The 115343-nt window shown below is 45.0% G+C and carries 114 protein-coding genes, 2 pseudogenes and 2 riboswitches (2 of these 118 running past the window's edge); of the genes and pseudogenes, 56 read left to right on the top strand and 60 right to left on the bottom strand.

The features are described 5' to 3' along the window. Positions 1-728: the 3' portion of a discoidin domain-containing protein gene (locus NLX74_RS05050; protein WP_254328105.1), read on the top strand. It extends 814 nt beyond the left edge of the window; only the last 728 of its 1542 coding nucleotides appear in the window; its start codon lies beyond the left edge, outside the window; it ends in the stop codon at positions 726-728. A 94-nt stretch (positions 729-822) separates the two neighbouring features. On the opposite strand, the gene NLX74_RS05045 is transcribed toward NLX74_RS05050, so the two are convergent. The 5 genes from NLX74_RS05045 to NLX74_RS05025 all read right to left on the bottom strand — a co-directional run bounded on the left by NLX74_RS05045 (position 823) and on the right by NLX74_RS05025 (position 5274). Beyond that, a complete protein-coding gene (locus NLX74_RS05045) occupies positions 823-1533 on the bottom strand; it encodes a GntR family transcriptional regulator (RefSeq protein WP_039271892.1) in 711 nt (236 codons plus the stop codon). 203 nt (positions 1534-1736) lie between these two features. Continuing rightward, positions 1737-3146 carry a glycoside hydrolase family 1 protein gene (locus tag NLX74_RS05040; RefSeq protein WP_254328332.1) on the bottom strand — a complete coding sequence of 470 codons (1410 nt, stop codon included), beginning with the start codon at positions 3144-3146 and terminating at the stop codon, positions 1737-1739. A gap of 72 nt (positions 3147-3218) precedes the next feature. Beyond that, complete coding sequence (gene celB / locus NLX74_RS05035; protein ID WP_039271894.1) at positions 3219-4547, bottom strand: PTS cellobiose transporter subunit IIC; 1329 nt, start codon at positions 4545-4547, stop codon at positions 3219-3221. 84 nt (positions 4548-4631) lie between these two features. Continuing rightward, the gene (locus NLX74_RS05030; RefSeq protein WP_013312602.1) at positions 4632-4964 is read right to left on the bottom strand and encodes a PTS sugar transporter subunit IIA; all 333 of its coding nucleotides are present in this window, start codon (positions 4962-4964) and stop codon (positions 4632-4634) included. Then, positions 4957-5274 (bottom strand): PTS sugar transporter subunit IIB, encoded by a 318-nt coding sequence (locus NLX74_RS05025; RefSeq protein ID WP_013312603.1) that lies wholly within the window; start codon positions 5272-5274, stop codon positions 4957-4959. Before NLX74_RS05025 ends, NLX74_RS05030 begins: the two co-directional genes overlap by 8 nt. Positions 5275-5592: 318 nt before the next feature. Between NLX74_RS05025 and NLX74_RS05020 the strand changes: the two genes are divergently transcribed. Further along, positions 5593-6033 carry a hypothetical protein gene (locus NLX74_RS05020; RefSeq protein ID WP_254328104.1) on the top strand — a complete coding sequence of 147 codons (441 nt, stop codon included), beginning with the start codon at positions 5593-5595 and terminating at the stop codon, positions 6031-6033. A gap of 194 nt (positions 6034-6227) precedes the next feature. Beyond that, a complete protein-coding gene (locus tag NLX74_RS05015; RefSeq protein ID WP_254328103.1) occupies positions 6228-7343 on the top strand; it encodes a WG repeat-containing protein in 1116 nt (371 codons plus the stop codon). Between the two features lie 73 nt (positions 7344-7416). Here the strand turns inward: NLX74_RS05015 and NLX74_RS05010 are convergent, their stop codons facing one another. The 4 genes from NLX74_RS05010 to NLX74_RS04995 all read right to left on the bottom strand — a co-directional run bounded on the left by NLX74_RS05010 (position 7417) and on the right by NLX74_RS04995 (position 10341). After that, a complete protein-coding gene (locus tag NLX74_RS05010; protein ID WP_069012257.1) occupies positions 7417-7854 on the bottom strand; it encodes a hypothetical protein in 438 nt (145 codons plus the stop codon). Between the two features lie 161 nt (positions 7855-8015). Beyond that, positions 8016-8162: a hypothetical protein gene (locus tag NLX74_RS05005; RefSeq protein WP_254328102.1), complete on the bottom strand. Its 147-nt coding sequence runs from the start codon at positions 8160-8162 to the stop codon at positions 8016-8018. A gap of 12 nt (positions 8163-8174) precedes the next feature. Beyond that, the gene (locus NLX74_RS05000; protein WP_254328101.1) at positions 8175-8741 is read right to left on the bottom strand and encodes a hypothetical protein; all 567 of its coding nucleotides are present in this window, start codon (positions 8739-8741) and stop codon (positions 8175-8177) included. A 13-nt stretch (positions 8742-8754) separates the two neighbouring features. Continuing rightward, positions 8755-10341, bottom strand: a complete 1587-nt coding sequence (locus NLX74_RS04995) for a DUF4153 domain-containing protein (RefSeq protein WP_254328100.1) — start codon at positions 10339-10341, stop codon at positions 8755-8757. 147 nt (positions 10342-10488) lie between these two features. Between NLX74_RS04995 and NLX74_RS04990 the strand changes: the two genes are divergently transcribed. Continuing rightward, the gene (locus NLX74_RS04990) at positions 10489-12225 is read left to right on the top strand and encodes an ABC transporter substrate-binding protein (RefSeq protein ID WP_254328099.1); all 1737 of its coding nucleotides are present in this window, start codon (positions 10489-10491) and stop codon (positions 12223-12225) included. Positions 12226-12436: 211 nt separating this feature from the next. Here NLX74_RS04990 and NLX74_RS04985 read toward each other — a convergent pair whose 3' ends face one another. Then, on the bottom strand, positions 12437-13837 hold the full coding sequence (locus tag NLX74_RS04985; protein ID WP_302058499.1) for a transcriptional regulator: 1401 nt from the start codon (positions 13835-13837) through the stop codon (positions 12437-12439). 213 nt (positions 13838-14050) lie between these two features. On the opposite strand from NLX74_RS04985, the gene NLX74_RS04980 reads away from it, so the two are divergent. Beyond that, positions 14051-14296, top strand: a complete 246-nt coding sequence (locus NLX74_RS04980; protein ID WP_013312611.1) for a DUF6953 family protein — start codon at positions 14051-14053, stop codon at positions 14294-14296. Between the two features lie 37 nt (positions 14297-14333). On the opposite strand, the gene NLX74_RS25985 is transcribed toward NLX74_RS04980, so the two are convergent. Continuing rightward, positions 14334-14441 (bottom strand): WYL domain-containing protein, encoded by a 108-nt coding sequence (locus NLX74_RS25985; RefSeq protein WP_254328097.1) that lies wholly within the window; start codon positions 14439-14441, stop codon positions 14334-14336. On the opposite strand from NLX74_RS25985, the gene NLX74_RS04970 reads away from it, so the two are divergent. After that, positions 14441-15406, top strand: coding sequence for a Gfo/Idh/MocA family protein (locus tag NLX74_RS04970; protein WP_302058519.1), 966 nt, complete (start codon positions 14441-14443; stop codon positions 15404-15406). The genes NLX74_RS25985 and NLX74_RS04970 overlap by 1 nt on opposite strands. 48 nt (positions 15407-15454) lie before the next feature. Here NLX74_RS04970 and NLX74_RS04965 read toward each other — a convergent pair whose 3' ends face one another. From NLX74_RS04965 to NLX74_RS04900, 14 genes are all read right to left on the bottom strand, one after another. After that, complete coding sequence (locus NLX74_RS04965; protein WP_254328095.1) at positions 15455-16471, bottom strand: asparaginase; 1017 nt, start codon at positions 16469-16471, stop codon at positions 15455-15457. Between the two features lie 234 nt (positions 16472-16705). Beyond that, positions 16706-17473 (bottom strand): amino acid ABC transporter ATP-binding protein, encoded by a 768-nt coding sequence (locus tag NLX74_RS04960; protein ID WP_029518797.1) that lies wholly within the window; start codon positions 17471-17473, stop codon positions 16706-16708. Between the two features lie 4 nt (positions 17474-17477). Next, positions 17478-18194 (bottom strand): amino acid ABC transporter permease, encoded by a 717-nt coding sequence (locus tag NLX74_RS04955; RefSeq protein ID WP_013312615.1) that lies wholly within the window; start codon positions 18192-18194, stop codon positions 17478-17480. 30 nt (positions 18195-18224) lie between these two features. Then, positions 18225-19034 (bottom strand): transporter substrate-binding domain-containing protein, encoded by an 810-nt coding sequence (locus NLX74_RS04950; protein ID WP_254328094.1) that lies wholly within the window; start codon positions 19032-19034, stop codon positions 18225-18227. 143 nt (positions 19035-19177) lie between these two features. After that, the gene (gene nikE, locus NLX74_RS04945) at positions 19178-19987 is read right to left on the bottom strand and encodes a nickel import ATP-binding protein NikE (protein ID WP_254328093.1); all 810 of its coding nucleotides are present in this window, start codon (positions 19985-19987) and stop codon (positions 19178-19180) included. Between the two features lie 38 nt (positions 19988-20025). Next, positions 20026-20850 carry an ABC transporter ATP-binding protein gene (locus NLX74_RS04940; protein ID WP_235306721.1) on the bottom strand — a complete coding sequence of 275 codons (825 nt, stop codon included), beginning with the start codon at positions 20848-20850 and terminating at the stop codon, positions 20026-20028. A 20-nt stretch (positions 20851-20870) separates the two neighbouring features. Then, positions 20871-21701, bottom strand: a complete 831-nt coding sequence (gene nikC / locus NLX74_RS04935; protein WP_254328331.1) for a nickel ABC transporter permease subunit NikC — start codon at positions 21699-21701, stop codon at positions 20871-20873. Next, positions 21701-22645, bottom strand: a complete 945-nt coding sequence (gene nikB / locus NLX74_RS04930) for a nickel ABC transporter permease subunit NikB (protein ID WP_165178117.1) — start codon at positions 22643-22645, stop codon at positions 21701-21703. Before nikB (NLX74_RS04930) ends, nikC begins: the two co-directional genes overlap by 1 nt. A 46-nt stretch (positions 22646-22691) precedes the next feature. Then, positions 22692-24317, bottom strand: coding sequence for a nickel ABC transporter substrate-binding protein (nikA, locus tag NLX74_RS04925; RefSeq protein WP_254328092.1), 1626 nt, complete (start codon positions 24315-24317; stop codon positions 22692-22694). Positions 24318-24459: 142 nt separating this feature from the next. After that, entirely contained in the window at positions 24460-25236 is a 777-nt protein-coding gene (locus tag NLX74_RS04920; RefSeq protein WP_254328091.1) for an ABC transporter ATP-binding protein, read from the bottom strand. Further along, positions 25233-26150 carry an ATP-binding cassette domain-containing protein gene (locus NLX74_RS04915; protein WP_254328090.1) on the bottom strand — a complete coding sequence of 306 codons (918 nt, stop codon included), beginning with the start codon at positions 26148-26150 and terminating at the stop codon, positions 25233-25235. Before NLX74_RS04915 ends, NLX74_RS04920 begins: the two co-directional genes overlap by 4 nt. Continuing rightward, on the bottom strand, positions 26150-26965 hold the full coding sequence (locus tag NLX74_RS04910; RefSeq protein WP_254328089.1) for an ABC transporter permease: 816 nt from the start codon (positions 26963-26965) through the stop codon (positions 26150-26152). Before NLX74_RS04910 ends, NLX74_RS04915 begins: the two co-directional genes overlap by 1 nt. Before the next feature lie 14 nt (positions 26966-26979). Continuing rightward, positions 26980-27909, bottom strand: coding sequence for a nickel ABC transporter permease (nikB, locus tag NLX74_RS04905; RefSeq protein WP_039271928.1), 930 nt, complete (start codon positions 27907-27909; stop codon positions 26980-26982). A gap of 15 nt (positions 27910-27924) precedes the next feature. Further along, positions 27925-29505: an ABC transporter substrate-binding protein gene (locus NLX74_RS04900; RefSeq protein WP_254328088.1), complete on the bottom strand. Its 1581-nt coding sequence runs from the start codon at positions 29503-29505 to the stop codon at positions 27925-27927. Between the two features lie 217 nt (positions 29506-29722). Beyond that, positions 29723-29926, bottom strand: a riboswitch (cobalamin riboswitch). 365 nt (positions 29927-30291) lie between these two features. Here NLX74_RS04900 and NLX74_RS04895 point away from each other — a divergent pair. Both NLX74_RS04895 and NLX74_RS04890 read left to right on the top strand, forming a co-directional pair. After that, positions 30292-30606: a hypothetical protein gene (locus NLX74_RS04895; RefSeq protein WP_250266975.1), complete on the top strand. Its 315-nt coding sequence runs from the start codon at positions 30292-30294 to the stop codon at positions 30604-30606. A gap of 544 nt (positions 30607-31150) precedes the next feature. Further along, on the top strand, positions 31151-31834 hold the full coding sequence (locus NLX74_RS04890; protein ID WP_028540882.1) for a hypothetical protein: 684 nt from the start codon (positions 31151-31153) through the stop codon (positions 31832-31834). A 508-nt stretch (positions 31835-32342) separates the two neighbouring features. On the opposite strand, the gene NLX74_RS04885 is transcribed toward NLX74_RS04890, so the two are convergent. From NLX74_RS04885 to NLX74_RS04875, 3 genes are all read right to left on the bottom strand, one after another. Next, positions 32343-32513 (bottom strand): hypothetical protein, encoded by a 171-nt coding sequence (locus NLX74_RS04885; RefSeq protein ID WP_254328087.1) that lies wholly within the window; start codon positions 32511-32513, stop codon positions 32343-32345. 181 nt (positions 32514-32694) lie between these two features. Then, positions 32695-34002: a nucleobase:cation symporter-2 family protein gene (locus NLX74_RS04880; protein WP_254328086.1), complete on the bottom strand. Its 1308-nt coding sequence runs from the start codon at positions 34000-34002 to the stop codon at positions 32695-32697. After that, positions 33996-34613 (bottom strand): xanthine phosphoribosyltransferase, encoded by a 618-nt coding sequence (locus NLX74_RS04875; protein WP_254328085.1) that lies wholly within the window; start codon positions 34611-34613, stop codon positions 33996-33998. The genes NLX74_RS04880 and NLX74_RS04875 overlap by 7 nt, the downstream gene beginning before the upstream one ends. Before the next feature lie 157 nt (positions 34614-34770). Beyond that, positions 34771-34874, bottom strand: a riboswitch (purine riboswitch). A gap of 353 nt (positions 34875-35227) precedes the next feature. Between NLX74_RS04875 and rhaB the strand changes: the two genes are divergently transcribed. The 5 genes from rhaB to NLX74_RS04850 all read left to right on the top strand — a co-directional run bounded on the left by rhaB (position 35228) and on the right by NLX74_RS04850 (position 42378). Further along, complete coding sequence (gene rhaB, locus NLX74_RS04870; protein ID WP_254328084.1) at positions 35228-36709, top strand: rhamnulokinase; 1482 nt, start codon at positions 35228-35230, stop codon at positions 36707-36709. Between the two features lie 12 nt (positions 36710-36721). Next, complete coding sequence (rhaA, locus tag NLX74_RS04865; RefSeq protein ID WP_254328083.1) at positions 36722-37978, top strand: L-rhamnose isomerase; 1257 nt, start codon at positions 36722-36724, stop codon at positions 37976-37978. 53 nt (positions 37979-38031) lie between these two features. After that, positions 38032-38877 carry a rhamnulose-1-phosphate aldolase gene (gene rhaD / locus NLX74_RS04860; RefSeq protein ID WP_254328082.1) on the top strand — a complete coding sequence of 282 codons (846 nt, stop codon included), beginning with the start codon at positions 38032-38034 and terminating at the stop codon, positions 38875-38877. Between the two features lie 198 nt (positions 38878-39075). Further along, complete coding sequence (locus NLX74_RS04855; RefSeq protein WP_254328081.1) at positions 39076-39969, top strand: AraC family transcriptional regulator; 894 nt, start codon at positions 39076-39078, stop codon at positions 39967-39969. A gap of 138 nt (positions 39970-40107) precedes the next feature. Beyond that, the gene (locus NLX74_RS04850; RefSeq protein ID WP_254328330.1) at positions 40108-42378 is read left to right on the top strand and encodes a GDYXXLXY domain-containing protein; all 2271 of its coding nucleotides are present in this window, start codon (positions 40108-40110) and stop codon (positions 42376-42378) included. Positions 42379-42487: 109 nt separating this feature from the next. On the opposite strand, the gene mmuM is transcribed toward NLX74_RS04850, so the two are convergent. Beyond that, positions 42488-43435: a homocysteine S-methyltransferase gene (mmuM, locus tag NLX74_RS04845; RefSeq protein WP_254328080.1), complete on the bottom strand. Its 948-nt coding sequence runs from the start codon at positions 43433-43435 to the stop codon at positions 42488-42490. Between the two features lie 334 nt (positions 43436-43769). Here mmuM and NLX74_RS04840 point away from each other — a divergent pair, with 334 nt between their 5' ends. Next, positions 43770-44825: an AEC family transporter gene (locus NLX74_RS04840; protein ID WP_254328079.1), complete on the top strand. Its 1056-nt coding sequence runs from the start codon at positions 43770-43772 to the stop codon at positions 44823-44825. 17 nt (positions 44826-44842) lie between these two features. Beyond that, positions 44843-45862, top strand: a complete 1020-nt coding sequence (locus tag NLX74_RS04835; protein ID WP_254328078.1) for a 2-hydroxyacid dehydrogenase — start codon at positions 44843-44845, stop codon at positions 45860-45862. A gap of 50 nt (positions 45863-45912) precedes the next feature. Here NLX74_RS04835 and NLX74_RS04830 read toward each other — a convergent pair whose 3' ends face one another. The 5 genes from NLX74_RS04830 to rlmN form a co-directional block, all read right to left on the bottom strand. Then, on the bottom strand, positions 45913-46650 hold the full coding sequence (locus NLX74_RS04830) for a response regulator (protein ID WP_254328077.1): 738 nt from the start codon (positions 46648-46650) through the stop codon (positions 45913-45915). Beyond that, positions 46647-48296: an ATP-binding protein gene (locus NLX74_RS04825; RefSeq protein WP_254328076.1), complete on the bottom strand. Its 1650-nt coding sequence runs from the start codon at positions 48294-48296 to the stop codon at positions 46647-46649. Before NLX74_RS04825 ends, NLX74_RS04830 begins: the two co-directional genes overlap by 4 nt. A 269-nt stretch (positions 48297-48565) precedes the next feature. Next, complete coding sequence (locus NLX74_RS04820) at positions 48566-49498, bottom strand: dihydroorotate dehydrogenase (protein ID WP_254328075.1); 933 nt, start codon at positions 49496-49498, stop codon at positions 48566-48568. Further along, entirely contained in the window at positions 49479-50180 is a 702-nt protein-coding gene (locus NLX74_RS04815) for a dihydroorotate dehydrogenase electron transfer subunit (protein WP_061829811.1), read from the bottom strand. Before NLX74_RS04815 ends, NLX74_RS04820 begins: the two co-directional genes overlap by 20 nt. A gap of 139 nt (positions 50181-50319) precedes the next feature. After that, positions 50320-51417, bottom strand: a complete 1098-nt coding sequence (gene rlmN / locus NLX74_RS04810) for a dual-specificity RNA methyltransferase RlmN (RefSeq protein ID WP_023991003.1) — start codon at positions 51415-51417, stop codon at positions 50320-50322. Between the two features lie 316 nt (positions 51418-51733). Here rlmN and NLX74_RS04805 point away from each other — a divergent pair, with 316 nt between their 5' ends. Further along, the gene (locus NLX74_RS04805; protein WP_254328074.1) at positions 51734-52603 is read left to right on the top strand and encodes an AraC family transcriptional regulator; all 870 of its coding nucleotides are present in this window, start codon (positions 51734-51736) and stop codon (positions 52601-52603) included. A gap of 63 nt (positions 52604-52666) precedes the next feature. On the opposite strand, the gene NLX74_RS04800 is transcribed toward NLX74_RS04805, so the two are convergent. After that, a complete protein-coding gene (locus NLX74_RS04800) occupies positions 52667-53572 on the bottom strand; it encodes a LysR family transcriptional regulator (RefSeq protein ID WP_254328073.1) in 906 nt (301 codons plus the stop codon). Between the two features lie 157 nt (positions 53573-53729). On the opposite strand from NLX74_RS04800, the gene NLX74_RS04795 reads away from it, so the two are divergent. Continuing rightward, a complete protein-coding gene (locus NLX74_RS04795; protein WP_061829809.1) occupies positions 53730-54470 on the top strand; it encodes an SDR family NAD(P)-dependent oxidoreductase in 741 nt (246 codons plus the stop codon). Between the two features lie 87 nt (positions 54471-54557). Here NLX74_RS04795 and NLX74_RS04790 read toward each other — a convergent pair whose 3' ends face one another. Further along, positions 54558-55046 carry a DUF2798 domain-containing protein gene (locus NLX74_RS04790; protein ID WP_235306740.1) on the bottom strand — a complete coding sequence of 163 codons (489 nt, stop codon included), beginning with the start codon at positions 55044-55046 and terminating at the stop codon, positions 54558-54560. Between the two features lie 161 nt (positions 55047-55207). After that, positions 55208-55558 (bottom strand): winged helix-turn-helix transcriptional regulator, encoded by a 351-nt coding sequence (locus tag NLX74_RS04785; protein ID WP_069290696.1) that lies wholly within the window; start codon positions 55556-55558, stop codon positions 55208-55210. 96 nt (positions 55559-55654) lie between these two features. Here NLX74_RS04785 and NLX74_RS04780 point away from each other — a divergent pair. Next, a pseudogene (locus NLX74_RS04780) lies at positions 55655-56107 on the top strand (SDR family oxidoreductase); the annotation flags it as partial. A gap of 115 nt (positions 56108-56222) precedes the next feature. Here NLX74_RS04780 and NLX74_RS04775 read toward each other — a convergent pair. Then, positions 56223-56951: a YheC/YheD family protein gene (locus NLX74_RS04775; protein ID WP_254328072.1), complete on the bottom strand. Its 729-nt coding sequence runs from the start codon at positions 56949-56951 to the stop codon at positions 56223-56225. A 279-nt stretch (positions 56952-57230) separates the two neighbouring features. Here NLX74_RS04775 and NLX74_RS04770 point away from each other — a divergent pair, with 279 nt between their 5' ends. The 4 genes from NLX74_RS04770 to NLX74_RS04755 all read left to right on the top strand — a co-directional run bounded on the left by NLX74_RS04770 (position 57231) and on the right by NLX74_RS04755 (position 59830). Next, on the top strand, positions 57231-57776 hold the full coding sequence (locus tag NLX74_RS04770) for a glutathione peroxidase (protein WP_254328071.1): 546 nt from the start codon (positions 57231-57233) through the stop codon (positions 57774-57776). Positions 57777-57907: 131 nt separating this feature from the next. Next, a complete protein-coding gene (locus NLX74_RS04765) occupies positions 57908-58486 on the top strand; it encodes a TetR/AcrR family transcriptional regulator (RefSeq protein WP_061829804.1) in 579 nt (192 codons plus the stop codon). A 30-nt stretch (positions 58487-58516) separates the two neighbouring features. Continuing rightward, positions 58517-59257 carry an SDR family oxidoreductase gene (locus NLX74_RS04760; protein WP_235306742.1) on the top strand — a complete coding sequence of 247 codons (741 nt, stop codon included), beginning with the start codon at positions 58517-58519 and terminating at the stop codon, positions 59255-59257. 36 nt (positions 59258-59293) lie between these two features. Then, positions 59294-59830 (top strand): Crp/Fnr family transcriptional regulator, encoded by a 537-nt coding sequence (locus tag NLX74_RS04755; RefSeq protein ID WP_069290701.1) that lies wholly within the window; start codon positions 59294-59296, stop codon positions 59828-59830. Here NLX74_RS04755 and NLX74_RS04750 read toward each other — a convergent pair. From NLX74_RS04750 to NLX74_RS04740, 3 genes are all read right to left on the bottom strand, one after another. Continuing rightward, positions 59763-60284 (bottom strand): DinB family protein, encoded by a 522-nt coding sequence (locus NLX74_RS04750; RefSeq protein WP_254328070.1) that lies wholly within the window; start codon positions 60282-60284, stop codon positions 59763-59765. The genes NLX74_RS04755 and NLX74_RS04750 overlap by 68 nt on opposite strands. A 67-nt stretch (positions 60285-60351) precedes the next feature. Further along, positions 60352-61296 (bottom strand): helix-turn-helix transcriptional regulator, encoded by a 945-nt coding sequence (locus NLX74_RS04745; RefSeq protein WP_254328069.1) that lies wholly within the window; start codon positions 61294-61296, stop codon positions 60352-60354. Positions 61297-61404: 108 nt separating this feature from the next. Continuing rightward, positions 61405-61761, bottom strand: coding sequence for a nucleotide excision repair endonuclease (locus NLX74_RS04740; protein ID WP_023991017.1), 357 nt, complete (start codon positions 61759-61761; stop codon positions 61405-61407). Between the two features lie 216 nt (positions 61762-61977). Between NLX74_RS04740 and NLX74_RS04735 the strand changes: the two genes are divergently transcribed. From NLX74_RS04735 to NLX74_RS04705, 7 genes are all read left to right on the top strand, one after another. After that, positions 61978-62601 (top strand): acetate uptake transporter, encoded by a 624-nt coding sequence (locus NLX74_RS04735; protein WP_254328068.1) that lies wholly within the window; start codon positions 61978-61980, stop codon positions 62599-62601. A gap of 177 nt (positions 62602-62778) precedes the next feature. Beyond that, on the top strand, positions 62779-64317 hold the full coding sequence (locus tag NLX74_RS04730; protein ID WP_254328067.1) for an FAD-dependent oxidoreductase: 1539 nt from the start codon (positions 62779-62781) through the stop codon (positions 64315-64317). Positions 64318-64482: 165 nt separating this feature from the next. After that, positions 64483-64734, top strand: coding sequence for a hypothetical protein (locus NLX74_RS04725; protein WP_061829797.1), 252 nt, complete (start codon positions 64483-64485; stop codon positions 64732-64734). A gap of 41 nt (positions 64735-64775) precedes the next feature. Beyond that, positions 64776-65156, top strand: a complete 381-nt coding sequence (locus NLX74_RS04720; RefSeq protein WP_235306746.1) for a spore coat protein — start codon at positions 64776-64778, stop codon at positions 65154-65156. Next, positions 65153-66289 carry a zinc-dependent alcohol dehydrogenase gene (locus NLX74_RS04715; RefSeq protein ID WP_254328066.1) on the top strand — a complete coding sequence of 379 codons (1137 nt, stop codon included), beginning with the start codon at positions 65153-65155 and terminating at the stop codon, positions 66287-66289. The genes NLX74_RS04720 and NLX74_RS04715 overlap by 4 nt, the downstream gene beginning before the upstream one ends. A 30-nt stretch (positions 66290-66319) precedes the next feature. Further along, positions 66320-66529, top strand: a complete 210-nt coding sequence (locus NLX74_RS04710; RefSeq protein ID WP_235306748.1) for a hypothetical protein — start codon at positions 66320-66322, stop codon at positions 66527-66529. Beyond that, on the top strand, positions 66526-66825 hold the full coding sequence (locus NLX74_RS04705) for a spore coat protein (RefSeq protein ID WP_025719163.1): 300 nt from the start codon (positions 66526-66528) through the stop codon (positions 66823-66825). The genes NLX74_RS04710 and NLX74_RS04705 overlap by 4 nt, the downstream gene beginning before the upstream one ends. Positions 66826-66916: 91 nt before the next feature. Here the strand turns inward: NLX74_RS04705 and NLX74_RS04700 are convergent, their stop codons facing one another. Both NLX74_RS04700 and NLX74_RS04695 read right to left on the bottom strand, forming a co-directional pair. Then, complete coding sequence (locus tag NLX74_RS04700; RefSeq protein WP_254328065.1) at positions 66917-67903, bottom strand: aldo/keto reductase; 987 nt, start codon at positions 67901-67903, stop codon at positions 66917-66919. A 174-nt stretch (positions 67904-68077) separates the two neighbouring features. Next, positions 68078-68707 (bottom strand): YfbR-like 5'-deoxynucleotidase, encoded by a 630-nt coding sequence (locus NLX74_RS04695; protein ID WP_069290707.1) that lies wholly within the window; start codon positions 68705-68707, stop codon positions 68078-68080. A gap of 218 nt (positions 68708-68925) precedes the next feature. On the opposite strand from NLX74_RS04695, the gene NLX74_RS04690 reads away from it, so the two are divergent. The 5 genes from NLX74_RS04690 (at position 68926) to NLX74_RS04670 (ending at position 73995) form a co-directional block, all read left to right on the top strand. Then, complete coding sequence (locus NLX74_RS04690) at positions 68926-69621, top strand: response regulator transcription factor (protein ID WP_235306750.1); 696 nt, start codon at positions 68926-68928, stop codon at positions 69619-69621. Further along, positions 69614-70618: a sensor histidine kinase gene (locus NLX74_RS04685; RefSeq protein WP_254328064.1), complete on the top strand. Its 1005-nt coding sequence runs from the start codon at positions 69614-69616 to the stop codon at positions 70616-70618. Before NLX74_RS04690 ends, NLX74_RS04685 begins: the two co-directional genes overlap by 8 nt. A gap of 102 nt (positions 70619-70720) precedes the next feature. Continuing rightward, entirely contained in the window at positions 70721-71482 is a 762-nt protein-coding gene (locus tag NLX74_RS04680; RefSeq protein ID WP_254328063.1) for an ABC transporter ATP-binding protein, read from the top strand. After that, positions 71472-73412: an ABC transporter permease gene (locus NLX74_RS04675; protein ID WP_254328062.1), complete on the top strand. Its 1941-nt coding sequence runs from the start codon at positions 71472-71474 to the stop codon at positions 73410-73412. Before NLX74_RS04680 ends, NLX74_RS04675 begins: the two co-directional genes overlap by 11 nt. A 187-nt stretch (positions 73413-73599) precedes the next feature. Then, positions 73600-73995, top strand: a complete 396-nt coding sequence (locus NLX74_RS04670; protein ID WP_235306754.1) for a hypothetical protein — start codon at positions 73600-73602, stop codon at positions 73993-73995. Positions 73996-74001: 6 nt separating this feature from the next. Here NLX74_RS04670 and NLX74_RS04665 read toward each other — a convergent pair whose 3' ends face one another. The 3 genes from NLX74_RS04665 to NLX74_RS04655 form a co-directional block, all read right to left on the bottom strand. Beyond that, positions 74002-74976: an aldo/keto reductase family protein gene (locus tag NLX74_RS04665; protein ID WP_235306755.1), complete on the bottom strand. Its 975-nt coding sequence runs from the start codon at positions 74974-74976 to the stop codon at positions 74002-74004. A 186-nt stretch (positions 74977-75162) separates the two neighbouring features. Then, positions 75163-76125, bottom strand: a complete 963-nt coding sequence (locus tag NLX74_RS04660) for a radical SAM protein (protein ID WP_254328061.1) — start codon at positions 76123-76125, stop codon at positions 75163-75165. 97 nt (positions 76126-76222) lie between these two features. Continuing rightward, complete coding sequence (locus NLX74_RS04655) at positions 76223-76603, bottom strand: hypothetical protein (protein WP_254328060.1); 381 nt, start codon at positions 76601-76603, stop codon at positions 76223-76225. A gap of 244 nt (positions 76604-76847) precedes the next feature. On the opposite strand from NLX74_RS04655, the gene NLX74_RS04650 reads away from it, so the two are divergent. The 3 genes from NLX74_RS04650 to NLX74_RS04640 all read left to right on the top strand — a co-directional run bounded on the left by NLX74_RS04650 (position 76848) and on the right by NLX74_RS04640 (position 79559). Beyond that, complete coding sequence (locus tag NLX74_RS04650) at positions 76848-77324, top strand: DsrE/DsrF/DrsH-like family protein (protein ID WP_023991039.1); 477 nt, start codon at positions 76848-76850, stop codon at positions 77322-77324. A gap of 135 nt (positions 77325-77459) precedes the next feature. Continuing rightward, positions 77460-78968, top strand: a complete 1509-nt coding sequence (locus tag NLX74_RS04645; protein WP_254328059.1) for an aminotransferase class V-fold PLP-dependent enzyme — start codon at positions 77460-77462, stop codon at positions 78966-78968. A 60-nt stretch (positions 78969-79028) separates the two neighbouring features. Beyond that, entirely contained in the window at positions 79029-79559 is a 531-nt protein-coding gene (locus tag NLX74_RS04640) for a DUF1036 domain-containing protein (RefSeq protein ID WP_254328058.1), read from the top strand. 102 nt (positions 79560-79661) lie between these two features. Here NLX74_RS04640 and NLX74_RS04635 read toward each other — a convergent pair whose 3' ends face one another. Then, the gene (locus NLX74_RS04635; RefSeq protein ID WP_254328057.1) at positions 79662-80714 is read right to left on the bottom strand and encodes an LLM class flavin-dependent oxidoreductase; all 1053 of its coding nucleotides are present in this window, start codon (positions 80712-80714) and stop codon (positions 79662-79664) included. 250 nt (positions 80715-80964) lie between these two features. Between NLX74_RS04635 and NLX74_RS04630 the strand changes: the two genes are divergently transcribed. Next, entirely contained in the window at positions 80965-81720 is a 756-nt protein-coding gene (locus NLX74_RS04630) for an AIM24 family protein (protein WP_068939217.1), read from the top strand. Between the two features lie 41 nt (positions 81721-81761). Here NLX74_RS04630 and NLX74_RS04625 read toward each other — a convergent pair whose 3' ends face one another. Further along, the gene (locus tag NLX74_RS04625) at positions 81762-82100 is read right to left on the bottom strand and encodes a zinc ribbon domain-containing protein YjdM (protein ID WP_061829778.1); all 339 of its coding nucleotides are present in this window, start codon (positions 82098-82100) and stop codon (positions 81762-81764) included. A 292-nt stretch (positions 82101-82392) separates the two neighbouring features. Further along, the gene (locus tag NLX74_RS04620) at positions 82393-83259 is read right to left on the bottom strand and encodes an SDR family oxidoreductase (protein WP_061829777.1); all 867 of its coding nucleotides are present in this window, start codon (positions 83257-83259) and stop codon (positions 82393-82395) included. A gap of 138 nt (positions 83260-83397) precedes the next feature. Between NLX74_RS04620 and NLX74_RS04615 the strand changes: the two genes are divergently transcribed. Then, positions 83398-84288: a diacylglycerol/lipid kinase family protein gene (locus tag NLX74_RS04615; RefSeq protein ID WP_254328056.1), complete on the top strand. Its 891-nt coding sequence runs from the start codon at positions 83398-83400 to the stop codon at positions 84286-84288. Positions 84289-84306: 18 nt separating this feature from the next. On the opposite strand, the gene NLX74_RS04610 is transcribed toward NLX74_RS04615, so the two are convergent. Continuing rightward, a complete protein-coding gene (locus NLX74_RS04610) occupies positions 84307-84849 on the bottom strand; it encodes a hypothetical protein (protein WP_254328055.1) in 543 nt (180 codons plus the stop codon). 95 nt (positions 84850-84944) lie between these two features. Between NLX74_RS04610 and NLX74_RS04605 the strand changes: the two genes are divergently transcribed. Further along, positions 84945-85859 (top strand): phosphatidate cytidylyltransferase, encoded by a 915-nt coding sequence (locus NLX74_RS04605; protein ID WP_023991047.1) that lies wholly within the window; start codon positions 84945-84947, stop codon positions 85857-85859. A gap of 161 nt (positions 85860-86020) precedes the next feature. Further along, positions 86021-86362 (top strand): DUF3243 domain-containing protein, encoded by a 342-nt coding sequence (locus tag NLX74_RS04600; protein ID WP_254328054.1) that lies wholly within the window; start codon positions 86021-86023, stop codon positions 86360-86362. A gap of 83 nt (positions 86363-86445) precedes the next feature. Here the strand turns inward: NLX74_RS04600 and NLX74_RS04595 are convergent, their stop codons facing one another. Next, positions 86446-88425 carry a PTS fructose transporter subunit IIABC gene (locus NLX74_RS04595; protein ID WP_254328053.1) on the bottom strand — a complete coding sequence of 660 codons (1980 nt, stop codon included), beginning with the start codon at positions 88423-88425 and terminating at the stop codon, positions 86446-86448. Positions 88426-88594: 169 nt separating this feature from the next. Next, entirely contained in the window at positions 88595-90547 is a 1953-nt protein-coding gene (locus tag NLX74_RS04590) for a BglG family transcription antiterminator (protein ID WP_254328052.1), read from the bottom strand. A 150-nt stretch (positions 90548-90697) separates the two neighbouring features. Between NLX74_RS04590 and NLX74_RS04585 the strand changes: the two genes are divergently transcribed. The 5 genes from NLX74_RS04585 (at position 90698) to NLX74_RS04565 (ending at position 95656) form a co-directional block, all read left to right on the top strand. Next, complete coding sequence (locus NLX74_RS04585) at positions 90698-91426, top strand: SDR family oxidoreductase (protein WP_235306765.1); 729 nt, start codon at positions 90698-90700, stop codon at positions 91424-91426. A 23-nt stretch (positions 91427-91449) separates the two neighbouring features. Further along, complete coding sequence (locus NLX74_RS04580; RefSeq protein WP_254328051.1) at positions 91450-91887, top strand: MerR family transcriptional regulator; 438 nt, start codon at positions 91450-91452, stop codon at positions 91885-91887. A gap of 90 nt (positions 91888-91977) precedes the next feature. Further along, positions 91978-92853 carry a GNAT family N-acetyltransferase gene (locus tag NLX74_RS04575; protein WP_254328050.1) on the top strand — a complete coding sequence of 292 codons (876 nt, stop codon included), beginning with the start codon at positions 91978-91980 and terminating at the stop codon, positions 92851-92853. A gap of 347 nt (positions 92854-93200) precedes the next feature. Next, the gene (locus NLX74_RS04570; protein WP_254328049.1) at positions 93201-94322 is read left to right on the top strand and encodes an RDD family protein; all 1122 of its coding nucleotides are present in this window, start codon (positions 93201-93203) and stop codon (positions 94320-94322) included. A 293-nt stretch (positions 94323-94615) separates the two neighbouring features. Continuing rightward, a complete protein-coding gene (locus NLX74_RS04565) occupies positions 94616-95656 on the top strand; it encodes a CdaR family transcriptional regulator (protein WP_254328048.1) in 1041 nt (346 codons plus the stop codon). A gap of 172 nt (positions 95657-95828) precedes the next feature. Here NLX74_RS04565 and NLX74_RS04560 read toward each other — a convergent pair whose 3' ends face one another. Together NLX74_RS04560 and NLX74_RS04555 are read right to left on the bottom strand one after the other, a co-directional pair. Next, the gene (locus tag NLX74_RS04560; RefSeq protein WP_061829766.1) at positions 95829-96974 is read right to left on the bottom strand and encodes a glycerate kinase family protein; all 1146 of its coding nucleotides are present in this window, start codon (positions 96972-96974) and stop codon (positions 95829-95831) included. Positions 96975-96995: 21 nt separating this feature from the next. Continuing rightward, complete coding sequence (locus tag NLX74_RS04555; protein WP_254328047.1) at positions 96996-98291, bottom strand: GntP family permease; 1296 nt, start codon at positions 98289-98291, stop codon at positions 96996-96998. Positions 98292-98543: 252 nt separating this feature from the next. Between NLX74_RS04555 and NLX74_RS04550 the strand changes: the two genes are divergently transcribed. From NLX74_RS04550 to gnd, 4 genes are all read left to right on the top strand, one after another. After that, positions 98544-99275 carry a GntR family transcriptional regulator gene (locus tag NLX74_RS04550; protein ID WP_053326458.1) on the top strand — a complete coding sequence of 244 codons (732 nt, stop codon included), beginning with the start codon at positions 98544-98546 and terminating at the stop codon, positions 99273-99275. Then, complete coding sequence (gene gntK / locus NLX74_RS04545) at positions 99268-100806, top strand: gluconokinase (protein WP_254328046.1); 1539 nt, start codon at positions 99268-99270, stop codon at positions 100804-100806. The genes NLX74_RS04550 and gntK overlap by 8 nt, the downstream gene beginning before the upstream one ends. Positions 100807-100833: 27 nt before the next feature. Further along, the gene (locus NLX74_RS04540) at positions 100834-102180 is read left to right on the top strand and encodes a GntP family permease (RefSeq protein WP_235306771.1); all 1347 of its coding nucleotides are present in this window, start codon (positions 100834-100836) and stop codon (positions 102178-102180) included. A gap of 107 nt (positions 102181-102287) precedes the next feature. Beyond that, positions 102288-103691 carry a decarboxylating NADP(+)-dependent phosphogluconate dehydrogenase gene (gnd, locus tag NLX74_RS04535; RefSeq protein WP_254328045.1) on the top strand — a complete coding sequence of 468 codons (1404 nt, stop codon included), beginning with the start codon at positions 102288-102290 and terminating at the stop codon, positions 103689-103691. 42 nt (positions 103692-103733) lie between these two features. On the opposite strand, the gene NLX74_RS04530 is transcribed toward gnd, so the two are convergent. The 4 genes from NLX74_RS04530 to NLX74_RS04515 form a co-directional block, all read right to left on the bottom strand. After that, complete coding sequence (locus NLX74_RS04530; protein WP_254328044.1) at positions 103734-104105, bottom strand: DMT family transporter; 372 nt, start codon at positions 104103-104105, stop codon at positions 103734-103736. Between the two features lie 6 nt (positions 104106-104111). Then, entirely contained in the window at positions 104112-104663 is a 552-nt protein-coding gene (locus tag NLX74_RS04525; RefSeq protein WP_254328043.1) for a TetR/AcrR family transcriptional regulator, read from the bottom strand. 240 nt (positions 104664-104903) lie between these two features. Further along, complete coding sequence (locus NLX74_RS04520) at positions 104904-105860, bottom strand: endo-1,4-beta-xylanase (protein WP_254328042.1); 957 nt, start codon at positions 105858-105860, stop codon at positions 104904-104906. A 400-nt stretch (positions 105861-106260) separates the two neighbouring features. Then, positions 106261-106671 carry a YjdF family protein gene (locus NLX74_RS04515; RefSeq protein WP_235306775.1) on the bottom strand — a complete coding sequence of 137 codons (411 nt, stop codon included), beginning with the start codon at positions 106669-106671 and terminating at the stop codon, positions 106261-106263. A 315-nt stretch (positions 106672-106986) separates the two neighbouring features. On the opposite strand from NLX74_RS04515, the gene NLX74_RS04510 reads away from it, so the two are divergent. The 5 genes and pseudogenes from NLX74_RS04510 (at position 106987) to NLX74_RS04490 (ending at position 113201) form a co-directional block, all read left to right on the top strand. Beyond that, a complete protein-coding gene (locus NLX74_RS04510; RefSeq protein ID WP_254328041.1) occupies positions 106987-108432 on the top strand; it encodes a DEAD/DEAH box helicase in 1446 nt (481 codons plus the stop codon). 967 nt (positions 108433-109399) lie between these two features. After that, positions 109400-110335 (top strand): annotated as a pseudogene (locus NLX74_RS04505) (glycosyl hydrolase); the annotation flags it as partial. A gap of 943 nt (positions 110336-111278) precedes the next feature. Continuing rightward, the gene (locus tag NLX74_RS04500; protein ID WP_235306778.1) at positions 111279-111869 is read left to right on the top strand and encodes an RNA polymerase sigma factor; all 591 of its coding nucleotides are present in this window, start codon (positions 111279-111281) and stop codon (positions 111867-111869) included. After that, positions 111830-112897, top strand: coding sequence for a DUF4367 domain-containing protein (locus tag NLX74_RS04495; RefSeq protein ID WP_254328040.1), 1068 nt, complete (start codon positions 111830-111832; stop codon positions 112895-112897). Before NLX74_RS04500 ends, NLX74_RS04495 begins: the two co-directional genes overlap by 40 nt. Positions 112898-112964: 67 nt before the next feature. Next, positions 112965-113201 carry a hypothetical protein gene (locus tag NLX74_RS04490; RefSeq protein WP_254328039.1) on the top strand — a complete coding sequence of 79 codons (237 nt, stop codon included), beginning with the start codon at positions 112965-112967 and terminating at the stop codon, positions 113199-113201. 70 nt (positions 113202-113271) lie between these two features. On the opposite strand, the gene NLX74_RS04485 is transcribed toward NLX74_RS04490, so the two are convergent. After that, complete coding sequence (locus NLX74_RS04485; RefSeq protein WP_254328038.1) at positions 113272-114195, bottom strand: AraC family transcriptional regulator; 924 nt, start codon at positions 114193-114195, stop codon at positions 113272-113274. 185 nt (positions 114196-114380) lie between these two features. Here NLX74_RS04485 and NLX74_RS04480 point away from each other — a divergent pair, with 185 nt between their 5' ends. Continuing rightward, positions 114381-115127: an SDR family oxidoreductase gene (locus tag NLX74_RS04480; protein WP_235306783.1), complete on the top strand. Its 747-nt coding sequence runs from the start codon at positions 114381-114383 to the stop codon at positions 115125-115127. Between the two features lie 143 nt (positions 115128-115270). Here the strand turns inward: NLX74_RS04480 and NLX74_RS04475 are convergent, their stop codons facing one another. After that, positions 115271-115343: the 3' end of a PTS transporter subunit EIIC gene (locus NLX74_RS04475; protein WP_039272017.1), read on the bottom strand. It continues 1313 nt past the right edge of the window; only the last 73 of its 1386 coding nucleotides appear in the window; the start codon falls outside the window, past its right edge; its stop codon occupies positions 115271-115273.

Genomic DNA, 115343 nt, shown 5'->3' with positions numbered 1-115343 from the left:
AGGCATCCGGCTGGTATCCGAATCAGGGCGCTTACGCAACCGCCAGTTCCATGACTGGAAGCTGGTCTGCTCTGTCGCCCTTCGGTGACCCGGCAGCTTACGGCTCGCAAATCCATTCCATCGCCACGATTACGGGTAGCGCAGGAACCAGCTACATCTATATGGGCGACCGATGGAATCCGCTCAATCTGAGCGACCACAAATTCATCTGGTTGCCACTAACCCTGAATGACTCCAATAAAACAGCAACCCTGAACTGGTACAGTAGCTGGGATCTGGATGATGCGACAGGCACAGTAATCCTACCGTCCCTTGTGAATCACGCACAGGGCAAAACAGCGACTGCGAGCTCAGCCGCATCCAGTTCTCCAGCTTCACTGGCGAACGATGGCAACGCCCAAACCTCGTGGAAAGCTGCTTCCGCATCCTGGCCCGCTTGGTGGCAGGTCGATTTGGGCAGTACCAAGACCATCAGCGAAGTGGATATTTCATGGTTTATGTACAAAGGATCTGAAGCGTATTACAAATATAAAATTGAATACAGCACGGATGGAGTTAACTACTCCACGATTGACCGCACAGGTAATACCACGTATGGTTTTACCAGTGACAAAGTTAATTTTCAGGCCCGTTACGTACGAATCAATCTTGTAAATGCGGTGTTATTTAATAATCCAAACAACTGGTATACCCCTACGGTGCATGAAGTAAGATTGCTTGGCAATTAACTTGCTTCATTAAAAAGAACATGGCAGGAGAATCCCATATTAGATAGGCTTCTTCTGCCATGTTTGCTTTACCACCTGTTTCGTACTCATTCGCTCAACGTACCCGATTTACTGTGGTAAACACAAATTTATCATACCGATGCCGTGAGAATGAGTATTCAAACGGTATACCCGTATCCAGATAACCTACCTGCTCAATTTCTAAAACCGGATCATCCGCACCACAATCCAAATACTCCCAGTCTAGCTCGGTCGACTTGGACGCGCGGATGGTACGATGTGAACTGACAATATTAAGGCCCAGCTCCTCCTTAATATGTTTGTACACTGAGCCGTGCAACACCTGCTCGGTAATACCGCTGATCAGCTTCGTAGGCATGTATGTGCGCTCTATCACATACGGCTCGCCCTCTACAATACGCAGACGGACTACACGATACACAGGAGAATTGGCATCAATAAATAGATGCGCCGCTACCTCTTCAGATGGAAATTGAACGTCAAAGGCTATAATTTTACTTTTGATTTCTTTCCCGCGCAGTACGTTTGTCAGCCCCAGCATTTCATTCACAACGACATTAACCGGGCCATTGTAGATCGATTTGACGATAAAGGTTCCGTGTCCTCTTTTACGATTCAACAGCCCTTCCGACACCAACGTATCCAATGCCCTCTTAATCGTCATCCGACTTACCCGGAACTCACTGGCCAGTGAAATTTCATCGGGAATCGGATCATCACTGCTATAGGTCTTGTCTATAATACGCTTCTTGACCTCTTGTGCAATCCGTTCGTATTTGTTCATTGGTCTACCACCTGTACTAAAATTTGTTTTATGTCAGCATTTTACCAAAACATCGGTAGCGCTGGTTCTTTTGGCTCTGCAGGCGGGGACATTGAGGTATTACGGTATAAGTAAGTATACCGAACATTATACTTTCTCACCAGCGGCGTACAGCACAGTTCTTTGATGATGATGAAGAAAAAAAGGCGGTCCAGAGGACCACCTTAGAATCCGTTATTCTCGATCACCTGTTTGAACCAGTGCCCACTCTGTTTAACGGATCTCTTGCCACCGTTCTGAAGATCGACAGACACAAAACCATAGCGATTTTTATAAGCATTCGTCCAGGACCAATTGTCCATAAAGGTCCATAAGTGATAGCCCTTCACATTGGAGCCCTCTGAGATGGCCCGTTGAACCCACTTGAGATGCTCAAGGATAAAATCAATGCGATAGTCATCGCGGATCATACCCTGTTCATCTCTGAACTTTTCTTCACCTTGAACGCCCATTCCGTTTTCTGAAATGAAGCATTCAATGTTGCCATAATTTTCTCTGACATTGGTCAGGATGTCGTAAACGCCTTTCTCATAAATCTCCCAGCCCCGCATCTCATTCATCTTGCGACCAGGCATGATGTAATAATCGAAGAAACGTTCCGGCACAAAAGGTGCATCTGGGTTCGGCAGACTTTCACGAGCCTTGACTCTGCGCGGCTGATAATAGTTAATACCCAGCAAGTCTACAGTGCCCTGGCGTATAATCTCCCGATCTCCGTCTTCCATGCTTGGTACATATCCCTCTTGGCGTAACAGCTCCACGAGCAAAGGATTGAATTCTCCCGTCACAGATGGGTCTAAGAAGGAACGGTTAAAGAACGCATCGCATATTTCAGCAGCCTGCACGTCTGCCGGATGCTGACTACGCGGATAAGTCGGCGTCAGGTTCAAAATAATTCCGATTTTGCCCTTATAACCGCCTTCTCTGTAAGCCTTAATGACACTCGCGCTCGATAACAAGGTATGATATCCCACCTGTACGGCTTTACCGAAATCCACTTCATTCGGATAGTGGAAATCGTACAGATAGCCGCCTTCCACCGGGACAATCGGCTCGTTATGCGTAAACCATTTGGCTACACGATCCCCGAATAGCTCAAAGCAAGTGTTAGCGTAATCCACGTAAGCTTCGACCGTCTCCCGGTTCACCCAGCCTCCTTTTTCCTGTAAAGCCATCGGCAAATCAAAATGGTACAAGTTCACAAACGGCTCAATACCCGCCTGATGCAACTCTTCAATTACGGCATTATAGAATTGAACTGCCTGCTGGTTCAATTTACCTCTCCCTGCCGGAAACAGACGCGACCAGGAAATAGAGAACCGGAAGGAGTTGTGACCAAGCTCTTTCATGAGTGCAATATCTTCTTTATAACGGGTATAGAAACGGGACGTTTCGCCAGGTCCAACGCCGTCATAAAAACGGTTCGGCTCCTGCTCAAACCAATAATCCCAAATGTTCGGTCCTTTGCCGTCTCCCTCCACGGTTCCTTCTGTCTGGGTAGCCGAGGCCGATGAGCCCCACCAGAAGTCGGATGGAAAACGGTATTGAATGGTTTGCTGCTCTATATCTTTCATTTCGGTATGATTCACAGCTCTACTCCTCTCTCTTTTGCATGAATAAGTTGCTAATCTAGCAGCTTATTCACATTACATTCCAACAGTTTGATCCTTACCTGCAATGGCTGTTTGGTTAAGCTCCTCTTCCTGCTCTTTACGAACGTTCATCCGATCAATAATTTTTAGGAACGGGAACCAGATGACAAAGACGACAGCCATATTAAACAACTGCAGTACGCCTCCCATCAGAGATCCCGTAGCCATCATTCCACTAAAGAACAACGGCATCGTCCAAGGAACCTGTATTCCGTTTGGCGGCGGTACAATCCCAGTAGACATGGCGAAGTAAGTAATCAGCGTAACGATCATTGGAGCAATGACCCATGGGACAAAAATAAGCGGATTCATCACAACCGGCAAACCGAATATGACGGGCTCGTTGACATTAAACAGACCCGGTCCAAGGGCCAGCTTACTGACCTGCTTCAATTGCTTACTCTTCAGGAAGATCAGAATCGTGAGCACTACGGCCAGTGTCATACCTGTACCACCGATACCTACGGTATAAATATCCACAAACTGCTTGGTGATAATATGCGGCAGTTCCGCTCCTTTGGAGTACGCTTCGTAGTTTTCAAGTGCCAGCGTATTCCAGATCGGTTCCATGACTGAGTTGATAATAATCTGACCATGAAGCCCAAAGAACCATAAAAGCTGAACAAAGAAAATAGCAATTAATGTAGGTATAATACCACTGCCCAAGTGCACCAGAGGTGCCTGTACAGCATGATAAATCAGATCATGCAGGTTATTATGAAGAGTCAGTGTAACTACAACATTAATGATCAAAAATATGCCCAATGTGATACACGCCGGAAGCAAAGCGGCAAACGATTTGGCAACGGCTGGCGGAACGCCTGGAGGCATTTTGATAACAATGTTCCGCTGTGTCACTCTTCGGTAAATTTCAGCAGCTATAAAAGCAACGATCATGCCAAGGAACATGCCTTTGGCCCCAATCCGATCCAACGGAATGACACCAGCAATCGTGGCACCGCTTTCTTGTGTCAGCACAAACGGGGTGAGCATCAAGAAGCTGACCAACGCGATCATGCCACCGAATATGGGCTCGACCTTATAACTTCGGGATAAATAATAGCCTATCCCGACAACCACGAATAAGGTCATGATGTTCAGGGTGGCACTCGGCGCAATGTTCAGCAGACTGTTAAAAGTCGCATAATTACCGTCGCCCATCCAATCTTTTAGAAACGGCAGATTGATAATAACGACAATGATGGAGCCAAAAACTGTTAATGGAAATGACAACATAAATGCATCACGCAGTACAGTAAGATAGCGGTTGTTGTTCAGTTTACCGGCAATAGGTATCAGTATCCGGCTTAATTTCTCAAACAAAGCCTATTCCTCCCCGCGAAGTGACTTGCATCAATAGGATTGCAAGCTTTTCATGTCCCAAATTTCACAAACTTACATGTTCCGTTATAAATTTCTGGATTTGAACAGCTCCAGCAATTCTAGAACCAGATCCTTCATGGTAACCGTGGACATCAGATGATCCTCGGCATGCATTAGAAGGAGCGAGAAAGGAGTTTGGGTACCTCCCGCTTCCTTCTTAACCATTTGAAAATGGATATCATGCGCAGCACGTAAATCCTGCTTGGCTTGTTTGAGCAGTTCGTCCGCACCCTCTACATTCTCATTTCGATATTCGGTCAGCGCCTGAATCACTTTACTGCGAGCGCTTCCACTATGAAGAATAAGTTGGAAACTAATTTGCTCTTCCGTCAGTTCGGCTATATTGACTTTATCCATTTTTGCGTTCCACCAGCTTCACTGCTTGCTCATAGGCTTTCTTACCGTCAACCATCCCGTATGCCATCATGTCAATCACTTCTACATGAATACCATATTGGGCTGCTTCCTTTTCCAGCTGTCCTTTAAGAAAACTCATTTGCGGGCCAATCAATACTGCGTCAGCCTTAGCCATGTCTTCTGCCGCCTGATCTTGACCTACTGCCCAAATTTCAGCCTCGTCTCCAATGGACTTAGCATAATCCTGCATCTTAGTAACCAGCAAACTTGTAGACATACCTGAGCTGCACGCCAGCAAAATTTTCTTCATGATTGTTCCTTCCCTTCAAGGTCTGATTGGATGTTAACTACTAGAAAACGTTTACAGCGTAATTATAAATCCAGTTTTTTGATTTGTCTATACATTTAATATATATGTATAGACTTTTTTTAAAATGACACTGTTTCTTCACTTTTTTTCTTGAAAATGAACGTGATCTCTTATCTTTAATCTCTCAATAGAATCGATTTTCACAATAAGAGGTTCTGCCAAATGATATGTTATTTGATTCTGTAAAATGTTAACATGAGCTTACGGAGTAAACTTGGTTGCTCCTCCGTAGCCAAAGAATAGCTGAGGTGAGAAGAGATGAGTAGAGATGAGAAGAGTCAAAGTAAAACCAAGCAAGAGTTAGACCGGGTCGTGTTCATCGGCCGCACGTTTGAGGAGTACGTCCAAATGTTCAATTTGCACATTTCTGAACTTGTAGGCAAAAAGATTTTGGACTGTCCTGCGGGAGCATGTTCCTTCACCGCTCTGGGCACCAAAGCCTCGCTGGATATCACCGCAAGTGATATCGCCTACGATCACAAGATTGATGATCTGAAACGCAAAGGCCTATTGGATATTGGGCATGCAATGGAAACACTAGAACGTGCAAAAGATAATTATGTTTGGAGCTGTTATGGAGATCTGCTAGATCGTTTGATTCTTGAGCTGGAGGCAGAAGGCTTACGGGTGACAGAGGCCAAGGTTCCGTATGAGTTTATGCGTAACGGCAACTCTCTGTTAAGCATACGAAAGATATAGGGCAGGTTTAGGTGTAGAGGGAGCAAGCGATTAGCTTGCTCCCTTTCTGGTTATTGAGATGAAAATTAGAAAAATTTAGAATATCAAGAAACATTCCTACATTTTTATCGTCTATATTATGGAATACCTTACGTATGAAGGTAAGATTTTTCGAAGCCCAAAGTTAAAAAATCAACTCACAAAGGAGCTTATGCATGTTAAAAAAGTTAGGATTAGCTGCATTGATTCTGGTTACTAGCCTCTCCGTTATGGGAACAGGCTGGGCCGCATCCGGCACAACAACCATTGAAGTTTCTAAAACTGCTCTGGATTACAACGTTGCTCGCCCGCTGAGCGATGGTGCTTTTCATGATGGCTTATTGGCTGCTGAAACATCTGCTGGAAACCTCGTGTATTACAATACCAAAGGAGAGAAAGCTTTCTCACTTCCCGCCGAGCTTAAACCCATTGGTGATTTTCATGAGCAGCGAGCCGTAGTCAAAAATACAAAAACCAATCTCTATGGATACATTAACACCAAAGGGACACTGGTCATCCCTTGCCAATATACCGAAGCCAATTTCTTTTCCGAAGGAAAAGCCAAGGTTACCATAGCAGACACCAAAGAAAATGCAATTATAGATCGAACGGGAAAAATCATTTCTCATTTTAAAGAAAATGGGGATTCAGAATATATATTTACGGACGGTCTGGCTCTTGCCTACGCCCCCAACACTGGCAAGATCGGTTTTGTGAATGCCTCTGGTCAACTAGCAATTCCTTATAAATATAAATACAGTCGTGGTTTCTCGGATGGCTTGGCTATTGTTCAGAATAGCAAAGGGCTATACGGATATATCAATACAGCAGGGAAAGAAGTTATTCCTCCTCAATATCAATCCGGTGGAGACTTCTCGGAAGGATTGGCCCCTGTGCAAAATACTAAGGGAAAATGGGGATTCATCAACAAACAGGGAAAAATCGCGATTCCCTTTAAATTTACAGATGCCCAGGATTTTAGTGAAGGCCTGGCGAGTGTGAAAAATGCAAAAAACGAAGTCGGATTTATTGATAAAAACGGAGCATTGTTCATTAAATATCAACAAAAATTTGACGTTACCTCTCCATTCAAGGAAGGCATTGCTTTAGTCGGTAAACAAGCAAACTCATCTGTCTCGGACGGAAAATTCGGTTACATCAATCGCCAAGGCCATTTGCTCACTAAACTTGAGTACAGAGTGGAATCCTCCTCCTTCTCCAATGGCTATGCTGTTGCTTTTATCAAGCCAGGCAAAGCGTTTATTGTATCTAAACATTCCGTTTCAAAATAAACAAGACGACCCCGGAGGCAGATTGAGTAGATCTGCTTCCGGGGTCATTAGATTTCCAATATCTTGTATACAATTAGTCGTGTGTGTAGAATTTTACCCCAGGCAGATCTGCTGCCACCCACGAATAATTAATGGTATTACTGTTGTAATTTTTGGTCCCCGCCTGTGCAACCTGTACCTCCTTCAAAATCGTGATCGATGAACCCTTCGGTCTGACAACGACCACATGACCATGCCCATCTGCTTTTTTGATTCCGATGGTAGGATACCCGAGATTTGCTCTTTTTTGAGCATCCTGAAAGGTTACAGTGTACCATCCCGGCGCATTGTTGCCCAGTAAAGCATCAGCCATTTGATTGGCTAAGCCACTTGGCAGGGAAGCCGACATCGCAGACATCACATCTTGTGCAAAAATATTACACTTCGTTCCACCTACTGGCGAATACTTTTTGTTCGTTTCTACCTTAAAACCGTCAATTACAGATGCGTAAGTACTTGCACTTCTAGCCATTGAAATTCCCCCTGAATATAAGTTGTAGAGGAAACGACGGAGTCGCTTGAACATCTGAATGGCTCCACATTCATTGATGTTGGCCTCAATTCCCTCTCAACTATTAGGGTGATTTCCGGCTTACTTTAACAACGTAATACTACAAAAAATTAACTTCATTCTCATAACTGAAGGCTTTCTTCACTGATTACGGTTGGAACGATAAGCTCAGGAGTAGTCGTAGGCTTAGCTTGTGTTAAATAGTCTGCTGCCCCCATCATCAGAGCGATGCCGATAAATAACACGATCCAATTACGATTCTTTTTCATCATCTGTACCTCTCATTCTTCACTCCGCCCGTTCAGCCACTTGAACCAATGGAGCAAATGACTGAATCGGTATTCATGCTGCGAAGCATACGTCCATACTTCTGGCTCTTCACCGGGGTCCTTCCAGACGAGCATGGAAAAGTGACCCTCTTCCTCGCTCGCAACCGATAGCAGCGAAAGACGATCATCCCCGAATCGGTATGGAGCCGATTCCACCCAGTAATTCCGCATATCGCTGATCCAGTTGCGGAACTGCTCTGTACCTGCGATCCGCAGGACTTCGTCAGGTAGGAGCAGATGCTCGTCAATATCCTTCCAATCCCCCGCATATCGGTACCGCGCTGCCAGCATTGGACTGAGTGGTCGGATTTTACCGGGAGCCAACGTAGGCATATAGGCGACGGGAACGACCGGACCGATACTCTGGATAGCATAAGACCGAGCTTCCTCCTCACTCATTCCGTAAGACATAGCCTCCACGAGAAAATCGTTCCGTCTTACACCAAACTGATGCTGATACTGTGACATTTCATCCTGTAGCTCCAGTACCATACCCTGTGCCGTTTCTGTTCCGATCATTCCCAAACACCTCTCATTCCAAAATATAGTCGTGCAATTCCCGTTGCGCTCGATACTTTGCCCAATTGAATTCAGGCCAAGCCGATTCTTCTCTCGTCATGCTCGTCAAACGGGCTTGTAAAAACTCATCTAGTGATCCATGTTCCTTACGACTAAAGTCAATCAGTAGCGGAATCGCGTCTGCCGATAGCTCACTCAAATATTCCTTATCTATCACCGATGTCGTGCGATACCGTTCGAGATTATTTTCAGCAATCCGTATATCAATGCCCACATAGTTCACGACGACATAGGCGACCAGAGCGAGTACAATATAATATTTCGCCAACGGCAGTTGACGAAAATGAATGCGCATTGCTGCAATAAGCAGTAGCAAGCCCAGAAAAATCATAAACGCGTGTACCAAATAGCGGGTGTACGTATAGCCGTATGCTTCTTCGTACATAACCAGCCGGGTATATCCCGAATACAGCATCACACCCGAACAACCCACGAGTATGTACAGCAGGCCACTGTTCATTTTTTGCACTATACCTGAGCCAAATTCAGTCCACTTCAATACACTGATCATCAGCACAAAGTTGATACCTGTTACCATAACCAGCTCCCCGAATCCTCTTCTCGCATATTCGGCATACGAGGTTCCTTCGGGCAGAGCACCTTCCCATGCACCAAACAAATATCCGAACTGCAACACGACGAATACAACATACACCAGATTCATGACAATCAGCACCGTAGCGGTAATGACAGGGTCAAATTTAATCGCGACCGGCTCGTGGTAAGGCACCGTTGGTCGGTCAATCATCACTGAAGAGTGACCATCATACTCGGTGGTTTGGCCATTCGTGCGCTCATCTAACCCGTGCCATGATTGGGTCTCTCTCAGCGTATTACGCGGAGCAGGCTGTACAAATCCCCACAAATAACAGAAGAAACAGAAGGTGAAAAAGCAGGTCCAGATCAGCCGCAACATGCCATTCCCAAAGGACAGCGTTCCGATCCATTCGGGTACTCCAGCTAACAACTTTTCGAACATCCCATCCGCCGAAGCCAGCAGAGATATGATAATGAACAGTAGCGGCAAGGCAATAAGTAAACCAATCATCACTTTGCCCAATACACGCTTACGCTCATCCTTTACATTCCGAAGGGCTACTGTCTTGACCATCCGAAAGGGGGTCACGATATGACGAAAGTTTTGATAAAACCAATGGCTTAACGCCTGACCAATAATACCGGGTTCTGACCAGCCATGCCTTTTCTCCCCAAACAGCAGCACCATATGTACGCTAATCAGAGCAGGTATCGCCAGCGCATTTAACACATACAGGACCGGATTATTGAACAGCGCGTATGTCAATGCCAGCATGAAAATGATCACAAACAGCAAACGCCCTATCCATGATCTGGACTGGAAACGATCTCGATTAAAGGCATACATATAGGCGTAAAACCCAATAACAAAAATTGGCATAGACACGCCCAGCCCATGTCCGTAAAACAGATATTGATGAACCAGCGCCAACACAATTGCGCCAGCAAAGGCGGACAGAAACGACGTTTTCGGCAAAGACGTTCCATTCATCTTGTCATGCATGGTAAATACCTCCACAAATATGCTTTATAACCCTTATTGTAGATGATAAAATAAGAAGATAAAGAGAAATTAATTCAAACAAAATTTCCTATTTTATAAAAGTGACTACGCTTTTAATCAAATATAGGGGAAACGGAGCAACCTTGAATGAAACTCCATGCCCAATTTTTACGGCTTCACTCCCACGCAGCTGACAACAAGGACGAAAACCATACCATAGAGACGACGCTGGATGAGCTTGCGGCTATTTTTGACTGTACTCACCGCAACGCCTTGATGATCATTCAGAAAATGGAGCAGCATGACTGGATACAATGGACTCCCCGCCGAGGCAGAGGTCGTCGCTCCAGTCTGCGCTTCCTCATTCAACCGGAAGACATTGCCGTGCAATCCATGATGCAAGCCATAGACCGCCATGATATCAAACGCGCGCTGGATGAAATTCGAGTTCATTCACGCTCCTCCACCATGCAGGAGCATTTGCAAGGCTGGTTGCTGAATTATTTTGGGCATCACGCAGAGGTGCGCAGTGATCAGCAGCAGATCGACACGCTGCGTCTGCCTATTCGCCAGCAGCTCTATACGCTGGACCCGTTGTATTTGAACTGGCTCGCCGAGTCCTTCGTATCCAGCCACGTCTTTGATGGTCTGGCCCGCCGGGCGAACGAAAGCGGCGAGATTTTGCCGGGATTGGCGCACGCTTGGGAGGTGGATACCACTCGTACACAGTGGACCTTTTTCCTGCGTAAAGAAGTGTTGTTTCATAACGGAAAAATACTGAGCGCTGAAGACGTCGTCTATACCTTTGAGCGACTGAGTCGGGCGCCGGGAAGGAGACTTTACCATTTTATCGTCCGGCAAATTCAGCACGTCCAGGCGCTAAGTCCAACGATAGTACGCTTCGTACTAAAGGAGCCGAACGAGCTGTTTCTATCCTTCCTGTGTACCAGCCGGGCTGCGATTGTGCCGCGTGAGCTTAATCAGGTGGGTGAAGCCGCCTTTGGCATCCGCCCTGTCGGTACAGGGGCATTCAAAGTCACGGAAATGAACGAAAGCCTGTGTACACTGGAGGCTTTCGCACCTTATTTTCAAGGCCGGGCTCATCTGGACCGAGTGGAAATTGTCCAACTCCCATGGGCGACTAAGCTAGAATCGTCGGATACGGAAGACACCGCTTCTTCTTTTCACATTATCCATAATCCCGTATCGGCGGGAGATACGGATACCGCATGGAGCCAGATTCACTCGGCGGCTTCGGTACGCAAATTTATCACATGTAATACACACAAGGATGGACCACTACGCAATTCAGAAATACGTGCCCGCATTGTAGCATGTCTGGATCATCGCTCCCTTCCTCCAGCAGTGGATTCATCTAACGATTCTTATGAACCACTGGCGGCGCTGCAAATTGCTACCATTCCCGAGTATAAAGCAGACGCAGACCGGGTTGCGGCTCAGCTCGAATCCTGTGGGTATACCTGTAACATCGTGGCCGCATCTATGAACGAATTCAAAAGCTCATCTATCCGTATGGAGTCAGACTTAATCATCTTTTCTCTCTTTCGTGACCGTGATGAGCAATTACGCCTGTTTGACTTGTATCTCAATGTATCTGGGCATGTGGAGCCTCATAGCCGTGTGGATATCGAAAGACTGCTGCGTGAAATTGCACGGGAGGCCGATCATACTGTTAGGGCGCAGCAATTTGAACATATCGAAACTCGGCTCATGGATGAGCACCAGCTGCATATTTTATATGAAAAGCCCGTTCAGACGGCCTATCTCCCTTCTGTGCGTGGCGTATCTTTTAACAGTCAGGGCTGGGTGGATCTGCGTCATGTCTGGTTTCCGCCTGCTCAACTTCCAGCTCCCCACTCTTGACGGCAAAAGTGCTCCTTCAAATGCACTTCCACATCAAAAAAAGGTATCCTCTTCTTCATAAGAGAATACCTTTTTGAATGCCGCTTTCTAGATCCTCTAAGCGGATGGTTCAAGGGATGAAAAAGCCCATCCCCCCAACCCATGACTGTGGACGTCGCTAGGATCTTCCATAGGGGGGGGAACGGGTGAAAAATTCAATAGGACAAAAACATTAAATGCGAGCAGAGAAAAAACGATCTTTTTTATCATGGATGTACTCTACCTCTCCAAGTAAGTTTTTATATTCCTCTTTGTCCTCAGAAGTGGCAGTATGCCGATACTTTTCAAATAGTCCTACACATTTAATGGTGACAGGATTACCATTCAGCACGACGGAATAAGAAAGACTCTCAAGCAAGAATTTCATGCCTTTGGTATAACGGTGTTTGTTGAGATCATAACAAGCCATCTCTGCCAAAAATCGTGCATAAAGATCTGCTGACATTTGCTCCGTATAGGTGCCTACCTTGACATGCTGATCTGCAAATGCCCCAATTTGTTTTTCAAAGTGCAACAGTACATGATCTACATTAAAATCATAACGGTTGGCCGCTACCATAATTTTATGCAACCCCACCAGAATTTCGCCTTCGTTTTTTTCCAAATAATCCACATATTGTGGAATCACATCCAGGCTGCCTGACATCAACTGATACAAATACCCGTTGGCCTCAGCCCAGTTGCTACAAAGGGCCTTCAAACGCCGAGCTTCTTCCGTATCCTCTTGCACCCAGCTCAAATCAGAGTATAGCGATACATACTCCAGCGCCTTCTGATAATCCCCGCGCTCATCCCACACCCCGGCACGCAACACGTAAGAGTATACAATATACATAAACAAAGGACCCTTGGGTTCCTTGCCACGCTCTGATCTTCTGGTATTCCCGTATTTTTGTTCGTATTGTACCTTGGCTTTTTGAGCCATTTTTTCAGCAAACCATTCTACTTTATCCCAACGCCGCAAGGAAGCATAGGCATTAGCCAGGTCTCTTAAGGCATCCAGTTGATCTGCTTCACCCAATCGCTCCACAAAGCTTTCAAAGTGTGTGGCTGCCCATAAATTTTCGTCTTGGTCATCGCCAACGGCAATCGTAAATAAACGGTATTGGCAGAGCGCCAGACGCTCTGAATGTTGGTACTTCTCACTTTCCGAAACATTTTTATAAATAATTGCCGCAGCCTCGAACTTACCTTCACTGAATAATTCTTCTGCTGTCTCAAACAAAGCTGGGGCGTATATGAGATAGTCCATCATAAACTCCACGACTTGCTTAATACAATCCAGTTTGTTCAGCTCTGCACAGCGATGCAAAAAGGGACGAACCCGTCGCCAATTCGGTGCCGTATTCCGTATAAATTCATCAATGTATAACTCATAGAGGCTCCCTTCTTCAAGCCCCATGCCTGCACCAATCCGATCCAACAGCAGCATCGCAATCGGACGATTACCGTTAATAATGGCACTGATTGTTCCTGCATTAATACCTGTGTTCTCCCCAAACTTACTAATCGTAATTCCTTCTCGTCTGATGTACTGCTCCAGCTCTGCGCGAATTGTGGTTGTTTCCTTCAAATCAGGCACCCCCAGGGATTACTTGCATGATTACAATACAAAAAAAGAAAATTCCCGTGAATATTCCCTTAATTATACAAAAGAAAGCCCACTTAGCCAACCGCTCAAGTAAATTTATATCAAAAAATTCAATAATTCTCCGAATTGCCGTATACTACGGGGAGGTGAGCCGAACAGCTACACCCAATCGGTACGCAGGAAAGGATACGACAAATGGACAACACCCCTACAACAGAACAAGAGATTGCACAATGGATGGTCGCGCAGATCCGTGAAGTGGGCACCCTGAAACAAGAAGATGCAATTGCATATGTACGCTCTGAGTATGGAGAGCAGTATGTGTTTATAAGCGAGCATGGTCATGTATCTCTGGAAAAAGAAATCAAAAAAGCATTCCGCAAGCTTCATGGTGGTAGAATTGCCTGGGATCGTGACGGATTTCTCTGGGCCTGGACTTAACAAGCAAAGCATCTGCCCTAGGCAGGTGTTTTTTTAATCATTTATCTCCTTTTTTCACCACAAGTCCATAGGGATGCACATGACGGGAAGAACAGATTCCGTCAGCTTTCTCATATTGAATAGTTATTTTATGTGACCCCCACACTGCAGTTCTCACGGCCTCAAGACAAGGAATGGCTATACGTTCCGTCCACCACGGCGTATCATGCCTCACTGTTAAACAACCATCCCAAAGTAAACAGAATCATGGTATTTGGAAGGAACGAAACCAAGCTGCAAAAGCTGAAAGAGGAGCTAAACGTAGAAGTCACACAAAATATAGAGGATATTCTGCTGGACCCAGACGTGGATATCGTCGATCTATGCCTGCCCTCCCAGCTGCATAGGTCCTATGCCGTGGATGCGCTGAAGCACGGTAAGCATGTATTTTGTGAAACACCGGTTTGCTTTGATCTCGAAGACGCTCTTCTTATGCAACAAGCTGAGAAGCAATATGGCAAAAAGATTCTGGTCAACCAGTTCATTAAGTTTGATCCCGCCTATACCTATCTGTATGAGGCATACCGCCAACAGAAATACGGGAAGCTCATCTCCTTATCTTTGAAAAGAGAAACGCCTCCTCTGTGGGGGGATCTTGGACTAAGCTCCATTCCTACTCAGTTCATGATTCACGAACTGGATTTATTGACCTGGCTATTAGGCCCCTGTGATCCATGTACAGTCTGGGGTACAGAAGTTACCCATCCTGAACAAGCACAGGTTCGGGCTCACTTTCAGCATCGGGATACATTCACAGAAGTCATCGCCTCATCCCACATGCCGGGAAGCTACCCCTTCACAGTGGCCTATGAGGCTTATTTTGAAAAGGCCAAGCTGGTATTTCATGAAAGCGACGAAAACGATCTTATACCTACCGCATTATATGAGTACACCGGATCAGGACAGCAAAAAATCAACCTCGAATCTGCCAATCCATATGAAAAAAGTTTGGATCATGCACTTGAATGCTTTGGCGGACATTCGGAAAGCCTGATTCCACTGGAATCGGCTGTACAAGCGCTGAAAGTGGCTGTTGAGATTAAAAGCAGACTGGGGCAAGCCCAGCGTTAACCCCGTATTTTTTCTTATGCCTGTTCTTATCTACCAGGATACAGCTTCCTATAAGGAAGCTGTATCCGCAGGCAAGGAAACTTCGTCAGCGTAGTTCGTTGCCATAATCTTGGCTACCCCTGCCGGGTCGGTCGTCTGCCCCAACGCCCACATCATTTTCGTCACCAGCGCTTCCGTTGTCATGTCATACCCCGGAATAACGCCCTTCTCCAGTACCTTTTGCCCCACTTCGTAAATCGTCAAATCCCCGCCCTCATAAGGACATTGAGTAGTCACGACAATACTCATACCATCCTTCATCAGCTCCTCAATTTTGCTGATCAGGCTTCTTTCTTTAAAAGGAACGCCACCCATACCAAAGCCCTCAATGACGATACCTTTATAGCCCAAGCCCTGAATGGCATCGAAAATCGCCGGATTCGTACCCGGAATCAGCCTGAGCAGGAATACCTCCGAAGCATACCCGTCGTTGTATGGGTGACGAGCGGTACCGCGATTTGCAAATACGCCCTCCGTATAGACCACCTTACCGTTCTCCACGAGTCCGATATACGGATAGTTAATACTCTCAAAAGCATTATAGCTGCGTGTTCTGATCTTCGAGCTGCGGTTGCCGTTAATAATTTTGCCGTTAAACACGACAAAAACCCCGGCCACCTCGCCACATGCGGTCAGGAATGAGTCGATTACATTTTTTTTGGAATCGCTGTGCTCCGCCAAAATGGAAACCTGCGAACCTGTAACGACGACGGGTTTGTCTACGGTTCCCAGCATGAAGCTCAAGGCTGAAGCCGTATAAGCCATCGTATCCGTGCCGTGTGCAATGACAATACCGTCGTATTGATCGAGCGAACGATGTACCATCCGGGCGATAGAAGCCCAATCCTCAGGTTGTGTATTTGTGCTATCAATGCTCATCAGATTATGGGCATCAATCTCGCAAATCTCCTTCAGCTCCGGAATTTCCGCCAAAATATTTTCAGCCGATTGGGTCGGTGTCAGGCCGTTTTCCTGATAGGAGGAAGAAATGGTCCCTCCGGTATTAATGAACAAAACCTTTTTCATATGCCAATGTTCCTTCCCGATTACATCTTCACTGTATTGTTCTTAGAATTTATCATGAATAAGTGTGATAAGCTACTTTGTAATGGAAAAGAATTGGTGATATGAGGGGCCAAAAAAAGCACGACAAACAAGCGCGGGCTTTCCTTCCTCCTGCGACTTGTCTAACGTGCTTTTTACTATAGGTGCAATACTCTCTACAGCGCTGCACATACCTATAACCCATCCACGTACTTCTTATGGGGATACAGGCTGCTCCTGCGGCGCTCTCTGTACCAACGCTTTGCCCAGAAACTGCCGTGTCCGTTCTTCCTTCGGATTGGTGAAAAACTGCTCCACGGGCCCCTGCTCCACGATCACGCCATGCTCCATTAGTACAACCCGATCCGCTACATCTCTCGCAAAACCAAGCTCATGTGTGACAATAATCATCGTATTGCCTTCACTCGCCACCTTTTGAATCACGGACAGTACTTCATCCACCAGTTCAGGATCAAGTGAGGATGTCGGTTCATCGAACAACAACACCTGTGGATTTAGTGCTAAAGCACGGGCAATCGCAACTCGCTGCTGCTGTCCGCCCGAAAGCTGGGCAGGATAATAGGTCATACGATCCTTTAACCCGACCTTTTCCAGAATGCCTTCACTGATCTCCCTCGCCTGCTTACGATCCAGCTTTTTCACACTGGTCAGACCAATCATCACATTGTGGAGTGCATTCAAATTTTTAAACAACTGATATTGCTGAAATACCATTGCCGTTGCCATCCGTAGTCCGAGAATGTCCTTTTTTCCCGCCTTGGCGGCATCGACCTTTACACCGTCAATTTCAATAACACCACTGGTCGGCTGTTCCAAAAAATTAATGCTGCGCAGCAGCGTGGACTTCCCCGATCCGCTTGGGCCCAAGATCACTACGACTTCTCCTTTGCCTACCGTCAGGTCTATGCCCTTCAACACGTGATGCTGTCCAAAATGCTTATGAATTTGATGAAGTTGAATCATACCCTTACTCACTTCTTTCGTAAATTCGAATACGCTTCTCCAGCACGACAAGCCCGCGCTCAATAATAATGCACACCAACCAGTAAATCAGAGACACCGCAACATATACCTCAAAAAAAGCCAACGCTCGCGCGCCCATAATTTTAGCCTGTCCCATCATATCGACGACACCAATCATAAAAATAAAAGACGTATCCTTCACCGTACTGATCAGCGTGTTTCCCAAATTGGGCAAAGCGACCGTCAACGCCTGCGGCAATACAATTTTGAGCATAATTTGTGTTTGGCTCATACCGATGGAATTGGCAGCCTCAAATTGTCCCCGGTCGACTGAATGAATCGCCGCCCGGAACGTCTCCGACAAATATCCCCCGAGGTTCAATGAAAATGAGAGCAACGCAAACAGCTCGGGCGGAATGACATAGACATTGAATTGCTGTAAGAATCCATACTCGCTCTGGAAATAATACAGAAACTTGGGTATTCCGTAATATACGAGAAACAACTGCACAATGAGCGGTGTTCCCCGAATGTACGAGACATACAACGTAGACAATGGCGCCAAGACAGGCACCTTGTATATCCGGATTAAGGCCGTAGCTAACCCGATGATCCCACCCAGCAGCATGGACACAAACGCAATCCATAAGGTCACGGGGAGATACTCGACGATCTGGGGAAGGCTTTTCAGCATATAATCAAGATCAAACAGCTTTTCCATAGGAACCCCACTTTACCCTTTACATTGTTATTACTGAGGAATAAATTCTCCACCTGTCCACTGTTCAGACAATTTTTTCAGTGTTTCGTCCGCTTTCAGCTCTTTAATAATCGGGTCGATTTTAGCTTTCAGCTCTTCGCCCTGCTTATCCTTTTTGAACACCAGGTTGATGTTATCGCTTTGCACCGGCTCACCCACAGCTTCCACCTGCAAGCCTTCCTTCTTGATCGTTGCCGCCGCCATAACCGGATCATTCACATAAGCGTCCACTCGGCCATTTTGCACGTCTTGAAGGTTATCAGACGAAGTACCTGTATCATTGTATTTCAAAATAATTTTATTTCCGTTCTCCGCATTATACTGTTCCAGCAACTGTGTGTAGGAGTCGCCTACCGAGGCCGCTACCTTCTTGCCCTCCAAATCCTTGAGGGAATGAATATCCGTTCTACCCTTTTTCACAATAATAACCGACTGAGCCGAGAAATAGGACTCATCCGAGAACAAATACTTCTTCTCACGTTCGGGATTTTTGGCAACTTCATCGGCGATCATCTGAACTTTATTTGAATCTAGTGCAAGGAATATCGCATCCCAGCCCGAAGGTACAAATTCAATCTTATAGCCGTCCAGCTTCTTGTCGATCTCCTTGACTACTTCCACATCGTATCCAGTCAGCTCGTTTTTATCATTCGTAAAAGCAAACGGTGGGTAGTCATTTTGTGTGCCGACATAGATGACCTTATCCCCCGATGCCGCATCCTTCGAGGAACATCCACTCAAGGCACCCGTTAATAACACAAGAGATAGGCCAATCGCTGCTACCAAAGCAGATTTCTTCATATTATGACATCCCCTTTTTAATATCCAAGTAATTTACTATGATTTTATATTATAACGGGTTATTCAAATAATACAACAAGTAAATTTCATATTGATTATTTAGCTATATGTTGCACAAAAAAAGGACCCTTGCGGGTCCAATGTCATCCATGAAGCGGAAAACGCTCTGCTGGATGTTCCGGCAAAATGGACGAGATCAACCGTCGTACAGCCGGATGAGCAGATTCAAAAATCTGATCCTTCTCATCACAGCGCTCGATCAGTCTCCCCTGCTCCATCACAGCAATGCCATCGCAGACAGCATAAGCTGCCCGAATATCATGCGTGATGAACAGATATGACAATCCAAACGAAGATTTCAGTTCTCCCAGCAGGGATAAAATATGCATCTGGTGAACCATATCGAGGCTGCTGACGGACTCATCCAGCACGATCAGCTTTGGTTTGAGCGCAATCGCCCGTGCAATATTGATCCGCTGCAATTGTCCGCCACTGAACTGATGCGGATATTTAATCCGATCCTCTGGCTTGAGGCCGACCCGTTCCAGTAGGCTTTCGACCGTTCTTTTTTGTTCCTGCACCGATAACCGTTCGTAATTGTCCAATGGCTCCCCAATAATATGCCCGGCGGTCATTCGGGGGTTTACAGCAGAGTAGCAGTCCTGAAATACGACCTGCATATCCCGTCGCATTCCCCTGCGGACTTGAGGGCTCGCATTATAAATGTCCTGTCCCTGGAACAGCACCTGACCCTCCTGCGGCTTCTCCAGCCCCAGAATAACCTTGCCCAGCGTGCTTTTACCGGCTCCACTGGTTCCAAGTAAGCCTAGGCAAAACCCACTCTCTATAGTAAGTGAAACGTTAGCCAACACAGGGGGGCGTGGTTCAGAACGGCCCAGCCATTTGCGCCTTCCATAGCTATGAGTTACTTTCTTCACTTGTAGCATACGCATTCGCTCCCCTTTTGAAAGTGTAACTGTCGAACAGGCGACTAACCACCTTCCTGATTCATGCCCCGAATGGACAACTTGGGTCTGACTTGTAGCAGCATTTTGGTATATTCATCTTGCGGGTGATCGAACAACTGATGGACCTCAGCCTGCTCAACAATACGACCCTGCTGCATGACAGCCACTTCATCCGCCAATTGGGAAATGACGCCCAGATCATGCGAGATCAGCAAAATGGACGTATTGTATTCCGTACGCAAGCGATCCAGCTCTCTTAGCACCTGTAGCTGATTGACCACATCAAGCGCCGTCGTTGGTTCATCCGCAATAACCACTGCTGGCCGCAGGCACATGGAAATGGCAATCATGACCCGTTGCAGCATCCCGCCGCTCAACTGAAACGAATAACGCTTCATCAGCTTAGCTGGATCGGGCAAATTCATATTTTCCAGAGCCGTTATGGCAAGATCACGGGCCTGTCGTTTGGTTAATCCGGTGTGCGTACGGACCGTTTCCATAAACTGAGCTCCGATCGTATACACTGGCGTAAAGGCGCTCATCGGATTTTGCATAATAAATGCGATTTCCTTGCCCCGAATACGCCGCATTTCCTCGGCCGCCATTCCGTTCAGTTCACGCCCGTTCAGACGGACACTACCTTCCACGTCCATCGTCTGGCGATCCAGCAATTGGAGCAACGCTTTACAAGTCACCGTTTTGCCGCTTCCACTCTCGCCGACAAGACCCAAAACTTGTCCCCTTTTCAGCTCAAAATGAATTGGCTTCAGCAGAGATACCGCCCCGGCATCGGTTTTGAGCTTCACCTGTAAGCCGCTGACCTCCAGCACCTTCGCCCTGTCGTCCATCGTTGTAACTCACTCCTGTTTTACTGACGTTTGGCAATTCCGTATCGGTCGGACAGCGCCTCCCCCAATATATTGAAGGCCATTACCACCACCAGAATCATAACCCCCGGATAGATCATTAATTCCGGATGACTGCGAATGTATCCCGTTCCCTCATGAATCATGGCTCCCCATTCAGGGGTCGGCGGCTGAATGCCTAGACCAAGGAACGACAACGCGGAAATATCCATGATCGCCCAGCCCATTTCCAGCGTACCAATGACCACAATCGGCCGTAGCACATTCGGAATAATATGCCGCCGGATAATGGCCCCTGAGGAGGACCCACTAATCCTTGCAGCAGCTATAAAATTCCGTTCTTTCAGACTGACGACCATATTGCGGCACATTCTGGCATAATACACCCACTGCACCATCATTAAAGCAAGCAGCACCTGCATGAGGCCCGGCCCAAAAATACCGACAATGCCCAGCACAAGCACCAAATTCGGAAACGCCATAATACCTTCGCAAAACCGCATCAACACACTATCGACCCAGCCACCCACATAACCTGCAAGCGACCCGATCACAACGCCGATACTAAGCGAGGACAGGAAAATTAATGTCGCAAAGCCGAGGGAAATCCGCGCTCCATACAGCAACCGGGATAAATTGCACCGACCCAAATGATCGGTCCCCAGCCAGTATTCTTTCGAAGGTCCCTCCAGCTTGTGCAGTAAATTGACTTTAACCGGATCATGGGGAGCCAGCCAAGGAGCTAGCGCCATAATGATAAAAAGAGCAGCCAGTACGACAGAGCAGACCACGATTACCTTTTGACCTTTGAACATTGTACGCAACCTTATCATCACTGCTCTGCTCGTCCCTTCGATGAAATTCGGGGGTCCATATACAAATGCACCAGATCAACGAGCAAATTGCATACGATGAACAGGCATGCCGCCAAAAACACATAGCATTGTATGACGGGAATATCCCGGTTAAAAATCGCTTCCACAAAATAACGGCCAAACCCGGGCCATGAAAACACCTGCTCCACAATAATTGTTCCGGTCAGAAGCTTGCCCAGATTCATACCCATACTTGTAATCAGTGGAGCAATGGCAATTTTCAGTACATGCTTGAGCATGATCACCCGCTCACGAATTCCTCTAGTTCTGGCATACTGCACATACGTTTCCTGAAGCTGCTCCAACACACTGGAACGCAGCAGGCGCGTATATAAAGCAATCAGAACCAGCGACAGGGTCAACGTGGGCAACACCAGATGCTGCCACGTTCCTCGCCCCTCTACAGGGAGCCAATCCAATCGGACAGAGAAAAAGAAGATTAACAAATATCCCAGCCAGAACTGGGGTATAGACGCGCCAAAATATGAAATTCCTCGACTAAGCAGGTCGATCCAGCCATTTTTACGCATCGCCGCCAGCACGCCCAGCGGAATACTTACCACAATAGATAGCAACATACTGCTCACAGCCAATTCAAAAGTGGCGGGCAGCCGAACCTTGACCTCATCCCACACCGGCTTGTTGGTTAGATACGAAGTACCAAAGTCCAATTGACTGATCCTTTGAAGTGTATGCATATACTGCGTCAGCAAAGGCTGATCCAGCCCGAACTCATGTCTTTTCTGCTCCAGAATCTCTGGAGTAGGGTAAATATGAGCAGCCGTCAAATAGGCCTCGGCCGGATCAACTGGTGAAATATGAATGAGTGCAAAGGTAACGAGGGTGGCAAAGAGAACAATAGGAATGACCGCTACCATTCGCTTCCCGATATAGCTGATCATGAGTTGTCCTCCTATCCTGTAAACTACCGTTACCCGTCGGCTTCAGCTACTTTCCGATTTCAATTCCCTCAAACGGATTTTCATCCCGATTAGCCGGGAATACAAAGTTTGTAATCTTTTTCTGGTACACTGCCGTTTTCTTAATATACGAAATAGGTACAATGGCAGATTGCTCCTGGAGCGTCTTCAGAATCGAAGCATACAGCTCTTGGCGCTTGGTTTCATCTGTCGATGAGAGCGCTTCGTGTACTTGCTGATCCAGGTCTTTCTTCATCGGAAGGGCGCTCAGCACCTCGGAAATTCCAAAGCTCTTCTTAGCAATAACATTAATAAAGGAATGCGGATCATAAGGCGCACCATAGTTGTACCAGAAGTACAGATCAAACTGGTTGGATCTAAGGCGCTTAATTTGAACCGTCAGCTCCAGTCCGGTCAGGTTCACTTTGACACCCAGTTCTCCCCATTCAGCCTGAATGGTTTCAGCCATCGCCTTTTGGATCGGATCGGTTTTATCGAAAATCAGCTCAAAATCTAGCTGTTGTCCGTCTTTTTCCCGTACTGTACCGCCTGCGGGCAGCTTCCAGCCAGCCTCATCCAGCAACGATTTGGATTTTTCCACATCATAACCAACAGGCTGTAAGTTTACATTCGTATACGGATAGTTTTTGGATAAAACCGTATCCGCTGTTTCCTCCAGCCCCGAGGTTACACCTTCCACCATTGCCTGCTTGTTAAAGCCATGCTGGAGTGCCAGACGTACCCGAAGGTCTGCCAGCTTGGGATTGGATGAGTTGAGCAACAGGCTTCTTGTACCGACAGGCTCGGACAGCGTGGTAACATACTGATTCGTGTCGCGAAGCTGTTTGAAAGCATCCAGACTAATGACACCCTCTCCATAAATCAGATCCAGATCGCCTTTTTCAAAGGCCATTACACGGGTTTCGCCATCGGGAATGATTTTTACCGTAATTTTATCCACCTTTGGTGCAGTGCCCCAATAATTTGGATTACGCTTAAAGGTTGCATATTCATCTTGCTTGTATTCATCCAGCATCCAAGGTCCTGTACCTACAGGTTTCTTGATTCCCTTGGACGTATCTCCATCATCCGGGAACCCCGCTTCACCTAGAAAACGGAACGGGCGAACGACAGACAAATCCTGAAGCACCGGGTAGTATGGCTCTTTGAGCGTCATTCGGAAGGTGCTGTCATCTACAGCTTCAGTTTTGTCGAGAACGCCTACTATACCAAGCCAGCTGTGCGTCTTCTCATTTTTCATAATAGCGTCAAAGTTCTTTTTGACAATGGCTGCATTAAATAGCGTTCCATCCGAAAATTTCACACCTTTGCGCAGCTTAAACGTATATATCTTGCCGTCCTTGGAAATAGTCCAGGATTCAGCCAAAGCAGGCTCCAGCTTGCCTCCTTGCTTGTAGCTGACTAACGGCTCATAGACCATGGATTGTGCAAAAAGTTGGGAAGGATTGTATACGTGAGGATTCATCGTACCAATGTCACGCGGCCACGATAGCGTGATAGACTTTTCATTGGCAGCTCCGTCAGTAGAGGTGGATGCAGGTGCGTTCTCCTGCTTCGCGCAGCCCAAAACAACGGATAATAAGAGGAGCGCTACCAACATAAGGGTGGCAGTCTTGCGGTGTCGAACGGACATCAATGTATTTCCCCTTTTCTATATATGTGATAATGATTATCATAATCATATTTAGAATAGGTACCACGTTCTATTTTGTCAACAACATTCGACAAGCCATCCTCTTATTTATTTTAAATTTGTAGAATATTAAATTTATGGCTTAATTCGCCAACGTTTGAAACAGAGCACGCGTGTACTCATGCTGTAACAAGTCTTCATCCCATTCCTTAAATATTTCCACGATCTCCCCCTGAACCATAACAGCAACGCGGTCACAAAACTGACGAGTAGATTGGAGATCGTGAGTGATGAATAAGTAGGACAACTCACGCTCCTGCTGCATTCTCTTAAGCATGCCCAGCACGGAAAACTGCGTTGTCGTATCCAGATTGGCGATCGATTCATCGAACAAGATAATATCGGGCTCCACCGCCAACGCTCGGGCAATACATACCCGCTGTTTTTGCCCGCCACTTAGTTGTGTTGGGTATTTTTCCAGACATTCCGTGTCCAGCCCCACAGATTCCAGTAAAGACTGGCAAATATCCAGTACTTGAGCTTTTCGTCCGGGAAAATAATTGTGGATTGGCTCCTCCAAAATATCTCGTATGGTCATGCGAGGATGGAGCGAGGAAGACGAATCCTGTGCAACCAACTGGATTCGCTTGTACAGGTAGATATCCTTCATCCTTCCGGTGTGAATGGGCTGGTCATCCAGCCAAATCTCTCCTGAGGTCAACGACTCCAGCCCTAGAATACATTGTGCCAGCGTGCTTTTGCCACTTCCACTTTCTCCAACCAGTCCAAGACATTCCCCCTGTCGTAGCTCCAGATTCACCTTCTTCACAGCCTGTTCGCTATCTTGCGTGCTGAACCAGCCTTTTCTCCGTTTACGGACAGGGTATGCTTTGGTCACATTCTTCAATTCCAGCATCACTGGTGCATCCTTCCTTCCGGGCTCATCTCCAACACTCGATCTGCTATGCGGCTCATCCCCTGGCGATCATGTGAAATCAGCAATATGGTGAGATCAAAGTCTTCTCTCAACTGTTGCAGCAATGCCAAGACCTTGTCCCGGTTGATAACATCCAACGCCGTAGTAGGCTCGTCGGCAATAAAGAGGCTCGGACCGGAGCTTAACATTGCAGCCAGCAGCACCCTTTGACACATGCCTCCGCTTAGTTCAAAAGGATATGACGACAAAATATGCTCAGGATTTGCAAATCCAACCTTGCGGAGCAGAGAGCGCAAATAGGCCTCCCGCACTGGAGTAGCGCCTCCTCTGGCTATCTCCGTGGCACGGCTCAGCAGCTGCCGCATCCGTGGCAGCACGCCCAGCGGGTGGACTTGCTGCGGTGCAGTGTAGGATGCGACAGAATCAGCGTGCTCCGGCTCCATTTGGTCATGCGGCATCCGACGCCGCCCGTGCAGTCTAAGCGTGTCCATCAGCTGGGCGCGGACAGTCCGGATCGGGTTCAACCCGCTCAGCGATTGTTGAATGAGCAGGGCAATATCCTCTCGGCGCAGCCTTTGCCAGCGCCGTTCCTGGAACGGGAGGATGTCTTCCCCGTTATAGTAGATACGCCCTTGCGTAACATTAATACCTGGTTCCAGCATGCCTGCGATTGCGTGTGCGGTCAGGCTCTTGCCGCATCCACTCGGTCCGGTCAGGGCCACAATCTCCCCTGAATATATGGAAAAGCTCACATCACGCAGCAGTAGTTTGCCCCCGCTTCCGCTTGCTCCTACGCCTGTGCGGCAGATTTCCAAATGTTCCACGTGTAACAACGGTCTTCGCCCTGCCACTTGTTCTATCGTATCCTTGCACCCAAGGGCTGTTTGATCCTCCACTATTTGTCCGCCCCCTTTTCCGAAAAGCGGTCGCCCAAAAGCTGGCAGGCAAGTACGAACAGCATAATCGCCAAGCCCGGGAAAATCATGACATGCGGGGCCACCTGAAAATACGAGGTTGCATCATGCAGCATCACGCCCCACTCTGGCTTAGGCGGCTGTACACCCAATCCAAGAAAGGACAGCCCAGCGATCATCAGCACCACGCGTCCGATATCCCATACCGCATAAACCAACAACTGCGGCAACGCTTGTGGCAATACATAACGGCTCAGTATACGTACGTGTGAATTGCCGGATAAACGGGCATATCGAACGTAGTCCTCCTGACAGGCTTTTTGAACCAGACTACGGATATACCGGACATAGCCCGCCCACCGTACCGCAATAATCGCAAGGGTCATGTTAACAAAACCTGGACCCAAAATGCCCACAATTGCCACCGTTAAAATAATATCAGGAAAAGCCAGTACGCCGTCGATTCCCCGCATGATCAGCTGATCCACGCGTCCGCGCACATAACCAATGAGCAACCCTATAGGCAGACTGAAGCATAACGTAGCTACAGTAATTGCACATGCGATTAGCACGCTCATCCGAATCCCGTAAATTAGCCTTGACATTACATCCCGACCCAGATGATCCGTACCGAAAGGATATTTCCGACTGGGTGGTGCCAGACGGTTCAAAAGATCCACTTGAAGAGGATCATGAGGAGCGACCCATGGAGCTAATAACCCAAGCAGCACGATCAGACCAAACAGTACGCCTCCTGCCAGCAAGCTCCCTTGAAAGGAAAGCCGTATCTTTTTCATTTTCAGCTTCCCCCTTAACGCAAACGCAGCCTCGGATCTATCGCCGTCTGGACCACATCCACCAAACACTGAACTCCTACAATTAAAAATACGGCGAAAATAACATACCCCTGAATCACCGGATAATCTCGCTGTGTAATTGCATCTATAAAATACTTGCCCAACCCCGGCCATGAAAAAATGGTCTCTACGATGACATTGCCTGCCAGCATAAATGATAGATTGGTACCTAGCAGTGTAATTATAGGCAGAACCGCATGCTTAAATATCTCAAAAAACAGGATATGCATACGGGAAAAGCCTCGAGCCTTCGCTGCTTTCACAAAATTCCGGTCACCCAGCTCCAGCATTTGAGCGCGCAGTACACGGGCTTGCACAGCTCCCAAACCTGCACCAAGAGTCAGCGCTGGGAGCACTAGATGTGTCCAGTCCTCTCTTCCCATGGATGGGAGCCAGCCCAAGCGAACGGAGAATAGATAGATCAACAGAAAACCAAGCCAAAAAGAGGGGATCGACGATCCCAGCAGGGCGAACAGCCTGCCCAGACGATCCAATGGGCCGCTAATTTTTAGCGAGGCAGCCAGCCCCAACCCCAGCGTAAGCACCGTCATGACGGCAAAGCCCGCAGCAGCTAGCTCCACAGTAGCAGGCAGTCTGTTCCACAGTTCGGCTAGCACGGATTCCTTGGATACATACGAGGTGCCCCAATGCCCTGTGAACACATCCCGCAGCCAGTTCACATATTGAATATGAAACGGTTCGTTTAAGCCTAGTTCCTGTCGTAGCGTCGTCAACGCCTCCTCAGAGGCAGGGACATTATGCGCGGTGAGCAAAATGGTAGCAGGGTCTCCAGGAGCCAGCCGCATCAGTACAAAAGTCAGCGTGGATACAACGAATACAATGATGAGCAGCTGCGCCACACGTTCCAGTATAAAACGAATCATAGGATACACCGCTCGTTATTCCGCAATATCGGATTGCGCTGTAATGTAGTAATACTCGATCGGATGGGGTGTAAAACCCTCCACCCCTTTTTTCACACCAAACACATTGTCAGGATGCACAATGAACGACTGTGGCAAATCCGTATTGATGATATCCAGCGCTTGTAGTGTCACAGCATTACGCTGCGCTGTATCCTTCGCCAGCTTCAAGCTGTTAAGAATACTCTCCAGCGGTTTGGAACTATAACGGCTTACATTGGCTTCGCTTTTCGAAGAATAAAACATGTCCATAAAATATTGTGGCTCTCCTGTATGAGCAGTAAGCATACTGTACATAGCAAAATCCCAATCGTTTTTGGTCAACGCCTCGTCGATATTTTCCACCTTGCGAATCTTGACCTGGATTCCCTCTTTCAGCAATTGGCTTTGGATGACCTCAGCCATAACAGAGAGCTCCGGACGCTGAGGAAAAGTCAGCAGCGTAACCTCGAACGGCTTGCCTTGCTTAGTCCATGTCCCTTGGGCATCCTTCTGCCAGCCATCCTTCGTTAACAGCTGATTCACCGTTCCGTCCAGCGCTTTACGCTCAACTTTACCGAAGGGAAGAATGCTCGGGAACGGACTGCTTGCCTCCGTACCGAAGCCCCTCATGACGGCGCTCACAATCGATGTGCGTGGAATCAGGCTGTCCACCACCTTACGGTTCGCCGCATCCTTGAATACTGGCGATTCCATATTGTACACGATCATATGGGTGCGCAAGGAGGGAGCCGACAGAACTTGTAGCCTGTCGTTCTTTTTCAGTACCTCTGCGTTATCAACCGGAATATCCGTCGCTACATCCACCTCGCCGGATTGCAGCGCCATCAGGCGCGAATTCCCGTCCGTAATGAACTTCATTGTCGCCTCAGCCAATCGGGCCTTCTCGCCCCAGTATCCGTCATAACGCTCTACGACCAAGGATTGGTCCTTGCTGAACGCTTTGATTTTAAAGGCGCCTGTCATCGCTGGGTAACTCTGCTCATCTTTCATCGATGCCACATCCAGTACAGTCGTCGATGGATCAGCTAGATTGGACACCAGCGCCGCATTCGGCTGGTTTGTCGTGATCTTTAAGGCCAGCGGGCCGCTTACATCAATGGACTTCACATTCAGTAAATCCTTCGCCAGATGGCTTTTCTCGATAGAGCGTAGCAAAGATGCTTTTACACTTGCTGCATCCATACTCTTTCCATTATGAAAAGTGACTTTATCCTGCAAGCTGAACGTCCAAACTGTAGGACTATCCTGCTTCCACTCCTTTGCCAGCCAAGCCACAGGCTCCAGCTTTTCATTCAAACGTACCAGTGTCTCACCTGCACCGGATCGCATCACATCCCAGCTATTATCTCCGTGCGGGTCAACACCTGACGGTTCCCATGTATACGCCATTACCAGCTTTTTACCTGTCACTGTTTGTTGTGCTGACCCGTTCTCATCTTTGCCGGAGCTATTCGACGTCTTATTGCTAGTACATCCCGAAAGAGCCATAACTGCCAGTAACAGCATCACCCCTGTACATATCAACCATGAGCGCCTGCTATGATTGCTAATCATTCGATGAATCCCCCTCTAGCTTGTAAAATCATATAAACCTAACGCAAAACGCGAAAAAAGCATTCCGGACCACTTGATCAGCAGTCAGAAATGCTTTCATTATAAAATGTCAAAACACACCTCGAAACCAACTCCAAAAACATAGAAGGGATCAGATCGGTTTCAGACATTCCGTATGCAGCACGCCTAACCACCTCCCCAGCATCCCGTGGGTCTGACAGTGATGTCAAAACAGGCAGGTCTCCTGACTCCAAGCGTATCTTTCAGGCCTTCCCGGTTCTTCACAGTTCCAGTGGCTGTTCTGAAAGCTCCAGCAGTATCCTGCTGATGCCTGTATACAGTGGCGGGCCCGTGTCGGAATCAACCGAACTTCCCTTTTAAGTGAACACGCTTAACAACTATCCACATGGTCTCAACAAACCCCCGTACATAGAGTCGTCCGGCTCACACCTGTTTTCTTCTTTTATTTCTTTTCATTACGATCTTATTTTGTTGTCACAGGCTTGTCAATAAATGCTGTATAATAATTCAAATTTGAATGATATGGCGAGAATGAAGGTAATGGCTATTCATTGCGTGCACGAAATGACGGGCATTCCGTCTCCCTCATGATGTCCCGAAAACTGTACCAGACTACTTAATGAATCTAAAAGAGAAGCATAAACGAAAATTTAGCAGCGAGATTGCAGATCAATTTGTACAAGCTATAAAAAAAGATACATTATATCAAATGCCTGAAAAAGCAGTTGGTTATTCCTTCTCCAAAAAATTGAGGAAGAAAAAAATTTGAAAAGCGACAAAACCAAAGAGTTGATCGGAAATTTAGTGAGCAAACCTTGTGGAATTTCTATTATAAGGATAACAGCATTGGGGGCAGCTACCAAACAAAAGAACTATATTGTTGATTCTTCTCAGACAGCCTTTGAGACAAATTTAACTATTAGAGAATTTACCCGTAAAACATTCCTTAGTGATTTAGAGAATGAGTTTGAAAAGCCTCCGGTGATTAGCCGGGGGCCTAATTTGTTAACTGACCATTTCCTGACAAGCCATGTCAGCGTGCCGTTTAGGTGCCTAGCAGTCAAGTTATTTTTTAGCTAGTAAGTGAGCGAAGCGAGGGATCTTGCAGGTCGTTCACAGCGTCGTACTGTAAACCAGGACGAAGCGACGGCTTGCTTTTACGCTCGAAAAGTTGTGGAGCTAAAGAGTTTTGTACGAACAACCAAACGGGGAGGCACTTGCTATTAAACCGTCAGTTAATAAAAGGACCGTTGCGATCAATACGGCTCTCTTCTATCTTATTTTAAATTTTATCCATTAAATAAAATTATTTACAAACATAAAATTTACAGGTAATATTTACTTATTCCTTCTTATGGATAAAAAAACAATTGTATACACGACTCCAGAGAGGAGACTTAGTAGAAATGAGGTTGATAATGTTCTGAAAATAAAGGTAGATGCGGACACTGTGTAAAGTTGCAATGAGCCGTTAAGCGAAGAAGTTGTCGTCGTTGGTCCTTGAATAAAGGAATAATATATTCCTACCAAAAAACCGTAAGACAAATACTTAAACAGATTTTTTTCAAATTTACTCATTTCTTAGCCCCCAATAATATTTTTCGAAGAGGAGAATTTTAATACTATGAAACCATTCAAAGTCATGACTAAAACAGCAATAATTGCAGCATTGACAGCAATATTATTACCATATGGAGCCATTGCTTCTGCAAATGATGCGCCGAATCCATTGTCATCGACAATACAATCAGAAGCCGGAAAATGGGAACCGACAGATGAAATAAAGGCCAAGGAAGGACAAGTCTACAAATATATCGATCCTAGTAGTGTTAACGATGATGTTTATTACTATTATGTCAATTACGACAATTTAAATCAAGAAAAAGGTAATAATGATAGAATTAGTACCCAATCCATTGGGGTGACTCCTATTGTTAAAACCCATGAAAATCTAGGTTATTGGGTTGATACAAACAATGCAATTCGTGTAAGTACATATACTGGGCCTGCTGCTGCAAAAATTACAGTGAAAACTAATATTAAAGTGAAAGCGGAAGGAGCAATAACAGGTGGTGTTAAAGCTATAGAAGGCACATTGGGTTTTGGTATAGAAGCTGATATTGGCCTAGATGATGAATATTCAATCAATGTTCCTAAAGGAGAAAGATGGGTCATTAGTGCTTTTCCACGATATGAAAAACATAGATTAGGAATGTATTGGCCAGCTCCATTCATAGGTGATCCTTTCATAGGTTATGTGAGAGTAGACAAGCCTGTGGGAATTGCTTTCAGAGTAGAAAAGCACTAATCATATCAAATAAATTGAAATAAAAAGAGAGGCCGTTGCAACCAACACGGCTTCTTTTTTATAGCGGAAAGTAGCGGGACTCTCGCGAGTCTACTCAGTTACTTTGGACTGGATCTGTGGCGTCCGAACGATCTATTGCGTTCAAAGGACTTTATATCATACCTAGACAGGGTTACACGAAAGAATGTCGAATAGAGCGGGTAAGTAAAAGAATGATGAAACAGGATTGTAATTCGTCGTGACGGACAATTAAATACTTGGTACTACGGGCTTTTTATTGACAAGCACGGAGGGTGATGAAATTAACAAGACAGCGAAATTTGAGGATTGGAAGACCGGACATATGCACTCACAAAACTCTGGGTTTTGGAATTTAATTTCGTATGGAATCTTACTGTATCAGCATAGGGAGGCATTCACTTTATCTATCTGCTAACGCATACGGTTCGAATAATCTTCCGTGATTTTTGCTAGGATAAAAAAACAACACGTTCCCAAAGAATATTTTCTATCGTCCACGACTTTCACGTCCAATAGTCATAATTCTGGCCCCCTGCTTTAGCTTGTCCAAATCCAGGAAATAAAGCAGTCCCCTTGTTGACGATCCGCGACTGTTGCGCATCTGCTTACGCTGGCTGCGAACCAATGTAAGCAGCTTCGTTAGGTTATAGCTGTCCAACTCCAAACTCAATCAATTTGGGTGTGCTGCGTCTGGCTCCGGCCAGCCTGACGCCTGCCGTAATAGATACCAGTTTGCACAGCCTATCTTCTCTGCTCATCTTCCCCGGATAACTCCATGCCAAAAAGCCGGAAAAGAGGCATACGTCCTCTCTCCGGCTATCTTTATTTATTCCTAATCATCAAACCTTCTGTGGAACCTCCGAAACCGTCACGCTTTTGACCGATTCCCTTTGTTTTCTCGTCAAAACAATGTTCAAGACAATCGCAGTAATCGAACCCGAAACGATCCCATTTTGCAGCAGCATTTTGGCAAAGCTCGGCAGCTGGTCGAACATTTGTGGCAGAACGGCAGAGCCTAGGCCCACGGCAATACTGCATGCTGCGATCAGCAGATTGCTTTCCTTCCGCAGATCCACTTCTGACAAAATAGACATGCCTGATGCAGCGACCGAGCCGAACATGACGATCATCGCCCCGCCCAGCACAGCGTTAGGAATCACTGTCGTTAAGGCAGCCAGCTTAGGCAGCAAACCAAGAACAACCATGATCCCGCCCGCAGCAAAAATAACGTTCCGCGATTTGACGCGTGTGAGTGAGATCAGACCAACATTTTGCGAGAATGCTGTATAAGGAAACGCATTAAAAATACCCCCAAGCATAATCGCAAGTCCTTCGGAACGCAGACCATTGACGATCTGCTTCTGTTCCACCTTCTGATCAATCGCTTTGCCTACTGCCAGATAAACGCCTGTAGACTCAACCATACTGACAATATTGACGATAATCATCGTACAAACTGCCATCATGCTAAACTCTGGCTTACCAAAATAAAACGGCTGCGCGACACTCACCCATGAGGCCTCCGCCACGGGAGCAAAATGCACCATTCCCATTCCATAAGCAACCACCGTACCCGCGAACAGACCAATAAGCACGGAAATCGAGCGCAAAAAGCCTTTTGCCAACCGATTCACAAGCAGGATAACCAGTAGTGTAACTAACGCCAACAGCAAATTACGTGGCTGTCCAAAATCCGTGCTGCCCTGGCCCCCTGCTACATTGTTCATCGCCACTGGAATAAGAGATAGACCGATAATCGTAACGACCGAACCCGTAACGACCGTCGGGAAAAAGCGTAGCAGCTTGCCATACAACGGTGCCGCTAATACCACAAATATACCGGACAAAATAATGGCACCGTACGCTGTCGCTAAATTTGAGGTCGAAGCAATCGCGATAATGGGTCCTACTGCCGTAAACGTACAGCCTAAAATGACAGGCAGTCTACTACCGAAAAAGCGTGTGCCCATAATCTGTAATAACGTAGCAATCCCGCAAGTGAACAGATCGGCAGCCACCAAATAAGCCATCTGGGCTGGCGTCAGGTGCAATGCTCCCCCTACAATTAGAGGTACAGCAATTGCTCCAGCGTACATCGCCATGACATGCTGGAAGCCCAGCGCGAATAACTTTTGTTTACTTAACATCCCACATTCTCCTTAACGGGAGGAATCACCCCTCCAGCTTCCTCTATAAAATGAACCTCGCCCGGTGCCATGGAAGCGATACGCGCAAGAGAGCGCACAGCAATGCCTCTCTGCTCCAACAGTCCACGACCTTCCTGGAAGCTCTTCTCAATTACACAGCCAACCCCGGCCAGCTCCGCTCCTGCTTCCTTCACAATATCCGTAAGTCCAACCAAGGCTGCGCCAGTAGCCAAAAAATCATCTACGATCAGCACATGGTCGCTGGCATCGAGATATTTTTGAGAAATGCTCACCTGATAGGTTTCCTGCCGAGTGAACGAATGAACCTCTGCGAAGTATACCTGCTCATTCAGCGTGATTGCCTTCTTTTTCTTCGCATAAATGAACGGGACCCCCAAGGCAATAGAAGTAGCCATAGCAAATTGAATACCACTAGCTTCAATTGTAAGCACCTTGGTGATCGGAGCACTGCCGAAAAGGCGTGCAAACTCCTTACCAATCTCCAATGCTAATGCTGTATCTACCTGATGATTCAAAAATGAATCTACCTTTAATACGGTGTCAGATAAAATTTGTCCCTCTTGACGAATACGTTCCTCCAAAGCTTTCATTATGCGAGTATCGCTCCTTCTGTACTTTAAAATAGTATAAAACCTGCCAAAACCAAAAAAGGACAGGCTCCCTTGAGTTGTTTCTCAAGTGAAGCCTGTCCTTGGGGTTGTCATCCCTGACGGATTGGCGCACAAATAAATGCCCGCATTCATCCAAAGCCGATGCGCTATCACTCATAGTCGGACGATTACAGTGGTCATCCGGTAGAAACTTTTGGGCCATATCCCCAATATTATACGAGTCATATGAAATTGATATCTTGTATACTACACCCTCTGGCGGGCGGTTTCAAGACTATTTTTCATACAGACAGCGGCATTTGGAGAACCTTCCACAATTGGAATATCGTAAAATCAAATCGAACTTTGTTCAAGGTATATATATTGTGAGGACTTTGCATTATCCTGATTGTAGAAAACAGATAAAAAAACAAAAATGCATACAAAACAACACTTAATTTTAATTATAAATTCAGATAACAAAAATAAAACCACAAATACTACTTCCGTTTCTGTTGACTACAAAGAAAAACGGAAGTAGTATGGAGTTAGTTAAGAAAACAAAAGGCAGACTTTCAAGCTGCCCGTATTTTATCCATGCAAGGAGATTGGATATGAATAATTATCTTGCTGTTGATATTGGAGCTTCAAGCGGAAGGCTCGTAAGTGCAACTCTGCAAGGTGACCAGCTACACTTGCAAGAGCTACACCGTTTCAACAACTCCTTTACCGAAAAAAACGGACACGATTACTGGAATATCGACGAACTATTAAATGAGATTATTCAGGGCTTGCAAAAAGCTAAACAAAAAGGGATTCATTCCTGTACGCTCGGCATTGATACATGGGCTGTAGATTACGTGCTGCTTGATCAGAAAGGTAACCGCATTCATGAGGTATACGCTTACCGGGATGCACGTACCCTCCATGCACCCGACAGGCTGCACCAGCTCATCAGTCGAGAGGCTGTGTATGAGAAAACAGGCATTCAGGAATTAAACTTTAATACCCTGTATCAACTGTTCGTCCATGATCGGGAACAGCTTGCCCAGGCGGATAAAATATTGATGGTCCCCGATTATCTGTACTATCGCCTGACAGGCATCATGATCAATGAAATGACGAATGCGTCCACGATGCAGCTTCTCAACGTGAACACCCGAGAGTTTGATGAAGACCTGCTCTCCCTGCTCCACCTGCAACGCAATCAGTTTTCAGAGCTTGCCGAGCCTGGACGGGTTCTGGGTTCTCTTTTGCCGGAGCTTGTTCAAAAATACGATCTTCCGGACTGTCAGATCATTCTTGCGCCTACTCACGATACTGCATCGGCTGTTGCAGGTGTACCGTCACAGCGGGAAGAATCTTGGGCTTATATTAGCAGCGGAACATGGTCACTACTGGGAATGGAACGATCCGAAGCCTTGAATACCAAGGCAGCCATGCAGGCGAACTACACGAATGAGTGGGGCGCTTACGGTACGTACCGTTTTCTGAAAAATATTATGGGATTATGGATGATTCAGGAGGTTAGGAGAGAGGGCGGTTCCGCACATAGCTTTGCCGAATTGGCCGAACTGGCTTCAGCAGAGGCACCGTTTGTCAGTCTCGTCCTCTGTAACCAGTCATCCTTTTTAAACCCGGATAGTATGACTGTTGAAATCCAGCGATTCTGTGAAGAAACAGGCCAGCCCATCCCCAGGACGCCGGGTTCACTCGCCCGCTGTATTTTTGACAGTCTGGCCTTAAGCTACCGCGATGCCTTACACGAACTGCAATGTTTAACGGACGAAACGATTACCAGATTGCACATTGTCGGCGGAGGCGCTAACAACGAATTACTATGTCAGCTAACCGCCGATCTCTTGGGAATTGAGGTTCAGGCAGGTCCTTCCGAATCTACGGCCATCGGCAATATTATCGTGCAATTAATTAGCTCCGGTGCTCTTAAAGACCTCAAAGCAGCTGGGAAAGTTATTGCCCATTCCTTCCCGACGCAGCTCTATAAGCCACAATTGCTGGAAGGATCGAAAGAGCTGCTGGAGCGTTGGGAGCACCTTAAGAGACAAGTGATGTCCACTATTCAAATATCTCAATAAAGGAGTAAAGCCATGAACGAAGCTATTGAAGCCAGTTATAACGAAGCGAAAAAGCTGTATGCCCGCCACGGTATTCAAGTTGACGATATTTTACGGAAGCTTTCACAAATTAAAATATCACTGCACTGCTGGCAGGGAGATGATGTTCAGGGATTTCTGTTCAATGACAAACAGCTTAGCGGGGGGATTGCCGTAACGGGCAGCTACCCGGGCAGAGCAGGCACGCCGCATGAGTTGCGTCAGGATTTAGAGAAAGCTCTATCACTCATTCCGGGTAAACACAAGGTCAATTTGCACGCAATCTATGCGGACACCACTGAACAAGTGGATCTGGATCAACTAGAGCCACGCCATTTTCAGAACTGGGTAGACTGGGCTAAGCAGCAAGGGCTTGGGCTTGATTTTAATCCAACTTTGTTCTCCCATCCCAAAGCGGAAGACGGCTTCACACTGAGCCATAAGGATTCGGAAATCCGTGATTTCTGGATCACACACTGCAAAAAATCACGCAGGATTGCAGAGCATTTTGGAAAAGAACTCGGTCAGCCCTGTGTCACAAACCACTGGATGCCGGATGGCTATAAAGATACTCCGGTTGATCGGTTGGCTCCAAGAGAACGTCTGCGTGATGCTTTGGACGAAATTTTCAGCGAGAAAATCAGTGAAGAATACAACATCGATGCGGTTGAAAGCAAGCTGTTTGGCATTGGCTCGGAAAGCTATGTCGTGGGCTCCCATGAATTCTATATGGGTTACGCCCTGACACGCGGTAAATCTATCTGTCTCGACGCTGGTCACTTCCATCCAACCGAAGTCATTTCGAACAAACTGTCCTCTGTGCTGATGTTCACCGATCAATTATTGCTCCATGTCAGCAGACCGGTTCGCTGGGACAGTGATCATGTCGTGACGATGGACGACGAATTGCTAGACATTGCCCGTGAGCTGGTTCGCGGTGAATTGCTTTCCCGAACCCATATCGGTCTTGATTTCTTTGATGGAAGTATCAATCATGTAGCAGCATGGGTCATCGGAACACGCAACACGATCAAAGCGCTGCTTCGCGCTATGCTCGAACCGATTGAAGCATTAAAGCAGGCGGAAGAGGAGCGGGACTTTACCACTCGTCTTGCTCTGGTCGAAGAGTTTAAATCGTATCCGTTTGGTGCCATATGGGATTACTATTGCGCTCAAAACGGCGTTCCTGTTCGTGAGGAATGGCTGGCCGAAGTTAAAAATTATGAACAACAGGTACTGCTGAAACGTTAACCACTGTACTGATAATGCTTATATTCATATCATCCAAAAGGGAGAGATTATCCATGACTACTGTACTGGAGAATCAAAAAGAACGAAAATCGGGACTGGATATCCCACTTGTTCGCGAGATGGCGGAAATTACACAAAACATGTGGAAATTCGGCTGGGATGAACGCAATGGAGGTAATGTAAGCTATATTCTGGATGAAGCTGAGGTTGCAAAATATATAGATATTCATCAGGTCATTCGGACGATTAAACCTGCTTTCCCAGTGAATGAACTGGCTGGTAAATATTTTATCGTCACCGGATCAGGGAAATATTTTAAAAACGTAATTGCAGATCCAGAAGCTAACTTAGGAGTTCTTCGTGTCTCCCAGGATGGCGAGCAGTTGGAAGTCTTATGGGGCCTCAAACATGGCGCAGTGCCTACCAGTGAGTTGCCTTCCCATTTTATGAGCCATATTGAGCGCTTGAAGGTCGATCCTAGCCATCGTGTTGTGATTCATAATCATGCCACCCATGTTATTGCCATGACCTTCATTCATAGTCTGGACGAAAACCAATTCACCAAAACGCTGTGGGAAATGTGTACTGAATGTATTGTCGTCTTCCCAGACGGTATCGGTGTAATCCCTTGGATGGTACCGGGTTCCAGCGAAATCGGCCGCGAAACGGCAAAAAAAATGAAGGATCATCGCGCTGTATTATGGCCTCATCATGGCATTTTCGGAACGGGCAGCTCCATTGATGAAGCATTTGGCCTGATTGAAACGATTGAAAAAGCGGCGCAAATTTATATGCTCATTGCTCACCATGATATTCAGCAACGGATTACAGATCAGGAATTGGCCGATCTGGCCAAAGCCTTCAACGTTACTCCAAAAGAAGGAATCCTGAACGTATAAATATAGGCTAATCTTTATCTCATAATACAGAACTTAAAAGGCTCCATGGATCGTCTCAAACCGGCCATGGAGCCTTTGGCATACCTAGTTTCAATTATATAACCCTTAATTCCAATGAATTAACTTGTAATTATGCTTTCCTTTATATACAATAAAATCAAAATTCCCTTATCTCCACCAAAGGAGAGGTGACAAGTTATGAAAAGAGCAAAAAATGAAGATCACTTCGACATCGTGGAAGACCATTATTTCACAGCCACCGAATTGGAAAAATCCAGTGCCGTTTGGCCTGTCAGACTAGGTATGGATATTTCGAAAACAAGCTACCATGTCGGTCCCAAGGCTGTTCCTTATTTTTATTTGATTTTTGTACTTGAAGGTCAGGCTGAGTTTATTTATAAGCAACAAAAGTACCGCGTCCAAAAGTCTGATTTATTCTGTTTTTTTCCGCATCTTGCCCATGAATATTACACCGATCAGGAGCACCCGTTGCAAAAGGTATGGATTGCCTTTGAGGGACCCAAGTCCCTCGCATTGCTGGAGCGGATCGGAATTAATCCCTCTACGCCATTGATGGCTAACGCAACGAGCGAGGAAATCCTCAGACTTATCTCCAACCTGTTTTCCATCGTACACGACAACAGCAGACAGGGCAGCGATCTGGCCCGCTTGATTACACTGCACCAGATCTTCGAGGAGTTATCCCGCAACACATCTGATGTGCTGCGCAACTTTGTATGCTCTGATTATTGGCTCCAGCAGGGGAAAGATTACATTGAAATGCATTATTGTGACCGTGTTACGATTGAACAAATTGCCGAGCATGTAGGTGTGGATCGTGCGCATTTTTCACGTAAATTCCATTCCACCTTCCTCATCTCTCCCGCCAAGTATTTGCAAAACCTCAAGATTAACGAAGCCAAAAGATTACTGGAGCAGACGACTTACAATTTGTCGATCATAGCCCAGTCCATCGGCTATACCGATATGTCCACCTTTTCCAAGGCATTTAAGAAAACAGCAGGGATTCCACCGCGTGAGTATCGCTTCCGACATCAGTCCCGGCAAGAGATTCGTACCGTCAACGCTTAGTCGGAATCCAGTAACGTTAAAGAGAGCCGCCGTATACGGTGTCTCTCTTTTTATGACCTGATCCTAATTCCCACTTGGTTCTGAGCCCTTTCAACGCTATAATAGGCATCAAACCAACAGGAAAGGTACGTGAAATCCATGCTGCGATTCAATGCGATACGTACGGGCTATCTGCTGGGCATCTCACTGATACTGGCCGCAATTATTTATTTTTTCGCCTCCAATTGGGGCGGACTGGATCGGACATTCAAGATTGTACTTGCTGCTGCGCTTATTGTTCTGTTCTATGGCTTGTCTTTTGTATTTGCACGGATACGTGCTGTTCCCGGTCAACAAGCTTTTCTGTCTAATATGTTTTTGGTGGCTGGCTGTATAGCCTTTGGCGTTTCCGTGGCATTGCTCGGTCAAATTTACAATTCCCATGCGGACAGCTACGGATTGTTTTTCATTTGGTCGGTGCCGGCTCTACTGCTTAGCTGGATTACTCGCTACAATCCTTTTTATATGCTGTCTTATGTACTAATTCATCTTGGTTTGTGGCTTTATTTTTACCCTACGATGCAAAGTGTGCCTTATAGCGAGCTGGAATCGTTGTCCATTGCCGGAATGTTCGCAATAGTCAACCTGCTGCTATTTTTATTGACGTTCCTTCATCGTATACACTCTGCTCCACTACAATATATGAGCTTTACGGTTTTCCATATAGCTATGTTAGCGATGACCAATTCCTTTGCATTTGATGAGTATGGCATGGTCATGAATGTACCGCATATTGCTGCGATTGCTTTAGGATTTTATATATTTATCAAGGTGCGGCTGAATAAAACGCTACTGACCTTGAATGCATTGGCACTTTCGGCGTTTGCTGTCTTTAAATTTATAGAGCTGGCTGAGGCGTACTCCTCATCTCTGTTTTTTGTTTTTGGTTTGATTTTTGTGGCGTTGCTGCTGACGGGTAACGTGTGGTTTTTCCGCTATTTGAATCGTTTGGGGAAAACACTGCCGGATTCAGGGCCAACGGACACTAGTACATCAAAGACTGAGACGACCATCCAAGAGGAACATGACAGTGAATGGATTAGCAAAACCGTATCCCGTGTGATCAAAGTGGTTGGAGTGCTGATCGGTAGTATATCTCTCATCGGATTGATTATGATTAGCACGAATGTAAACCACACCGAATATGTACTGTTGGTTGTGTCGTTGCTGCTTATGATTTTGATGATTGTCATACCGGAATCCAAGCTGGATTCGGTAATACGTTATACACTGCTGACCATCAGCTATATTACAGGCTTGGCGGCCATTCTATGGTCAGATCAGTCGCTGCTTTCGGTATTATTTCTGATCGTTTCCATCGCTGGATGGTTCCGCTCCAAGGGGAAAAGGCAGTTGTTTTTTGCCTACACCTTTGTAAACCTGAATCTGGCGACCATTTTATTTCAGCAGTATCAGGAGTGGGATGGTTGGAACTGGACCTATAAGTTCATCATCTTCTCTCTTTTCATCGTCAATGCCGTGTTATATGGGGTAAGTTACTTTATATCCAAGACGGAGTTAAAAGAACATCTACGGAATAGCTCATTATTTTTCAGCTTGCTGTTCCTGTTTTGGGCGACGTTTTTCGAGGATGTCGTTCCACACTCTTATATGTTCATTAACATTTTTTATTTTGTTATCGTTACCGGGATGGTCTTTGCCTTTGCCCGTCTGAAACAAAAATCGGAGGCCATCACGAGCGTTGTCTTCTGGTTTATTTTTATCGGTTTCAAATACTATGATTTATTGTGGACGCTACTGTATAAATCTTTTACGCTGGCGCTACTGGGCATCATTGCGCTCGGAATTACCTGGTGGGCGGATCGGCGAATGGCCCATAGCGGCAAAGCAGCATTCGATGCCGATCACCGCAGCTTTAGCTTTATGCGCTTAAGCCCGTTACTCATTGCCATTGTCATCGTGCTACAGCTGGGGATCATCGGCTATCAGACGGCGAGAAGTGAAACCCTGCTCGCCACAGGGGCTTCCATTAAGCTCAAACTAGCTCCTGTAGACCCGCGCTCCCTGCTACAAGGCGATTATGTGGCACTGAATTACGACATATCTACCCCGCCTTCCAAGACCCCTCTTCAGGAGGAGGAAGGGAGCCGAGGCAAGGTCAAAGTCGTTCTCACACCAGATAGCCAAGGAGTATACGTCGCGGATCGCCTATATCAAGATGGTGAAAAACTTGCCAGCCATGAGGTCATTCTAAATGGACAATGGTATGGTTCCCGTATTCTGTACGGTATTGAGAATTATTTCATTCCTGAGGGAACCGGACGTACTGTAGAACAGAACGCACATTTTGCCCATATTCGGGTGAGCCGCAATGGAGACGCGCTGCTGGAACGTTTGGCAGAAAGCTGACCGGATCGGCGAAGGTAGTAAACAAAGCAGGCTGAACCAAGCCCCTCCATTACTGGAGCACAACTTGGTTCAGCCTGCTTGTTTTTTTCGGACCATCGTTTATCTCCGTTTATTCATCTCTCGACCATGATGCTATTTCTTTAATATCCTGCGGCTGAGTCCGGCAACAACCGCCAATCAGACGAGCTCCCGTTTCATACCATTGGCGGGCACTTTGTCCGAATGTCTCTGTACAAGTGCTGCCATGCCATGTCTTGGTGACCGGGTCATATTCCTCCCCCAGATTGGGATATACCACCACAGGCTTATCCGTGTGGCTGCGTATTTCGTGAATAAGCGATGGAACGAATTTCGGCAAGGTGCAATTGATTCCTACAGCAGCCACTTGCTCATGCCCATTCAGCCACTCAGCACATGCAGCGGCAGACTCACCATTGCTGATATGCTGCCCATCCTTTGCGCTAAAGCTGATCCAGGCATACGTGCCAGGGAATTCCTGCAGCAATCGGGCGATGGCCTTGGCTTCAACCAGACAGGGTATCGTTTCACAAGCTAAAATATCTGCACCCGCCTCAATCAGAGCTTTTATACGCGGCCTGTGGAACTCCACTAGCTGTTCCTCGCTCAGTTTGTAATCGCCGCGATACTCTGATCCATCTGCCAAAAACGCCCCGTAAGGGCCTACAGAGGCCGCGACTAGCGGCTTGGGACGATGTCGCTGACTTGCAGTAGCCGTCACGTCAGCCCAAAACTCATCGCGTGCCTGCACAGCAATCCGCACCGATGATTGAATCAGCTCCAGCGCCTCATTTTCGCTTAGGCCTCGTTTAACATAGCCCTCAACGGTGGCCTGATAGCTCGCAGTAATCGCACAGTCTGCCCCAGCCTCAAAATAATCTCTATGCACACGCTTGATCGACTCCGGATGCTCATGGAGGATTTTAGCTGACCATAAGCTATCGTTCAGATCATGTCCATGACGCTCCAGCTCGGTCGCCATTGCGCCGTCCAGCACGATCAGCTGAAATTCGTCCAGTATATGTTGTATCGGATTCATGCGGCCCCTCCTGCTCGTCTTTTCTATTTAACCCACTAATCAAGTGGGTTTTAATGATTTACATTATAGCACGAATGTTGATGAGCACTAACAAAGCCAAGAAATAATCATTCCGTGAAGACGTCCCCTCTCGTTTCATTTGCCATCTGATGTAACGTATAAATTTTTTAAATTAGTTTCATAAGTTAAATTAATTAGGTATTGTTCTTTTTTTCACAAAGTCATTTTACTATAAAAGTGCAAACCAACACTTTGGCCAAAAGATCAGGGAATTGCATCGTCACATTTTGCATCGTCATTTATGTGAAAAAAGGTACAAGAGAGGGTTTTATTTATGTCTTTACTAGAAATGATTACAGCGACCTTAACAGATAACAAAATTGTCAGTTCTATCGCTTCCACCGTTTTTATTATCCTTCTTGGTTTCTTTTGCCGCAAGAAGGGGATTTTTAACGCAGCAGTAGGAAAGTTGTTATCCAAGGTTGTTCTAACCGTGGCTCTACCGGCACTAGCCTTTAATTCTTTCATGCAGGACATTAATCCTTCAATATTAAAACAAGGAATGAATGTTTTAATATGGGGAGTTCTAATTTATATTATTCTCATCTTTATTTCTAAACCGTTCTTTCTGAGCTACAACAAGGATAAACAGGATGTTTTACGGGTGTTAACCATCTTCGGTTCTACGACTTTCTTCGGAATTCCAATTGTCGGAGCCATTTACGGTCCTACCGGAGTGATGTACAGTTCCATTTTTAACATAGGGTACCGCATTTTCTTATACTCCTATGGCTATATCAAAATGAGCGGCTTGAAAATGGAGCTTAAAAATCTCAAAACCATGTTTTTGAATCCAATCGTTATCGCCACGTTTCTAGGCTTGTTTGTTTGGTTGTTTCAAGGTTATTTGCCACAGATGAGTGTAGCTACAGAGGATGGGGCCATTCAGCAGTTCGCCTTTCTGAGAATTGATCAAACCGCTGTCTGGCTGTTCAAGCCCATGACCTACCTTGCTGGACTAGCTTCTCCGTTAGCCTGGTTATCGATTGGCTCGACATTAGGGGAGATCAGCTTCAAGTCGGCAGCTACTGATAAGACCTCTTGGTATTACAGCATAGTTAAGGTTTGGCTTGTACCCATTGTTAACATCGTCTTGCTGGCTTTGTTGACTGTATCTCATATTCTGTCAGTCGATTCTGTCGCTTTAGCTACTATTGTCATCATGATGGCTACTCCAACAGCTACCGTAGCCGCAGCCTATGCGATCAGTTTTGATAAGGAAGCCATATTGACCTCCAATGCATCGCTTCTATCAACTATTACTTCTGTCGTCATGATTCCAGTGTGGATCGTTACGCTCAATGTCATTGATAAAATTGGAATTTTCTAAATCAGGGGGAAAACAACATGTTAAAAATCATTTGCTATGGTGTCCGTTCTTATGAGAAACCCTATTTCCAGGATCTCAATAAATATAACTTTCAACTAACGCTGGTAGAAGAGTTGTTAACCACTAGCAATGCAGAATTGGCACAGCATCACGATGCCGTTTTACTAAGAGGAAACTGTGCTGCCAATCGGGAAAATATCACAAAATTCAATAAATACGGCATTCGATATGTTTTTACCAGAACAGTCGGAATCAACCACATTGATTTGGATGCCTGCAGCGAATTCGGAATGAAGGTGGCACGCGTGCCATCCTACTCTCCGAATGCCATCGCCGAGCTCTCCTTAACCTTAGCAATGATGCTGTTCCGACACACCGCTTATATGACTACCAAAAGCTCGTTCAAAAATTTCATTGTGGACGAGCATACATTCAGCAAAGAGATTCACAATTGTAAAGTTGGGATTATTGGGGTCGGCCGCATCGGTCTGACGGAAGCCAAATTATTTAAAGGATTAGGTGCTTCTGTTATCGGCTATGATGTGTACCAATCGGACGCGGCCAAGGAAGTCATTCCATTCACAACCTTGGATGAATTACTGGCAGAGTGTGATGTCGTTAGTGTGCATGTTCCTTATCTGCCGGGACAGAACGACAAAATGATTAACGCTAGCTTTTTAGCAAAAATGAAAAAGGGATCTATTCTCATCAATACATCACGTGGAGAATTACAAGATAACCAAGCCATTTTGGACGCTTTGCTCAGTAACCATCTGGAAGGCTTCGCTACGGATGTCTTCCCTAAAGAAGATGAATTATTCTTTAAAGCATTTGAACCATGGCAAATGCTCCCGGACCCAACGATCCAGAAGCTTGTGGAGCTGTATCCAAGAGTTTTGGTAACGCCTCATGCTGGCTCGAATACCGTTACGGCGTTATCCAACATGATTGAAACTAGCTACGACAACTTCCATGATATCGTTACAACTCATTCTTCGGATAACCTGGTCCCACTTCCTGTTCTCTCTATGAAATGATGTAAGAAGCTTGGACACTCGTTGGATAAAAAAGAACCGCTATTTCCAGATTACAATGGAAATAGCGGTTCTTTTACATCAGGATTCAACTGATAGAGCATTAGCGGCCTGCCAACCTTGTGGTATTCTATCGATTCAACCAGGAAGCCATCGTCCACCAGGAACTGAATATATTTTTTCACCGTAATACGGGACAAGTCCACTTCTCTGGCTAACGTTTCAACCGAGAATGGTCCGTTCAGCTCTTGAATACTCTTCAGTATCGTGGTCATGGTCAGTTTGGACAAATTTTTAGACAGGTTTTTCGGTAGACTATGCGATGGATGTTCAACAGGTTTTTTCTTTTCCACACCCGCATGCTCTTCTTTATTAAAATAATGGTCAATAACAGCTTGATTAATTCCGTTCCCTTCCTCCATCACCGTGGCCAGACGCTGAATTTTCTCAACAGCCAGTCTAAAGCGTTCGAATGTAAAGGGTTTAATTAAATAGTCTGCAACACCATAAAAAACAGCTTCCTTCACCGTCTGAATATCTTTTGCAGCCGTAATTAAAATAACTGAAGCATGATATTGATGCTCCTGCATATGTGATAATAAAGTTAATCCGCTTTTTCCAGGTAAATAAACGTCCAGTAATACCAGATCCGGTTTCCATTTTTGAAGACAGTCCTGTGCTTTCTTGACGGTATCTGCCTTACATACAACGTCCAAATTGTCCATGCGCTCGATAAACTGTTGATTGAGCTCAGCAACCATCGGATCATCCTCAACAATTAGAACCTTCATTCATTTGTCACCTCCAATGTACAGGGCAACTCTACATAAATACTTGTTCCCAGACCCGGTTGGCTATCAAGCTCAATGATTCCTTGATGATTTTCCACCATGGTTTTAACCAGATTCAAGCCGTAGCCTCTGTCTTCTCCTTTGGTTGAAAAGCCATGCTCGAATATTCTTTTTTGCATCTCAAAATCAATCCCCAACCCATTATCTTTCACTTTCAAAATGAATACATTTCCCTCACACTCATAGTTCAATTTCAGCTCAATTTTGCCGGGTTCTTTTTTTTGTAAGATAGAATCTATGGCGTTGTCAAAAAAATTACCCAGGATGTGTATGACATCATGAACGATATCCTGCATCTCCACATTAGAGACATTCGAGCTTTCTGCAAGAAGAACCGAAATATTCTGTTCGCGTGCTTCGTTGATTTTACCCATAATAAAACCTGCTAATGCCGGAACTTTAATTCTCTCAGTCAGAAAGCCTACCTCATCTTGATACCGGTGATTTAGCTGCTGAATATATTGACTGACCTCCGCATATTTCCTCATTTCAATCAGCCCAGATATTACGTGCATTTTGTTCATAAATTCATGGGTCTGTCCGCGAAGGGAGTTAATATAATATTTTGTACCACTTAACTGGTTGCTAAGATGAATCATCTCGGATTGGTCGCGTAACGTTGCAACCGCTCCAAAAAACTCATTTTCTATATATATAGGGGTTACTGTCGCAATGACTTCTATACCATTCACATAAAATGAGCGATCCTTGATCTTCTTCTTATCATCAAATACTCTCTTGAAGAGTACGTTATAAAAGTTGGTATCTAGCTGCTCGCCAATCGGGGCTTTTATCTCTTGGTTCGCCAGTTGGTACTTGGCCTGAGCTTCTTTGTTCATGAGCATAATTTTCTTGTCCGCCGAAATGGCTATAATTCCTTCAGCGACCTCATTTTCAATAATTTCTTTTTCGCGCAATCGTGTTGCTATCTCTTGCGGCTCAAGCCCAAATAAAATCGTTTTGATTTTCTGAGCCAGAATAATCGCGCCCAAAACTCCACTAAAGAGTCCCAGCATCAGCCCCCCAAAAATGGTATACTGCGCCTGCATCAAATCATGATTTAGGGTCCTCATGGTCAGCCCTACACATACAATGCCAATGACCTCATGTTGTTGATTAAATATCGGCGTAAAATATCGGTAACCTTTGCCCAAAATACCTATATTCTCAGAAAAATGTCCCTGACCGGATAACGCTCTTCTGGCATCATTCAAATCAGAGAACGGTTTGCCAACCATCGTTGCATTCGGATGAGATAGCCGAATTAAATCGTGGTTCAGAATGACTACAAAATCCACATTAACGTTGTGCATGACTCCAAGCGAGTAGTCTTGGATCTGCTTCACAGGGACTCCCTGCTCAACATTACGAATAACATCGTTGTCACTAGCGACCACCTTGGCAATACCCGAAAGTTTTTCCTTCGTATTATCAAAATGTTGGTTAATTACGAAATTACGAATGAGAAGCAAGGATATAATTAAGGAAATAATAATAGCTAAAACAACCAAAATAATAATCATGAATTGTAGCGAAACTTTGAATTGTCGTCTCGGCTTCGACTTACCTATTAACCGCAACCCCATCACCCAGCTTCTTTGTCAAGCTCTCCATTAGGAAAAAGAGCCTATCTCTTTCCCTATAATCCCTTGTTATTCGACACCGTTTGACAATTTCCTTCTTATTTCGTAAGCCATTCATCGGCTGGAAAATCAAAAATTTCGTTCATCTTGAACAAGTGCGATATTAACCACTAGTTGAAGCTTGGCTATTTCAGTAAAATAAATAAAACCGACTTGTCTTTAAAAGACAAGCCGGTTTTACATGAATTAGTGTATGCAAAAAGGTTCTAAATTCACAAAATTCCTCGTATCTCATCCAATGACTGCACCTTTTCCTGCTGCATCCATTGTTCAAGTCCCTGTACCAGTTCAGCCCCTGCATGTAAATGGACAAAGTTGTACGTTCCCACCTGAATGGCAGCGGCCCCTGCCATGGTAAATTCAATAATATCCTCTACCGAGCTAATTCCGCCCATCCCGATTACCGGAATCGACACCGCCTGCGCCACCTGGTGAACCATGCGCAAGGCAATTGGCTTAATTGCCGGGCCGGAAAGACCAGCATACGTGTTGGCGAAGACACTGCGACGCCGGCGTATATCTATTTTCATCGCAGAAAATGTATTGATCAGCGAAACTCCGTCTGCGCCTTCTTCCTCGCACATAACCGCCATCTGCGTGATGTTCTCTGCGTTTGGAGACAGCTTGACGACCAACGGAAGCGCCGTCACATTGCGCACCTGACGCACAACCTCCCGCGCTACCTCCGTCTGGATACCAAATTGCATTCCACCCTGCTTCACATTGGGACATGAAATGTTCAATTCCAGCATATCGACGCCTCTGCGGTTCATCGTGCGTCGTTTTTGTGCGTTTTCCGTAATCATCGCTACGGCCTGAACATATTCCTCCAGATTGGAACCACCCACGTTGGCAATAACAGCCGTGTTCCAGTGAGTCATGTCATCCAGTTCATCCTTCAAAAAGGCGGCAACCCCCGGATTCTCCAGCCCTACACTATTGAGCATGCCGGATGCTGTCTCATGTATTCGTGATCCCGTATTACCAGCCTTCGGATGCAGGGTTAGTCCCTTGCCGACGATACCGCCCAATAATTCAGGAGAATAAAATTCCGCATACTCACGTCCGAATCCAAACGTACCGGAAGCCATGATGATTGGGTTCTTGAACGGTACACCCGCAATATTACACGCCATGGAGATCATCGAACTCCACCTCCTCCACCGGGAATACAGGCCCTTCTTTACATACCCTCCGATTGCCTCCACGGGTACGCATCGTACAGCCCAAACATGCGCCAATACCACAGGCCATGTGTCTTTCAGTTGAAATATATAAACGGGACGACGTATCCACCGTTTTCATGGCGAGTGCTTGCAACATCGGAGTTGGCCCACAGGAGAACATATTTGCATAGAGCGTCGGATCGATCTGTTCGACGATGCTTCCCCCTACCTTGACCTGTACAGATGCCGCCACAGCTTCGAACGCTTCAACCCCGAAGGCTTGCTGTGCAAACCCCAGATAAACATGCGCATGCGGGTAATACTTTGCAGCCAACAGCAACGGAGCTGTACCCATGCCACCGCCGATTAAAGCCAAGCTACCCTCTACCTGCGGAAAACCGTTTCCAAAAGGTCCTTCTAACTGAATCTCCTGACCAGGCTGTAATTGGGAAAACAAATTTGTCCCCTCTCCAACAACCCGGTACAAAAAGGAAATACTCTCTTCCCCGATATCATAAATGCTGATGGGTCTAGGCAGCAGTGGGTAACCTGTCCCGCTGCGCAGCATGTAAAACTGCCCCATGTTCCCTTTAAACTTTCCCTCTATTTTCATCACATAAATGCCCGGAACGAGCGCCACATTCGAAATTACGTTAGCCATATAACCCCTCCACTAACCACTCACTATAACGTAAAAGCAGCAACTATTACGTGACTATTTTCACATTTACGTGTAACGTTTCGCCCTGCGACTCGTGATATAAAAAAGCGTACTCCTGTTAGAGAGTACGCTTGTGTATTTAACTAATGGCTTCGCGCTCCGCATTGCGGCTACCCTTGGCATCCTTGCGGATTTGCTTGCTACGTAGCTGTCCGCAGGCTGCGTCAATATCGACTCCATGCTCCAGCCGAACACTACAGCTAATGCCTTGTTTTTTCAGCACATCATAGAAGCCCGTAATCGACTCCGACTCACTCCGCTGGTATTGGCTATGCTCATCCACCGGATTGTACGGAATCAGGTTTACATTGGCTAGATTACGACGATGGCCCACCAGCTCAGCCAGTTCGAGCGCATGCTCCTTACCGTCATTAACATCCTTCAGCAAGATGTACTCCAGCGTAATCCGACGATTGGTTTTGTCCAAATAATAATCAATCGCCTGCATGAGTTTCTCAATCGGAATCGCACGGTTGATCTTCATAATGCGAGTACGAATCTCATTATTCGGAGCGTGGAGGGAGATCGCCAGATTGACATGCAGGTCGGAATCTGCAAATTCAATGATTTTATCGGCAAGTCCACTTGTGGAAACGGTAATATGCCGCGGCCCAATCGCCAGCCCTTTGTGATCCTTAATGACCCGAATGAAATCGGACAAGTTTACGAAGTTATCAAACGGTTCGCCAATTCCCATCACCACGACATGACTGACTTGATCACCCGGACGTTCCTGATCCAGATACAGCTGGACCTTCATAATTTGCTCTACAATTTCACCGCTGGACAGGTCACGGCTCTTCTTCAACAATCCGCTCGCACAGAAGCTGCACCCAATGTTACATCCTACCTGCGTAGTCACACATACGGATAAGCCAAACTTATGCCGCATCAATACCGTCTCAATCAAATTACCATCCTGAAGCCGGAACAAGAACTTGACCGTCCCGTCTGCCGACTGTTGCTTCACGTGTTCTTCAAGTGTTTCAATGGAAAAGTGCTCTGCCAACAGGCGAGTACAATCCTCATGAACCTCTGCCATCGCTGCAAAATCAGTAACCCGCTTCCGATACAATGCGTCCCATACCTGCAATGCCCGGGATTTCTTATGTCCATGCTCGATGAGCCATGCTGTCAATTGATCTAGCGTTAATCCATAAATGGATTCTTTTTTCATGTTCGATCCTCTTTTCAAAACATTCAAATTCGTCTTCCTCTATATAAAACTAAGCACGCACCATTCGTCTCAACCATCATTGCATCATAGCATGTTTAAGCTATCTGCGCTATTTAAGCGCCTCTTTCATTGTCCCAAATTTTAATTATGAACACAAGGGGGCAGGCACATTGTTTCTCCAAAATTTCATTGTGAAATTATGTCTTGAAACCAAGTACAAGCCACATTAAACTAGGCGACAGAACCTGTTCAACAAGAGCACGCAAAGACAGGATTACAGATACTCCTAATGATATGATTACAACCAAGGAAGGTGATGCGGTTGGAATGGTTGCTTCGGATCAAGAACGCACTCGATCTGATGGAAGAGAGAATGCAGCAGCCACTCGATATCGAGGAAATTGCAAAGGCAGCCTACTCGTCTCCTTTCCATTTTCAGCGCATGTTTCATATGCTAACCGGCGTCACGGTTGCAGAATATGTGCGCAAACGTCGATTGACCTTGGCTGCTCAGGAATTGAGTCTTTCTTCCGCCAAGGTGCTGGATGTAGCGTTCAAATACGGATATGATTCCCCCGAATCTTTTTCTAAAGCGTTCCGGAAGGTACACGGTATTTCTCCCTCTGAGGCCAGAAGCCCTGGGGTAAACCTGAAAGCCTTTCCACGCATCACCTTCCATCTATCGTTGAAGGGAGATCAGGAAATGGATTACAAAATTGTAGAGAAAACGGCCTTTACGGTCATTGGCAAGTCCATTCAAGTCACCACTAAGAACGGCGATAATCTTCGAGAAATCCCAAAATTCTGGAACGAACTGAATGCGGATGGTACATCGGATCGGATTCATGCCTTGGGGACAGGCGACGATATACTCGGTATATGCTTGGACATGAAACATGGGGAGGAGACGTTTAGTTACTTAATCGCCGCAGAAGGCAGCGAAGACGTGGCGACCGCGAATGGGCTGGAATCCAGAACCATTCCGGCTTCAACCTGGGCAGTGTTTACATCCATCGGCCCTATGCCTCACTCGATCCAAAAGGTATGGCAAAGAATTTTTCAGGAATGGTTCCCTGCCAGTAATTATGAGCATTCAGGCGGCCCGGAACTGGAAGTGTATACTATGGGAGATTCACATGCTGAAGACTACCGAAGTGAAGTTTGGATTCCCATTAAGAAAAAGTAAACAAACCGAACCGACTGCCTTTACATCATAAGATGACAGATAACACACTTCCCTGCATACTCGTTACCCTAGCTCAATGCACCGAGGACCATTCCCAAGCTCCTCTTTCAACACAGAATATAGCCTTGAACCTGCCGGCTTTAGCGGATAGTCTGTTGCTTTGCAAAGAAGGCCGAAGGTCATATCGATCAGGCTGCCGCTTAATTCTTTCACCGCTGCTCCTGCCGGGATAGGACTGGCCAGAATTTGTGGCACAAGGGCAATACCCAAATCGCTTTCCACATAAAATTTCAGAGCCGTCATGCTGCCAATTTCCATCGTGTCTAGCGTGGTTATTCCATATTCCTTCATGACCATTTCAAGTTTGCGACGATATGGACAGGTGGCCGATGTAATAAGCAACCGATGCCCCTGTAAATCCTCTGGCCCAATGTTTTCTTTTTCCGCAAGCGGGTGATTTTCAGGCATCAAAACTACAAATTTCTCCCTAAATAAAGGTTCAAAATATAGCTCTGTGCCCACATCCGGTGTGGAACACAGCGCTAAGTCAATATCTCCCTTGAGAATACGCTCGCTTAAGGTAGGGGTATTCCCAAACTCAACAGAAACCCGAATATTCGGATAATGGGTTAAGAAGCGTTTTAAAATTTCTGGTAGTCGATAACTGGCAGTCGGTTCGGTCACTCCTATACGAATGTCGCCTGTGGTTCCTCTTTGCAGATTGTCCATATTTTCCTGCAATTGCTCCATATCCTTTACAATATGTAGACTTTGCTCGTAAAACATCCTGCCCGCTTCAGTTAACTTTATTTTCTTGCCCCGTTCGATCAGTTGAATTCCCATATCGGACTCCAGCTTCTGTATTTGCATCGTCACGGTAGATTGTGCATAATTCAACTCTTCCGCTGCACGCATAAAACTCCCGTAATTCACAATCATTTGAAATGTTTTGAGCGTTTTAATGTCCATTCTCAGTCTCCTATATGCCCAATTAATTCAATTTTATTGAATCATAAATTCAGTTAATTCAATTATACAGAACACAATACATCCTCTACAATGATACATATCAGATCATATTATTTTCAGACGCAAAATGAACTGGTTGGAGAAGGAGCGAATATATATGGATTTACATCAAAAAGTAGCACTGGTTACAGGTGGAGGTACAGGAATTGGGAGAGCCGCATGTATGGCCTTGGCAGATCGAAAAGCTACGGTAGTCGTAAACTATTCCCGCTCTAAAAACGATGCTGAGGAAACGGTACGTATGATCCTTGAAAAGGGCGGACGTGCTATCGCATTACAGGCAGATGTTTCCCGAGATCAGGAAGTTCGAACTATGGTTGATCAGATTGTCCAGCAATTCGGTACGATTGATATACTTGTGAATAACGCTAGCATTACACATCACATTCCTATGGATGATCTGGAGTCAGCCACGGAAGAGGTATGGGATGATCTATTTGATGTAAATGTAAAAGGCATGTTTTACTGTGCCAGAGCCGTAGCTCCTTTTATGAAGCGTAGTAAACAAGGGGCTATCGTCAATCTGGGAAGTATAGCAGGGCAAACAGGGCTAGGTTCCTCTCTTCCCTATGCGGTATCCAAAGCGGCCGTCCACGGGCTGACCAAATCTTTAGCACGAGCACTGGCACCGGATATTCGCGTCAATTGCATCGTGCCGGGAGCCGTGGCGACAAGATGGTGGGCAGGCAGGGAAGAACAAATGAAGCAACTGTTTCCTCATTTGCTCCTACAGCGCATTTCTACGCCGGAGGATATTGCCAGCATGATCTGCTCTGCTTTGGAACAGGAAGCCATGACAGGCCAGATTATTACGGTGGATAGCGGACAAACACTGTAAAGGTACTGGGACTTCTGGGTAAAAACAAGCCGCCTTCTCAGACAGAAGGCGGCTTGTGAGCTATCGTATACCGTCGTTGATTACGTTTTAGCTTAAAGATACCGCAATTCGTGTACCTTTCACGAATTTAGCAAATAAATACCGAACAAGCGGCCCTACAATTAAGAGCTGCAGAGGGAAAGCAAAAATAAAATTCTTAAAAACTAAAGATAAGTAATTTTTAAATAATGAATCTCCCGAAAGACCATTAAAAAAGTAAGCTGTCCCCAATCCATAAAGTGACATACAAAGAACCATTCCAATGACCATACAGCATGAAAGGGACAGAATCACAAATACCTTTTTAGATTTGTCGTATGGTAATGAGAAGGCTATCTTCTTTGCTAGTGGACCGACAATAAATAATTCCAATACGAAAGCAATGATAAAACATAAAATAAATTGAAGAAACATTACTTTTAGAGATATTATGCCAATCAAGTCATTTGTATATAGATTATAAAATGTCATGAATACGACCATCCCCAAGCACATCATTAAACCAAAATAAAAATCTTCTTTCTTCGTTGTTGGCAATTCCATCATCCCTTCTGTGTACCTTGGTAATTATATAAATAGTCGAAACCTCCACATAAGTGAACTTTCCGTGAACTTTATAGTAAGCGCTTCCCTTTATATATATAAGAAATAGGCATCGTTCAGCTCAACGATACCTCGGAATGTTGTAGTCATATCCCTCAATGATCTGCTTCTAAATCTAAGCCAAATCTCTTCAGCTCAATAAAAACACTTTCCAGTCGCTTCCCTTTTTCCGTTAACGAATATTCAACTCGCGGTGGAACCTCGGCATATACCTTTCTTTCTAACAGGCCGTTATCTTCAAGTTCCTTCAGGCGTAGGGAAAGCGTTTTGGGACTAATCCCCTTCATGGATTTCTGAAGTTGGCTGAATCTCAGTGTTCCTTCGATAAGCAGATCACGGATGATTAGAAAAGTCCATTTCGTTCCGATCAAATCAAGTGTTTGGGCAATAGGACACGGCTTGCCTGGTATTCCTTTGGTCAATTCAATAGGTTCTTGGGCGTGCATGGGAACTCCTCCAAAAATCATCTGTTAAACCCGACGGTATCACAATAGTTCCCTTTAGGAAACTATATGAATTAAATATCACTACTTCCCTAAAGCGGGTCATTCCTTCAGTTGGAGACGGATCAAGCCCGCAAGCTATTCGAAAACAAATTTTGGGGCCAATATTATGCAGCTAAATACGGGGCTTCCCAACTCTCAACCAAGGGTTCCATTACTTTATTTTCAGGAGTGGTGGCATACAAGCCAATGATTGGCTCCTCTGCGCTCGGCGCTGTGAATGCAGCGGTTTCGAATCTTGGTCAAACCTTGGCGTTAGAGCTTGCTCCCATCCGCGTGAATGTCGTCTCACCCGGCATTATTGATACACCTTCCCGCAGCAAAATGCCTGAAAATACGCGTAATCAATTCTATGATACGGTCGCGCATAAGCTTCCTGTGAAGCGAGTTGGACTTGCGGAGGATGTTGCACGAGGTGTACTTTATTTGATTCAAAATCAGTTTGTGACCGGAACCGTCCTTCATGTGGATGGCGGACATATTTTAACATAAAAGCTTCGTCTTAAATCCGTCAGTCATTTAACAAAAAAAACGGAGAACGCTCCCGCATCTTTGCTTGGGCGTTCTCCTCCTTTTCTTATCAATGAATGATTTCAAAAACTTTATCCTAGTGATGAATACGACGTTTGTTTCTCAAAATGTTGCGAATCATCTTGTGATTGGGGAGCTGCCTGAACAACATATGTCCGGGATGCGGATTGGCCTCGATAATCCAGATTTGACCGCTCTTTTCAATAGCAAGATCGATGCCCAACTCGCGAACCGGATGATTTTTATCTATCGTGTCGGCAATGATTCTAGAAAGCTCGATGATCTGGTCCAGAATCTCTTTCATTTTTATTCTGTCATTTTTAAAGACCCTTAAAAGCACTTTGGACAACGGCGCCGCATGTCCTCCCTTCCGATAATTGGTAACGACTTTTCGAGGTGCAGCGACACGACCGGTTATTCCTGAAATGACCCATTCCGATTCCGGCTTCTGCATATACACTCTGGCATCAAAAATGGAACCTCTGTACTTGGCTAACTTAAGTCCTTGCTGTACCAAATAACGACGATGAGGTCTCCGATAGGTTCTAACTGCTCTTCTTACGGCGTGGGATCTAACGACTCTGCGACTGGAGCCACAACGAACCTCATACTTCCTCCCCAGCTTTTTCGCACGTATGATGCCAGTTCCTCCACTCCCATAATTAGGCTTGATAAAGACTGTGCGATAGGTATCCAGCATCCGTAAAGTCCTTGCATTACTGATCCAGCGGGTTTCGGGCAAGTGAGAACGTAAAATGGGATGTTGTTGCATTTCCTTGTATTGAATCATCTTTCCAATGGGCACGAATATCCCTCGATTCTGTTGGGTTTTTGCACACATTACATGAATATGCATCTATATTCTATCTTGGTAACGGCGAATGCCACAGTTTGCTATGAAAGAGGCAAATCTCCTACTTTCTTTAAGGCGAGTCTTCTTTGATTTCAAGAGAGAGATGGACAATGTGTTCTGCATGACGAAGTTATTGTAAATACCTATAAAGTTGATCCTAATAATATATTAGACCAATAATAATTCTGGATATATGATGTATTAAATAATAACGTGAGGAGGAACGTTAACATGTCTATTTATGATTTTCAAGCAACCTCAATTAACGGGAAACCGATTGAATTCTCAGACTACAGAGGAAAGGTTCTCCTCATTGTAAACACAGCCAGCAAGTGTAGCTTCTCCAGTCAATTCGCGGATCTGCAGAGGCTCTACGATAGACGGAGGGAGCAAGGCTTTGAAATCCTCGCGTTTCCTTGTAACCAATTCAATGAAAAAGAGCCAGGTAGCAATTCGGAGGTTCAGGGATTCTGTCAAATTAACCATGGAGTAACCTTCCCGCTCTTTGAGAAGACGGATGTAAGAGGCTCATCTCCTCATCCTTTATTTCAATATCTGACCCAACAGGCACCGTTTCAAGGCTTCGATACCCAAACCAAAGACGGTCAATGGATGGAGGATTTCCTGCGGGATAAGTATCCAGAAATATACGCTGGCGACGGTATCAAGTGGAATTTTTCTAAATTCTTGGTCGATCGCGATGGCCAGATAAAAGGAAGGTTTGAAGTAACAACGGAGCCCTGCGCCATTGATCCTGTCATCGAATCGCTATTGTAGTTTTTCTGTTCATTTCTTTGGATTCTTAAAAAAACAGTATCAAATGACAAAAATGAATATTTGTCATTTGATACTGTTTGTGTTATCCTGACTTCAAGGAGGTGACTCACACGGCACTTGACCGTGTCCCTATGGAAAAATCCTCAGATGTGCTAACCAAGGAACAGATTCTCATTGCTACTGAAGACACACTTAGGCGTTTTGGTGTAGCCAAAACCTCCGTAACCGATGTTGCCAAAGTATTGGGAGTAAGTCATGGCACCATTTACCGACACTTTAAAAGTAAGGCCGAGCTTCTTGAAGGCGTGACCGAGAAATGGCTGAACGAAAAGATTATTGGCCCGTTAACGGAGGTCTGTCAGAATTCATCTATACTGGGAACGCCACACTTAAAACGATATATACAGACCTTGGTTGAACTCAAACAGTATTATGCCCGCGACGACGAGGAAATGTTCGAGATGTATACGAGGGTCACCGAGCAAGCCGCTGATTTAATCGACCAGCATATCGCCCACATTGTGGATCATCTCGCTGATATCATTGCACGCGGGGACATCATATCAGATCAGCCAGCCCAACTGGCGCGTACCCTTTTCTATGCCACAGCCCGTTTTCATCACCCCGCTCATGCTTACGAATGGAAGAGCCCTGTGATTAATCAGGAGTTTTCGGATGTGTGGACGCTTTTAGAAAAAGGAATCACTTAAAATAGATATGGAAAGCAGGGCTGAACACATATGGAGCATTTGGACGGAAAAACAGCAATTATCACCGGGTCCTCCAGAGGGATTGGACGTGCCATTGCCGAGCAACTGGCTGATCTAGGCGCTAATGTAATCATCAATTATGCCAGCAGTCCGGATAAAGCCCAAGAAGTCGTGGAGGGCATTATCCAAAAAGGCGGCAAAGCCATAGCACTTCACGCTGATCTGGGCAAAATGAGTGATATTGAAGCATTATTTACAAATACGATTGCTGAATTCGGTAAAGTGGATATTCTGGTTAACAACGCTGGGCTGATGATCACCCAACCTCTGGCTGAGGTAACCGAAGCTGATTTTGACAAACAATTCGCACTGAATGTAAAGGGCACTTTCTTTGCCTGTCAGCAAGCCATGAAATATATGGAGAACTACGGAAGAATCGTGAACCTGTCCACATCCGTGATCGGACAAATGTTCCCGGCATATAGCGTATACGCAGGTACCAAGGGCGCAGTGGAGCAATTTACACGTCAGCTAGCCAAGGAGTTCGGAAGCAAGCAAATTACGATCAACGCCGTGGCTCCCGGTCCTGTGAACACCGAGCTTTTCCAAGCAGGAAAAACCGAGCAGCAAATCGAAGGCATGAAAAAAATGAATGCTATGGGTCGGCTCGGCGAACCGGAAGATATCGCTGATGTGATTGAGTTCCTAGTCAGTGCCAAATCACAGTGGGTTACCGGGCAGACGATCCGCGTCAATGGCGGGTTTATCTAAAAGCTGGAATACATGGAATGGAGGCTGTTTACGTTCATGATATTACACAAAGGCGAGACCTTATTTCGACAAGGAGAATCCGGCCCTTTATATCACCTAAAGAGCGGCTTGTTAAAAATTGTCCGAGTCCATGAAGACGGCTCGCAAATTTTAGTTAATGTGATTGTGCCCGATGAAATCATCCCGCACCACTCCCTGATCAGCCCCAATCCTTATTATGGTACAGCGGTGGCGTTGGTAACCTCTGAGATTGGGGTTTTGTCGCAAAAAGAATGGTATCTAAAGCTGGAGCAAGACCCAGCTCAATGTCGGGAGATCGCTTTGCAGCTACAGGACAAATTGCGCATGATGCAGCAACGAATTGACCAGCTCACCGAGGTGTCACCTGCCGAGAAGCTTCGGAAGCTTCAACGCTGGTTCCACTCCTACATCGCACCCGCCACGTTAACGGACGTGCTGACGCAGGAGGAAATCGGCCAGTTTATCGGGCTACGCCGGGAGACGATTAATCGGCTATTGCGTGCTTCAAGCGCTCCTTCTGCAAAAGATGATGACGATAATGCATCTCGATGAGCGAAAACCACTCTCCAGCATTCAACGCGCCGAATCTGGGATGAGAGACGGTAGAAAGCCCTGTTGATTTCCCAACGATCGGCTCAATCTCTCTCATTTTACGGATCACAGCATTTAAACCCTCCACAATTTCTTCTTTGCTCGTCGGTTGTGGGGGAGTGTACTGCGGGGATGGTGGAACTTGGATACGCATTGGTGGAAAGCTCCCCAGATTAAAAATGGCCGTGCCTGCCTCCGTTTTAACTCCGGTCTCCCCATTAGGCTGTAGACAAAGATCAATGTTCTTAAGATGCATATACAGTGCAGAGTTCACCAAATGAAGATACATTTGTCCAAGCGACCATTGACCCTCCTGAGGTGTGTACTGCAGTTGCTCCAAGCTAAAGCTGTCCAATTCAAGAAGATAGTGTTGTGCCGTTTCTTCGAAACGCTGTAATGTTTCAGTTGTATTCATATATTAATAATTGCCCCTCTCTATCAAAGTAGCTTTACTATACAAAAATGCTACTGACAGCATTATGTCAGTAGCATTTCAACATTTTTTCCACTTCCGTACGTATCCGCTCCCGGAGCGACTCAGGCTCCAGCACAACCATATCCGCGCCCCATCCAAGTACCCATTGCAGTAATTCCTCCGGCTGTCTGACGCGGAAGAGTATATGTAGTCCATCTGCACGCTCCTCTATGGCCTCCATATAAAAGTTGTTCGCTTCCTTCACCTTATCTGCGATATCCGAACGTGCTAGTATGCGAACAGTTACATGACGGTCATCGGTTTGCTTGTAATCCTGCAAATGAAAATCGACAGGCAACTGAAACCTGTCCTCCAGCACGATAAGCTCGTCCATACGTGACAGACGGAAATGGCGAAGCTGCTGCCTCAATTCACATTGCCCAATTAACACCCAAGAACCACGGAGCAGGACAAGACCATAAGGAGCGACCACACGCACACTTTGACGATTCCCGTCAGCCTCTGGCATTCTTTTGGAGTAGCCAAACTGTACTTTCCGTTTTTCCAATACAGCGAGACGCAGCGTTTCCAAATAGGTTTTCTCTCTATGGTTTGCTCCTTCACCCACCGCGAGCAGTCTGATGGTCGTACGCACCCGGGAGACTTCCCTGCGAACGCTCTCCGGTAAAATGGCTTCAATCTTTCTGCGGGAAGCTTGCGCCTTGATACCGTAGTCTGTATCAAATTTTTGTTCGACAAAATCCGTTCCGATTAGCAACGCCACAGCCTCTTCTGCGGTAAAGCTCAAGGGGGGCAGGAAGTACCCCTCCATCAAGGAATATCCAATGCCCGGTGCTCCTATAATCGGTACGCCCGATTCACTTAGAGCCTGAACATCCCGATAGATGGTCCTCACACTCGTTTCGAATATGGCTGCCAAATCCTCGGCTCGTACAATATCCTTACGCTGCAACTCTAGCAAGATCGCTAGCATACGATCTGTTTTATTCATGCCACGGCCCCTCTCTGGAAGGATCAAAAATGCAGAAATACAAAAAAGCAATAAGGACAGTACAGTCACTGCGACTTATTGCTCTTTTTTCATATGGAAGTTACTCCATTACTTAAAAAATACTTTTTCGACGTTATATTTAGCCTTTTGTGAATTAATGATGTAGGTTTCATAAATTTCTCGCTCTACTGCATCTTCCACAATACAAACCTCAATAATCGCTACTTCGTTCCGCTTGTCCTTGATCGGCGATACGGTATCTTCAAAATGCTTTTTGATTCTTTGTCTCAGCTTTCTTGCTTTACCAACAAACAGCAATTCCTCCTGGGTGTTGTAGAACATAAAGATACCAGCCTTATCTCTAGGGATCAGGTGAAAGTCGGTAAATCCGTAAATATGGCTAAGCTCAGGGTTAACCTGTTTGGTAATCGTGATATCCGGAGTTGGAATTGTTATATTAATCACTATGTCACTTCCTCATTCTATATAGGTGTAAATATTATCACAAATCCTGCGGTAACACCATTTAATAATCCTTGCCCCATCACAAGACAGATCGGTAGAAATTTTATAACTTACCTACTATGCGAGTACGTCGGTTTCCGTTACAATATGTCAGTGTGATTCTGGCATCGGCAGATTGACGCGTACTTGAACATTATTGGAGGCTCCTATTTTTTTATGCAAAATGAATCTCATTCTAACGTAAAAATCATAACGGCCGATCCGAGTGCGATCGGCCTGTTTGGCTTGGCTATTGTAACGCTTGTGGCTTCATCCCAAAAGCTTGGTCTCACTGACGGCTTAAGCTTCATCATCCCTTGGGCTATATTTCTCGGTGCTTTTGCACAGCTGTTTGCCTCCATTCAGGATGCAAAACATAACAACACCTTCGGCATGACGGCATTTGGTGCTTACGCCTTCTTCTGGTTGGCCGTAGCCAGTAGCTGGATGATTAAAATGGGAGTATTCGGCTCAGAGCTGGCATCTGCTGTAGATGGCAAACAGCTCGGCTTTGCCTTTGCGGGCTATCTCATCTTTACGCTTTTCATGACCATTGGAGCGATGGAGACGCATAAGGTTTTATTCTTTATTTTTGTGTTGATTGATTTTCTGTTCCTCGGTCTTAGCTTCGATGCATTTGGCGTTGCCCCAGAGGTGTTCCATACCATCGCCGCTTATGCTGAAATGGGCATTGGTCTGCTCTCACTGTATGGTACAGGAGCTGCCGTCCTGAATGCTCATTTTGGCCGTACATTTCTGCCCGTCGGGCGTCCTTTCGGCATTTTTAAGCCACGTCCTTAGCTGTATATGTAAACCTGCAAAGCCGCCTTTCGCGCCGATCCGCGTTAAGGACGGTTTTGTTTCTTTTCCATCACTCCCTCCGTATCAAAAAAATACTAAAGAGAGTCGTTTAGTGAATATAAAAGCCCACAATGATAACAATATACATAAATTGTAATCAAAGGGGTATTTGTAAAAATGACACAAGGCGAATCTCGTACCACATTTCCGCAATTTCCCGAATCATATTGGTTAGCTTCAACTGACATCCCCAACTTTCCCAAACTTAGTGAAGATATTCAGGTGGATGTTGCCATTGTAGGTGCGGGGATTACTGGTATTACCACTGCTTATTTACTTTCTAAAAAAGGACTAAACGTCGCAGTCGTCGACGCAGGACGGATACTTCATGGAACAACGGGCCATACGACCGCCAAAATTACCGCACAACATGATTTGATCTACAGCGAGTTTCTTTCACATTTTGGCAAGGAAAAAACCCGACTCTATTATGAAGCTAACCGCGATGCTCTTGAATTTATCAGACAAACGGTAGAAGAGTATCATATCGATTGTCAATTTACAGAAGAAGATGCCTACGTTTATACATGTGCGGATACGCATGTGGAAAAAATCAACGACGAATATAAAGCTTACAAGGAACTTGGCATCCCGGGAAGTTATGTCGAACAAACGCCTCTGCCCTTTTCAACTAAAGCAGCTATTATGATGGAAAACCAAGCTCAGTTTAATCCGATTCCTTTCTTAAGGTATCTAGCCAATCAAGTCATCCGGCAAGGCGGGAAGATTTATGAGCAGACCACCGTTGTGGGTGTGGATAAGGGAACCCCCTCCATTATTAATACAAGCGACGGGCACAAAATCACCTGCAACTATGTCGTATCCTCCTCGCATTTTCCGTTCAATGATCCAAACAGTCTTTATTTTGCGCGATTGCATGCCGAGCGGTCTTATGTACTAGCGGTCAAGACGGACAAAACCTATCCGGGTGGTATGTACCTAAGTGCGGAAACCCCCAAACGTTCGCTTCGCTCTGTACTAATAAACGGTGAACCGATGGTCATCGTCGGTGGGGAAGGCCACAAAACGGGACAAGGAATCTGTACTTTCCAGTACTATGAAGCTTTACAAAAGTTCGCAGAGCAAACATTTGGATTAAAGGAGATCGTTTATCGCTGGTCGGCTCAAGACTTGTATACGCTAGACAAACTCCCTTATATTGGGCAGGAACTATCTAGCATTTCTAACATCCTCGTTGCTACGGGGTATAGAAAATGGGGGATGACCACAAGTGTAGCGGCGGCTTTATTAAATACAAATCTGATTACCAGAGAGGAAAGCCCGTATCAGGATCTTTTCTCCCCTTCAAGATTTCATATGGACCCCGACATTAAAACATTTGTGACTCAAAATGCGAATGTGGCTAAACATTTTATTGCTGGGAAATTGGGGATCAACTACAAAAAAGCCGAAGAACTGCAGCACGACGAAGGGGCGGTCATTCGGGTGAACGGCAAAAGGGCGGGCGCATACCGAGACCCACAAGGAGCATTACACCTAGTGGACACAACATGCACCCATATGGGTTGCGAAGTCGAGTGGAATGAGGCGGAAAGAACATGGGATTGCCCTTGTCATGGCTCACGCTTTTCATATCAAGGCGAAGTCATTGAAGGACCGGCCAAAAAATCGCTTGGCAAGGTTGAAGGGGAATAGCACCAACCTTTGAAGGAGACTCAAGAGCACAGGCCTTACTGGAATCGCTCGCTGTTCTTCCAAAAGAGTCCCCCTCGTTCGGTAACCTAACCTTTTCATAGCTCTGAATAAACATAGTTACGCTGGACAACATACCTTTGAGAATCATAAAAGAAAGGTGATCCTATGATAAGCCAACAGTCTGCATTAGCGGCGCACGAGTCTCTAGAGATCCACGAAGCGCTTAATTTTAAAACGTTATGCTTAGCTAAGTCCAAATTAATGCAGGGCTTAGTATTCGATCAAGAGCTAAAGGATTTAATGGAAAAAGATGTTCAGCAATCTATACAAGCTATTGCCGATTTGCAAGCATTGTATGTTAAAGCACCGTTTCAGGCACCTGTTCCAGAATTCCGACCAACACCAATTTTAAATTGAGGTGAAATGATGTGACATTAAATCAGACCCAGTCCGCAAGAATGGATTATGTGGATCCAAAAAACTCATTAAATATGCCGGAAATGGCAGACATGACATTTGCAATGGACTTTCTGATTCGCGTCAAGGAAGGGGTTCGAAATACAGCCATAGCCTTGACGGAAACCGTCTCTCCAGATGCTAGAACTCTGTTGCGCAATCAATTGCATCAAGGCATCGCGTTTCATCAGGAAATCACTGATCTTATGGTACGAAAAAAATGGTTTCATCCCTATGATCTGCAAAAGCAGTATCAATTGGATCAACTATCAGCCAACAAGACGGTGGACATCAGTAAAATGAAACTGTTCCCAGACGATACCACCCGCAAGGGTATGTTTGATCGCACGCCGGACGAACATATGGGAGGAAACCAGGCATGAAAGCAGTGACCTACCAAGGTATCAAAAACGTGGTGGTTAAAGATGTTCCGGACCCGAGTATTCAAAAAGCCGACGATGCGATTGTCAGACTGACGACAACCGCTATTTGTGGTTCAGATCTGCATCTCATTCATGGAATGATTCCGAATCTACAAGAGGATTATGTAATTGGGCATGAGCCGATGGGGGTTGTAGAAGAAGTCGGCAGCGGCGTAACCAACTTGAAAAAGGGAGACCGCGTGATCATTCCGTTCAACATAGCGTGCGGTGAATGCTTTTATTGTAAAAACCAATTGGAAAGCCAATGTGATCATTCTAATGAGCATGGAGAAATGGGCGGTTTTTTCGGCTATTCAGGAACAACTGGTGGATATCCGGGTGGACAAGCTGAATATTTACGTGTGCCTTTTGCCAACTTCACTCACTTCAAAATTCCGGAGAGTTGTGAACATTCTGACGAGAAGCTCTGCTTGATCTCTGATGCCATGACCACTGCGTTCTGGAGCGTCGATAATGCAGGGGTAACGGACGGGGATACTGTCATTGTTATTGGCTGTGGGCCGGTAGGTTTGTTAGCGCAAAAGTTCGCCTGGTTCAAAGGGGCAAAACGAGTCATTGCGGCAGACTATCTGGATTATCGTCTGCAACATGCGAAGCGTACCAATCACGTGGAGATCGTTAATGTGGAATCGCAAGAAAACGTTGGCAACTACCTGAAGGAGATGACCAAAGGAGGCGCGGACGTAGTTATTGATTGTTCCGGCATGAGCGGTAAAATGTCTCCGCTAGAATCCTTGGCTTCTGGTCTCAAACTTCACGGTGGAGCTTTAGGAGGATTGGTCATAGCCACACAAGCTGTCCGCAAAGGCGGGACCATTCAAGTTACCGGTGTATACGGCGGACGATATAACGGTTTTCCTTTGGGAGACATTTTTCAGCGAAATGTTAATTTACGTACGGGACAAGCTCCCGTTATTCACTATATGCCCTATATGTATGAGCTGATTGATACGGGAAAGGTGGACCCAGGAGACGTTGTTACACACGTCATTCCGTTAAGCGACGCCAAACGTGGATATGAAATTTTCGATACCAGACAAGACAATTGCATCAAAGTGGTACTTAAACCTTAACTATATATTTTGAATGGAGGCAAACGTCATATGGTGTATGGCCTGCATGAAACCCTTGAAGTCCATGAACTGTCAGCGTTCAAGGCAGTATGTCTTACCAAGTCCAAAACAATGCAAGCATTAATCTCTGATCCGACTCTCAAAGCTATATTACAGCAGGATGTTGACTTATCAACCCGCCAAATACAAGAACTCGGCACCCTCTTAGATCAAGCCATTTCACAGGAGGTTAAGCCATGAATACACTGTTGGAGCATTTGACCGGACTGCATACCTTAACGGACCAAGTCATTGCAGCCGATTTTCTGAACGCGGCCAAAAGCGGTGTGAGAAATTACGCTATGGCCGTAACAGAAGCGGGAACTCCAGAAATTAAGGCAATTCTTACAAAGCAACTGGATGAAGCTATTGATACGCATGAACAAATTTCCACATACATGATTGAACGCGGCTGGTATCACCCTTGGAACGTAAAAGAGCAGCTTTCGATGGATCTGCAAAATATCAATACTGCATTGCAAGCTCCCGTTTTGTAAAAAGATAACTTTGGCCGTATGAAACCCGCAAAGCCTTCTTTCACGCCGATCCGCGTGAAAGAAGGCTTTTGGGTTTATCTCATTATCTTCATTATTCAGCTTGCCAATTCGGCATCCGCTCTGCAGGATACCGAAGGCCTGCTGCCATTCCTTTGGGGATGATTGCGTTAATAGCTTCCATTTCCTGTGCGGATAAAACCACATCGACGGCTCCTGCATTTTCCTCTAAATACGTAACCCGCTTGGTTCCTGGAATCGGTACAATTCCCTCTTGCGCAAGCAGCCATGCTAACGCCAGTTGAGAAGGTTTGACCCCTTTTTGGGCAGCAAGGTCCTTAACATGCTGCACGAGATCCAGATTTTTCTGGAAATTCTCAGGTTGAAAACGTGGCACAGAGCGACGGAAATCATCTTCTGCAAAATCATCAAACTTCTGAATTTGCCCGCTCAAAAAGCCGCGTCCAAGTGGACTGTAGGCCACAAATTCGATGCCCAGTTCCTTACACGTCGGTATAACTTCATCTTCTGCTTCCCGGCTCCATAAGGAGTATTCCGTTTGCAGGGCTGTAATCGCATGTACCTTGTGAGCGCGTCGAATGAGCCCAGGAGAAGCTTCGGACAGCCCCAAATAGCGGACTTTTCCCGCCTGAACCAGGTCACTCATCGCACCCACCGTTTCCTCGATAGGTACATTCGGATCGACACGGTGCTGGTAGTACAAATCAATCACATCTACTCCTAGTCTTTGCAGACTGCGGTCGCATGCCTCTTTTACATATTCGGGACGGCCGCTTACCCCCATAAATGCGCCATCTTCCCCACGCATAATAGAAAATTTAGTAGCTAACACTACTTCGTCACGGTGGTTCCGCAAAACTTGGCTAATCAGTTTTTCATTTTTCCCCACACCGTAGACATCGGCAGTATCCCAGAAGTTTATCCCTAGCTCCAGCGCACGATGAAGCGTTTTGATCGACTCCTGATCGTTCAACTCACCGTAATATTCGGACATACCCATGCAGCCCAGACCCAGTGCAGATACTTGAAGGTCACTGTTACCCAGTTGTTTCTTTTTCATTTGTATCACTCCTCAATTCTCAGAATAGTCATCGCATTTCCTAATCACTACGTCACATTCCGTATGTTACTACTTAAAGTTAACTTGAAGTCAAGCGTTGTCTGGTTTTGCAAGGGGAATTATTATGTATGGACAGAAGCGCTTCAGTAGCTTCTGGACGGTAGGGGAATTCATTTACAAAGCTAAGGCTTCTTCCGTAATCTTTTTGATATCAATGGATGAGGGCGTTTCTTCCTTAACCATATCGGGCAGGATATTTTCCAAAAAATAATTAACGCAGTGTAATTGAATATTCTTGATTTTCACAAGTGCATTACGGTACATGACTATAAATTCTTTTTCAGTATTTCCCCGCTGAAGCTCAGCAAATGCTTCGTACACCTGATCCATTTTGTCCGCAACTTCAAGGATTAAACCTTCTACAGAATCATCTTTACCCTCCCTTAGCTGTTTGCGAAAAATGGCTTTAAAATCCTCGGGAATATTCTCTTCAATAAAATACTCAACCATACCTTCTTCGACCTGCTGGATTAATAGCCGTAGTTCCTTAGAGGAATGCTTAACGGGCGTTTTGATGTCTCCAATAAAAATCTCCCCGTAATCGTGACTGCTCGTAATCTCGTATAGCTTTTTCCAGTCAATACTGACACCATTTCTTTCTTCAATATCAGCCAGCGTTTTGGCATATTGCACCACTTTCCAGGAATGAGCCGATACGCTGTGTTCCTCAAATTTAAACTTCCCTGGACAACGGATGATTCTTTCCAGCTCATTTAGCGACCGAAAATACGTGTGAATTCCCATCATTGCATCCATCCTTTAAATTATATGAGATAGTCAATATAAACCCACTATAAACCTCAACTATTAACAGTAGATTATCGCAATATCAAGTTGAGTCCACCATGTAGCACATACACAATTTTTGCTATACTCTTTATAAAAGAGGAGTTTGCAAAATCCAATAAGCGACTGGAATCGAATTTTCCAAAAACCAAAAAAAGTATAAAGTGGTGAAATCGTTGTTCAAAATCTTACTAATTGAAGATGATGAAACTTTGTTCCATGAAATGAAGGATCGGTTAACTCAATGGAACTATGATGTGTATGGCATCCAGGACTTTAATAAAGTCATTCAGGAATTCACAACGATAAAGCCTGATCTGGTCGTGATAGATATTCAATTGCCGAAATTTGATGGGTTTCATTGGTGTCGAATGATTCGATCCCACTCTAACGTCCCCATCCTTTTCTTATCGTCACGGGATCATCCTACGGATATGGTGATGTCGATGCAGCTTGGAGCAGATGATTTTATCCAAAAACCGTTTCATTTTGATGTACTCATTGCAAAATTACAGGCGACACTCCGCCGCGTATATAATTACAATACAGAACCCGTCTCCCTGAAAACATGGTGTGGAGCGACGGTCGATTATGAAAAAAATGTAGTAGCCAATGAGGCTGGCTCCATCGAATTAACCAAGAACGAGATTTTTATTTTGAAGTTGCTAATCGAACAAAAAAATAAAATTGTCGCACGAGAAGAATTAATTAAAAGCCTCTGGGATGATGAACGTTTTGTCAGCGACAATACCCTGACCGTCAACTTGAACCGCCTGCGTAAAAAATTAGACGAGCTGGATTTGGGCCGTTTCATTGAAACGAAAGTCGGACAAGGCTACATGGCTACAGAAGAGGCACCTTCCTATGATTAAAAAATATCTTATAGAGAGGCGGAGCTGGATTCTACTGTTTGTATGCCAGCAATTTCTGATCCTGTTCATTGCTTATGTGGATGCAGCAATTCCGTTAATGCCCATCCTTTATATCATCTTCTTATCCATGATGATTTTCTTGGTTTTTTTAATCATGCGCTATCCCAAGGAAACCAAATTCTATACAACACTAGAAGAATGGAGAAGCCCTCTTGAACTAACGGGTATAGGCGAACCGGAGAGTCCGTTTGAGCAAATCATTGAACAAAAAATCACTGACCAGACCGAACGGTTACAACAGATCATCTCGCAAAATCAATTGACACTTGAACATGAAAAAGATGAACTATTATCCTGGATTCATGAGGTAAAAACGCCTTTGACCACCATGCATTTGATGATTGAGCGGTTGGACGATAAGCCCCTAAAAGCTCAGTTAACCTATGAATGGCTACGAATCCACTTACTGCTGGATCAGCAGCTCCATCACAAACGCATATCCTTTATTGAAAATGATCTGTATGTCGAGCAAGTGAATTTAAAATCTCTGGTTTTTAATGAAATCAAAGCATTACAGTCATGGTGCATCCAAAAAGGGATCGGTTTTGACATCCAATTGGAGCACATGGAAGTGCTGAGTGATGCCAAATGGCTGGCCTTTATCATCAGACAGCTCTTAACTAATGCCATCAAATATAGCGATGCCAGTGATATTATCATTCACAGCTATGAACAGAGGGATCGAATACAGCTTGAGATCCAAGACTTTGGGCGCGGTATTGATCCGAAGGATATACCCCGTATTTTCGAAAAAGGTTTTACCTCCACAACCCAACATTCTGATCATACTTCAACGGGCATGGGGTTATATTTAACGAAAAAGGCAGCCCAGTCCTTGCTCATACATATAGATGTGCACTCCACACGGAACGTGGGTACAACCTTCATTTTAATTTTTCCCAAACGGAATGATTTCGTGAGCATGGTGAGCATGTGACAGAGATGTCACATGCTTTTATGTATTGTTCGCCCAATCAAAGGAAAAACATCGGCTCTATTTTTATAATAAGGCTACAAGAACAATAAGGAGTGCATCGAAGTGAATATTTTAGAAGCCCATAAAATTCATAAAAGCTACGGTAATAAGTTAAATATGCAGGAGGTTTTGAAGGGAATAGATATTCTTATAGAAGAAGGGGAATTTGTCAGTATTATGGGAGCCTCCGGCTCAGGTAAAACCACACTGTTGAATGTTCTTTCCTCTATTGATAAAGTGAGCCAAGGTTCCATTAAAATCAATGATATCGAAATGACGAAAATGAAAGAAAAGCAACTGGCTGAATTTCGCAAACAGCATTTAGGCTTTATTTTTCAAGAGTATAATCTGCTGGATACGCTAACCGTGAAGGAGAACATTCTCTTACCGTTATCCATCACCAAAACGCCTAAAAAAGAAGCCAACCAAAAATTTCAGGAAGTAGCTACAGAACTGGGAATTTATGAGCTCAAGGACAAATACCCCAATGAAATCTCGGGTGGACAGAAGCAGCGTACATCTGCGGCCAGAGCGTTTATTCATGAGCCCAGTATTATTTTTGCCGATGAACCTACGGGTGCGCTGGATTCCAAGTCGGCCTCCGATTTATTAAATAAGCTGGGCCAGTTGAACCAAAAACGCAAGGCGACCATTATTATGGTCACGCATGATCCTGTCGCAGCCAGCCATTGCAGTCGGGTCATTTTTATTAAGGATGGGCAGATGTATACGCAGCTTCATAAAGGCGAGCAGGAAAGACAAAGCTTCTTCCAGGATATTATGAAAACCCAAGGGGTCTTAGGCGGGGTCCAATATGAACATTAATCTGCTCATTCTAAAGAATTTGAAAAAAAATCTAAAGAATTATTACCTGTATGTTTTTGCTCTCATTTTTAGTGTTGCGCTCTATTTCGCTTTCGTCACATTACAATACGATCCTTCCATGGATGAAGTGAAGGGTTCTGTTAAAGGGGCTGCTTCCATAAGGGCAGCTTCCGTTTTACTGGTCGCTATTGTCTGCATCTTCCTTTTATATGCTAATAATATCTTTATAAAAAGACGCAGCAAAGAAATTGGCCTATTTCAATTGATCGGAATGACCAAAAACAAAATTTTCCGCATCCTGAGTGCTGAAAACTTAATTCTATACTTCAGTTCCCTGTTTATTGGAATCGGAGTTGGATTTTCCTTTTCCAAATTAGTGATCATGATCTTATTTAAGACGACGGGCGTCGAAGCCATTGCCACTCTATATTTCTCTAACCAAGCACTGATTCAAACACTCATCGTTTTTTGTATCATCTACCTGTTGATCATGCTCATGAATTATTCCTTTATCAAGAGACAAAGTATTTTGTCTTTGTTCAGAGTGAACTCAACCACCGAAGGGAAAATCAAGAAAATAACGATCTATGAGATGATCATCGGGATCATTGGCATCTCTCTCATCGCTTTAGGTTACTATGTTTCCTCCAAATTATTTGGCGGAGACTTTACATCCATGAATGAATTGTTTATGGCTATGGTGTTTATTTTGGGCACTGTCATCATCGGAACACTACTTTTTTATAAAGGATCTATCCGCTTTATTTCCAATATCATCAGAAAAAGTAAAGGCGGCTATTTGAACATTAATGAGGTGCTATCTCTCTCATCCATTATGTTCCGCATGAAATCCAATGCTTTGTTGTTGACCATTATTACAACAGTATCGGCACTTGCCATCGGTTTACTTTCCTTAAGCTATATCGCCTATTATTCTGCGGATCAATCAGCTGAGGACAATGTACCTTCCCATTTTGCAATGACGAATGAACCGGATGCTGAGAAATTCAAAACGTTACTTCAGGAGCATGACATAAAGTATCGTGAGAAGAAAATTGAAGTTATTCAAGTCAGTGTGGGCACAGCGCAAATCATGGAGACTCCTCTGGAAGGGTTAAATATCGGTGCGAATTCCATGACGTTGCCTGTCATAAGCGATCAATCTGTGGAGGGTACGGATGTATCTCCAGGTCAAGCAATTTTAATGGGCTATAATGATCTGTTACAGAAATTTATGTCCTTGAAAAACTTTGGTCCATTGGATTTGAAGGGAAAAAAAGAAGTCATACATCAACAATATTTGGGTCTAAAAAAGGAGTATGTGATTCCCTACTATTTTACAGCCGGGGGACTACCCACTGCCATTGTAGACGAAACCATATTTGAGCGGTTAAAGAAAGATGTAAATCCTGAGATTCAAAGGAAATCATCCTTATATATTGGAATTGATATGATAAATGCAGAACAGATTGAAGAAGCCAATCGTCTCTTTGCAGCTGCGGATTTTAATGATCAACAAACATCACGCCTTGAAATGAGCAGCAATCAGAAGCGGAACATGGGAGTGATCATGTTTGTAGTTGGATTTTTAGGACTCACCTTTCTCATTACATCAGGATGTATCCTTTATTTTAAGCAAATGGATGAGAGCGAAGACGAAAAAGCCAATTACACCGTGTTAAGAAAGTTAGGGTTCACTCAAAGTGACCTGCTTAGAGGTATTAAAATAAAACAACTCTTTAACTTCGGCATCCCATTAGTGATTGGCCTTTCACATAGCTATTTCGCCGTCCAATCCGGCTGGTTCTTGTTTGGAACTGAAATTTGGATGCCTATGATCATCGTTATGGTGCTGTACACCGCCTTATATTCCATTTTTGGGATACTATCCATCCTGTATTATAAAAAGGTCATTAAATCAGCATTATAATCGGCAAAAAGCAAAAAAAGCCCCAGGCGAAAGCGCTGGGGATTTTCCAAATATTTGAGCATTTTCGTTCCTATGTGTACAATAAAATAACTATCATCGTAACCCCAAAGGGGGAGAGCTTATTTTATTATTAATCATCAATGGCATCGGCATCTTAGCCAATATCATACTTGGTTCCTCTGTAGGCGTGGCTATTATCGTAGGAATCGTCTTTTTCCTGATTGGCTTGCCTGAGTTTAAAAAATCGCCGAGACTTACGAAAGAGGCTAAAAAAGATATCACCTATATTATGTCGACCCTATTAACTCTTGTTATATTCGTAGTTATCGTTTCTTGGAACCTCCATACTTCAGGTGACCTGTTTCTTGAAGGTCCGCTAACACCGCAAATGAAGTTTCACTGGGGACAAAAGGTGTTGATGCTAGGATTACTGGAGGGTTTATGGGCTGTCATCAGCCTAAAATGGCTGTTGCCCATCTTTTTTGATCCGCTGGATCTCAGTAAGAAGCAAATCCTTGTTTTAGTGAACGGGATCGTATTTAGTGTGGGTTCAGGTATTTATGCCATGCTTGAAGCAAGTTAAAAATGCTTAACGCAAAGGTTCAAAACCCTCTGCTTGCTTCAGAATTCGCTCAATTTCCACGCATGTCTCCGGTTGTAGCGTCACTTCGACTGCTTTCACATTTTCTTCGATTTGTGCCGGTTTAGTAGCCCCAATGAGTGCAGCGCTGATACCCGGTTCTCTCAGAATCCAGGCAAGCGCGAGCTGTGACAGGGTGACACCCAAGCCCTTCGCCAACTTTTCTAGCTCTTGGACACAGTTTAGAACGGTATCGTTCATGTAACTGCTGATGACATTATTGACAGAGGCATCAGCCCCGCGGCTACCCGTCGGTAAAGGCTGTCCCGGCTTGTATTTACCCGTGAGAATCCCTTGAGCCAGAGGCGAAAATACGATTTGGCCGATACCTATCTGCCCGGATACAGGAAGTACCTCATGTTCGATATAACGTTCGAACATATTATAGATTGGCTGATTGGCAATCAGTGGCCGCAAATTAAGCCTTTTTCCAATCCCATGGGCATCCGTGAGCTGGGCAGCACTCCATTCACTGACAGCAGCGTACAGAATCTTCCCCTGAGCCTGAAGGTCATCGAGCGCTCGCAGCGTCTCTTCCAAAGGAGTATCCGAATCATAACGATGACAGAAGTACATGTCGATATAATCCGTACCAAGACGCTTCAGACTCGCTTCACATTGCTCCATAATGTGCTTGCGTGACAGTCCCCTGTCATTGGGACCGGAGTCCATAGGGAAGTACACCTTGGTAGATAACACATAGCTCTCTCTTCGATAAGGCTTCAAGGCAGCTCCCATAGCCTTCTCGCCTTCTCCCCGGTTATACGCGTTCGCGGTATCAAAGAAATTAATCCCGAGTTCAAAGGCTTTGGCAATACAGGTATGAGCTGCTTCCTGCTCGGCGGCTGTACCGTACGTCAACCAGCTCCCTAGACCGATTTCACTAATTTTAAGACCACTGTTGCCTACATTTCTATATTTCATATCTACTCCTTCTTTCATAAGAGGATCATATTTTTATATTTTAACATGTAAACCCTTTCATTAAAACAAATGAGGATTTTGCAAAATCCTGAAATAATAAAGGATTCATGGAGTTACATGAAGGACATCTACCATCCAACCTATTTGGATGGTAGATGCTCATAGCCTCACAATCTTAAATCATGTCTACTTGCTTCCTACAGGAAAAAGCGCATCATATGCAGGACAAGGCAGTTTATCGAGAAACTCCTGAAGCTGCTTCGGTTTATTTTTATAAATATCCTTTAGGGAAGTTTCATTATAAATATTGCCGATGACCACAGGGTGGCATAGCTCACAGATCAGGATGTCCCCGTTCCCGTGAAGATGGAGTTGTTTTTTACCATCAACGCAGTTGGAGAAATAGACACCCGGCTGTTCCTTGAAGCCCAGTGCTTCTGCAAAACGGTCCATACAGGTGAAATACAACACAGTATCGTCCTTTTTATGTGCAATCAGGTCATGAACGGAACGAATGAGCGCTTCCTTGGTAGAAATAGCGTTCCAGTTCGTATGATCCATCACGATACTGTTTTGGATTTCATGGATGCGCACACCGAGTTCATATACCTTTTCACTAATGGCTGGCATGTTGTTCTGCGTCTCTGCAAACAGCAACGTCTCCAGCACCGTTTCTAGCTTGGCTTCGGTACATAACCGAATATTCTGTACAATTTTCTCATACATGCGAGGATGTACATGATAATAGGCTGCATACTTATCGGCATCCGTGAAGTTGAAGGAGATATGAATATTGGAAAGTCCTGCATCACGCAGTTTCTCAATTCGTTCAGGGCTGAGCAAGCTGGCATTGGTATTAAGTTGGGTTGCGATGCCCTTGCTTGAACAGTGATTCACGATGTCCAGACAGTCCTCATATTTCAAGGTCACTTCTCCCCCGGACAGTCGCACACGTTTTAACGTTGGAATGTCATCAATAATATCAATGACTTCTTTGCTGCTGATGCATTGCCCGTCGTTCCGCTGATACGCACAGCAGTAATCACACTTGAAGTTGCAATTGGAGGTAACCCCGACTTCCAGTCCCTCCAGCTCGTAGATGCCCGGCTTTTCCAGTTCAAGTGCTTTATATTTGTTCTCTATACTCACTTTCTCATGATCCTCCCGATCTCAGGCTTGTGTCTTGAATTCCCTTGAGATTATACAGATGGGAGCGGTTTGTAGATATGACATTGGTAACGGCGGGCTACTTGACAGGAGTAAGAAATTCTTTATCTACATACTTATAAGCCTCAAATAAACCTTGAGAGCCATAAGGTACATCTAATTCATGTCCATTCAAAGTAATATAGGATTGCCCTGTTACGGCTAACTCCTGATGAAAAGGATCTATCTTTTTAATATTTTCTACATTTGTAAATGAAAAAACCCATATCTCAGCATTCGTAGCTAAGTCACCCGCTGCAATGACTAACTCGTTAGTTCCATCATGATCAAAGTCGTAAACGCTCGCTTGAAGCCTATAGCCTGCTTTCAATTCCCCAAACTCGTCAAAGGCTTCCGATTCTCCAGTTGAAGACAGGTCGAGCGGCCAACCTGTAGACTCGGAAGGGAATACCACCAACATTTTCACCCCGTTAGGATGATCCATCCCTTTTCATAAATTTCAAACCCCGTTCCTTTCACATTTATCCTACTAAATTCCATAAAACAATGGTGCTATGTAATTTCCGTAGATAATAATAACATATATTGAATAGTGCTCTTGAATCCGACACATGTCCTGTAATTGTGATCAATATGTGAACTGGGCATACTTCTCATTCCCAAATCCATACTGAATATATCTGTTGGTAATGGAGGCGGGAATTATGGATAAAAGGATGAATCTGCTTATGTTCAGCGGCGATTATGATAAGGCAATGGCTGGACTGATTCTGGCAAATACAGCTCGGGAGCTGGATGTGGACGTGACGATGTTTTTTGCGTTCTGGGGACTATTTCTGGTTCGTGACCCTGACAAGATGACGTTTGAAGACAAGACGATTTATGAAAAAATCATGGGCTGGATGACTCCAAAAGGACCCGAGGAGCTGCCATTGTCCAAAATGAATTTTAGTGGCCTTGGCAAGCTGATGCTGACGGAAATGATCGAAGATAATGAAGCCCCGAAGCTCATTCATTTCTTGAAAGGAGCGCGAAAGAAAAATGTAAAATTTTATGCCTGTAAGCTATCGGTCGATATTATGGGTTTTAAACCGGAAGAATTTATACCTGAACTGGAAATTATCGAGGCCAAAACGTATCTAAAAGATGCGCTCGAATCCGATATGCAGTTGTTTATATAAGATAGACCTACTGCCTTATCCCGCTTTTGGATGAGGCTTTTATTGTGACTAAATGATGACACTCGCCTATTTTTTTTAACCCATTCGGGCCTACCTACGTACCCTAAGAAGACAGAACGACTTGGGAGGCGCCGTATGCTCATGGCTCGAATTGGAAGCAGTAATTGTAGGTATCAGCCTTCTAACGAGGCTTATTTCCAAAGGTATCGTGAAAGTACAATCGGATATCACCAGACCTTTGAATCTCCATACGGGCAAAAAAAGCTGATTTATGCGGATTGGGCAGCCAGCGGTCGTCTGTATGGACCCATCGAGTCGAAAATAGCAAATGAATTAGGCCCTTTCGTGGCGAACACGCATACGGAGTCTAATTTGACAGGAACTCTGATGACCCAAGCCTATGAAGAAGCGAAACAAATCATTAAAAGCCACGTTCATGCCAATGAACATGATATCATCCTGTTCGCCGGGTCAGGTATGACAGGTGCAGTGAACAAGCTTCAGCGACTGTTAGGATTGAAAATACATGAAAAATTAAAGCCCTTCTACCCCATCGCAAAAAAAGAGCGCCCCGTTATTTTCGTTACACATATGGAGCATCATTCCAATCATATTTCCTGGGCAGAAACCGTTGGAGACGTTGTATGTCTTCCTCCGGGTCCCGGCGGGATTGTCGATCCAACTCATCTCGAACGACTGCTGCTTCAATTCCGGCATCGCCCTGTCAAAATCGGCGCCTTTACCGCCTGCTCTAATGTTACAGGGTTCGAAGTACCGATTTACCAGCTATCTCGCAAAATGCACGAACATGGCGGCGTTTGTTTCATTGATTTTTCGGCAAGCGCACCTTATACCGAGATCAACATGCACCGCACAGATCCCCTTGAGAAACTGGACGGGATTGTATTTTCACCCCACAAATTTCTTGGGGGTCCCGGTACAAGCGGCGTTTTAATTATGGATTCGAGGCTGTGCCTCCATTGTGCTCCAGATCAGCCCGGAGGAGGCACAGTTAACTGGACCAATCCTTGGGGTGGATACGAGTATAAAGATAATGCTGAAGCCCGTGAGGATGGAGGGACGCCTGCCTTTCTACAGGCCGTTCGAACCGCGCTCTGCATTCGGCTAAAAGAACAGATGGGACAGAAGCGTCTGTTGGAGCGCAAAAAGGAACTGACATCATTATTACTAAAGAGCTTGAGTACCATACCAGGGCTACACATCTTAGGAGGAAGCAGCCAAGAACGAATGGGAATCGTTTCTTTCGTTGTCGGCCATATTCACTATAACCTGATTGTAAAACTATTGAATGATCGGTTTGGCATTCAAGTCAGGGGCGGTTGCTCTTGTGCAGGCCCCTACGGACATTATTTGCTGGGCATCGACCCACAAACATCTAAACAAATGACAGACCTGATCCATGCGGGAGACTTATCTCGAAAACCGGGCTGGGTGCGTCTGTCGCTCCATCCCATGATGACGAATCAGGAAGTCTCCTATATCGCCTCTTCCATACGGGCAATCGTGGAAAACATCATGACCTGGCAAAAAGATTATATCTATCAACCAGATACGAATGAATGGCAATCTATGAATGAACATCACAAAATAGACATCAGCAAATGGTTCAATTTTAGCGATTAAGAGACTCCTGTCCGTTCCCTTCCTTCAAAACTCTCATAGAATATTCTGTAGGATTAATATATGAGGAAAGAAGTGACGACAATGGGTCTCAATTTTCGCAACAGTACTAATGCGGCTATCTTTGTAGTCTTTGCCTACCCGGACTTCAGCTGTACTCCTGTTAACTACTCTAAAGCAGGCTGGTACCGTGTTAACCCCGGACAGACTGTTCAGTTGTGGAGCGGCTTCGCAGGAGGGAATACGTTCTTTTATTACGCTGAAGATGATTTTGGACGCGAATGGCGGGGTTCATATTTCACTCAAGTTCCTGAGAATGCCTTCAATTGGTGCTGGGATACAGGCTGTACCACTTGTAGAAGCGTGGGACTGCGGAGAATCGCAGTTAGCCCGTTCGTCTTCGACTATACTATCAACTTTGTAACGAGCAGCAGTCAAAGAAAACCTGCATCTTCCACACTCCGCATGACATTGCCTTCCAAAGCAACCCAAGAGAAACCTATCTTGCGCAGAGTTCCTGCTAAACCTAAGAGACTAAAACAAGGTAAAACCCTATTGCAAAAACGCATCACGCATAAAAAACGGACAAAATAAAAAACGATCTACCAGCTCACATATAGTTTTTTAGAACCCAAAAAAGGAGCGACCTCACCCCCATGGCCTGCTCCTTTCTCTTTTATCTATGAGGTAACCCGCTTATTTACTCTCGGATTCCCACTTGGATATCTCTTCACGCACCCGTGGTGCTACCTCTGTTCCCAATAGCTCAATAGCTCTCATGACATCATCATGCGGCATCGTCCCGACGGGCACGTGGAGCAGAAAACGTGTAATGCCTACCTGTTTACGCAGATGGATGATTTTCTTGGCAACCGTGTCGGAATCGCCTACATACAACGCTCCTTCAAAGCTGCGTGCGGCATCGAAGCTGGAGCGAGTGTAAGGACCCCAACCCCGTTCACGCCCAAGCACATTCATGCTATGCTGAGTAGAAGGGAAGAACTTATCCGCTGCCAGCTCAGTCGTCTCTGCGATAAAACCATGTGAGTGTGATGCAACTGGAAGCAGCGATGCATCATGACCGGCATGCCTAGCGGCTTTTTTATACAGTTCCACCAACGGGGCAAACTGTACAGGACTACCCCCAATAATCGCCAGGACTAACGGCAATCCGAGCAAGCCTGCACGAACCACAGATTCCTGATTGCCCCCACTCCCAATCCATACGGGCAATGGATTTTGAACTGGACGCGGATACACGCCCAAATTGTTGATTGCCGGCCGATGTCCGCCTTTCCAGGTAACTTTCTCGGATTCTCGGATTTTCAATAACAGCTCCAGCTTTTCATCGAATAACTCATCGTAGTTATCCAAATCATACCCAAATAACGGGAACGATTCGATAAAAGAACCCCGGCCTGCCATAATCTCAGCTCGTCCATTCGAAATGCCGTCCAGTGTAGCAAAATCCTGAAACACACGCACGGGATCATCCGATGAAAGCACCGTAACTGCACTGGTTAACCGAATACGTTGGGTCTGCGCAGCAGCAGCAGCGAGGATAACAGCCGGAGCAGATGCTGCATAATCTTTACGATGATGCTCCCCCACGCCGTACACATCCAGCCCTACCTGATCTGCAAGCACAATCTCCTCGACAACTTCACGTATTCGTTGTGCATGACTGATGACCTCACCCGTTTGGGGATCCGGCGTTGTTTCTACAAACGTGCTTATCCCTATCTCCACTTGTTCTACCCCCTATTTTCATGCCCTATTCTCATACGGCTGCTTTCGAAGCCAATCATTTTAAAAAACGATATCTTTATATTGAACCTTTTTTGCATCTTTTTCAAGCTCTCTTTTTCTGAGTCTGAAAACCAGCCAAGGGAAGTGTCTAGATTCGCCGCAGGAAAAGAAGTCTCTTTGTCGAATATTGTATGGAATAAAGAAGATTCCCATCCCACAACATGAATACAACAAGGAGGCACATACATTTATGGCTTTTGTCATTAACAATTTAAAGGATAACAGCAATGTTGCCATCACAGACCAATTAGGCGGATTTACGGTACTGGAATACATAACAGATTTGAGTTCTACCTCGGTGGAGGCTGCGAAAAACAATTACTATATGAGCAAAAGTAATATGCGCCGCAAACAACTCATGATCGAAATCAACAATAGCGAGATTATGATGAAGGCGGGAGCCATGCAATATACTGTGGGTAGCATGGAAATGACTACCGGTGTAAAAGGCGTTGGAGGCTTAATGCGAAACTTGGTGTCCGGTGCTGTAACCGGGACAGGTGCCATTAAACCACACTATAAAGGCACGGGTACCATCATGCTGGAGCCTACCTACCAATATATTTGGCTTATTGATGTGGACAATGATGATATTGCCATCGAAGACGGCTTGTTTTTGGCTTGTGACACGACGCTAGACATATCCGTCGTTGCACGTAGTAATCTTTCCTCTGCTGCACTGGGCGGAGAAGGGTTATTTAATTTAAGCGCCCGCGGAAAAGGAGTGCTGGCACTTCAAGCGCCGATCCCTTCCGAGGAAGCGGTCGTTATAGAATTGCAAAATGATGTGCTGAAGGTGGATGGTAACTTTGCCCTCATGTGGTCCAATACCTTACAGTTCACCGTCGAAAAATCCGGGAAAACCAAAATGGGTTCGGCTGCTTCCGGCGAAGGGCTGGTAAATGTGTACAGGGGAACAGGAACCGTATGGTTAGCACCCTTATAAACATAAAAAAGGAGAAGCCCCGGCTTCTCCTTTCTTACATTTTAATTCTTTTTTACAAACTCCGATTTTAGCTTCATTGCTCCAAAACCATCAATTTTGCAGTCAATATCATGATCGCCATCCACCAGACGGATGTTTTTTACTTTGGTCCCGATTTTCAAGACGGATGAGCTTCCCTTCACTTTAAGGTCTTTAATGACCGTTACAGAGTCACCATCCTGCAGGATGTTACCATTCGCATCTTTGACGACCTTTACGTCTTCACTGCTTGCTTCTAACTCGGTAGACCACTCATGAGCGCATTCCGGGCAAATGAAAAGACTGCGATCCTCATAAGTGTACTCTGAATTACATTCAGGACAATTTGGTAAATTAGACATGGTATTATGTACTCCATTCATTTTCAAATTCTACTGCTATGCTAAGCTTCCTGGATAGACCAAGCCTGCTCCAAGTCTCCCTTGGAGTTCCCTACAAGTATATTGGATAAACAATCACGATTCCACTCATGGATGAAATTAATCTGAGTTTTGTACCGATACGTAAGCGCCCTGCCTCTGAAAATACCCAAAGGTGAACATGTAACTAAAACGGATGCTGGCCTCTCTAGGCAGCATCCGTTTTAGACATAAGCAGTATCATATGTTGAAATTGTACTCTACGGCACGTTTATTATGCTTGGGTTTGCTTGATCAGTTCACTCATTCCTTGGCTAAGCGGCGTAAGGGGGCGTTTCAACAACTTCTCGAAATCGTTGCTTACGACATCCAAGGCTCCTTCACGAATCGCTTGTTGAATGCCGACCACAATAGGGATTGCACCTTCCGGGACTCCCGCACCGAGCATAACCTCGGCATACGTAGCATCATCCACCTGCTGTACAGGAACGTCTTTGCCCAGAACCTCAGCCAGTATCGCTGCAAACTCTTCTTGGGTAATCGGCTTACCGGAGAGCTCGTATATTGTATTCTCGTGCCCTTCGCCAGACAAAACGGTTGCAGCTGCTTGCGCATAATCTGCGCGGGTAGCCCAACCTACTTTACCGGACCCTGCCGAGGTTAGCCAAGGAGCCCCCGCGAGTACGGATTGGATCGTGCCTGCTTCATTCTCCAGATACCAATTATTACGCAGGAAGGAGTAAGGAATGCCTGACTCACGAATGAACTCCTCCGTGATGCGATGTACGGGTGCAAGGAATAGAGTGCTGTCAGCGGCATTGGCAGCGCTAGTATAGGCGATGAAGCCTACTCCAGCACGTACAGCAGCATCAACAGCCGCTTTATGCTGACGGATTCTAGTATCATTATCCCCGTCTGCGGATATAATCAGCAACCGGTCTACTCCAGCAAACGCCTGATCCAGCGTCTCCGGTTTATCAAAGTCGCCATGACGAACGTCGACGCCACGAGACCTTAAGTTCTCTGCTTTTTCTGGATTTCTCACGCTAACAATAAGATCGTTTGCGGAGACAAATGTAAGCAACGTATCTACCACGATGGAACCCAGTTGCCCCGTTGCTCCTGTTAATGCGATTTTCATATGAAATCCTCCATTCAGATTTTATTTACTTTTATATAGTAACTAAAAATATAACACATGTCTAATCTAGAGTCTAAAGGTCTGCTTTTCGGGTAAGAGTGGGTAACCCAAACTTTCCCCAGAGAAAGGAACCTGTATATGAAGAAAGCTATGATCATTGTAAATCCCTCTTCTGGCAAAGAGGAATCCCTCCAACATGTCAGAAGCGTAGAAGAAATTCTACGTGATCAAGGATACGTTGTTACGGTTAAAGAGACGGCAAAGGAACTGGACGCCACCCGTTTTTGCGTTAATGCGTGTGAGGAAGCTTGTGACCTAGTCGTTTCCATCGGTGGGGATGGCACACTTCACGAAACCATCAACGGCTTCATTGATCAAGACCACCGTCCACGACTGGGTGTCATCCCCCTTGGGACAGTCAATGATTTTGCCCGTGCCTTGCACATTCCGCTAAGTCCTGAGCTGGCGATCCGTACACTGACTTCTACCCGCGTGAAAAACGTAGATACGGGCCTCTTAAACGGCCGAATGTTTGCCAATGTGGTTGCCACAGGTTCGCTTGCTGAATCGCTATCAGCTGTATCATCAGACGATAAATCCATGTTTGGCACGTTTGCCTACTTCAAAGAAGGCATGAAAGAGCTTATCAGCCATCCTGCCCACTCACTTATCGTCCGCTATGATGACAAGACCTGGGAAGGGAAATCTCCACTCTTTTTGGCTACGTTAACCAATTCAGTTGGCGGATTCGAGAAACTGGCACCCGATGCGGCTGTTGATGATGGTCTACTTCACTGCTTTATTTTCAAAAACCTCAATATATTGAATACCGTGACGGCCAGCATATCCTTATTTTTAGGCAACCTGAAGGATCATAGTGATATCGTTTACTTTACCGCAAAGCATGTAAGTGTCAGCTCCGCAGAACCGGTCAGTACGAATGTAGATGGTGAGGAAGGGCCGTCTTTGCCTATCGATCTTGGTATTTTACCGCGTCATATCGAGGTAATTGTGCCGGAAGACGTTTAAGTAATGCGGTGCTGGTCCTCAAGCTTGAGGATCATACTCGCTCAATTTCCCCTCGTAGATCAAATGGAATCGATCACTTTGACGAAAATCATCTGGCGTAACAAGAGCGGGCAGTTTGTTCCATATTTTTATGCCGGATCGCTGTAAAATTTCCGCGACGAATTGGGAACAAAAATAGGAATTGCTGAACTCGACTGGTTCTTTGAGTGCAATACCAATCAAACCCAGTAAGTTATACATATATTTTTGACGACTTCGGATAAATACATGTAAAACTCGCTTCATTTTTTCGACTTCACGGTCGGTTACTTGAAGCTCGTAGATAACGCATGTTGTATTCGGAAATCTGCTGTATGTACCTGTCTTAATATCCTCTTTCACGAAACCACCATCCAGAGGGTTATTAGGGGTCTTTCTTCCGAAGCTGTATAACTCCGAAAGTTCCCGGTTGAAGGAAAAGGAGGCGTGATTGTATGGCGCTCTCGTATAGCTTTTAATGACTCTCGTAAGAAACGTTCCCGTATTCGTAAGCAAGATAAAGACGGATTGATCTGCTACCATTTACGAAATTTCCCCTTATCAAGTTTGAATTATTCCTTCATAATAACATAGGAACCCTTATGGAACCCTATTTCGCGATAAGTTGGTGAGTGGTAATGGATAGTTCGCTATTAACGTTAATCCTTATTTTTACAGCCTTATTGGTCATCCATCTGATTTACATAGTAGTAGTCAAAACACAGCCAGACAAAGACTATGCAGCGATTGGGCTTCGCATCAAGACATGGTGGGGTATGTTCTTTATCTTTTGCTTGGCAACTCTTTTCAATCCGATCGTTTCACTGCTTTCCTTGATGGCACTCACCTTTTTTGCGCTAAAAGAATACTTTTCCATGATTAGATCCAGAAAAGCTGATCGCAGATTGTTTCTATGGGCATACTTGGCGATTCCCGTACAATTTTATTGGATTTATATCGGGTGGTACGGAATGTTTATTGTCTTTATCCCTATCTATGTATTCTTGCTGCTACCGCTTCCGCGATTGATCAACAAAGGAACGGTTGGTTTTTTGCGCAGTGTCAGCTCGACCCAATGGGGACTCATGCTGATGGTTTTCGGGTTGAGTCATCTGGCCTATTTTCAGTTTGCTACGCCGCAATACGGAGCGAAACTTGTACTTTTTCTAGTGGTACTGACGCAGCTCAATGATGTCGTACACTATCTAGCATCACTCTATTTCGGAAAGCGGAAAATCGTCCCGACATCCAATCCCAATATAACTTGGGAAGGCTTTGCATTCGCTTTTCCCGTAACTATAGCGGCCTCCTATCTAATCTATCCCTACCTGACGCCGTTTGACCTGAAATTTGGAATTATTTTCGGCATGCTGATCAGCTTGAGCGGTTTCTTCGGCAGCTTAACGGTTTCCGTGCTGAAGCGGGATTTATTAATCGGCGATGATGATAAGTTCGATGCTTTGAAAAAAAGCTATTTAAGCCGGGTGGATAGTTTGACCTACACTTCGCCCGTCTTTTTCCACGTAATTCGTTATTTTTTTGACTTTATGTAGGATCAACTGTATTTTTCTTGGAATCTCTCTACTCTATTTTCCTTCATCACTCCACGATACTCTGCTTGCTTCTCACGTTTTCACTTTAGTTAGTCGGGGTAAGTACACTATATCGGAAAAAGTCCTTATCCCTTAAAAACAATCTTGAGGAGGCATTAGAAATGGCAGAGCACAATCATGTTGTAAATAAGGAAGGCGAATTGGCATTGAACAAAGTAGATAACGCATTAAATCGGATAGACGACAGCAAAAAGGATGACATTCTGAGCAACTTTGATTCATTCAAAAGTTATTTGAGCGACAAGATTGAAATGGCTCAAAATATTGGTCTGAATGAGGAATTGATCGCAAAAGCAGCTGAGAAGATAGCTGGATATCTGGCAGCCAAAGAAGAACCTCGAAACAGCGAGGAGAAGCTCCTCCAGGAGCTGTGGAAAGCGGGGGACAAAGAGCAGCAGCATGCGCTTGCCCATATGCTAGTACGCATGGCACAATCCTCGTAAGAATACATGCTTTAGAAAAAAGAGGCTCCCGGCTGAAACTTCGGGAGCCTCTCTTCTTTAATTCAAGTTCTTATCGCTTTGAATTAATGCACCTGATCCAGCAATTGATATGCTTCTTCCTTCGTTTTAACCGCCAGGAGCGCTTCTCTGAAATGATCATCCATCAGCTTACGCGACAGCATTTGCAGCACTTTCAGATGCGCATTTTCCTTGCTATTGCGCGGTACGGCAATCATGAAGATCAGTTTTGCTTCACTTCCGTCTGCACTATTCCAGTCAACACCGCCCTGCTTGATGCCGAAGACCACGCTTGGCTTCAGGACCGCTTCCGATTTGCCATGAGGAATGGCAATATTCATTCCAATGCCTGTGGAGCCTTCTTCCTCTCTGGCTAATATCGCCTGTTTGAAATCACTGGCAGAGCTTACGGCTCCAGTTCGCTCAAGTGCTCCGATCATTTCATCAACCACAGCATCTCGTGTCGTTCCTTCCAGATCCAAATTAATCAGATCCATCGTTACAATATCCGTCAGTTTCTCAATGTGAATTGCTTGTGGAGAAACGGCTGGCCCATTATTTGTAACAGTTGTTGAAGCAGATGACTCCGTAGCGTCCGTTGTAGTAATCGCAGATTGTCCAGCTTCCCCAGTAGCATCCGGAGTTACAGTTGCTGCAATATCTTTTTTCAGCAAGCTCACTAAGACAACCGATACGGCTGCGCCGACAATAACGGCGATAAAGAACATAAGCACATGGTCTACTGCACCAAGTACAGCTACAATCGGTCCACCGTGAGCTACCTTGTCACCTACATTCCCCAACATCGCAATGACTGAACCGACCATGGATCCTACCATGATACTAGGAATAACACGTAGTGGATCTTGCGCCGCGAATGGAATTGCACCTTCGGTAATACCGAACAACCCCATTGTGAATGTTGCCTTCCCAGCCTCGCGTTCCTCAGGTGCAAATTTACGTTTGTTGATCATCGCTGCAAGTCCCATCCCAATCGGCGGAATACAAATCGCAACGGCAATTGGCCCCATAATTTCATAATTCCCTTCGCCGATCATGGCCGAACCGAATAAGAAAGCAACTTTGTTCACAGGGCCGCCCATATCAAAGGAGATCATCGCACCTAGAATCAATGCCAGTAGAATTGAACTTGTACCTTGCATACCTGCAAGCCAACCTGTCAAAGCTTCAAACAATTGTGCGACTGGAGCACCAATCACAAAGACAAAGATTAATCCAACAATTAAAGATGCCAATACAGGGATAATAATTATAGGCATGATCGGCTGTAATGCTCGGCCAACCTTGATTTTTCGAATCCCAAGTGCAACATAACCCGCCAGGAAACCAGCGATAATGCCGCCGATAAATCCAGCCCCCGCCTCACTTCCATAAAAACTGCCGTTCGCAGCAATGAATCCGCCAACCATACCCGGTGCAAGCCCCGGTCTATCTGCAATACTCATCGCGATAAATCCGGCGAGGATCGGTATCATAAAGGTAAACGAAGCCGAACCGATATCCTGAACCGTCTTCCAGAATGAACCGTCCGGTATAACCAGACCGCCTGGTGTCTTCTCACCGCCAATCGTCAACGCAATGGCAATGAGCAATCCCCCAATGACGATGAAGGGTACCATATAGGATACACCGTTCATCAAGTGGCGGTAGATGGGATTTTGTTTCGGTTTGTTCTCCTGTGAGCTACCTTCGGCAGAACGTGACTCTGCTTGGTACACAGGTACATTACCCTTCATCACCCGCTGGATCAATTCTTCTGGACGGCGAATGCCATCCTGTACGCCAACGACCAGCAGTTTCTTACCGACGAAGCGGTCTTTAACCACCGTTTTATCCGCTGCAATAATAATGCCGTCTGCCTCACGGATCTCCTGCTCGGTCAGTTGATTTTCGACTCCAATGGAGCCTTGTGTCTCGACCTTCATCTCGACGCCCAGCTTTGCTGCTGCCTTTTGCAGATTCTCAGCTGCCATATACGTATGTGCAATTCCGTTAGGACATGAGGTAATCGCCAATATCTTCATAGTCATTCCCCTTCTCTCTGTTGTTTCCGCTTACATTGATAGTATAAACGCCTATCTTGCTGTTATCGGACGAACTTTTTACCGGAACTTTCGGAAAAACGGAATTATACCAACAAAAAACAGGACCTATCTATAAGTCCTGTTCCAGAGCACAGCTTTTGATTTCAGTTTATCCCTTCATTCTCCCTAATAATCTCATCGCATCGGTCTCCTTAGATAAGGCATGAACCAAAGCAGGCTGCTCACTGATCAGGGACAACTCCTTAAATAACTGGCGCATTTCTTCCCGCCCATCCTGTTTGACCGCAAGCAAGAACACAAGCTCTACTTTCTCGGTTCCCCAGGTAAGCGGCTGCTTCAAGGTAGCGATTACAATGGAGGACTGCCTTATCCACTCAGAACCGCCATGCGGGATGGCTATGCCTCCCCCAATCGTCGTGGCCGACATTTTTTCTCGCGCCAGTACGCTGTCCACATAACCAGGCTCCACATATCCTTTGTCCTCCAGTATTTGCGCCAGCTTGGAGATCAATTGTTCCGGATGCTGCACTTCCTGCTGGGGAAAGACCAAAAAAGGTGTTGTATATTTAAAAAATACCGATTCTTCTGCTGCCCTATGTTCCGGCTCATCCAGTCGTCGGATCACTTGCTCCAGTCGACGTTCGTCCTTGACATCCAGCAAGGGAGAGACGAGAATGTGCGGAATGTTCATCTCTGGGAGATCTACAGTGGTAATGACGAGATCCACCTCCTGGGCTGCCAGATAGTCCTGGACTTCTGCTTTGGAAAGGGTTGTCTCCACATGTACAGCCGGAAATTTACGTTCCACCTTGGTGCGTAGCAGTTGGGACATACCGATGCCCATGTGACACACGATGATGGCTCTCTGGGGATGACTCTCTTTCTGGTGCAATCGCTCCACAGAAGCCTGAAAATGCAGCGTTAAATACGCCGCCTCCTCCTCGGGGAAGGATAGCCGGGTCCATTTTCCCACCTCCTCCAGTGTAATAATAACTCGGTCGAACATGTAGGGGTACATCTTCTTGATCTCGGCCAGCATAGGATTGGACACGGTCAATCCATATTGAAGACGGTTCAGGGTCGTATATAAATGGACATTCAACCCTTTCAGTAACATCTTGTCTTTAGAAAAGGCAATCATATTCAGCTCAGACATCCGCCGGACTAACTGCTCAATCAACTCAGGCAAAAGCGGGTGGCTATCTGCCAGCTCACCTTGTTTTCCTGTTCTTCCCTCCTGCTGGTAACGGAACTTCCCGCTAAGCAGGTGCAGAGTTAAATACGCCGTCTCTTCCTTGGAAAAAGGCACAGCAAACAACTTTTGCAACTGCTGCAAAAAAGACGTAGCCCATGTAAATTCGCGTCTCTCCTGCAAAAAGGCAATGTCCTGCTTGGAGAGCGAAATGGGTTGTCCCATCTTGGTTCGTTTGACCATTAAGAGGATATGCAGCATGAGAGCTTCGAAAGCTTCGTCAGTAAAGCTGAGCTCATGGCGTTTTTGAAATGCTTTTAATTCATGATTTATGGTTGTAATCTCGTGCGATTCAAACTGTTTGCGCATCATCTGTCCTGTTAACTCAGGACTGTCAATCAGCTGGTTCATACGCGCCAAAGCGATGCGCTTATTTTTCTCAGAGCCTAGAATGGTCAATCCAACGCGCTGCTTGGTAATCAAAGCCAGATCAAAGCTGTGCAGCCAGCCATCGATCTTCTCCATATCTCTACGAATCACCGTCTTGTTCACATAATACTGTGAAGCTAGATCCTGGATGGTCACAGGCTTGGCATTCATCAAGAGCCGATAGGCGACATGCAGCACCCTTTCCTCATCCGACTCATGTTGGGCTGTACTCTCGTCCGCATACAGTCGATGGAACAATTCATTCTGATCCGCTTCACCCATCTCCAGATAAATGCCGCGTCCCGGCCTTCTCACCAGATTGGCATCAGAATGCTTGACGATATAATCTTCAATTACTTTCAGATCGTTGCGGATCGTCTTTTCAGAGCAGTCGGTCAGATCCGCCAGATCCTGCGCTAACCACAACCGGTCCGGTTCAGTTAACAACATGCGTAAAATTTCCATTTGCCTTTTATTCATTCCATTCTCCCATCTTCCAAAATAAAGAATGTCCAGGGCATTTCGAGCTATATTTTTGCTGGTTTTGTGTTGACTTTAAGTATACTCCAAGTAGTACATTTAAAGCATGGTGGCCGCCAAATTCAAGAATAATGAAAAGAGGAATCGCTCATGATCATTGGAAAAACAGCTCTTATTACTGGGGCCAACAAAGGCATCGGGTATGAAACAGCCAGACAATTGGGGGGTATGGGTCTTACAATCCTGATTGGCTCACGGAATGAGCAGAGCGGCCGGGAAGCGGTGGATAAGCTGGCTAATGAGGGAGTAGAAGCCCAATTGATTTTGTTAGACGTGACGAATCCAAGTACTATTGATTCCGCAGTCCAACAGATCAAACAAGAATTCGGTTCCCTTGATGTACTCATCAACAATGCCGGCATATCTTTAGGAGGAGCCACTCCTCCAAGTCAGTTCTCTTTGGACGATTTAAGAGAAACGTATGAAACAAACTTGTTCGGTTTGGTCGCCGTGACGCAAGCCATGCTACCTTTATTGCAAGAATCCCCATGCGGTAGAATCGTTAACTTGTCGAGTGGCCTTGGTTCTTTAACCTTTAATAGCGATCCTGAGCATAAGCATGCCCATTTTAATTTGCTTGCTTACAATAGCAGCAAAGCAGCGGTTAATATGTTCACCGTCACCCTTGCCAAAGAATTCAAAGACTCACCTCTCAAAATCAATTCGGCTGACCCTGGGTTTACCGCCACCGACTTAAATGGCTTTACAGGAACGGGTTCGGTACAGCAAGCCGCTGCTGTCGTTGTTCGTTTAGCCACTTTAAATGATGGAGGGCCGACAGGAGGATTTTTCGACGCCAACGGAGAAGTACCTTGGTAACTGCTACTAAGGAGCTGAATACTTTGCAAGAAATTCCGGAGACGATAACCTCTATTAGCCAAGCCGCAGAACTAACAGGTTTAACAGAAGATACCATACGCTATTATGAGCGAATTGGCTTGCTGCCTTATGCGGAACGAAAGGCTAACGGCCACAGGTTCTACAGTAGAGATCAGATTCTCGGAATTATCTTTTTAACCCGATTAAAAGCCACTGGGATGACCCTAGAGGAAATGAAGCATTATCGAGAACTTTCGGAGCAAGGTAACATTACCCTTCCTGACAGATACTCCTTACTTGAAAAACATAATCAGAAGATTCAACAAGAAATTTCCAGACTGATGGAAACCCAAAAAATTATTGAGTATAAGCTCAACCATTATCGTGACCTCTCTACCAATCCTGATCTTAGCGATACGAATTGCAACCCTATAACACCCAGCACCAATCCCCTTTTTTAAGGGGTTTTTTTATTTTCAGCGGGAGATTGATGGAGCTCTCTTAATTCCCTATAATCCAAATATAGCATGAATTTCTAGGGGGGAATAACGATGATCACCTATATGAGATGCAACGATGTCAGCATGGAACACATTTTCCAAGCATTTTCGCTTGGGTTCTCGGATTATTCCATTCGCCCGACCACGGATCAGGACGATTTCGCAGCACGTTTTTTTGGTCCTGAGGGTAATACACGGAATCACTCTTTCCTTGCCATGGATGAGGATCAACCGATCGGCTTAATTCTCGGCGGTGTCCGGCAGTTCGACGGGTACAAGACCATGCGTTGCGGCACGCTATGCATCGCTCCGGCTTACCGCGGTCAGGGGATTAGCAACAAGTTGCTGGAATTACATAAACAAACAGCCATCTCCGCGGGTTGCCAGCAGCTATGGCTCGAAGTCATCAAGGATAATCATCGGGCCGTCAAATTATATGAAAAGCAAGGCTATCAGCCACGCTATACGCTGAAATACTACAACGGCACTCTGCCCTCCGCCCCACCCGCTGCCCTCTCATCTTCGTATATTTTTAAGGAAGTTACATTTGATGACATCGCAGCTTTTCGAAAGACCCTTATCGACTGCCACATCCATTGGCAAAGTGACACACCTTATTACGCCACCAGTAGACAGGAAGCTTTTCTCGGCATCTACGAAGTAAATCAAACGTGCCTCGGCATGGTGAGCATGAGTGCTAAGGGTAAAATCAACTTTCTTTGGGTCGATCCTAAGCATCGCAACCAAGGATTAGGATGCGCCCTCCTTCATAGAGCAGCAGAGATCCAAAAGATTGAGAAGGTGTACATCTGTCTGTCCGACAATGACTCTCTTGAAGGCTTTATCCAAAAAATAGGTCTCTCGAAAGACTCCATTGAGCAATATGAAATGGGTATGCTGCTGAAGGTCGATCATGTTGTACAATGATCAACCTTCTTCCTATCCATGCTCCCCTGCTTGATTCACCTAATCTATCATTTCTGAGAACGATTGATATACACTGATTTGACCAATGCGCACATGTAAAGATCATCATATTTCCCTAACGTAAATTCATATTGGGAGAGGAGCCCTTCTTGCCGAAAGCCTGCTTTTTCAAGCAACCGCAAGGATTGGGCATTCTCTGGCTCTACTAGCGCCTGAATACGGTTCAACGAGAGAAAGGGATATTTATAATAATTTCTTTGTTTATAGAATGTTTTCCTAAACATGGATTATAAAATGACCGTTAATATAAAGAGTGTGTTTTTAATTATTAAGAAGAGGTGTATTTTTTGGACGAACAGCACATATCACACAATCCGCAGGAAACTTCAAGACAGACGTACATTCAGCATGGCCAAAATTATGGAGTAGATCCAAACAGGATGGCGGCGTTATCAAAAACATACGGGAATTCTACTCTGTTTAGACGGTGGGGAGCAACGGTTTTTGATTGCATATTTTTTGTAATCGGGTATATTTGTTTTTTTATTTCTGTCATTCAAATAACGGACAGATGGTTTTTGCCTTTAGCGATTGCAACCCGTTGTATTCTGCTTATTGCTTTCTTCAGCTATTATTTACTTTTGGAAGGTTACACAGGCTATACGCTGGGTAAGTTCGTTTTTCGTATTCAGGTGGTTAACGGGGAAGGAAAGCCTCCTGGTTTTCTTAAATCACTCATTCGTACGCTGCTCAGGCTAATCGACACCAATCCATTGCTAATGGGTGGGATACCTGCTGGTATCAGTGTGTTAGTAACTGCATCAAGACAACGAATTGGAGATTTAGCTGCAGGTACATATGTTGTAAAGGTACGGGATTTAGAGCCGATTAGCAAAAAGACAATGAAACGTTCGCTCTTTATATTTTTTACCGCAATGGTGATCTTGGGAGCCTCGTTTGTAAATGCTATTTTTATACTTGCAGACAGTTACGTACCTCCTGAAGTTCCGGTGAGCAAGAAAGAGCAAAGCTATGTAAGTAAAGATGGACGATTTCAAATCACGGCCCCGCTGGACTGGTCAACAGACCCGGACCGTGAAGGAAAGGCAGAGATTGCAATATTTAATCCGTACATCCAAAAGTCCGTTGTGGTACTATCCCACTCAAAAAAGCAATTGGGCAATATAACTCTCCAACAGTATGGTAAGAAAGCTGAAAATAACTTAACCAAAGAGTGGAACCTGTCCAGTGTAGGACCTGTCTCTAACACAACCATTTATGGATATCCTGCCCTTGAGTTCGTGATTAAAGGCAAGAAAGATGTGGACAAATATGTTACCCATGTAGCGATTATTGAGACCGAAAGTAATTACTACCAGGTGCTTGGATATGCACCAGCGTCTAAAGATGCCCGTTTAAAGAAAGAACTACACGACATAACCTATAGCTTCCGCGAGGTTCGTCATTAGACAGCGTGGCTGGCAATAAAAAGGATAGACACAAAAAGCAGGTGCTCCTATGAGCCCTGTTTTTTTGCGTACAACTATACTCTTCCTTAGATTACACTCAATACAAAAATATATAACATCGTCTAATGGATTATCATAATACGCTGCAATTTCACATCTATGATAAAATTGACTGACATGTTCGGTAATCCGCCTTATCATATTGTTCAGATGCACAATGAATTGAAAACCCTTTCATTAAGGTGGTACATAAAATACGCTATATCACTATAGATAAAGGAGGAATCCGGATTTTGTTTCAGCTCTCCGAAAAACAAGCCCAAGACATCGTAGACAAAATGATGAAGGATATTCCATACAATATCAATATTATGAATGAACGAGGCATCATCATTGGCAGCGGCGAGAGTGAACGAATCGGAACCATTCACCAAGGAGCTGTTCAGGCGCTCGAAACTGGGAAAATGGTTGAAGTGTGGCAGGACGGCCACTATGAGAAAAAGGGAACCAATGAACCGATTGTCATTCATCATGAGTTAGTTGGTGTCATTGGTATTTCAGGCAATCCCGATGAAGTGCGTCCTTTTTGCAATATTGTTAAAACTACGGTGTCTCTCCTGATTGAACAGCGGATCTCATTGGAGCATCTGGCCCATGAAGCCAATCGCAAAAAATCTGTGCTGGAAATGTTGTTAAATCATCAGGGAGCCTACACGCAAAAAATAAAAAAAGAAGCAGCTCAATATCACATTGATTTGCTTCTAAAAACTTCGGCTGTATATGTAAAGTATCTGCCTGCTGATCCAGCTCATTTAGCCGAGTTGTCCAATATATTCATGCAGCATCCGTCCTTTCGTATGGAGGAAGACTGCTATCTCATCCTGATACAAAATCAGGAGCCGACAGACAAACTGCTAGAGCCACTTGTAAGCAGCCATCCCGATGTGCTGATTACGGTCAGCAGACAGGAGCACAACATTGCGGATGTTTATATGCAAGCCAAGTCAGCTATGAATGTTTTACTGGCTTTGCGCCCGCCTGTGCAAAAAATTTCTTTTGCGGAAGTCGAGTTTCTGGTCAAATTGAGTCAAACGAACCTGACGAACACGATCTATCTGGTTAGCAAGTTGGAAGATACTGTGGATTTGCTAGATACGCTGCGAAGCTTTATTAACCATAACGGCAGTGTCTCCTTTACCGCAGATGAATTAAATATTCACCGAAATACGCTGCAATACCGCCTGAAGCGCATCCATACCTTAACCGGTAAAGATCCCCGGAACCTCCTTCAGCTTTTTGAGCTTACGCATGGCTTATTGGCACTGTATCAATGAACTGCTGTTTCACGCCAGACCATGCGCCAGTAATATCATATTTCCGCTCGCCGTCACTCCCAAATTCCTCAGCCAATCCAGCTTTGGCTAAGTTCGGGATTACAGGCGAGCGCTCGTATTATATCGTATTTGTATGATGCCGTTTTATGTTTATAACCACTTCTCCATCTGTTCATTTCTCGCTGAACTGAAGTACTCTTGCGATATTCTCGCACGTACGCTCTACGTTTTGCGGCCCTTCGGCCAGCAGCTTACCGAGCTCCGAGGCTCCCGGCACGATGCCAAACACCGCATCTATCCCTTCCTTGTACAACGTGTCGATCCCTTCCCCGATATAACCTGCGACGGCAATAACCTTTTTACCAGACTGTTTTGCCGCCTGAGCTACTCCATAAGGAGTTTTACCGAATTTGGTCTGAAAATCAATACCGCCTTCCCCCGTCAAAACGATATCGGCAGTGGCGAGCTTTTGTTTTAAACCGGTGTATTCAATCACAATTTCAATGCCTTTTTGAAGCGTCGCCTGAGTGAAAATCAATAAGCCCGCACCCAATCCACCTGCTGCGCCTGCGCCTGGGAGATCGCGCACATCCTTGCCCAGCTGCTGTTTCACCACATCGGCGTAATGAGCAAGATTGGCATCCAATTGCTGCACCATCTCCGGGGTTGCCCCTTTTTGTGGCCCGAATACTTGAGATGCCCCATGCTCTCCGCACAGCGGATTTGTCACATCACAGGCAACAATCAGTTGTACCTGCTGCAAGCGGTCATCCAGTGATGAAATATCAACACTGGCCAGCTCGCCCAGACTACCGCCGCCGCGCGGAAGAGTATTACCTGTTGCATCCAAAAATCTGGCGCCCAGCGCTTCCGCCATTCCTATACCGCCATCATTCGTCGCGCTTCCGCCAATGCCGATGATAATTTTTCGAATTCCCTGGTTCAGACATTCACGGATTAACTCCCCTGTGCCGTAGGTTGTTGTCTTTAACGGGTTTTTGTTATCCTTGTTGACCAAATGGATTCCACTGGCGGATGCCATCTCGATTGCCGCCGTGGTGCCGTCTCCCAGCAAGCCGTATGCAGCAGTTACAGGTTCTCCAAGCGGTCCTGTCACCTCGATATAACGAATCTGCCCGCCTGTCGCATCCACCAGTGACTGCACCGTTCCTTCACCGCCGTCCGCCATCGGTACGTGGACATAATTCGCCGCCGGATAGACCTTGCGCAGTCCTTTCTCCATCGCGATACACACTTCTTTAGCCGTCATGCTTTCTTTAAAAGAATCTGGTGCCAGCACAAATGTTTTCTCTCTCATCTTCTCACCCCATCGTGAATATTAAAGTAAAAATCCATACATAATTGTCGCTACAATTGCCATCGTTCCACCCACAATAGCTTCGTAAGGAATCAATCCCATCCGTTGTTTAATGCTCATTTTCATGCTGTCTGCCGTGACGTGAAAATAGTTGCCCTGCGGCAAGGAATCAATGACTGTAGCTCCTGTATGCACCATCACAGCTGCAGCGAGCGGGGCCGTTCCCATGTTCAGAATGGCTTCCCCAAACGAGCCTGTCGCCAAAATAACGCCCGTCGAGGTGGACGCCGTAGCAGCTGCCATCAGAATACCTGCAAGCGGTGCCAAAAATGTACCGGAAACTCCCGAAGCTTCAATCAGGCCAACCACCTGAGCAGACAAGTTGGAGGCAGAGATCAGACCCGCAATCCCACCTGCACCGATCAAAATCAGCACGGTCGCCGTCATTTTATTCAAACCGGAGGCCGAATACTTCAGGATATTGCGCCCTTGTCCCATGGCCAGCATACCCACAATCCCAGCGATCGGCAAAATGTACATCGCATCCACCTTGAAATTCGAAAGTGCTTCAATACCAGAGATGGAACCAATCGGGTTAATCATCAGCAAAATAACAGCTACCAGCGGGGCTACAATCGCCCGTCCCAACGCCGGGTATTTCGATGTATCGACATCACTGTCCATGATATCCTGGTCAGACACCTTCACACCTTTGGTTTTCAACATAGATGCCACCAAAACAGCCATGATTAAACCGCATATCGCAGGAACCACACCCGCCAACATCACGTGGCTTAAATCCAGATTAAATCCGCGCGCCGCTGCAATCGTATTAGGATTGGGAGAGATGATGTTCCCCGCTTTTCCGCCTCCAGACAAAGCCAACAGGAGCGCCAGCTTGGAAATCCCCATTTTGTTACCGACCGACAATGCAATAGGTGCCACAATCAACACGGCAACGGGAATAAATACACCTACCGCCGTAATAATCATCGTCGCCAAGGCTAGTGCGAGTATCGCTTTACTGCCGCCGAACTTCTTTACAATAGCCTGCGCAATCGTCTCCGCTGCCCCGGATTCCATCATTACACCTGCCAATACACCTGCGGCAAGCACACGAATGACCGTCCCCATCACACTTTGCGTACCGCTTATTAACACGCTGATCGTCTGTTCCAAATTGGCTCCGCCCAATAAAGCGCCTACAATAGCTCCCAAAAATAAAGCGTAAACCGGATTCAGCTTTCTTAATATCAGAATAATTGCAATAGCCAGCCCTGCCAGAGCTCCTATCCAACTGATCGTCAATCCTTCCATCTGTCTAACCCCCCGGGCAATTTTTGATTACGCTTTCATTATATCGATTGCCGCACGTTAAAAATATTGAAGAACAGACGAAATTGATTGTGCATTTGAACAAAAAATCCGAACAGATCTATGTCTTAAAATGCAATTTTCATTTTATGTATAGTGGCGTTACAAAACAAATTTAATGTATACGCTTGCAAATTTAAAATTTCAGATTATAATACCTGTATACAAGTATACTTGATTAATTGAGAAGGTGAAATGATGGTCGAATCAGAATTCCTATATCCCTCCAAATGGCTTTTAAAAGCCTCAGCTGGTGATCGCGTAACATCCGAGCTTAGAATGCGCATTATTTCTGGCGGGATTGAAAGCGGTACCATATTATCTGAAAATAAACTAGCTGCTGATTTCACTGTAAGTCGCTCACCCATTCGTGAAGCGTTAAAAATACTGGCATCCGAAAATATCATTCGATTAGAAAGAATGGGAGCCGTTGTTATTGGCCTATCAGAAAAAGAAATAGAAGAAATTTATGATGTCCGTCTGCTCATAGAATCCTTCGTATTTGAACGTCTTGTAAAGATGGACACTAATGATTTGGCGAAGGAACTTAGTAAAATACTCGAAATGATGAAAGTCGCCGTCAAATATAGTGATGCTGATGAGTTTTCGTATCAAGATGTCTTGTTCCATGAAACGATTATTCGTGCAGTCAACCATTCACATATTCTGATGATTTGGAATAATTTAAAGCCTGTTATGGAAAGTCTCATTCTTTTGTCGATGCGTATGCGTTTCACTGAAAAGTATGAAGATTTTACAAGGATTATAAACAATCACGAACTTTATATTGAAGCAATCAAAGTAAAAGATAGAGACCTCATGATCAAGTCTTTACATGAAAACTTTGATGATGTTCAAGGTAAAGTAGAAGACCTATGGATGTCACAACAAATGCTATCTAAAGGAGTCGTGCAACAAAATGACTAACTATATGTTGGGTGTAGATATCGGGACCACAAGTACAAAAGCCGTTCTATTTAGCGAAAAAGGTGAAGTCATCCAACAAGAGAATATTGGATACCCGCTTTATACACCGGACATAGCGACAGCTGAACAAAACCCAGAAGAGATATTTCAGGCTGTCCTACAGGCCATTTCGAATATCATGAAACATCACTCACAAAAAAAGCTATCGTTTGTTTCATTTAGCAGTGCCATGCATAGTGTCATTGCGATGGATGAAAATGACCGCCCACTGACGTCTTGTATCACTTGGGCAGATAATCGAAGTGAAGCATGGGCACATAAAATAAATGATGAGCTGAATGGCCATGAAGTCTATAAACGAACAGGAACACCTATTCACCCCATGTCACCCTTAACGAAAATAGCCTGGATTGTGAATGACCTTCCTGAAACCGCTGTCAAGGTTAAAAAGTATATCGGAATTAAAGAATATATTTTTAAAAAGTTCTTTGATCAGTATGTAGTGGATTATTCCCTAGCTTCTGCCATGGGCATGATGAATCTAGAAAAATTAGATTGGGATGAAGAGGCATTAAAAATTGCTGGTATAACCCCTTCTCAATTATCTGAGCTCGTGCCAACAACCAGGATATTTACCAACTGTGATTCAGATTTAGCAAAAAAGATGGGGATCGATCCACAAACATCGTTTGTCATTGGAGCTAGCGATGGAGTCCTTTCTAATCTAGGTGTAAATGCGATACGAAAAGGCGAAGTTGCCGTCACAATCGGGACAAGCGGTGCCATTCGAACCATTATAGACAAGCCTCAAACAGACGAAAAGGGAAGAATATTCTGTTATGCCTTAACAGAAAAGCACTGGGTTATTGGGGGGCCGGTGAACAATGGCGGGATGGTCCTTCGCTGGATTCGTGACGAACTTGCCTCATCAGAAGTAGAAACAGCGAAAAGGCTAGGAATTGATCCATATGATGTACTAACCAAGATTGCTGAACGTGTAAGACCAGGCTCTGACGGATTGTTATTCCATCCATACCTGGCTGGTGAACGTGCGCCATTATGGAACCCAGACGTACGTGGCTCATTCTTCGGTTTAACGATGTCACATAAGAAAGAACATATGATTCGCGCAGCCCTAGAAGGAGTCATTTACAATTTGTACACCGTATTTTTAGCTTTAACCGAATGTATGGACGGTCCTGTGACCCGAATTCAAGCTACTGGAGGCTTCGCAAGATCAGATGTTTGGCGGCAAATGATGTCTGACATATTCTCATCTGAAGTCGTCGTTCCAGAAAGCTACGAAAGTTCTTGTCTAGGAGCTTGTATTTTAGGCTTGTATGCCACCGGACAAATCCAGTCCTTTGAAGTCGTTTCTGAAATGATTGGCAGTACCAACAAACATACACCAAAAGAAGAAGCAACCAAGGAATATAGGAAATTGCTGCCGATTTTCATTAACCTATCCAGAGTATTAGAAGATGATTATACACGGATTTCCAATTATCAAAGAAGCTTAATTAAACACTAAAAAGATAAAAAGCAGGGGGTAATTACAATGCCATTAGTTATCGTAGCGATTGGAATTTTAGCATTATTAGTTTTAATAATGGGTTTCAAATTGAATACCTTTATTTCATTAATCATTGTATCGTTCGGCGTCGCTTTAGCACTTGGAATGCCATTAGAGGAAATTGTCAAAACCATCGAAGCCGGATTAGGCGGAACCCTTGGTCACTTAGCGTTAATCTTTGGACTTGGAGCGATGTTAGGTAAGTTGATCGCTGATTCTGGTGGTGCTCAACGAATTGCCATGACCCTCGTAGACAAATTTGGTGAAAAAAATATCCAATGGGCAGTCGTAGCTGCTTCATTCATTATCGGTGTGGCGTTATTTTTTGAAGTAGGATTAGTATTGTTAATTCCAATCATATTTGCCATTTCAAAAGAATTAAAGGTTTCTATCTTATATCTCGGGATTCCGATGGTTGCAGCTTTATCCGTAACACATGGTTTCTTACCTCCACATCCAGGACCAACAGTTATTGCTGGTGAATATGGCGCGAACCTTGGTGAGGTTTTACTTTACGGTTTCATTATTGCCATTCCAACCGTTATTTTAGCTGGACCTGTATTTACTAAGCTTGCCAAAAAACTCGTACCTGCATCATTTACGAAAACCGGTAATATTGCCTCTTTAGGTGAACAAAAAGTATTTAAATCCGAGGAAACTCCGGGATTTGGTATCAGTGTATTTACTGCAATGCTTCCTGTTATTTTAATGTCTATTGCTACGATTATTACTTTGCTTCAAAAAACAATGGGATTTGAAGATAGCAGTTTACTAGCAGCGATCCGTTTTATTGGTGATGCATCAACTTCCATGTTAATTTCCTTACTGGTAGCTGTCTACACCATGGGAATAGCACGAAAAATTCCAATCAAAACTGTAATGGCATCTTGTACAACGGCTATTACTCATATTGGGATGATGCTCTTAATCATTGGGGGTGGCGGCGCCTTCAAACAAGTACTGATTAATGGCGGCGTAGGTGACTATGTAGCTGAATTATTCAATGGAACTACATTATCACCCATCTTACTTGCCTGGATTATCGCTGCAATATTACGAATTTCCTTAGGTTCTGCAACCGTTGCAGCTTTAACAACCGCTGGTTTAGTTATTCCGATGTTAGGACAATCCGACGTTAATCTTGCTTTAGTTGTGCTTGCAACAGGAGCAGGTAGTTTAATAGCTTCACATGTTAACGATGCTGGTTTCTGGATGTTTAAAGAATATTTTGGTTTAAGCATGAAAGAAACATTTGCAACATGGACATTACTTGAGACCATCATTTCTGTAGCTGGATTAGGATTTATTTTAGTACTAAGTTTATTCGTATAAACCATGATTCCCGGGCGGTAGATCCCCCACTTATTTTTCTTAGAATCTTCTAAGCCTATAAGTGAGGATCTACGGCCTATTCATTTCAAATAAAAGGAGCAGAAAAAATGTCCAACACAATTGGTGTCATTGGGTTAGGGGTAATGGGCCGTAATATCGCTTTAAACATGGCTGGTAAGGGTGAACAAGTCGCTGTCTATAATTATACGAGGGAATTAACGGATGATCTTGTTAAAAAAAGTGAAGGTCACTCCATCCATCCCTACTACGAAATTCAAGATTTTGTTTACTCCTTAAAAACTCCAAGGAAAATCTTCCTTATGGTAACAGCGGGCAAACCGGTCGATTCGGTAATAGGTACATTAGTACCCTTCCTTGAAGCAGGCGATGTGATCATGGACGGTGGTAACTCCCATTACGAAGATACGGAACGTAGATATGATGAATTGGAGTCAAAAGGAATCGGTTATTTAGGAATCGGTATTTCCGGCGGCGAAGTCGGGGCTTTAAATGGACCTTCGATCATGCCTGGTGGAGATAAAAACGTATATGAAAAAGTAGCTTCTATTCTAACAAAAATAGCAGCCCAAGTGGACGGAGACCCTTGCTGTGTTTATATGGGTCCAAAAGGGTCCGGTCACTTTGTAAAAATGGTACATAACGGAATCGAGTATGCAGATATGCAGTTAATCGCAGAAACCTATACATTTTTAAGAAAAAGGTTACGTTTATCTGTGAATGAAATTGCTGATATCTTTGAAATATGGAATCAAGGGGAACTAAAAAGTTATTTAATCCAAATCACAGCAGAGATTTTACGGAAAAAGGATGATGTAACAGGCTTACCACTAATCGATGTGATTCTTGATAAAACAGGGCAAAAGGGCACAGGTAAATGGACAAGCATTCAAGCAATTGACAATGGGATCCCATCATCCATTATTACAGAGTCATTGTTTGCCCGTTACATCTCCTCTTTAAAAGAAGAACGAGTTTACGCAGAAAATATTCTAACAGGACCAGGGATTGATCAGCGAAGTTTAAATAAAGATGTGTGGATTGAGTACATTAGACAAGCTTTTTATATGGGTAAGATCTGTGCCTACGCGCAAGGATTTATACAATATAAAATGACTTCTGAACTTTACGGATGGAATTTACCTTTAAAGGATATAGCCCTTATTTTCCGTGGTGGTTGCATCATTCGTGCCGAATTCTTAAATGTAATAAGCGAAACATATCAAGAACAGCCGAATTTGGCTAATCTATTAATCGCCCCGTATTTTGCTGAAAAAGTTAAAGCGTATCAAATAGGATTGCGAAAAGTTGTCTGTGAGGGTATTAATTCTGGCACTTCGTTTCCATGTTTAAGTGCTTCACTTACTTATTATGATAGTTACCGGACAGGCATTTCGAATGCTAACCTTTTGCAAGCACAAAGGGATTATTTTGGTGCCCATACTTATGAACGAAGTGATGCAGCAGGGTCTTTTCACACAAACTGGCAGTGATCGATAGTGGTAGTAAATCTCCAGTGTCTATGCTATTTCATCTCATTTTTGAACGATCGAACTCGTTGCTTCTGTCGTACCTTTTGCCTCACCATGTCCTGTACCAAATAGGTTCAGTACCACCACGCCAATAACAATTAAAGCAATACCTGCGATACTTCCTGTATTGATTTTTTCTTTCCAAATCAATACTGAAATAAGCGTTGTAGCAACAGTTCCTACACCTGACCAGATAGCATAAGTCATATTTAAGGGGAGCGTCTTAAGGGATAAGGAGATAAAGAAGAAAGAGATCACGAACGCAACAATTGTGAATAAAGTCGGATACAGTCTGGTGAAACCTTCTGAAGCTTTAAGCATTGAAGTTCCAACAAGTTCACCAACAATAGAGATTGCCAAGAAAAGATAAGCCATTATTATTCATTCTCCTTCCTTTATATATGTTTTCAATTCTCCCATCATTTTTTGCCTCATTTCTTCATTGGGAGGAGCAAGCCCAAACATTTCAGCAAACCACAAACCGTCTATAGCTAATCGGACTATCGTGGAACGAACGGGGTCTAATTCGTCGTTTTCAATTTTATTTTGGATATTCTCATACTCGTCCTGAAGTAATTTTAGCATGTGAGGGTTCGTAAACTGTGCTGCTGAGAGAGCGGTATACAGGTCACTTGCATTCCGATCGCCACAAAATGATGTATTCATATACGCGCGAGTCCATCTTCCTTTGGAATGCATATCGTTTTCTGCTCTCTCATTAAATTCGGAGACAAAGCTGGTCGATAGTTGTTCAACCATTCCCAAAATCAATTCATCTTTATTCGGAAAATGGTAAAGCAATCCTCCTTTACTTATTCCCGCTTTCTTAGCCACCGCTTCTAACGTTAATTTCTCTACTCCTTCTTCGTGCACAATCATCGAGGCCGCTTTAAGAATTAATTCTCTTTTTAATGCTTTTTTAGTTGTATTCATATTGATCACCCCTCTTTATTATACCGTCCAGACGGTTTTATTTCAAGTGGGTTAAAGTTATGGATTGGGTATGTAAGCCTAATTGAGTTGGATTAGGTTTTGATACTTTAGGTTTAAGCTAAATAAAAAGAAGCCTTGGGCGTATAACATTTCAGCCAAGACTTCGTCAAATAAACATCTACCCAGCCCAGACATTTGGCAAAAGTTCGCATCTGTTGGGTTTTAAGTGCCACTTATAGTTTAACTCTGCACATATTGTCTCAGCCATTGGAGCGCGGGACGTTCCGTGCCGTTAGAATTCAGCAGATGTGTGTTCGGCTTCCAAGTTTGTCCCTGGATATACCCCCAGAGCGTAACTCCCTTCACCGCAGAATGCTTCCATAATACCGGAAATTTCTCCTTGTATCTGGCAAGCTGGGTGTTGTCGTCTCCAGTTATATCCAGTTCCGACACATAGATTGGCAATCCTGTTGCCGCCAGCTTGTTCAGTACAGTGTTCATCGTGTTAACTGAAACAGTGTCCATGCTAAACTGGTGGCATTGAATACCAATTCCGTCAATCAGGCCTCTGCTCTTGAGCTGATTAATAATATTGACATATTGGTCGGTTAACGAGGGATCGTTGATAATTCCATATTCATTAATCATCAGCTTGGCATTTGGAAAGGCTTGTCTTGCCTGTTGGAACGACCATATGACCCAATCCCATCCGGTCGACCCGTCACCGCCTATGGCATTGCGGAAGGATGGCTTCTGATGCAGGGGCTCATTCACCACATCTATAAACTCCGCATTCGGATAGCGTTGACCTGCTGCTTTAATCCACTGGGTCACTTCCGCCTTCTGATCAGCAGCCGACAGTCCGCTAATCCAACCTGGCTCCTGAGCACCCCATACCAATGTATGGAACTTGAACGGGAATCCATTGTTACGGGCATAATTGTAGGCGGTATCCGCCTGCGACCAGTTCATGTTGTTACGGTTGCCTTCAACTGACCCCCATTTGGTCGAATTCTCTGGCGTCACCTGGTTCCAGTATGTTCCGAAACTTGCAGGGACACTTCCAGCAATGATATTTCCGAGGAATTTGCCACCGTTCGCCATACTGGCACTAGCCGGGTTTATCAGAACTGATGATAACAACACACCCGCCAACGCCAAGCTGCTTACCAACTTGCCCACTTTAAATTTCGACATACAATCTCCTCCTCATACGTATAGTTTTTAATATTCCTACCTCTAAATAAATCGCTTACATTTCCAATTATAAGAATGAAAGGTTATTGTCCGCTACATGTAAAAGTAAAGATTTTACCCGAAAAACTTTACATCATTGCGGGGCGACTGAACACCTGGTGCTCCTTTAACACATCGTTTCGGTTAAAATCTAGCCAGAACGATCATTTATTGATAACACGATAGAGGTGACACTTACACTGCTTAAGTAATTCGGATTGAATTCAATTTTTTACGAATGGGAATCACTATACGATAGTTTAAAGGGCACCCAATCGGGTGCCCTTTGTGCGTAACACATGTTTTCACATATGCTGGTATAAAACATGCGTAACAATTGCGGATAAGGATGGAAGTTTTATTAATGCCCGCGATGTTTTTCTTTCGCTTTTTTCTCCTTTAATTCCCTTATCCGTGCCTTCATGGATTCCCTTTGCTGTTTAGAGTAAGCATGTTTCTCCAACTTGCGCTTCTCATACTCTAACTTTAAGGCCTCTTGTGCGTTGGAAGAGACCCCCTTCTGCCTTAATTCATACGCTGCCTGTCTTGCTAGCCGCTTCGGATTGACCTTCTTCGTTTCAGACCACTTTATAGCCACCTCTTGTGAGAGCCGACCAACAAGTTCCCACATTTCCTCACGGATAAAATGGAGAATTTCCTCGTCCTTAGGCTCTGTACCAAAGATGTGCCTAGCTGCCTTCAATTTCCCTTGGTCCTGCTCTTCCACGACTCCAACCCAATACTGTCCATCATGATAAACTGTAAGCTTCATTTTAATCCCCCTCATTTTAAATCGAAACGATGGACATCCCGAGGGGGGGAAGGTTACTGACATGGTACTCTTGGAATCTGAGAGTCATTCATGCGTCTGGACTACCAACCAGACTGTGTTTTTTCGTCCCAGAAAAAGTATAGTTGCCTTACTGGAAAACAGCAAGACGAAAAGATTAATTCTGTATGAAATTGTAAACCGCTGATATGTATTAGAGTGAACCTGGATATAGAGTATACTATATGAGTATAAGTTCGATACACGATGACATTATATATGTAATGGTATTCAAATACAGCGCAGAAGAGGTTGAAAATGAGTCAGAAGCATTTTACAGATTACGCATTAAGTGAAGAAATTGTAAGAGCGCTGAATAGCTTGGGCTATGAGACGCCAACAGAGATTCAGACGGAAGTCATTCCTGTTGCGCTTGAGAAGAAGGACCTTGTCGCCAAATCGCAAACTGGTAGCGGCAAAACAGCAGCATATGGTATTCCACTTTGTGAGCTAGTAGATTGGAATGAGAATAAGCCCCAAGCTTTAATCCTGACGCCAACCCGTGAACTTGCATTACAGGTCACCGAGGACATCACGAATATTGGACGCTTTAAGCGGATAAAAGCGACGCCCCTTTATGGAAAACATCCTTTTCATATCCAAAAGGCCGAGTTAAAACAAAGAACACATATGGCTGTAGGTACGCCAGGACGTGTACTGGACCATATTGAACGAGGCACGCTATCGTTAGATCGAATGGCCTACCTCGTGATTGATGAAGCTGACGAGATGCTGAATATGGGCTTTATCGAGCAAGTTCAGTCAATCATTCAGGCCCTGCCTAGTGACCGGGTTACCATGTTATTCTCCGCTACTTTTCCTGAGGATGTAGCCAGACTGTCACACAAGTATATGAACGATCCTGTTGAAATTGAAATAAAAGCAACCGGTATAACGACCGCTACAATTGATCACTCTCTTATTCAGGTGAAGGAGTCAGACAAGCTGGCACTACTGCAAGATCTGCTGATTGTTGAGAATCCTGACAGCTGCATTATTTTCTGTCGTACGCAGGAGAATGTAGATACATTATTCAGATCATTGGCTGATCTCGAATATCCATGTGATCGCATTCATGGTGGCATGGAGCAGGATGAGCGATTTGAGGTGATGAATGCATTCAGAAGGGGTCAATTCCGTTACTTGATCGCGACAGATGTTGCCGCCAGAGGAATTGATATCACGAATATCACCCATGTCATTAACTACGATATTTCTCTTGAGAAGGAAAGCTATGTTCACCGCACAGGACGTACGGGACGTGCTGGCAAAACGGGTAAAGCCATTTCCCTCATCACTCCTAAGGATGGCCGAAGATTAGCTGATATTGAAGCATATATTGGGTTCGCGATTCCGCAGGTAAAGGCTCCCTCAGAAGAGGCTGTTGACCTCCGTAGAGAAGATTTTGAGCAGAAACTGCATGTAAAAACCGCACTCAAAAAAGATAAGCGCGAGCAATTAAACCAACAGATTATGAAGCTGAATTTTAACGGCGGTAAGAAGAAAAAACTTAGAGCTGTCGACTTCGTGGGAACCATCGCTAAGCTTGACGGGGTCACCGCAGATGATATCGGGATTATTACGATTCTGGATTATGCGACAGATGTTGAGATTCTGAATGGTAAAGGTCCACTGGTGCTTGAGATTATGAAGAATACAACCGTAAAGGGTAAGCTGTTAAAGGTACGTAAAGGGAATAAGTAGAAGATACGCTGCACTAAAGAGGATGAGGCAATCCCGCCCAGCATAGCCGATGGTTTTCGTTAGCTATACGGGAGGGATTGCCGAGTTTATCTCTTGATCGTTTAATTTATCTTTCCATTTTGAATTTGCAAGAAAATCGCATGCTCTCTTGGATAAAACCATATCGTCATCTTCACCTTATCAATAACTTAATTTTATTCTATCTCTCATTCCTTCCGCTTCACCTAATCCATAAGTTATTTTGAAAAAGCACTCCTGAATCGTTTCAGAGATTACTTACTATTGCGACGTCTAAAGTTATTAAAAATGTAATGTCTAAATAGAACAATTGAAATTTCGTTTTATTACCTCGTAACATCTACTTTTTCCTTAAACCAATCAATATCAGGAAAATCAAGCGATAGTGCTTCAGAAATTTGGAGCCCTGAACCGAGAATGGGACTGGCCAATGCCAAGCCACGTTCTTTGTTTTTAATATGAAAATTCAGAATTCGTTTATTGTCTTCATGAACTACTTGGAATCCTTCAGCAACAAACACGCGATAATCAAAAATTTCTCCATCACGTAGATTTTATTTTCTTTCGCTCTGCTTTTGCCTTAACTGTGAGTTTTTCCTTCTCTGTTAGCTTTATCTAGGATTCGACATTTGTTGACAATAAATTTGGTAAATGTTAGAATGCCAATGAAATGATAGTGTTTTGCAAACTAATCTAGATTACATAATAAAAACAGGTTTTAGCAAAACAAAATTAAAGGAATAAATTTTTAGTTATTTTGGGAGGATTTATGTTTAAAAGATGGCCAGCACTTCTATGTACCGCAGGGGTTGCAATTTTACTGTATCCTTTGTCTTTTGCCCATGCATCCGAAGAACCGGTTACCGTGTCTGAAGCTGTGTATGAAGCAGAATCAGGCGTTCTGAACGGGGGGGTGGCCGAGTTTCAAAAATCGACGGTCACTAAGGAGCATTATGTTAGGAAGACACTCGTTAATCCCAACGCCTCGCCTGAAGCCAAATCGTTGATGAGCTATCTGGTCGATCAATACGGCAAGAGTGTACTATCCGGTCAGCAGAACAGTTCTAACATTAGCTGGATGCAGGACGCGATTGGTAAAAAGCCAGCCATTGTCGGATTCGACCTGATGGATTATTCACCGTCTCGCGTCGAGCACGGCGCTTCCTCCTCTGAGATCGAGAATGCGATCGATTGGCACAGCCAAGGCGGTATTGTCACCGTTGTATGGCATTGGAACGCGCCGAAGGGTTTAATTGACCAACCTGGTAAAGAGTGGTACAAGGGATTCTTCGGGGATTCCACCACTTTCGACGTTGATTACGCGTTGAACCACCCGGAATCCGAGGATTATAAACTTATTTTGCGGGATATCGATGCCATTGCGGCACAGCTTCAAAAGCTAAAAGATGCGAAAATCCCCGTGCTCTTCCGGCCGTTGCATGAAGCTGAAGGAGGATGGTTCTGGTGGGGCGCAAAAGGTCCGGAGCCGTCAAAGAAACTTTACCACCTGGTGTACGACCGCTTAACGAGCGTGCATGGTCTGAACAATTTGATTTGGGTCTGGAACTCTAGCGCACCGGAGTGGTATCCGGGACACGATGTTGTAGACATCGTGAGTACGGATCATTATCCGTCTGCGGGCGACTATAGTCCGGTCACTGACAAGTATGACGCACTCGTCTCGCTTGTGAACAACCAGAAGCTGGTCGCATTAACCGAGAACGGCGCGATCCCGGATCCGGATTTACTCTCCAGTGACGGAACGAACTGGAGCTGGTTCACTACCTGGACGGGAGAGTTCCTGACCGATGGCGTAAACAATAGCCGGGAGCATTTGAACAAAGTGTTTAACCATCCAAACGTGATCACGCTCGATGAGCTACCGGATGTAGATCATTACGGCCAAAACAATTAACGGTGTGTCGTAAGTGCACAATGAACAACCAAGTCCTCCTATGCGGATACGGGTTACCTGATCTCCGACAAGATCATACCGACGCAGGGCAGTTTTACCTTGACGGTAACAAATGAAAACCAATTTTCTGATACATTGCTTGAATAAAATGTATACTTAAACGAATTGATAGCAAGGGTGTTTCTGGAGTAATCCCAAAACACCCTTTTTTTCATGAGCCGGTTGAAACTCTAAAGGCTTGTTTGAACCAGCCTGGGTATCTGTAGCAAGGAGGCTGGCTTCCGATTCGGTGAGCAAGAGAGGCAAGCAGGGAAATTGGCTCATGCTACTGGTTCTAAGGCGGCAAGAGCGTCCGCCTAAGAGTCAATACGTTATAACAATATAATGAATGGTAATGACGAAATGAAAATTTCAGCGCCCTGGTTTGTTTTCACACGTTCAACTAGCAGCCACCACATAGGTACGGATATATTCCGCACCAAGACATTAGAGATGATTACATAAAAAGTATTTTTCCATAACAGACAAAACAAAATTGCAATAATGGCCGGAACAGTCCATGAACCTATCATATGACCATTACTTAATATAACAAATGTTATAACAGGATATAAAAGTGCAACTACCATCTGGACTCCCCTATTATCATAAAACTTCATTTCCCATCCCCTTTTTTCTTTACAATCTATTTTTAAATTTTTGGATAGGTATATTTATTATTCTATTTATTTCCACAATAAAAATCCAAGCTCTATGAAATCAACAACGTTGGTGATAATTGTTCTGCTTTATCGTATTCTCTTAGAGGGTTGATTTAATACTTAAAAAATTTTAGAAAAGATGTCCCTTTGGTTCATCTTCATTTGTTATACAGATATAGTTTTCTTTTTAATCAGAGGGGGTGCCTAAATCTTTGAATGAGGAAATCGAATATAGAATTAAACGGGTCCAAGCTGGCGAGATCCAGGATTACGCCTACATTGTAAAGGAGTATCAGCGTCAGATTTTTGTGTACTGCTGGCGGATATTAGGAAGTGAGCAGGAAGCGGAAGAGGCTGTACAAGATATTTTCGTTAGTGCTTTCGAGAAAATCAGTATGTACAAGCCCACAGTGGGCTTCTCCTCCTGGCTGTATAAAATGGCTTATCATCACTGCCTGAACCTGATTCGCAGGAAAAATCTACAGCGCAAATTTAAAATTACCCTGTTCAACTCAACTAACATGACTTCAGACAGCGCTGCGCAGGTTATGGAACGTCAGCTTTTCAGTGAACCGCTAAGCCGGGCATTGGGCCAACTGAATGCAGAAGAACGAAACCTGCTGGTGCTACGCATTTTTGAAGAAAAATCGTTTGGAGAAATCGGGGAAATTATGAACAAAAGCGAGGAAGCTATCAAGAAAAAATACGGCAGAACAAAAACAAAGCTAAAAAAAATGATGGAGCCCATAAAGGAGGACCCAAAATGCGTGAATTACAAGACAGAACTCAGGAACAAGGTCTGAAATACACCGATTTGAAAGACAAAGACTTTAAAAATATGGACATGTTGACGGAGCCAGAGAACGTCTTAAAAATACAAGCCTTTGACGTCTCTGACAAAGTGATGGAACAGGTCTACCAAAAGGCGAAACCCAAAAAGGGACTCATCGTAAAAATGCGTCTTCAACCGCGCATCACCGCTCCTATTATGATCTTACTTTTTGTATTGGGCGCCTCTGTGACTGGGTACGCCGCTTCGCAATATCTGGAATTACGTAACAGCAAAGGCGATGTCGTATTAAATACCGCCAAAACTCCTGCCGAAACGGACGCTTCCCAAACGTATACAACCACCTACACACAGTGGAACGAAAAGGTGAGAGACCGTCTACAGCCTAGAGAGTATGCGGCCTATTACGTTAAGGACGATTCTATGAATCCAAGAAATTCGTCTAATCCTGTCCTATTTGCATACAAACCGACTGAACTTTCTAGCTTCAGCAGTCTGCAGGATGAAATCAAGCGTACAGAAGCCCCACTATTCCACAATCCTACTCATCTGCCGAATGGCTACCGATTTGATTTCGGATACGTCTATCCAGTCGCTGCATATCCTGGGATGATGAACAAAGAGGAATATCGGGCTTTAACGGATAAACTGATGCAACAGGCCAAGGCCGCACCGAAAGGTGAAAATCTGTTTATTCAAAAGCTGAGCTGGGACAAGTCAGACTTCACCTTTGCCCGGTATACAAGAGGAAATGACTATGTAAACATCACCGTCACCAAGTACGCTCCCGAAGTCACAAAGACGACCGTGATGCAAAATGAACAGGATTCGGCTGAGGAACTGATGATCAAAGGAACCAAGGCCTATTACATCAGAGCAAGCGAAACAAGCACGCCCTTGGAGGTAGGGAAAAACCGACTGGGTTGGCTTGATGAAAAAAGGCGTTTACACTACAACATATCTGATAACCAGGACAGCCCGCTGAGCAAAGAAGACCTGGTAAAAATAGCCGAGGATTTGCTTAACGGTTCACCGCAATAGCTATAAAAGAAAAGCTAACGTCAACTACATGAATGAAATTGCTCTTCAAGTTTACGAGGCTGGTCACATGCCGGTGCTGGGAGAGTGGTATGCTTTGCCCCTTATCGCCACAGCCGGTTCCACTGCTCTGGGAGATGAGACCTTTAACAAAATCTTCCACCCGTCTTCCATTCGCCTGCTTGATTACTGTAACGCCGTGCTTCGGGTTGGAGGACTCTCTCAGGGTGCCGATGAAATGGTAAGGGTGGCGAAAGAGAAAGGATTGTTGATTTACGAACGGCTCGACGAACTTCCGTTGGTGTGATATATCCTCTTTGACCAGACCAAAGACAACTTGCCTCTGGGCATCCTCCACGGATCACCCGAAGAATCTCTCAATCAACTGAGACACTAAGGGAATTGCGCAAATGTTTAACATCACTCATCGGTGGACGCCCAAACATGCGTCCATATTCCCGGCTGAACTGCGAAGGGCTCTCATAGCCAACGCGAAAGCCTGCATTGGCGGCTTCCACTCCCTCCGAGAGCAACAAGCGGCGTGCAGTCTGCAATCGAATGGCCTTCTGATACTGCAGAGGACTTATAGCCGTTACCTTTTTAAAATGCTTGTGTAAGGAAGAAGGGCTCATGTTTACTTCCTTCGCCAATTCTTCAATCACAAGAGGCTTAGAGTAATCGCGGGTTATCAGATGGATCGCTTGGGAGATGCTATGTGCATAGCTACCAACTACGGCAAATTGCCTGATTAAAGCCCCCTGCTCACCTTGTAATACACGATAAAGGATCTCGTGCGTGATAAGCGGCGCAAGAAACTGAATATCCGCAGGCGTATCCGAAAGTCTGACAAGCCGAAGCAGCGCATCAAGCAGCAGAGGGTCAAATTGGCTCACTAGTATGCCGCGTCCAGTCTTTACGGTACATTGAGGAGGACTCTTCTTGATAATGTCCAGAATGACGTCTGGGCTAATGGATAATTGAAGACTTAGATAAGGAAGCTCCGACGAGGCTTGAGTTATTTTACCAATTACGGGAAGTTGAACTGATGTGACCATGTAGGTTGTTGGATCGTACACATAGTTTTCTCCAGCCAGCATTGCTGTCTTTGAGCCTTGTGCAACCACGTACAGGGAGGGCATATGGACCGTATGATTCAGCTCGGACACATGGCTTGCACGTCTGAAATAAAGTCCTGGCACAGACGAGACAAACGTACCATCCGAAGACGCATGTTGATCAATTAGATGAATCAGTTCCTGTAGATTCGTAGAAATATCAGAGGGGGGAGGAGACGAAATCATTCATGCTTCACCTTCCTTTCCGTTGAACGCTAATATTGATGTGCTAATTATATGCGCGCCGAATAGGATTAGGCAAGAATTGGACTTGATCGGTCTACCTGTCTCAATCGAATTCTACTTAAAATTTACTTGCAAGGCCAACAGAGGGCCTAAGGCAAATAGATCAAAGGAAGAAGGATTGGGCTATGCATTTGGAAGGAAGAATAGAGAACAAAGTCGTCGTGATTACAGGTGCAAGCAGCGGAATTGGAGAAGCAACAGCACTGTTACTTGCCGAGCGTGGAGCAAAAGTCGTGCTTGGAGCACGCGGAGCGGAGCGCCTTGAAGCGCTGGCGACACGCATTTCCAATAGAGGTGGCGAAGCTGTTTATGCACGCACTGACGTGAGACGGCGCGAGGATCTGTGCAATCTCGTTAATTTGGCTTGCGAACGGTATGGGAAGCTGGATGTTCTCGTCAGCAACGCTGGCGTTATGCCCATTTCCCCTCTCGAAGATCTGTGTGTCGAGGACTGGGAGGACATGATTGATGTCAACATTAAAGGCGTTTTGTACGGTATAGCCGCAGCGTTGCCTATCTTTCGCAAGCAGGGTTCTGGACATTTCGTGAACATCGCTTCTGTAGCAGGACATAAGACTGTGCCGAACCAGTCGGTCTACTCCGGTACGAAGTTCGCCGTGCGCGCGATCTCAGAAGGATTGCGCCAGGAGGCTGGCGACAAGCTGCGCGTGACCATCATTTCGCCTGGTATTGTGCAGACGAATTTCACGGAGGGTATGACCAATCCAGCATTAAGAGATCAACTCGCTGCCATCCGGGATAAACTAGCCATGACACCTGACGCGGTAGCCCGTGCAATTGGATTCGCAATTGAACAACCGGCCGATATTGATGTGAACGAAATCGTAATCCGTCCAACCGCACAAATGTAATATAAATAGATAGGGGCACCTTCTCTTGTCTAACAGAATGACAGCTAAATAAAAACTCTGCAACTAAAGATACAAAAAGACATGGACTCTCATTGCTAAGAGTCTATGTCTAATTTTAGTTAGTATATTATTTATCTTTTTGACTATAATCCTTGATCTTTCTTATAACCAAATGTCCAAGTCAACCCGAATGATACTGCGAATGATACTACATTC

Source organism: Paenibacillus sp. MZ03-122A (assembly GCF_024213325.1).
In the GTDB taxonomy this organism is placed as follows: Bacteria; Bacillota; Bacilli; order Paenibacillales; family Paenibacillaceae; genus Paenibacillus; species Paenibacillus polymyxa_B.
The sequence above is the reverse complement of the archived record's forward strand: the minus strand, read 5'-3'. Positions and strand labels throughout refer to the sequence as shown.

Excerpts from the sequence above, each read along its gene's own strand:
- NLX74_RS05045 (WP_039271892.1), bottom strand. The coding sequence starts at position 1,533 with ATGAACAAATACGAACGGATTGCACAAGAGGTCAAGAAGCGTATTATA.
- NLX74_RS05040 (WP_254328332.1), bottom strand. The coding sequence starts at position 3,146 with ATGAAAGATATAGAGCAGCAAACCATTCAATACCGTTTTCCATCCGAC.
- NLX74_RS05030 (WP_013312602.1), bottom strand. The coding sequence starts at position 4,964 with ATGGATAAAGTCAATATAGCCGAACTGACGGAAGAGCAAATTAGTTTC.
- NLX74_RS05025 (WP_013312603.1), bottom strand. The coding sequence starts at position 5,274 with ATGAAGAAAATTTTGCTGGCGTGCAGCTCAGGTATGTCTACAAGTTTG.
- NLX74_RS05020 (WP_254328104.1), top strand. The coding sequence starts at position 5,593 with ATGAGTAGAGATGAGAAGAGTCAAAGTAAAACCAAGCAAGAGTTAGAC.
- NLX74_RS05015 (WP_254328103.1), top strand. The coding sequence starts at position 6,228 with ATGTTAAAAAAGTTAGGATTAGCTGCATTGATTCTGGTTACTAGCCTC.
- NLX74_RS05010 (WP_069012257.1), bottom strand. The coding sequence starts at position 7,854 with ATGGCTAGAAGTGCAAGTACTTACGCATCTGTAATTGACGGTTTTAAG.
- NLX74_RS05005 (WP_254328102.1), bottom strand. The coding sequence starts at position 8,162 with ATGAAAAAGAATCGTAATTGGATCGTGTTATTTATCGGCATCGCTCTG.
- NLX74_RS05000 (WP_254328101.1), bottom strand. The coding sequence starts at position 8,741 with ATGATCGGAACAGAAACGGCACAGGGTATGGTACTGGAGCTACAGGAT.
- NLX74_RS04995 (WP_254328100.1), bottom strand. The coding sequence starts at position 10,341 with ATGCATGACAAGATGAATGGAACGTCTTTGCCGAAAACGTCGTTTCTG.
- NLX74_RS04990 (WP_254328099.1), top strand. The coding sequence starts at position 10,489 with ATGAAACTCCATGCCCAATTTTTACGGCTTCACTCCCACGCAGCTGAC.
- NLX74_RS04980 (WP_013312611.1), top strand. The coding sequence starts at position 14,051 with ATGGACAACACCCCTACAACAGAACAAGAGATTGCACAATGGATGGTC.
- NLX74_RS04965 (WP_254328095.1), bottom strand. The coding sequence starts at position 16,471 with ATGAAAAAGGTTTTGTTCATTAATACCGGAGGGACCATTTCTTCCTCC.
- NLX74_RS04960 (WP_029518797.1), bottom strand. The coding sequence starts at position 17,473 with ATGATTCAACTTCATCAAATTCATAAGCATTTTGGACAGCATCACGTG.
- NLX74_RS04955 (WP_013312615.1), bottom strand. The coding sequence starts at position 18,194 with ATGGAAAAGCTGTTTGATCTTGATTATATGCTGAAAAGCCTTCCCCAG.
- NLX74_RS04950 (WP_254328094.1), bottom strand. The coding sequence starts at position 19,034 with ATGAAGAAATCTGCTTTGGTAGCAGCGATTGGCCTATCTCTTGTGTTA.
- nikE (WP_254328093.1), bottom strand. The coding sequence starts at position 19,987 with ATGCGTATGCTACAAGTGAAGAAAGTAACTCATAGCTATGGAAGGCGC.
- NLX74_RS04940 (WP_235306721.1), bottom strand. The coding sequence starts at position 20,850 with ATGGACGACAGGGCGAAGGTGCTGGAGGTCAGCGGCTTACAGGTGAAG.
- nikC (WP_254328331.1), bottom strand. The coding sequence starts at position 21,701 with ATGATAAGGTTGCGTACAATGTTCAAAGGTCAAAAGGTAATCGTGGTC.
- nikB (WP_165178117.1), bottom strand. The coding sequence starts at position 22,645 with ATGATCAGCTATATCGGGAAGCGAATGGTAGCGGTCATTCCTATTGTT.
- nikA (WP_254328092.1), bottom strand. The coding sequence starts at position 24,317 with ATGTCCGTTCGACACCGCAAGACTGCCACCCTTATGTTGGTAGCGCTC.
- NLX74_RS04910 (WP_254328089.1), bottom strand. The coding sequence starts at position 26,965 with ATGAAAAAGATACGGCTTTCCTTTCAAGGGAGCTTGCTGGCAGGAGGC.
- nikB (WP_039271928.1), bottom strand. The coding sequence starts at position 27,909 with ATGATTCGTTTTATACTGGAACGTGTGGCGCAGCTGCTCATCATTGTA.
- NLX74_RS04900 (WP_254328088.1), bottom strand. The coding sequence starts at position 29,505 with ATGATTAGCAATCATAGCAGGCGCTCATGGTTGATATGTACAGGGGTG.
- NLX74_RS04890 (WP_028540882.1), top strand. The coding sequence starts at position 31,151 with ATGAAACCATTCAAAGTCATGACTAAAACAGCAATAATTGCAGCATTG.
- NLX74_RS04880 (WP_254328086.1), bottom strand. The coding sequence starts at position 34,002 with ATGTTAAGTAAACAAAAGTTATTCGCGCTGGGCTTCCAGCATGTCATG.
- NLX74_RS04875 (WP_254328085.1), bottom strand. The coding sequence starts at position 34,613 with ATGAAAGCTTTGGAGGAACGTATTCGTCAAGAGGGACAAATTTTATCT.
- rhaB (WP_254328084.1), top strand. The coding sequence starts at position 35,228 with ATGAATAATTATCTTGCTGTTGATATTGGAGCTTCAAGCGGAAGGCTC.
- rhaA (WP_254328083.1), top strand. The coding sequence starts at position 36,722 with ATGAACGAAGCTATTGAAGCCAGTTATAACGAAGCGAAAAAGCTGTAT.
- rhaD (WP_254328082.1), top strand. The coding sequence starts at position 38,032 with ATGACTACTGTACTGGAGAATCAAAAAGAACGAAAATCGGGACTGGAT.
- NLX74_RS04855 (WP_254328081.1), top strand. The coding sequence starts at position 39,076 with ATGAAAAGAGCAAAAAATGAAGATCACTTCGACATCGTGGAAGACCAT.
- NLX74_RS04850 (WP_254328330.1), top strand. The coding sequence starts at position 40,108 with ATGCTGCGATTCAATGCGATACGTACGGGCTATCTGCTGGGCATCTCA.
- mmuM (WP_254328080.1), bottom strand. The coding sequence starts at position 43,435 with ATGAATCCGATACAACATATACTGGACGAATTTCAGCTGATCGTGCTG.
- NLX74_RS04840 (WP_254328079.1), top strand. The coding sequence starts at position 43,770 with ATGTCTTTACTAGAAATGATTACAGCGACCTTAACAGATAACAAAATT.
- NLX74_RS04835 (WP_254328078.1), top strand. The coding sequence starts at position 44,843 with ATGTTAAAAATCATTTGCTATGGTGTCCGTTCTTATGAGAAACCCTAT.
- NLX74_RS04830 (WP_254328077.1), bottom strand. The coding sequence starts at position 46,650 with ATGAAGGTTCTAATTGTTGAGGATGATCCGATGGTTGCTGAGCTCAAT.
- NLX74_RS04825 (WP_254328076.1), bottom strand. The coding sequence starts at position 48,296 with ATGGGGTTGCGGTTAATAGGTAAGTCGAAGCCGAGACGACAATTCAAA.
- NLX74_RS04820 (WP_254328075.1), bottom strand. The coding sequence starts at position 49,498 with ATGATCTCCATGGCGTGTAATATTGCGGGTGTACCGTTCAAGAACCCA.
- NLX74_RS04815 (WP_061829811.1), bottom strand. The coding sequence starts at position 50,180 with ATGGCTAACGTAATTTCGAATGTGGCGCTCGTTCCGGGCATTTATGTG.
- rlmN (WP_023991003.1), bottom strand. The coding sequence starts at position 51,417 with ATGAAAAAAGAATCCATTTATGGATTAACGCTAGATCAATTGACAGCA.
- NLX74_RS04805 (WP_254328074.1), top strand. The coding sequence starts at position 51,734 with ATGCGGTTGGAATGGTTGCTTCGGATCAAGAACGCACTCGATCTGATG.
- NLX74_RS04800 (WP_254328073.1), bottom strand. The coding sequence starts at position 53,572 with ATGGACATTAAAACGCTCAAAACATTTCAAATGATTGTGAATTACGGG.
- NLX74_RS04795 (WP_061829809.1), top strand. The coding sequence starts at position 53,730 with ATGGATTTACATCAAAAAGTAGCACTGGTTACAGGTGGAGGTACAGGA.
- NLX74_RS04785 (WP_069290696.1), bottom strand. The coding sequence starts at position 55,558 with ATGCACGCCCAAGAACCTATTGAATTGACCAAAGGAATACCAGGCAAG.
- NLX74_RS04770 (WP_254328071.1), top strand. The coding sequence starts at position 57,231 with ATGTCTATTTATGATTTTCAAGCAACCTCAATTAACGGGAAACCGATT.
- NLX74_RS04765 (WP_061829804.1), top strand. The coding sequence starts at position 57,908 with ATGGAAAAATCCTCAGATGTGCTAACCAAGGAACAGATTCTCATTGCT.
- NLX74_RS04760 (WP_235306742.1), top strand. The coding sequence starts at position 58,517 with ATGGAGCATTTGGACGGAAAAACAGCAATTATCACCGGGTCCTCCAGA.
- NLX74_RS04755 (WP_069290701.1), top strand. The coding sequence starts at position 59,294 with ATGATATTACACAAAGGCGAGACCTTATTTCGACAAGGAGAATCCGGC.
- NLX74_RS04750 (WP_254328070.1), bottom strand. The coding sequence starts at position 60,284 with ATGAATACAACTGAAACATTACAGCGTTTCGAAGAAACGGCACAACAC.
- NLX74_RS04745 (WP_254328069.1), bottom strand. The coding sequence starts at position 61,296 with ATGAATAAAACAGATCGTATGCTAGCGATCTTGCTAGAGTTGCAGCGT.
- NLX74_RS04735 (WP_254328068.1), top strand. The coding sequence starts at position 61,978 with ATGCAAAATGAATCTCATTCTAACGTAAAAATCATAACGGCCGATCCG.
- NLX74_RS04730 (WP_254328067.1), top strand. The coding sequence starts at position 62,779 with ATGACACAAGGCGAATCTCGTACCACATTTCCGCAATTTCCCGAATCA.
- NLX74_RS04725 (WP_061829797.1), top strand. The coding sequence starts at position 64,483 with ATGATAAGCCAACAGTCTGCATTAGCGGCGCACGAGTCTCTAGAGATC.
- NLX74_RS04720 (WP_235306746.1), top strand. The coding sequence starts at position 64,776 with ATGGATTATGTGGATCCAAAAAACTCATTAAATATGCCGGAAATGGCA.
- NLX74_RS04715 (WP_254328066.1), top strand. The coding sequence starts at position 65,153 with ATGAAAGCAGTGACCTACCAAGGTATCAAAAACGTGGTGGTTAAAGAT.
- NLX74_RS04710 (WP_235306748.1), top strand. The coding sequence starts at position 66,320 with ATGGTGTATGGCCTGCATGAAACCCTTGAAGTCCATGAACTGTCAGCG.
- NLX74_RS04705 (WP_025719163.1), top strand. The coding sequence starts at position 66,526 with ATGAATACACTGTTGGAGCATTTGACCGGACTGCATACCTTAACGGAC.
- NLX74_RS04700 (WP_254328065.1), bottom strand. The coding sequence starts at position 67,903 with ATGAAAAAGAAACAACTGGGTAACAGTGACCTTCAAGTATCTGCACTG.
- NLX74_RS04695 (WP_069290707.1), bottom strand. The coding sequence starts at position 68,707 with ATGGGAATTCACACGTATTTTCGGTCGCTAAATGAGCTGGAAAGAATC.
- NLX74_RS04685 (WP_254328064.1), top strand. The coding sequence starts at position 69,614 with ATGATTAAAAAATATCTTATAGAGAGGCGGAGCTGGATTCTACTGTTT.
- NLX74_RS04675 (WP_254328062.1), top strand. The coding sequence starts at position 71,472 with ATGAACATTAATCTGCTCATTCTAAAGAATTTGAAAAAAAATCTAAAG.
- NLX74_RS04665 (WP_235306755.1), bottom strand. The coding sequence starts at position 74,976 with ATGAAATATAGAAATGTAGGCAACAGTGGTCTTAAAATTAGTGAAATC.
- NLX74_RS04655 (WP_254328060.1), bottom strand. The coding sequence starts at position 76,603 with ATGTTGGTGGTATTCCCTTCCGAGTCTACAGGTTGGCCGCTCGACCTG.
- NLX74_RS04650 (WP_023991039.1), top strand. The coding sequence starts at position 76,848 with ATGGATAAAAGGATGAATCTGCTTATGTTCAGCGGCGATTATGATAAG.
- NLX74_RS04645 (WP_254328059.1), top strand. The coding sequence starts at position 77,460 with ATGCTCATGGCTCGAATTGGAAGCAGTAATTGTAGGTATCAGCCTTCT.
- NLX74_RS04640 (WP_254328058.1), top strand. The coding sequence starts at position 79,029 with ATGAGGAAAGAAGTGACGACAATGGGTCTCAATTTTCGCAACAGTACT.
- NLX74_RS04630 (WP_068939217.1), top strand. The coding sequence starts at position 80,965 with ATGGCTTTTGTCATTAACAATTTAAAGGATAACAGCAATGTTGCCATC.
- NLX74_RS04625 (WP_061829778.1), bottom strand. The coding sequence starts at position 82,100 with ATGTCTAATTTACCAAATTGTCCTGAATGTAATTCAGAGTACACTTAT.
- NLX74_RS04620 (WP_061829777.1), bottom strand. The coding sequence starts at position 83,259 with ATGAAAATCGCATTAACAGGAGCAACGGGGCAACTGGGTTCCATCGTG.
- NLX74_RS04615 (WP_254328056.1), top strand. The coding sequence starts at position 83,398 with ATGAAGAAAGCTATGATCATTGTAAATCCCTCTTCTGGCAAAGAGGAA.
- NLX74_RS04610 (WP_254328055.1), bottom strand. The coding sequence starts at position 84,849 with ATGGTAGCAGATCAATCCGTCTTTATCTTGCTTACGAATACGGGAACG.
- NLX74_RS04605 (WP_023991047.1), top strand. The coding sequence starts at position 84,945 with ATGGATAGTTCGCTATTAACGTTAATCCTTATTTTTACAGCCTTATTG.
- NLX74_RS04600 (WP_254328054.1), top strand. The coding sequence starts at position 86,021 with ATGGCAGAGCACAATCATGTTGTAAATAAGGAAGGCGAATTGGCATTG.
- NLX74_RS04595 (WP_254328053.1), bottom strand. The coding sequence starts at position 88,425 with ATGAAGATATTGGCGATTACCTCATGTCCTAACGGAATTGCACATACG.
- NLX74_RS04590 (WP_254328052.1), bottom strand. The coding sequence starts at position 90,547 with ATGAATAAAAGGCAAATGGAAATTTTACGCATGTTGTTAACTGAACCG.
- NLX74_RS04585 (WP_235306765.1), top strand. The coding sequence starts at position 90,698 with ATGATCATTGGAAAAACAGCTCTTATTACTGGGGCCAACAAAGGCATC.
- NLX74_RS04575 (WP_254328050.1), top strand. The coding sequence starts at position 91,978 with ATGATCACCTATATGAGATGCAACGATGTCAGCATGGAACACATTTTC.
- NLX74_RS04560 (WP_061829766.1), bottom strand. The coding sequence starts at position 96,974 with ATGAGAGAGAAAACATTTGTGCTGGCACCAGATTCTTTTAAAGAAAGC.
- NLX74_RS04555 (WP_254328047.1), bottom strand. The coding sequence starts at position 98,291 with ATGGAAGGATTGACGATCAGTTGGATAGGAGCTCTGGCAGGGCTGGCT.
- NLX74_RS04550 (WP_053326458.1), top strand. The coding sequence starts at position 98,544 with ATGATGGTCGAATCAGAATTCCTATATCCCTCCAAATGGCTTTTAAAA.
- gntK (WP_254328046.1), top strand. The coding sequence starts at position 99,268 with ATGACTAACTATATGTTGGGTGTAGATATCGGGACCACAAGTACAAAA.
- NLX74_RS04540 (WP_235306771.1), top strand. The coding sequence starts at position 100,834 with ATGCCATTAGTTATCGTAGCGATTGGAATTTTAGCATTATTAGTTTTA.
- gnd (WP_254328045.1), top strand. The coding sequence starts at position 102,288 with ATGTCCAACACAATTGGTGTCATTGGGTTAGGGGTAATGGGCCGTAAT.
- NLX74_RS04530 (WP_254328044.1), bottom strand. The coding sequence starts at position 104,105 with ATGGCTTATCTTTTCTTGGCAATCTCTATTGTTGGTGAACTTGTTGGA.
- NLX74_RS04525 (WP_254328043.1), bottom strand. The coding sequence starts at position 104,663 with ATGAATACAACTAAAAAAGCATTAAAAAGAGAATTAATTCTTAAAGCG.
- NLX74_RS04520 (WP_254328042.1), bottom strand. The coding sequence starts at position 105,860 with ATGTCGAAATTTAAAGTGGGCAAGTTGGTAAGCAGCTTGGCGTTGGCG.
- NLX74_RS04515 (WP_235306775.1), bottom strand. The coding sequence starts at position 106,671 with ATGAAGCTTACAGTTTATCATGATGGACAGTATTGGGTTGGAGTCGTG.
- NLX74_RS04510 (WP_254328041.1), top strand. The coding sequence starts at position 106,987 with ATGAGTCAGAAGCATTTTACAGATTACGCATTAAGTGAAGAAATTGTA.
- NLX74_RS04495 (WP_254328040.1), top strand. The coding sequence starts at position 111,830 with ATGCGTGAATTACAAGACAGAACTCAGGAACAAGGTCTGAAATACACC.
- NLX74_RS04490 (WP_254328039.1), top strand. The coding sequence starts at position 112,965 with ATGCCGGTGCTGGGAGAGTGGTATGCTTTGCCCCTTATCGCCACAGCC.
- NLX74_RS04485 (WP_254328038.1), bottom strand. The coding sequence starts at position 114,195 with ATGATTTCGTCTCCTCCCCCCTCTGATATTTCTACGAATCTACAGGAA.
- NLX74_RS04480 (WP_235306783.1), top strand. The coding sequence starts at position 114,381 with ATGCATTTGGAAGGAAGAATAGAGAACAAAGTCGTCGTGATTACAGGT.